This window comes from Streptomyces sp. AC558_RSS880 (assembly GCF_019049255.1).
Classification (GTDB): Bacteria; Actinomycetota; Actinomycetes; order Streptomycetales; family Streptomycetaceae; genus Streptomyces.
Window position 1 is genome coordinate 78790 of the sequence record NZ_JAGMUJ010000159.1, and the last position, 113288, is coordinate 192077.

Below are 113288 nucleotides of genomic sequence, written 5' to 3' on the forward strand. Positions count from 1 at the left end.
CGGCTGGATGGCGGGTATCCGGTCCATGAATCGTGCCACCGCGAACGCACGATGCGCGAGACCGGTGGTTCCGCGAGCGGATGGATCCGGGCAGGCGGACCTTCCCCGTCGCCGGCCTGGATCCGCGCAGGCCGCGCCGCCGGCCACCGACGATCCGGAGCAGACCCGGATCCTCCGACGGAGTTTCAGGTTCCGCGTGCACGGGGCATCGCGAGCGGGCGACGAGCGCCGCGTAGGCTCCGTGGACGAGATGGTCTCGCGCTCGTCCTCCCCGGATACCCCCCCGCGGCCCGTTCTGCTGTCGGACGGGCCGACCGACGTCCACGAACACCGAGGTCCAGGCATGCAGTTCACGACTCGCCCCACCCTGAGCGGCACCTTCGGCATGGTGTCCTCCACCCACTGGCTGGCCTCGCAGTCGGCGATGGCCGTGCTGGAGGACGGCGGCAACGCCTACGACGCCGCCGTGGCCGGAGCCTTCGTCCTGCACGTCGTCGAACCGCACCTCAACGGTCCCGCCGGTGAGGTGCCGATCCTGCTGGCGCCGGCCGGCGGGGAGGTGCGGGTGCTGTGCGGGCAGGGCGTCGCCCCGGCCGGGGCGAGCGTCGCCCACTACAAGGGACTCGGCCTGGACCTCGTCCCCGGCACCGGACCGCTCGCCGCGGCCGTGCCCGGCGCCTTCGACGCCTGGATGCTCCTGCTGCGCGACCACGGCACCAAGACCCTCGCCGACGTCCTGAAGTACGCCATCGGGTACGCCGAGGACGGGCACCCGCCCGTGGAACGCGTCGGCGAGACCGTCGAGACCGTACGCGAACTGTTCGAGACGGAGTGGACCTCCTCGGCCGAGGTGTACCTGCCCGGCGGCCGGGCGCCCCGCCCCGGCGAGCTCTTCCGCAACTCCGCCCTGGCCGCCACCTGGAAGCGGCTGCTGGACGAAGTCGCCGGGGCCGGGGACCGGGAGGCGCAGATCGACGCCGCGCGGGAGGTGTGGCGGACCGGGTTCATCGCCGAGGCCCTGGTCCGGCAGGCCGGACGTCCCACCATGGACACCAGCGGGGAGCGCCACACCGGCACGCTGACCGCCGCCGACCTCGCCGGCTGGTCCGCGACCTACGAGACCCCGGTGACGTACGACTGGAACGGCTGGACCGTGTGCAAGGCCGGCCCCTGGAGCCAGGGACCGGTCCTGCTCCAGCAACTCGCCCTGCTCCCGCCGGAACTGCCCCGCTACGGCTCCGCCGAGTACCTGCACCTGCTGATCGAGGGCTGCAAGCTCGCCATGGCCGACCGCGAGGCCTGGTACGGGGACGCGGCCGAGGTGCCGCTCGACGACCTGCTGTCGGCCGAGTACAACGCCGAGCGGCGGACCAGGGTCGGCCCCCGCGCCTCCCACGACCTGCGGCCCGGCAGCCCGGGCGGGCGCACCCCCCGGCTGAGCGCCCACGCACGCGTGGTGGCCACCGAGGACCCCGGCTTCAGCCCGATGGGCGTCGGCGAGCCCACCGTCGCCAAGAGCCCGACGTCCCCCGTGCCCGGCGAACCCGACGTCTCCGCCGACGGCGGCACCCGCGGCGACACCTGCCACCTGGACGTCGTCGACCGCTGGGGCAACATGGTCGCGGCCACCCCCAGCGGCGGCTGGCTCCAGTCCAACCCCGTCGTGCCCGAACTCGGGTTCCCGCTCGGTACCCGGCTGCAGATGACCTGGCTGGAGGAGGGCCTGCCGGGCACCCTCACCCCCGGCCGCCGCCCCCGGACCACCCTCACCCCGTCCATAGCCCTGCGCGACGGGGTGCCCGTCATGGCGTTCGGCACGCCCGGCGGGGACCAGCAGGACCAGTGGCAGCTGCACTTCTTCCTCGCGGTCGCCCTGCGCGAGCGGGTGCGCGGCGGACTCGACCTCCAGGGCGCCGTCGACGCCCCCAACTGGCACAACGACAGCTTCCCCGGCTCCTTCTACCCGCGCGGCATGCGCCCCGGCAGCGTCACCGTCGAGTCCCGCACGGACCCCGCGGTGGTGACGGAGCTGCGCCGCCGCGGCCACGAGGTGACGGTCGGCGACGCCTGGTCGGAGGGCCGGCTCTGCGCGGTCGCCCGGGACCCGGACACCGGCGTCCTCTCCGCCGCCGCGAACCCGCGCGGCATGCAGGGGTACGCGGTGGGCCGCTGAGCCCACGGCGCCGCGGGCCGGCACCCCGTTTTCATCCCGATTCCACCTGGAGTGCACCGGACGGGCGGGGATTGTCAGTGGCGCGTGCTCTCATGGAGGCATGCACGAGACCAACGAAACCATCGACGAGTTTCTCGCCCGGCACGCCATCGACGTGGAGGAACTGGTCCGCAAGGCCGCGGCGCAGGAGATCATGCCGCGCTGGCGGCGGCTCGCCGACCACGAGGTGGACCTCAAGGCCGGCCCGCACGACCTGGTGACGGACGCCGACCGCAACGCCGAGCTGTATCTCACGGACGCCCTCGCCGCCCTGCTGCCCGGCTCGGTCGTGGTCGGCGAGGAGGCGGTGCACGCCGACCCGGTGTCGTACGAGGCGATACAGGCCGAGGCACCGGTGTGGATCGTCGACCCCGTCGACGGCACCCGCCAGTTCGTGCACGGCGACACCGGCTTCTGCACCCTGGTCGCCCTCGCGCGCGGCGGAGTGGTGCACGCCTCCTGGACCTACGCCCCCGCCCGCGACCAGTTCGCCACGGCCGTACGGGGACAGGGCGCCCACCTCGACGGCGAGCGGCTGCGCGCGGGCTCCCCGGAACCCGGCCGTGACCTCCGCGTGGCCACCTCCCACCCGGACTACACCACGGACGAACAGAAGCGCGCCCTGCTCGGCCTGTGGACGGACGGGGTGGCACCCCGGGCCTGCGGCTCGGCCGGCCTGGAGTACCTGGCCATCGCCCGCGGCGCATTGGACGCCACCGCGTTCTCCTGGGAAGCCGCCTGGGACCACGCGGCCGGTCTGCTCCTCGTGGAGGAGGCGGGCGGCACCCACCTCACGCGCGCGGGCGAGCCCTTCAGCATCAGGGGCGGCAACACCCTGCCCTTCACCGCGGCCCGCGACGAGGCCACGGCTCGCCGGGTGGTGGAACTGCTGGCGGACGGAGCCTGATGCCGCATCCCTCTCCAGAGGCCCCGGGAGAACGCCGGCGGCCCGGCATATCCTGATCCCCAGTGGCCGTCGGCTGACGAAGGAGTCCGAAGGTGCCGTCGATGCTCGATGCGGTCGTGGTGGGTGCGGGGCCGAACGGGCTGACCGCTGCCGTGGAGCTGGCCCGCCGCGGCTTCTCGGTGGCCCTGTTCGAGGCGATGGGCACCGTGGGCGGCGGCGCCCGCACCGAGGAACTCACCCTCCCCGGCTTCCGCCACGACCCCTGCTCAGCCGCCCACCCCCTCGCCGTCAACTCACCCGCGTTCCGCGCGCTGCCCCTGGAGCGCTACGGACTGGAGTGGCTGCACCCGGAACTCCCCATGGCGCACCCCTTCCCCGACGGCACGGCGGCCGTGCTGTCCCGGTCGGTCGGGGAGACGGCCGCCTCCTTCGGACCGCGCGACGCCGGCGCGTACCGCCGTCTCGTCGAACCCTTCCTGCCCAAGTGGGACACCCTGGCCCGCGACTTCATGTCGCTGCCGCTGACCGCGCTGCCCCGCGACCCGGTCACCCTCGCCCGCTTCGGCCTGCTCGGCCTGCCCCCGTCCACCTGGCTCACCCGCCGCTTCCGCGACGAGCGGGCCCGCACCCTGTTCGCCGGCCTCGTCGCCCACGTCATGGCCCCGCTCGGCGGCTTCGCCACCGGCGCCGTCGGCCTGGTCTTCGCCCTCGCCGCGCACGCCCGCGGCTGGCCCGTCGCCCGCGGCGGCTCCCAGGCCATCTCCGACGCCCTCGCCGCGTACCTCGAGGACCTCGGCGGCAGCGTCCACACCGACTACGAGGTCAAGCGCCTCGACGACCTGCCGCCGGCCCGGGCGTACGTCTTCGACACCTCGCCCACCGCCCTGGCCCGCATCGCCGGCTTCGGCAGCCACTACGCGAACTACCGTTACGGCCCCGGCGTCTTCAAGATCGACTACGCGCTGGACGGCCCCGTCCCGTGGACCGCGCCCCAGGCCCGCACCGCCGGCACCGTGCAGATCGGCGCGGACAGCGACGAGATCGCCGCCGCCCTGCGCGCCGCCTCCCGCGAGGGCCGCGCCCCCGACACGCCCTTCCTCATCACCGTGCAGCCCGGCGTCGCCGACCCCACCCGCGCCCCGGCCGGCAAGCACGTCTTCTGGGCGTACGGCCATGTGCCGAACGGCTGGACCGGCGACCTCACCGACGCCATCGAGCGCCAACTGGAGCGCTACGCCCCGGGTTTCCGCGACCGCGTCCTGGCCCGCGCCACCGCGGGACCGCCCGAACTCGCCGCCCGCAACGCCAACTACGTCGGAGGCGACATCGCCACCGGCGCGGTCTCCGGACTCCAGCTGCTGCTGCGTCCCAAACTGTCCCCGTTCCCGTACGCGACCCCGCACCCCGCCGTCTTCATCTGCTCGTCGGCCACCCCGCCCGGCCCCGGTGTGCACGGCATGTCGGGACACAACGCGGCGAAGGCCGTCTGGAGGAGGCTGCGACAGACATGACCGCCACCATCACCCTCGTCCAGGGCGACATCACCCAGCAGAGCGCCGACGCGATCGTCAACGCGGCCAACTCCTCGCTGCTCGGCGGGGGAGGCGTGGACGGCGCGATCCACCGCCGGGGCGGCCCGGAGATCCTGGCCGAATGCCGCGCCCTGCGCGCTTCCCGGTACGGCAGGGGCCTGCCGACCGGTCAGGCGGTCGCCACCACCGCGGGCCGCCTCGACGCCCGCTGGGTGATCCACACCGTCGGCCCGGTGCATCAGGTCTCAGGCAGCGATCCCGCGCTGCTCGCCTCCTGCTACCGGGAGTCGCTTCGTGTGGCCGACGAGCTGGGTGCCCGGACGGTCGCGTTCCCGGCGATCTCCACCGGCGTGTACCGGTGGCCGATGGACGACGCGGCCCGCATCGCGGTGGAGACGGTGCGGAACACGCCGACCGCCGTCGAAGAGGTGAGGTTCGTCCTCTTCGACGACCGGGCGTACGAGGCGTTCGTCCGGCAACTCGGCTGACGGAAACCACGGCGAGCCTGCGGAGAACCACCCGCGGCGGAGCGGCCGTGCGCTGCGGGACGGAGAGAAGGTGGCCAGGAGGGTACGCGCAGGCGCCGGGGGCGTGACATCTCGGACGGTCTGCCGGCCACCCGCCCTCGCTACAGTGCCGCAGTGGCCGTGAACCGATCCGATTCCGCCGTCCTGGACGAGAGGGGGCGGCACTCCGTGCGTGGTGTGGTGTCCCGCGAGGACGGGGGACGGCGCGGGGCCGATCCACTCCGCTGCGCCCGGAGCCATGCCTTCCGGCCTCTCCGTCCCCCGCCCGTCCGCGTCGTGGTGCCCGGCACCCCACCGGACGACAGCTGACGCTGCCACGTCCGGGTGCGGCCGGTGCTCCCCGAGGCCGGGCACGAGCGAACGGACCGGCCCTGCCCGACCGGACGGATCGCCGATGCCCGGGAGCTGAAGGGGATCGTCCCGGACGGCGCCGTACTCATCACCGCCCCCGGCGGAACGCTCTTCGTGCAGCAGCCGTCCACGCCCGGTGGCGGCCGGTGGTGTTCCGAACCCGGCACCGTGCCCCGGCCGCGGGACATCGCGGCGTGCGGCCGCCATGCGGCAGACAACCGTGAGACCGAAGGAGAACGAGCAATGTCACGCCAGAACAGACCGGGCGGCGGCGAGCCCGCCCGCCCGGCCGGCACCGATGAAGGGCCACCGGTCCGCCGCGCGGTGGTGCTGTCCTCGATGGGCGACGACGTGGAGCAGGCCGTGCTGAGGCCCGCCCCACGCCGTGGCACGGCCACCACGAGCGACACCGCCACAGCCGCCGTCGCCGCCACCGCCGAAGGCACCGCAAGGACCGGCGAGACCGGCGAGACCGGCCGGGGTGAGACGGAAACCCTCCCCACGGCCACTGCCGAGTCCGAGTCCGGGGCGACCTCGGCCGCGAACGAGCCGGAGGCACGGGAAGAGGCCGCGGAACCGGGCACGGACCGCGGGGAACGGCCGGAGACGGTGGCGGGCGCCGCCACACCGGCCCGCACCGCGTCACCGGGCGGCACCGCAGCTCCCTTGTCCGGACTGGCTGCCGCACTCGGCGGTGCCCGCCGGTCCGGAGGGGCCGGGAAGGGAAGCGGCGACGGTGACGGCGATGGCGACGGTGCGCTGGGGCGGCCGAAGGCCCCCTTGCTGGCCGCCGCCGGGATCGCCGGGGTGATCCTGCTCGCCGTACCTCTGCTGATCATGGTCGGCGACGACCGGGATGATCGGCCCGGGGACCACGCCACCGCGGCTGCCGACTCCCGGGCGCTGCTCGACGGTCAGGAGGCACAGCAACCGCCGGGCGTCTATGCCGCGGAGCCCTCGAAGGACGACGCTCCGGCGGGCTCGTCGAAGGGCAAGGAAGGCGACGACGAGAAGGACGGCAAGAAGACGGAGGACGGGAAGAAGGAGGGGAAGGACGACGGCAAGGCGTCCCCGGACGACTCCGACTCCCGCCCCCGCTCCGACTCCGTCGCCGACGCAAGCCCGCAGGCCGCCTCGCAGAGGCAGAAGGAGGAGGACACGGCGAAGGAGTCGGCCCAGCGGACCGAGAGCAAGGCGGACGGGACGGTCACCGTCGCCTCCGCCCGGATCGTCAACGCCGACACCGGCAAGTGCCTCACCGCGAGTTCCCGGGGCGTCGGGGCGGAACTGGTCATCCAGCCTTGCGGAGCCTCGGAGGGCGCCCAGATCTGGTCCTTCCACGACGACGACCGCACCCTGCGCATCGGCGAGGACCTGTGCATGGGGCTGGACGGCGGGTCGGTGGCGAAGGGCACGGCCATCCGGCTGCAGCGGTGCGACGGGTCGAGCGGGCAGAAGTTCAAGATCAATGCCACCGAGGACCTGGTGTCGCTCAAGGCCGGCGACAAGTGCGCCGACGTGTGGTGGGGCAAGGAGGCCAACGGCACGCCGGTCAAGCTGTGGCCCTGCACCGGCACCGCCAACCAGACCTGGCGGCGCGGCTGACCCCGTCCCGCCCCCGGGACCGAAGGGCTGCCGTCAACAGCCTTCCGGACCACCGGCGTCGACGGGCCCCGGGCGCTCCTGCGCAGCGCGCGAGCGCCCGGGGCCCGTCCTCTCCGTGTGCGACCTCCCCCGGCGGACGATCGCAGCCGGTGTGCGGCACGCGGGTGCGCGAGACGCGGCGACGGCTGCTGCGCTCGCTCGGACCGGCCCGGTGGCACGGCCTGCGGGTGCACGCGGTGGCCACGGAACGGCTGGGTAGGGGGTGTGACGCGACCCGCCGAACCACCAGGACCGCACAAACCCCGACGGGATCATTGCTTCGGTTGTGTTCGAGTTCTAGGGTGTGGCTGGCTCAGTAGTTGCTCCGTCACCGCTAGTTGTGATGTCCCCCTGCCGTAACGCCCCCCGTCCGGCGGCGCGTCGAGGGGGAGTCCGACGTGCCCTCAGTCCGTGCAGTGCTCTGTCGTACCGAGGAAGGCCACGGTCATGCCGCACCCGCACACGTCTCCCGCCGCCCCGTCCCCCCGCTCCGGACCGCCGGTCGTCAGCCGCCGCCGGCTCCTGGAGTCCGGCGCCGCCGTGCTCGGCGCCCTCGCCCTGTCCGCGTCGCCCGTCGCGGCGCACGCGGCCGGCCGGCGGGCGGCGGCCGACGCACCCCCGGAGTGGAACGACTTCGGCGTCTTCCGGCTCGGCACCCAGCCGCCGCACACCACGCTCATGCCGTACGCGGACGTGCGACAGGCCCTCGCCGCCGACCGCACCCGCTCGCCCTACCGGCTGAGCCTCGACGGCACCTGGAAGTTCGCCTACGCCGACCGCCCCGAGGACCGGGACCCCGACTTCCACCGCACCGACACCGACGACGGCGACTGGGACACCATCCCGGTCCCGTCCGTGTGGCAACTGCACGGCCACGACTTCCCGATCTACCTGAACATCACCTACCCGTACTGGGGCCCCAACGGCCGCGGCGAGGACCCGCAGCCGCCCTCCGCCCCGACCCGCTACCACCCGGTCGGCCAGTACCGGCGCACCTTCACCGTCCCGCGCGACTGGAGAGGCCGCCGCACCTTCCTCCACTTCGAGGGCGTCAAGTCCGCGCACTACGTGTGGATCAACGGCGAACTCGTCGGCTACGACGAGGACTCCTACACGCCCTCCGAGTACGACATCACCGACCACCTCAGGCCCGGCACCAACCAGATCGCCGTGGAGGTGTACCGCTACGCCGACGGCGACTGGCTGGAGGACCAGGACATGATCCGGCTGAGCGGCATCTTCCGCTCGGTCTACCTGTACTCCACCCCTGCCGTGCACCTGCGCGACTTCAAGCTGGACACCCCGCTGAACGACACGTACACGCACGCCGAGTTGGCGGTCACCGCGAGCGTGCGGGCGTACGGCGGCGGCGAGTCGGGCCGGTACACCGTCGAGACCCAGCTGTACGACGCCCGCGGCCACGCCGTCTGGTCCCGTCCGCTCGAGCAGACCGCCGACCTCGGCACGGCCGGCGCCGGCGAGGACGTCACCGTACGGGCCTCGAAGGCCGTACCGGAGCCCCGGCTGTGGTCCGCCGAGCACCCGGACCTCTACACGGCCGTCCTCAGGCTCCGCGACCCGGCCGGCGAGGTGGTGGAGACCCTGTCCCACCGCGTCGGCTTCCGCGAGTTCGCCCTCAGGGACGGGCTGATGCGGATCAACGGAAAGCCCGTCTCCTTCCGCGGCACCAACCGCCACGAGATGCACCCCTCCCGCGGCACCGCCCTCACCCGCGAGGACCTCGTCGAGGACATCACGCTCATCAAGCGGATGAACATCAACTCCGTCCGCACCTCGCACTACCCCAACAACCCGCTGTGGTACGAACTCGCCGACGAGTACGGCCTCTACCTCGTCGACGAGACCAACCTCGAGACCCACGGCATCCGTTCCGAGTACCCGGGCGACCACCCGGAGTGGACGGCGGCCTGCGTCGCCCGCGCGCAGAACATGGTGCACCGCGACAAGAACCACCCCTCGGTGGTCATCTGGTCGCTCGGCAACGAGGCGGGCGGCGGCACCACCTTCAACGCCATGCACGACTGGATCCGCTCCTACGACCCCACCCGCGTCATCCAGTACGAGGGCGACGACCGGCCGGGGATCAGCGACATCCGCTCGGAGATGTACGAGAGCCCGTCGCGCGTCGAGCAGCGGGCGAAGGACACCGCCGACACCCGGCCGTACGTCATGATCGAGTACTCCCACGCGATGGGGAACTCCAACGGCAACTTCAAGAAGTACTGGGACGTCGTCCGCCGCCACGACGTCCTCCAGGGCGGCTGGATCTGGGACTTCGTCGACCAGTCCCTGTACTGGCCCGTCCCGGCCCGCACCCTGCTGACCGAGTCCGGGCCGGCCGGACTGCGCGGCGAGATCCTCGCCCCCGGCGGCGGATTCGACCCGGGCAGGGGCATCACCGGAGGCACGGTCTTCGCCCGCCACGACAGCCTCGACCTCACGGGTTCCCTCACCCTGGAGGCATGGGTCACCCCGGACGTGACGGGCTACCACCAGCCCATCCTCACCAAGGGCGACACCCAGTACGCGCTCAAGCAGACCAACGGGAACCTGGAGTTCTTCATCCACTCCGACGGTCAGTGGATCACCGCGAGCTGGACACTGCCGGACGACTGGACCGGGCGCGAACACCACATCGCGGGTGTCTTCGACGCGGACGCCGGCACCCTGACCCTGTACGTCGACGGTGCGGTGAGGGCCACCCGGACCACCACCCGGCGGCCGAGCGGCAACACCGCACCCCTCGCGCTCGCCACCGACGCCGACAACCAGACCCGGGAGTTCAGCGGCACCGTCCGTCGCGCCCGCGTCCACGCGCGCGCCCTCACCGCCGCCGAACTGGCCTCGGACGACAGAGGGCCCGGCGACGACGGTGTGCGGTTCTGGTTCGACGCCGCCACCGTCAGGACCGAGAGGAAGCGGCCCGAGGACAGGACGTTCCTCGCCTACGGCGGCGACTGGGGCGACAACCCCAACGACGGCGCCTTCGTCGCGGACGGCATCGTCACCGCCGACCGCGGTCACACCGGCAAGGCCGCCGAGATCAAACGCGTCCACCAGGCGGTCAACGCCACCCGCACCTCCGACGACGGCGACCCCGGCGCCGTCACCCTCACCAACGAGTACCTGTTCACCGACCTCCGCGAGTTCGACGGCCGGTGGGAACTCGTCGCCGACGGCGAGGTCGTACGGCGCGGAAGGCTGACCCGGGACCAGCTGGACGTGCCGCCGCTGTCCGGCAAGGACATCACCCTGCCCGTACGCCTGCCGAAGGACCCGGCCCCGGGTACGGAGTACTTCCTCCAGCTCTCCTTCACCACCAAGGAGTCCACGAAGTGGGCCCGGGCCGGCTTCGAGGTGGCCCGGCAGCAGCTCCCGCTCGACGCGGGGAGCCCGGCCGTGGTCCCCGTACCCCTGTCGAGCGTCCCGGCCCTGCGCCACGAGGACCGGGAGAAGGACATCCGGATCACCGGCAGGGGCTTCTCGGTCACCGTCGACAAGAGCAGCGGCACCATCACCTCCTACGAGGCGAGGGGCACCCGTCTGATCACCTCCGGGCCGGTGCCCAACTTCTGGCGGGCGCCCACCGACAACGACAGGGGCAACGGCCACCACACCCGCAACCAGACCTGGCGCGACGCCGGTGCCCGGCGGAAGGTCACGGACGTCACCGTGCGGGCCCTCGGCGACCGGGCCGTCGAGATCAGGGTCGGCGGCACGCTGCCCACCACCGTGGAGTCGGCGTACACCACCACCTACACGGTGTTCGGCAACGGCGAGATCAAGGTCGACAACACCCTGCACCCGGGTGCGCCGGACCTGCCGTACATCCCGGAGGTCGGCACGCTGCTGTTCCTGCCGCGCCGCCTGGACCGCCTGCACTTCTACGGCCGCGGCCCCGAGGAGAACCACTGGGACCGCAACACCGGTACCGACGTGGGCCGTTACTCGTCGACCGTGGCCGGCCAGTGGACCCCCTACATCCGCCCGCAGGAGAACGGCAACAAGACGGACGTCCGCTGGGCCGCCCTGACCGACGGCGGCGGGCGCGGCCTGCTGGTGTCGGGCGAACCCCTCCTGGAGATCAACGCCTCGCACTTCACCCCCGAGGACCTGTCGGTCGGCGCCCGGCACGACTACCAGCTGACCCCGCGGGACGCGGTCGTGCTGCGGGTCAACCACCGCCAGATGGGCGTCGGCGGCGACAACAGCTGGGGCGCGCACACCCACGACGAGTTCAAGCTCCTCGCCGACCGGGACCACGCGTACACCTACCGTCTCCGTCCGCTCACGGACGTGGACGAGGCGACGGCGGCCTCGCGTCGGCCCACGGCGACCGAGTAGGGGCACACCCATGGGAGCCCGGGGTACCCGGGCTCCCATGGGTGACATCCTGGTGGGAGCCTGTTCGTGGACGGACCGCCAACTCGTGGCGAGCGGCTGGTATCCGCCCGGCCGGCGGGACGCCGAGGGCCGGCTGCGGCACTACGCCTCCAGACTGCCCGTCGTCGAGGTGGACTCCGGCTACTACGCGCTGCCCAGCCGCCGCAACAGCGAGCTGTGGGTGGAACGCACACCGGACGGGTTCCGCTTCGACGTCAAGGCGTTCTCGCTGCTGACCGGCCACCCCACCCGGCCGCAGGCACTCCCCGCCGACCTGCGGGACCGGCCGGTGGACGGCGCCCTGCTGGACGAGGTGTGGGGGAGGTTCGCGGAGGCGGTCGGGCCGCTGCGCGAGGCGGGGCGGCTGGGCGCCGTGCTGTTCCAGTTCCCGCCCCGGTTCGCGCCCGGAGCCCCGGCCGAGCGGACCCTGGAGGAGTGCGTGCGGCGCACGGCCGGCTGGCCGCTCGCCGTCGAGTTCCGGCACCCGGCGTGGTGGGAGGCGGGGCGGGCCGAGGACACCCTCGCGCTGCTGTCCGGGCTGGGCGCGACGGCCGTCGGCGTGGACATGGCCCAGGGGCTCACCGGCTCCCTGCCGCCCGTCGCACCCGTCAGCCGCCCCGCCCTCGCCGTCGTACGGTTCCACGGGCGCAGCAGGGCCTGGGGGAGGGGCAGCAAGGAGGACCGCTTCCGCCACGACTACGACGTCGCCGAACTCGCCGCCTGGGTGCCCCGGTTGCGCCGCGCGGCGGAGCGGACGGACGAACTGCACGTGCTGTTCAACAACTGCTGCGCGGACGCCGCCGTACGCGCCGCCGAGACCATGCGGGAACTGCTCACCCCGCGGTGTCGCTGATCCCCAGCCGCAGGTGCTCCACGTGGTAGACGGCCTGGTCGAGCAGTCCGGCGACATGGTCGTCGTGCAGCGCGTACACCACGGAGCGGCCCCGGCGCTCGCCGACCACCAGGCCCAGATTGCGCAGCAGCCGCAGCTGGTGCGAGCAGGCCGACTGCTCCATGCCCACCTCCGCCGCCAGCTCCGTGGCCGGGAGCGGGCCCTCGCGCAGCCGGGCGAGGATGAGCAGCCGGGAGGGCGTGGACAGGGCCTGGAGCGTGGTGGCGACCTTCGCGACGTTGTCCGCGTCCAGGCGCACCCGCTCCGCGGCGTCCTGCGGGATGACGGCTCCATGACCCATGCGGACATCCTACTCATCGCATATGAACGCATGAACGAGTCTTCATGTGTTCCTGTATGGTGGCCGGGTGTCCGTGACTCTCGCTCCCGCGCCCCGGTCGTCCGTCGGCGCCCCGGCGCCGCGCCGCCGCACCCGTGTCCTCGCCCTCCCGGAAGCCCGGTGGGCGCTCGCCTCACTCGTCGCCTTCCTGGCCGGGCTCGCCGCCGATCTCGGCGGCGCGCCGGGCTGGGCCGGCGGGATCCTGTACGCCGTCGCCTATGCGTGCGGCGGCTGGGAACCGGCCCTCGAAGGGCTGCGCGCCCTGCGCGAGAAGACCCTCGACGTCGACCTGCTGATGATCGTCGCCGCGCTGGGCGCCGCCGCGATCGGACAGGTCCTCGACGGCGCCCTGCTCATCGTCATCTTCGCCACCTCCGGCGCCCTGGAGGCCCTGGCCACCGCCCGCACCGCCGACTCCGTGCGCGGCCTGCTCGACCTCGCGCCCACGACGGCGACCCGGGTGACCGGGAGCGGCGAGGAGACCGTGCCCACCGCCGAACTCGCCGTCGGCGACGTCCTGCTCATCCGCCCCGGGGAGCGCATCGGTGCCGACGGCACCGTCCTCGACGGCGTCAGCGAGGCCGATCAGGCCACCATCACCGGCGAGTCGCTGCCGGTCGTCAAGCGCCCCGGCGACGACGTCTTCGCCGGCACGCTCAACGGCACCGGCGCCCTGCGCGTCCGGGTCGGCCGCGACCCGAAGGACTCGGTGATCGCGCGCATCGTCGCCCTGGTCGAGGAGGCCTCCCGCACCAAGGCGCCGACCCAGCTCTTCATCGAGAAGATCGAGCAGCGGTACGCGGTCGGCGTGGTCGTCGCCACCCTCGCGGTGTTTGGCGTCCCGCTCGCCTTCGGCGAGAACCTCACCGACGCCCTGCTCCGGGCGATGACCTTCATGATCGTCGCCTCGCCGTGCGCGGTCGTCCTCGCCACCATGCCGCCCCTGCTCTCCGCCATCGCCAACGCCGGCCGCCACGGCGTCCTCGTCAAGTCGGCGGTCGCCATGGAACGCCTCGGCGAGATCGACGCGTCCGCCCTCGACAAGACCGGCACCCTCACCGAGGGCACCCCCGAGGTCACCGCCGTACGTCCGCTGCCCGGCTCCGGCCTGGACGAGAACGCCCTCCTCACCCTGGCCGCCTCGGCCGAGCACCCCAGCGAGCACCCGCTGGCCCGCGCCGTGGTGACCGCCGCCCACGCCCGCGGCCTGCCCCTCGCCCCCGCCACGGACTTCACCGCCGCACCCGGCCACGGCATCACCGCCACGGTGAACGGGACCGTGGTGACCGTCGGACGCGCCGACCCGGCGGAGGCGGAGCACGGCGAGACCGTCGTCCGCGTCACCCGCGACGGCACCCCCGTCGGCACCCTCGCCCTCACCGACCGCCTCCGCCCCGACGCCCCGGCCGCCACCTCCGCCCTGACGGCCCTCACCGGCACCGCCCCCACCCTCCTGACCGGCGACAACCCCCACGCCGCCGCCCGCGTCGCCACCGCGACCGGCCTCACGGACATCCGCGCCGGCCTCCTCCCCGAGGACAAGGTGAACGCCGTACGGGACCTCCAGGACGCCGGCCGCAAGGTGCTCTTCGTCGGCGACGGCGTCAACGACGCGCCCGCCCTCGCCACCGCCCACGCCGGCATCGCCATGGGCCGCGCGGGCTCCGACCTGGCCCTGGAGACGGCGGACGCGGTCGTCGTACGCGACGAACTCGCGGCCGTCCCCGCGGTCGTGCGGCTCTCCCGCACCGCCCGCCGGCTCGTGGTGCAGAACCTCGTCATCGCGGGCACGGCCATCACCTGCCTCGTCCTGTGGGACCTCATCGGCCACCTGCCCCTGCCGCTCGGCGTCGCCGGCCACGAGGGCTCCACCGTGCTGGTCGGCCTGAACGGGCTGCGACTGCTCCGCGAGTCGGCCTGGCGATCCGGGCAACCGCAGGACATGTGACGTCGATGTCGGATTCCTGCCAGACCCGGATGCCGGCCGTGCCCGATCCTTGAGGCATGCAGAAGGGGATGCACACCGACACCGAGCGCTGCGTGCGCGCCGTGCAGTCGAAGGACGCGCGGTTCGACGGCTGGTTCTTCACCGCCGTCCTGACCACCGGCATCTACTGCCGGCCCAGCTGCCCGGTGGTCCCGCCCAAGGCCGAGAACATGGTCTTCCACCCGAGCGCGGCCGCCTGCCAGCAGGCGGGTTTCCGGGCCTGCAAACGCTGCCGGCCCGACACCAGCCCCGGCTCACCGGAGTGGAACCAGCGGGCCGACGCGGTGGCCCGCGCCATGCGGCTGATCGCCGACGGCGTCGTCGACCGCGAGGGCGTGCCCGGTCTCGCCGCCCGGCTCGGCTACAGCACCCGGCAGGTCGAACGCCAACTGCTCGCCGAGCTGGGCGCGGGCCCCCTCGCGCTCGCCCGCGCCCAGCGCGCCCAGACCGCGCGGCTGCTCATCGAGACCACGGACCTGCCGATGGCACAGATCGCCTTCGCGGCCGGCTTCTCCTCCGTCCGCACCTTCAACGACACCGTCCGCGAGGTCTACGCACTCGCCCCGGGCGAACTGCGCACCCGGGCACCGAAGAACGCCCCCCGCACCACCCCCGGAGTGCTCTCCCTCCGCCTGCCGTTCCGCGCCCCGCTCAACCCCGACAACCTCTTCGGCCACCTCGCCGCGACCGCCGTACCCGGCGTGGAGGAGTGGCGGGACGGCGCCTACCGGCGCACCCTGCGCCTGCCGTACGGCCACGGCGTCGTGGCGCTCACCCCGCACCCCGACCACATCGCCTGCCGCCTCACCCTCGGCGACCCCCGCGACCTCACCGTCGCCATCAGCCGCTGCCGCCGCCTGCTCGACCTGGACGCCGACCCGGTCGCCGTCGACGAGCAGCTGCGCGCGGACCCGGTCCTCGCCCCCCTCGTCGACAAGGCACCCGGCCGCCGCGTGCCGCGCACGGTCGACGCGGCCGAGTTCGCCGTCCGGGCCGTCCTCGGCCAGCAGGTCTCCACGGCCGCCGCCCGCACCCACGCGGCCCGCCTGGTCACCGCGCACGGCACACCCGTGGACGACCCCGAGGGCGGCCTCACCCACCTCTTCCCGTCCCCCGGGGCACTGGCGGAGCTCGACCCCGAGACCCTCGCCATGCCCCGCACCCGCCGCACCACGTTCACCACCCTCGTACGCCGGCTCGCCGACGGCGACCTCCACCTGGGCGCCGACAGCGACTGGCCCGAGACCCGCGCCCTGCTCCTCGCCCTCCCCGGCTTCGGCCCCTGGACGGCCGACGTCATCGCCATGCGCGCCCTCGGCGACCCCGACGCCTTCCTCCCCACCGACCTCGGCATCCGCCGCGCCGCCCGCGAACTGGGCCTGCCCTCCACCCCGGCCGCCCTCACCGCACGCGCGGCGGCCTGGCGGCCCTGGCGGGCGTACGCGGTCCAGTACCTGTGGGCGACGGACAGCCACCCCATCAACTTCCTGCCGGTGTAGAGAGACCAGGGACTTCCAGCCGATGAAGCAGCACACCGTGACCGACAGCCCCTACGGCCCGCTGACGCTCGTCGCCGACGACGGCGTCCTGTGCGGCCTCTACATGACCGACCAGCGCCACCGCCCACCGGAGGACACCTTCGGAGCCCCCGACGACACCCCCTTCGCCGAGACGGAGGAACAACTGGCGGCGTACTTCGCGGGCGAGTTGAAGGAGTTCACCCTCGAACTCCGCCTGCACGGCACCCCGTTCCAACACCGGGTCTGGGAGCAGCTGGCGCGCATCCCCTACGGCGAGACCCGCACCTACGGCCAACTCGCGGACGCCCTCGGCAACCCCAAGGCCTCCCGCGCGGTCGGCCTCGCCAACGGCCGCAACCCGATCGGCATCATCGTCCCCTGCCACCGCGTCGTCGGCGCGAGCGGCGGCCTCACCGGCTACGGCGGCGGCCTGGAGCGCAAACAGCGCCTGCTGGACCTCGAACGCGGAACCGCCTTGTTCTAGGCGGCGATCCGGCGCAGCAGCCCGGGCAGCGAGGTGCCGATCGGCTCGCGGATCACCTCGTCGGCGAGGTCGTCGTACGGAGTCGGCTCCGCGTTGACGACGACCAGCCGGGCGCCGTGGCCGGCGGCCACCTCCGCGAGTCCGGCGGCGGGGTGGACCTGGAGGCTGGTGCCCGCGGCGATGAACACGGTGCACGCCTTGCTGATCGCCGCCGCCTCGCCCAGCACCACGGGATCGAGGTGCTCGCCGAACATCACCGTCGCCGGCTTGAGGACGCCGCCGCACTCCAGACACGGCGGATCGTCCTCACCGGCCTCGACCCGGGCGAGGGCGTCCTCCATCGGGCCGCGCGCCCGGCACTCGGTGCACACCACGCTCCGTACCGTGCCGTGGAGTTCGAGCACCTTGCGGTCCGGCATCCCGGCGCGCTGGTGCAGCCCGTCGACGTTCTGCGTGAGCACCCGCACCGGCACGCCCGAGCGCTCCAGTTCGGCCACGGCGCGGTGCGCGGCGTTCGGCTCGACGGCGAGCGTGAAGTTCTCGCGCCGCATCCGCCAGGAACGGCGGCGGATCTCCGGATCGCCCATGTAGTACGCGTACGTCACGAGCTTCTCGGCCTCGGGATCGCGGCGCCACAGTCCGCCCGGACCGCGGTAGTCCGGGATGCCGGAGTCCGTGCTGACACCGGCACCGGTGAGGAGGGCGACGAGGGGCTTGCTCATGCGGCCGAGGGTAGGCCGCGGGCCGCCGGTCCGGCGAGCGGATATCGCCCCGCCCCGGCTCAGCGCACCCGGTGCCCGTCCTCCAGCTCCGCGGTGCCCGAACCGTCGGCGAGGACGTCCAGCGCGGCCAGCACCCGGCGCCCCAGGGAGCCGTGGAGGTACTCGGTCAGTTCCTCGCGCGGCACCAGCCGCCAGGACAGCAGCTCCGACTCCTGCAACCGGATCGCCGCGAAGTCGTCCGCGCCGAGCACGCCGCCGTCGTACAGGTACGCCACCAGCGGCGGGCGCCCCGGTCCGCGCACCCAGTCCACCGCCAGCAGCCGGCCCGGCTCCCGGTCCAGCCCGATCTCCTCGGCCGTCTCCCGGCGTGCCCCCTCGCGCGGGCTCTCCCCGTCGTCCGACTCGACCGTCCCGCCGGGCAGCGCCCACCCCTCCCGGTAGTTCGGCTCGACGAGCAGCACCCGCCCCTCCTCGTCCCGGAAGAGAGCGGCGGCGCCGGCGAGGACACGGGGGAGGGAGGCGACGTAGGCGGCGAAGTCCTGGACGGGCTGAGTGGTGGTCATGGAGGGAAGGGTACGGCGGCGCAGGGCCCGCGTCCGGCGCCGGCGGGCGGCCCGGGCGGGCGCACGGCGGCACACGCCGTCCCGTGCCCCGGCACGGAACGGCGCGCGCCCCGGGGCACGGGCGGGTCAGGTCCCGGCCCGCGCCAGCCGCAGCGTCCGCTCCGCCAGCTCGCTGATCCGTACGCCGTCGAAGCCGAAGACGGCGCTGCGCACCGTGTCCTGGAGCGGGTCCTTCCACTGGGCCGGGATGGCGGTCGCGCCGCGCAGGACGCCCGCCACCGAGCCCGCCGTCGCACCGTTGGAGTCGGTGTCCAGGCCCCCGCGCACGGTCAGGGCGATGGTCCGGGTGAAGTCGCCGTCGCCGTACAGCAGACCGGCGGTGAGGACGGCCGCGTTCGGAATCGTGTGGATCCAGCCGAGGCCCGCCGTCTCCTCCGTGAGCGTGGTGAGCGTGTCCTCCCAGGCCAGCCCGGCCTCGTGCAGGGACGCCACCCGGCGCACGGTGCGGGCGAGGCGGCTGCTCGCCGGAATCACCGTCAGCGCCTCGTCCACGGCGTGCCGCACGGTGGGGGCCGTGAACGCCGCCGAGACGAGTGCCGCCGCCCACATCGCGCCGTACACACCGTTGCCGGTGTGGGACAGCACCGCGTCCCTGCGGGCCAGCGAGGCGGCGCGGCGCGGGGCGCCCGGGGAGGTCCAGCCGTGGACGTCCGCGCGGATGAGGGCGCCGATCCACTCCTGGTAGGGGTTGTCGTAGGTGGCCGTGAGCGGAGGTCTGAGGCCGTTCGCGAGGTTGCGGTAGGCCGCCCGCTCCGCCGTGAAGGTCTGCAGGTACGGCAGCCGCAGCAGCCACAGGTCGCCGACCTGCTCGGTGCTGAAGGCGAAGCCGTGGGTCTCCAGCAGGTCGAGGCCGAGGATCGCGTAGTCGACGTCGTCGTCCCGGCAGCTGCCGTGGATGCGGCCGCGGACACAGGACCGCCACTCGGGGCGCAGGTCGAGGCCCTCGCTCTCGCTCAGCGGCTCGGGAAGGTAGTCGGTGAGGGGGAGGGCGTCCGCCCGCCGCAGGTAGTGGTCGATGCGCTCGCGCGTCCACACCTCGCCCTGCTCCACCGGTTTGCCGAGCATGTTGCCCGCGATCCGGCCCAGCCAGCCTCCGAGGATGCGGTCGGCGAGTCCCGGCTCCGTGTCCACAGCGCTCATGGCGGTCATGGCACCGGTCTACCCGATTCCGGGGCGTTTCACGGGCTGGGCAGGGCATGGCGGCCACCGTGTCCGCCGGTTATGGTCACAGCGGCGCGACTGGCCTTGACATGCGCGAGGCCCGGAGAACGAGGGGAATGCAAGTGGCGGACGCTGCAGGGAGCGGCACTCGTACGACGCGGTCGGCACGGCGGGTGCTCGTCGCCGCGGACAAGTTCAAGGGGTCGCTGACGGCCGTCGAGGTCGCCGAGCGGGTGACCGCCGGGCTGCGCCGGGTCGTACCGGACCTGGAGGCCGAGGCGCTGCCGGTGGCCGACGGCGGCGACGGCACCGTGGCCGCGGCGGTCGCGGCCGGGTTCGAGCGCCGGGAGGTACGGGTCGCCGGTCCCCTCGGGGACGAGGTGACCGCCGCGTACGCGTTGCGCGGTGACACGGCCGTCGTGGAGATGGCGGAGGCGAGCGGGCTGCAGCGGCTGCCGGCCGGGGTGTTCGCGCCGCTCACGGCGTCGACGTACGGCTCCGGGGAGCTGCTGCGGGCCGCGCTGGACGCGGGGGCGCGCACGATCGTGTTCGGGGTGGGCGGCAGCGCCACCACCGACGGCGGCGCGGGCATGCTGTCGGCGCTGGGCGCGCGGTTCGTGACGGCGGACGGTGAGCCGGTGGCGCCGGGGGGCGGAGGGCTGGCCGAGCTGGCGTCGGCGGACCTGTCGGGGCTGGATCCTCGCCTCGGCGAGGTCGAGCTGGTACTCGCGAGCGATGTCGACAACCCGCTGACCGGGCCGAAGGGCGCCCCGGCGGTCTACGGCCCGCAGAAGGGCGCCTCGCCGGAGGACGTGGAGGCTCTGGACGCGGCCCTGGAGCACTTCGCGAAGGTGCTGGAGGAGACCGTGGGCGCGCGGGCCGCCGAGTACGCGGTCTCGCCGGGTGCGGGCGCCGCGGGCGGCATCGGGTACGGGGCGCTGCTGCTCGGAGCCGGTTTCCGTCCCGGGATCGAGGTCATGCTGGAGGTGCTCGGCTTCGCGCCGGCGCTGGAGCGGGCGGATCTGGTGATCACCGGCGAGGGATCGCTCGACCGGCAGACCCTGCACGGCAAGGCCCCGGCGGGTGTCGCCGCGGCCGCGCGGGCCGCCGGCAAGGAGGTCGTCGCGGTGTGCGGACGGCTCGCGCTGCCGCCGGAGGTGCTGGGGCGGGCGGGGATCCGGCGGGCGTACGCGCTGACCGACCTCGAGCCGGACGTGGCGAAGTGCGTCGCGGATGCCGGGCCGCTCCTGGAGCGTACGGCGGAGCGGATCGCGCGGGACTTCCTGAGCTGAGGGGCAGTGCGGCGGGTTCCTTCTCCGCCGCACTCTTCGCCGCCGCGCTCTCCGGCGACGTCCGCGACGGCGGCGGTTTCCGCGCCGTGCGACCGTGTCACGGCCGGCGTGTCACGGCCGGCCCGCCGCCGTGCCGTCGGCCGGGCCTCCGCGGGTGCGGTGTGCCGGGCCCCGCGGCGCTCCTGCTGTTCACCCCCGGTATGCCGGATCGTCGCCCCGGGCTCCTACCGTCGGCGCCGACCGGTCATCGTGCGTTGCGTTCGAGAGCGGCACCCAGGGACGGGGGAGACCTGTGTTGCACACGGTGTTCGACGGGGAACGGGTCGCGGCCGACGAGCGTTTCGACGCCTGGCAGGACTTGTGCGACCGGACGCTCGTGCCCACGGTGCTGGCCGGGTCGGGTGCGTGACACGGCCGGAGAGCTTCCGGGCGGAGCTGCGGGCCGCCGACCTGGGCCCGGTGCAGCTCGCCGATCTGACCTACGGTTCCCTGCGGGCACGCCGTACCCCGCGGCTCATCCGCGCCGCCGACCCCGAGCGCTACCAGTTCGCCCTCATCCGGGGCGGTGAACAGAGGTACGCCGACGACATGCGCGACGTGTGCCTGGGGCCGGGGACCTGCTCCTGTACGACTCCTCGCGCCCCTTCACCGCGCACGTGCCCGACGCCGGCCGCTACCGCGCACTCGTCATCCCTGTCCGGTGACAGGCGGCGGAGACACGCGGAGGGCCCGGACCGAGTCGGTCCGGGCCCTCCGGGGTGTTCGCCTTCGGCTACGGCAACTGCGCCGCCCGCGCCTCACGGCGGTTGTCACGGAAGTTGTTCACCCGCCGCGCCGTGGCGAACAGCGGGATCACCGCCCCCATCACCAGCTGCAGCGCACAGCCCGTCTGGAGCAGCAGCTGACCGCTCGGCGCGTCGAACGCCCACGCCGCCAGCAGGCCCATCGACAGCACGATCCAGGAGAGCATCGCCACCGCGAGGCGGCCCCGCGGCTTCGGGTACTCCACCCGGCTCACCATCAGCCACGCCGTGCCCAGAATCGCCAGCAGCGTCGCCACGAACGGCAGCTCAAGGAGCACGATCGAGACGACGGTCAGCGCGCCGAACGGCGACGGCATGCCCTGGAAGGTGCCGTCCTTCACCGTGACGCAGGAGAATCTCGCCAGCCTCAGCACCACCGCCAGCAGCACCACGATCGCCCCGACCGCGGCCACTCTCTGGTGCGCGTCGTCCGCGACCATGCCGTAGACCAGGACGAAGTACGCCGGCGCCAGGCCGAAGCTGATCAGGTCGGACAGGTTGTCCAGCTCCGCGCCCATCGGCGAGGAGCGCAGCTTGCGCGCCACCAGGCCGTCGAACAGGTCGAAGACCGCCGCGCACAGCATCAGGATGACGGCGGTGGCCGCGCTGTGGCGGGCCATGCCGGTCTCCTGGCTGCCCTGGAGGTGCGGGATCAGGATGCCGGTGGTGGTGAAGTACACCGCCATGAAGCCACAGGTGGCGTTGCCCAGGGTGAGGGTGTCCGCTATCGACAGGCGGAGCGAGAGGGGCATCTCCTCCTCGTCGTCCGCCTCGTCGGCCTCCGGCACCCAGCCGGTCTGTGTCTCGGGATCAACCACGGTCAATGCGAGTCACCCCAGCCACGGTCTTCTGACCGACCTCGACGGCCACCTCCACGCCCTCCGGCAGGTAGATGTCGACGCGGGAGCCGAAGCGGATCAGGCCGATGCGCTCACCCTGCTCGACCTTGGTGCCCCGGGGCACGTAGGGGACGATGCGGCGGGCCACCGCGCCGGCGATCTGGATCATCTCGATGTCGCCGAGCTCGGTGTCGAAGTGCCACACGACGCGCTCGTTGTTCTCGCTCTCCTTGTTGAAGGCGGGAACGAAGCCACCGGGGATGTGCTCGACCGACGTCACCGTGCCGGCCAGCGGGGCCCGGTTCACGTGGACGTTGAGCGGGCTCATGAAGATCGCGACGCGGGTGCGTCCGTCCTTCCACGGCATGATGCTCTGCACCACACCGTCGGCGGGCGAGATGACCCGACCCTGGGCGATCTCGCGCTCGGGGTCGCGGAAGAACCACAGCATCCCCGCCGCCAGCGCGGTGGCGGGGACGGCGACGGCCTTGGCGGCACCCGAGCGGCGGGCGCGCAGAAGGCTGACGGCTGCGGTGGCGACGGTCGGCAGAAGCCACGGCGATGCTCCGCGCGCGAGGCGTACGCCGGCGAGGCTGTCGCGGTGTGCAGAGGTTTGGCTGTGGGGCATGGATGACCTTCGTAGCGGATGATGCCGCGCACTTGCGGGGGACGGCGGCTTTCCGGCGATCGTAGCGGCTCCGGGCCGTAACTGGGTAAGCCAGTCAGCCGAGTCGGCGGCCGAAGAGTGCGTACGGGGTGTGATCACCTTCTCCAAGAAAACACCCCGTATCCGGACATCTAACCCTGGAATCGATACTCTTCGAGCAGTCGGCGGCCGATGATCATTTTCTGGATCTCGGCGGTGCCTTCACCGATCAGCAGCATCGGCGCCTCCCGGTAGAGGCGCTCGATCTCGTACTCCTTGGAGAAGCCGTAGCCGCCGTGGATCCGGAAGGCGTCCTCCACGACCTCCTTGCAGTATTCGGAGGCGAGGTACTTCGCCATCCCTGCTTCAAGGTCGTTTCGTTCCCCGGAGTCCTTTTTGCGTGCCGCGTTCACCATCATCGCATGCGCGGCCTCCACCTTGGTAGCCATCTCCGCCAGCTTGAACTGGATGGCCTGGTGCTGGGCGATCGGCTTGCCGAAAGTGTGACGCTGCTGGGCGTACCGGACACCGAGCTCGAAGGCACGCTGAGCGACGCCGCAGCCACGCGCCGCCACATTGACACGGCCGACCTCGACCCCGTCCATCATTTGGTAAAAACCCCGGCCGGTGGTCCCGCCGAGCACCCGATCAGCGGAAACGCGCAGGCCGTCCATGATGAGCTCGGTCGTGTCGACACCCTTGTAGCCCATCTTGTCGATCTTGCCGGGGATGGTGAGGCCGGGGCGGACCTCGCCGAAGCCGGGCTCCTTCTCCACCAGGAAGGTGGTCATCGACTTGTGCGGCGCCGTGCCCTCCGGGTGACCCTCGTCACTCCGCACCAGAACGGCGACCAGCGACGACGTTCCGCCGTTCGTCAGCCACATCTTCTGGCCGTTCAGGACGTACGAGTCACCGTCCTTCACCGCCTTCGACGTGATCGCCGACACATCGGAGCCCAGACCCGGCTCCGACATCGAGAAGGCACCGCGGATGTCGCCGGCCGCCATCCTCGGCAGGAAGTGGTCCTTCTGCTCCTGCGTGCCGTGCTGCTTGAGCATGTACGCCACGATGAAGTGCGTGTTGATGATGCCGGAGACCGACATCCAGCCGCGGGCGATCTCCTCCACGCACAGCGCGTAGGTGAGGAGCGACTCGCCCAGGCCCCCGTACTCCTCGGGGATCATCAGGCCGAACAGGCCGAGTTCCTTCAGACCGTCGACGATCGCCTGCGGGTACTCGTCGCGGTGCTCCAGCTCGGTGGCGACCGGGATGATCTCCTTGTCCACGAAGTCGCGGACGGTGGAGAGGATCTCCTGCTGGACGTCCGTGAGACCGGCGGTCTGGGCGAGGCGGGCCATCGCTACTTCCCCTGTTCCTTCAGCTCGGGGCGGCCGGGCTGCTCGCCGCCGCGCTCCTTGATGTACGTCTCCGTCGGCACCATCACCTTGCGCCGGAACACGCAGACCAGGGTTCCGTCCTGCTTGTAGCCCTTGGTCTCGACGTGGACGATGCCGCGGTCGTTCTTCGACTTCGACGGCCACTTGTCGAGCACGGTCGTCTGGCCGTAGATCGTGTCGCCGTGGAAGGTCGGCGCCACGTGCTTCAGCGACTCGATCTCCAGGTTGGCGATCGCCTTGCCGGAGACGTCGGGCACCGACATGCCGAGCAGCAGGGAGTAGACGTAGTTCCCGACCACCACGTTCTTGCCGAAGTCCGTCGTCCTCTCGGCGTAATTGCTGTCCATGTGCAGCGGGTGGTGGTTCATGGTGAGGAGACAGAACAGGTGGTCGTCGTACTCGGTGACCGTCTTGCCCGGCCAGTGCTTGTACGTCGCCCCGACCTCGAACTCCTCGTAGGTGCGTCCGAACTGCATGGCCGTCACGCCTCCGGGATCTCGAACGTGCTGGTGCGCCGCATGCCGGCGGCGCGTCCCTTGCCGGAGATGACCAGGGCCATCTTGCGGCTGGCCTCGTCGATCATCTCGTCGCCGAGCATCGCGGAGCCCTTCTTGCCGCCCGCCTCGGACGTGTAGTAGTCGTACGCGTCCAGGATCAGCTCGGCGTGGTCGTAGTCCTCCTGCGACGGCGAGAAGATCTCGTTGGACGCCTCGACCTGGCCCGGGTGCAGCACCCACTTGCCGTCGAAGCCGAGCGCGGCGGCGCGCTGCGCGACCTCGCGGTAGCCGTCCACGTTGCGGATCTGGAGGTAGGGGCCGTCGATCGCCTGGAGGTCGTTGGCGCGGGCGGCCATCAGGATCTTCATCAGGATGTAGTGGTAGGCGTCCGCCGGGTAGCCGGGCGGCTGCTCGCCCACGACGAGGGACTTCATGTTGATGGACGCCATGAAGTCGGCCGGGCCGAAGATGATGGTCTCGACGCGCGGGGAGGCCTGCGCGATCTCGTTGACGTTGTTCAGGCCGCGGGCGTTCTCGATCTGCGCCTCGATGCCGATCCGGCCGACCTCGAAGCCCATCGTCTTCTCGATCTGGGTCAGCAGCAGGTCCAGCGCGACGATCTGCTGGGCGTCCTGGACCTTCGGCAGCATGATGCAGTCCAGGTTCGGGCCGGCCCCCTCGACGACCGTGACGACGTCGCGGTACGTCCATTCGGTCGTCCAGTCGTTGACGCGCACGACGCGGGTCTTGCCGGTCCAGTCGCCCTCGTTGAGGAACTTCACGATGGTGTGCCGTGCCTCGGGCTTGGCGAGCGGGGCGCACGCGTCCTCCAGGTCGAGGAAGACCTGGTCGGCGGGGAGGCCCTGGGCCTTCTCCAGGAAGCGCGGGTTCGAGCCCGGTACCGCCAGGCAGGAACGCCGGGGGCGAAGGCGGTTGACCGTGGTCATGCGGGGACCTCCAGGGGGTCGAGCTTGTTCGCGTTGCGGATCTCGTCGACGATGCGGCCGATGATCCCGGTGATGTCGAAGTCCTTCGGGGTGAAGACCGCGGCCACTCCGGCTGCCCGCAGCTGTTCGGCGTCACCGCTGGGGATGATGCCACCGGCGATCACCGGTATATCTGTGGCACCGGCCACACGGAGCCGTTCGAGCACGTCCGGCACCAGCTGGGCGTGCGAGCCGGAGAGGATGGACAGGCCCACCGCGTGCACGTCCTCCGCGAGGGCGGCGTCCACGATCTGCTCGGGGGTGAGCCGGATGCCCTGGTAGACCACCTCGAACCCGGCGTCGCGGGCCCGCACGGCGATCTGCTCGGCGCCGTTGGAGTGGCCGTCCAGTCCCGGCTTGCCGACCAGGAAGCGCAGCTTGCCGACGCCCAGGTCCTTGGCCGTGCGTTCCACCTTGCGGCGCACCTCCGACAGGGCCGAGCCCTCCTCGGCGGCGACCGCCACCGGGGCGGAGGAGACACCGGTCGGCGCCCGGAACTCGCCGAACACCTCGCGCAGCGCCCCGGCCCACTCGCCGGTCGTCACGCCGGCGCGGGCGCACTCCAGGGTGGCCTCCATGAGGTTGTCGGTGCCGCGCGCGGCCTCCTTCAGCTTCTCCAGCGCCTTGCAGGGGCGCGGATGGTTGAACGGGGGCTGGTAACGCGTGTCGCGCCAGTTCTGGAGCGAGGCGACGACACGGGCCTCCACCGCCGGGTCGACCGTCTGGATCGCGGTGTCCAGGTCGGCGGTCAGCGGGTTCGGCTCGGTGCCCTCGAAGGCGTTGACACCGATGATCTTCTCCTCGCCGGACTCGATCCGGGCCCGGCGCTCGGCGTGCGAGGAGACCAGCTGGGACTTGAGGTAGCCGGACTCGACGGCGGCCATCGCGCCGCCCATCTCCTCGATCCGCTCCATCTCCGCGAGCGAGTCCGCGACCAACTGCTCCACCTTCGCCTCGATCACCTTCGAGCCCTCGAAGATGTCGTCGTACTCCAGCAGGTCGCTCTCGTACGCCAGCACCTGCTGGATGCGCAGCGACCACTGCTGGTCCCAGGGGCGGGGCAGGCCCAGCGCCTCGTTCCAGGCCGGCAGCTGCACGGCACGCGCGCGGGCGTCCTTGGAGAGGGTGACGGCCAGCATCTCCAGCACGATCCGCTGGACGTTGTTCTCCGGCTGCGCCTCGGTCAGACCGAGGGAGTTGACCTGGACGCCGTAGCGGAAGCGGCGGTGCTTGGGGTTCTCGATGCCGTACCGCTCGCGGGTGACCCGGTCCCAGATGCGGCCGAAGGCGCGCATCTTGCACATCTCCTCGATGAACCGGACACCGGCGTTCACGAAGAAGGAGATGCGCCCGACCACGTCACCCATGCGCTCCTGCGGCACCTGGCCGCTGTCGCGCACCGCGTCGAGCACGGCGATCGCGGTGGACATCGCGTACGCGATCTCCTGCACCGGCGTGGCCCCGGCCTCCTGCAGGTGGTAGCTGCAGATGTTGATCGGGTTCCACTTCGGGATGTGGGAGACCGTGTACGCGATCATGTCCGTCGTCAGGCGGAGCGACGGTCCCGGCGGGAAGACATGGGTCCCCCGGGACAGGTACTCCTTGACGATGTCGTTCTGGGTCGTGCCCTGGAGCCTGGTGATGTCCGCGCCCTGCTCCTCGGCGACGACCTGGTAGAGCGCCAGCAGCCACATGGCGGTGGCGTTGATCGTCATCGAGGTGTTCATCTGCTCCAGGGGGATGTCCTGGAACAGCCGGCGCATGTCACCGAGGTGGGCCACCGGCACGCCGACCCGGCCGACCTCGCCACGGGCGAGGATGTGGTCGGAGTCGTACCCGGTCTGCGTCGGCAGGTCGAAGGCGACCGACAGACCGGTCTGGCCCTTGGCGAGGTTGCGTCGGTACAGCTCGTTGGACGCCTCCGCCGTGGAGTGACCGGCGTAGGTTCGCATGAGCCACGGCCGGTCCTTCTGACGCTCAGTCATCTATGACCTCGGTGTCCTCAGATGTTCCGGAAGCGGTTGATGGCGTCGATGTGCTTCGCGCGCTTCTCGTGGTCGCGCACGCCCAGGCCCTCCTCGGGCGCCATGCACAGCACGCCGACCTTGCCCTGGTGCGCGTTGCGGTGCACGTCGTGGGCGGCCTGGCCGGTGTCCTCCAGGGAGTACACCTTCGACAGGGTCGGGTGGATCTTTCCCTTCGCGATCAGCCGGTTGGCCTCCCAGGCCTCGCGGTAGTTGGCGAAGTGCGAGCCGATGATGCGCTTCAGCGACATCCACAGGTAGCGGTTGTCGTACTGGTGCATGTAGCCCGAGGTCGAGGCGCAGGTGGTGATGGTGCCGCCCTTGCGGGTGACGTAGACCGAGGCGCCGAAGGTCTCGCGGCCGGGGTGCTCGAAGACGATGTCGATGTCCTCGCCGCCGGTGAGTTCGCGGATGCGCTTGCCGAAGCGCTTCCACTCTTTCGGGTCCTGGGTGTTCTCGTCCTTCCAGAACCTGTAGCCCTCGGCGCTGCGGTCGATGATCGCCTCCGCGCCCATCGCCCGGCAGATGTCCGCCTTCTGCTCGCTGGAGACGACGCAGACCGGGTTGGCGCCGCCGGCCAGCGCGAACTGGGTGGCGTAGGAGCCGAGTCCGCCGCTCGCGCCCCAGATGAGGACGTTGTCGCCCTGCTTCATGCCGGCGCCGTTGCGGGAGACCAGCTGCCGGTAGGCGGTGGAGTTGACCAGGCCCGGGGCGGCGGCCTCCTCCCAGCTGAGGTGGTCCGGCTTGGGCATCAGCTGGTTGGACTTCACGAGGGCGATCTCGGCGAGACCGCCGAAGTTCGTCTCGAAGCCCCAGATGCGCTGCTCGGGGTCGAGCATCGTGTCGTTGTGGCCGTCGGACGACTCCAGCTCGACGGAGAGGCAGTGCGCGACGACCTCGTCGCCGGGCTTCCAGGAGTTGACGCCGGGGCCGGTGCGCAGCACGACGCCCGCGAGGTCGGAGCCGATGACGTGGTACGGCAGGTCGTGGCGCTTGGCCAGCTCGCTGGTGCGGCCGTAGCGCTCCAGGAAGCCGAACGTCGACAGCGGCTCGAAGATCGAGGTCCACACCGAGTTGTAGTTGACCGAGGAGGCCATGACGGCCACCAGGGCCTCGCCCGGGCCGAGTTCGGGCAGCGGCACGTCGTCGAGGTGGATCGACTTGCGGGGGTCCTTGTCGCGGGTCTCGAGGCCCGCGAACATCTCCGTCTCGTCCTTGTGCACGGTGATCGCGCGGTACGACTCGGGGAGCGGCAGGGCGGCGAAGTCCTCCGACGTGGAGTCGGGCGACTGGATCGCGGCCAGGATGTCCTTCATGGTCACGGTGTTGCCTCCGGCGATGAGCGCCCTGAGGGAGGGGCGCTGAGGGTTACGTCGGTGTGCTGCTGAGGGTGGGAAGGGGTGCCGTCGGTTCGGCGGTGGTGCTTCGGCAGCGCTGGGTGTGCGCGGGAGGTTGCCTGTGACGCAGGCGTCCGGACGTGCGGGCGAGGGGCCCGCCGGGACTCGCCCGGACCTCTTCAACGTATGGCACGCCGTGTCATCCGGCAAGGCACTGGGTGCCAGAACATTGGTTCAGGTGAAATCTTTACCCATCAGATGAGCGATGATCGATCGAATCGGCCCGGAAACGGGTGCGAAAAGCGCCCTGACATGGCAAAACGGCCACCCGGTGGGGTGGCCGTCGTCACAGCGGCGAGCGGGCTGGTCAGCACTTCTCGGCGGGGCTGGTCAGCACTCCTCGGCGGGGCTGTTCAACGCTCCTTGAGCGCCTGCTCGATGGTCCGCATCACCTCGTCCAGCGGGGCGTCCACGTGGGCGACCGTCACCAGGACCTCTCCGTGCGCGGACGCCGAGGCCGCGGGCGGCTTCGGCGGCGCGGTGCGCCGGCCCGCCATGATCCCGCTGCCGAAGGTCTTGCGGACGATCGCGAAGGCGTGGTCCAGCTGGGCCTCGACATCGCCCTGGCCGTCGGCCCGCAGCCAGCGCCGCAGCACGTGGTTGTGCGCGGTGACCACGGCGGACGCGGCGACCTCCGCCAGCAGCGGGTCGTCGTTGGCGTCGTCGTCGTGCGCGTGCTCGTCGAAGTGGCCGAGCAGATAACGGGTGAAGAGGCGCTCGTAGCGGGCCACCGACGCGATCTCCGCCTCGCGCAGGGTGGGCACCTCGCGCGTCAGCTTGTAGCGGGCGACCGAGATCTCCGGCCGCGCCGCGTACATCCTCATGACCTCCTTGATGCCACGGCACACCGTGTCGAGCGGATGCTCGTGCGCGGGGGCGGCGTTGAGCACCGCCTCGGCGCGGACCAGGGTGTCGTCGTGGTCGGGGAAGATCGCCTCTTCCTTGGAACGGAAGTGGCGGAAGAAGGTGCGGCGGGCGACCCCGGCGGCGGCCGCGATCTCGTCGACGGTGGTGGCCTCGTACCCCTTGGTCGCGAACAGCTCCATCGCGGCGGCCGCCAGTTCCCGGCGCATTTTGAGCCGCTGGGCGGCGGCACGGGAGCCTGCGGCGCTTTCCGGCGGCTCGGTCGTGGCTGGTGGACGTGCGGACTTGGCGGGCTGGGACATGCCCTGAACGTACTGCATGCGCGCAGCTCGGTGCGCGTGACCGGGGGTTCCCCCGCCCTCGGCGGGCGGGGGAGGGGCGACGGGGGCCGGTGGCGGGAACCGGTCGGGGCCGAGCAGTCCGCCCCACTCCGCGCCGCCCTCGAACCGGTCGCCGGGACGCCGCTCAGCGCTTGGCATATTCGCGGAAGCCACGGCCGGTCTTGCGGCCGAGGCAGCCCGCGGCCACCAGGTGCTCCAGCAGCGGCGCCGGCGCGAGACCCGGGTCACGGAACTCGCGGTGCAGCACCTTCTCGATGGCGAGCGAGACATCGAGGCCGACGACGTCGAGGAGTTCGAACGGCCCCATCGGGTAGCCGCCGCCCAGCTTCATCGCGGCGTCGATGTCGTCGAGCGAGGCGTAGTGCTCCTGCACCATCTTGATCGCGTTGTTGAGGTACGGGAACAGCAGCGCGTTCACGATGAAGCCGGCCCGGTCGCCGCAGTCCACGGCGTGCTTGCGGATCTTCCCGCAGACCTCGCGCACGGTGGCGTGGACGTCGTCGGCCGTCAGCACCGTACGCACCACCTCGACCAGCTTCATCGCCGGCGCGGGGTTGAAGAAGTGCATGCCGATCACGTCCTGCGGGCGCGAGGTGGCGCGGGCACAGGCCACGACCGGGAGCGAGGACGTGGTGGTGGCGAGGACCGCGCCCGGCTTGCAGACCTTGTCCAGCACCGCGAACAGCTGCCGCTTGACCTCCAGGTCCTCGGCGACCGCCTCCACCGCGAGATCGACGTCGGCGAAGTCGTCGTACGTGCCCGTCGGACGCACCCGCTCCAGGGTCCGGGCGGCGGCCTCGGCGGTCATCCGGCCCTTGTCGACGGAGCGCGCCAGGGACTTCCCGATCCGGGCCCTGGCGCCCTGCGCCTTCTCCTCGCTGCGGGCGGCCAGGACCACCTCGTAGCCGGCCTTGGCGAAGACCTCGGCGATCCCGGAGGCCATGGTGCCGGAGCCCGCGACACCCACCGAGCGCACCGGCCGGCCGACGGTGAGGGAACCGCCCGCCAGCGGGGTCAGGGCGTCCCGCACGACCGTCCCGCTGCCCGGCGCCTCGTACGTGTAGAAGCCGCGCCCCGCCTTGCGGCCCGTCAGACCCGCCTCGCTGAGCTGCTTGAGGACCGGGGCCGGGGCGTGCAGCCGGTCACCGGACTCGGCGTACATGGCCTCCAGGACCGTGCGCGCCGTGTCGACGCCGATCAGGTCGAGCAGCGCCAGCGGGCCCATGGGCAGACCGCAGCCCAGCCGCATCGCGGCGTCGATGTCCTCCCGGGAGGCGTAGCTCGCCTCGTACATCGCGGCGGCCTGGTTGAGGTAGCCGAACAGCAGCCCGTCGGCGACGAATCCGGGCCGGTCACCGACCGCCACGGGCTCCTTGCCCAGATCCAGCGCGAGGTTGGTGACCGCGGTGACGGCCGCGGGGGCGGTCAGCACGCAGGAGACGATCTCGACCAGCTTCATCGCCGGCGCCGGGTTGAAGAAGTGCATGCCCAGCACCCGCTCGGGGCGGGCCGAGTCGGCGGCGAGACGCGTGACGGACAGGGCGTTGGTACCGGTCGCCAGAACGGTGTCCGGCCGCACGATCCCGTCGAGTTCGCGGAGGATCTGCTGCTTGATCTCGTACGACTCCGGCGCCACCTCGATCACCAGGTCGGCGCCGGCCGCCGCCGCGAGGTCGGTGGAGGTGGTCACGCGGGCGAGGAGGTCCGCACGCCGCTCCTCGGTCAGCCTGCCGCGCTCCACGGCGCGGGCGGTCGAGGCCTCCAGGACGGCGACGCACCGGGCGGCCTGCGCCTCGCTGACGTCGATGCCGATGACGTCGCGGCCGGCGCCGGCCAGGACCTCGGCGATGCCGGTGCCCATCGTGCCGAGGCCGACCACGGCGACGGTCCGGAGCGGGGACAGGGGAGTGTCGGAGAAGGGAGTGGCCATCGCGGAACTCCAGGAATGAGGGTGACGACGGGAAACACGCCCGGGTGCGCCGAAGGGCGCACCGGGTGCGTGCGGGATGCGGGTGTGGACCGGGCTGCGAGCGCACACGCCCGGCACCGTCGGTGAACGACGGCCGATCCGACCGGCCCTGTCCCGGGGCCGAGCCGTACTGCGGTACACGGGGTACCGAACCGACTGCCACTCAGGGCGGCCGCGTCACCAGACCGCCATGAGGAGGGTCGCGAGTGGGTAACTCGCTCGTCTGAGCTTAACCCGCGGGTAACGAGCGCGCCAGCCCCCGGCTTTGTGATGCAGGTCCCGAGTACCCCGCCCGACCCCTAATCTCTGGGGCATGGACGAAGAGTTGCGATCGCTCACGGAGCGCTTACGGGCGGAGTCGGGCGGATCGACGGCGTACGACCGTCTCCTGGCCACGGACGACCCCGACACCCTGGCCGGTGTCCTCACCGAACCCGGACAACCGCTCTGGGCCCGCGAACTGGCCGCGTTCCGGCTGGGACTGGCGGGGGACCGCAGGGCCTTCGAGGCACTCGTCCTCCTCCTCAACCACCGCGACCCGCCCCGCTGCGCCTCCGCCGCCCACGCCCTCGCCCGCCTCGGCGACCCCCGCACCGCACGCGCCGCCGCCGCCCTCGCCACCAACGAACTCCGCGTCGCCTACGCCCTGCACCCGGTCCGCCTGCTCACCGAACTGCGCGCTCCCGAGGCGGTCCCGGCCCTGATCACCACGCTGCGGCGGCGTCTGCGCCCCCACGACCCGTACCGCCGGGTCGCGCTGGCCTGTGTGGAAGGGCTGGGCGAACTCGGCGACCCGCGCGCCGAGCCCGTGCTCAACGACGCCCTCGCCCATCCGGCGCTGGCCGAGGCGGCGGTCCACGCCCTGGCCCGGATCCCCCGGCCGCGGTGAGGCGGTGCCGTCAGCCGGTGAGCTCCCGCGCGTACCGCACCTCGGGCACCACCACCCCGTCCACCTCGAAGGGCTCCTCCGCCCCGTCCGCGCCGAACCCCGCGCGCTCGTAGAAACGACGGGCGCGGGCGTTGCCCTTGAGGACCCACAGACACATGCGCTCGTGACCGGCGGCGGCGCAGCGGCGGACCGCCTCGGTGAGCAGCGCCCGGCCCACACCCCGGCCGATGCGCTCGGGGGACAGGTACAGGGCGTACAACTCGGCGTCGTCGGTGCGCACGTCGCCGTCCCGGTACGGGCCGAAGGCCGCCCATCCGGCGAGTTCGCCGCCGTCGGTCTCGGCGACCAGGTTCACCACACTGCCGTCACCGTCGGCCAGACGGGCGCGGTGCCGCTCGGCGTCGGTCCCGATGTCGAGACCGTCGAGATACGACTGCGGGACGAGACCCCGGTACGCGTGCTGCCACCCGCGTATCCGGATCCCGGCGACGCCCTCGCAGTCGTCGGCGGTCATGGACCGCAGTACGAGCCCGCTCACGCTCCCACCACGGCGAAGGCCTCGATCTCCATCAGGAACTCCGGGCGGACCAGCCCGGCGACCTGCACGGCGGACGCGGCCGGCAGCCGGTCGTCCGGTATGTGCTCGGCGCGGGCCGCGCGGATGGCCGGCATGTGCGCCATGTCGGTCACGAAGAAGGTGAGCTTCACGACGTCGTCGAAGGTCGCCCCGGCGGCGGCCAGGCAGCGCCGCAGGTTCTCGAACACCTGGCGGGCCTGGGCCCCGGCGTCGCCCTCGCCCACGAGTTCGCCGTCCTCGTCCAGGGCGAGCTGGCCGGAGACGGCGACGAAGCGGCCCGTGCCCGTCACCACGTGGGTGTACTGGGCGGCGGGGGCCACACCGGCGGGGGCGGGGATGCGGGTCAAGTCGCTCATGCGTTCATGATGGACCACGGGTACGACAGCCCGGTCCCCGACGGCGGGTCAGATGCTCAGCCACGGAAGCCGAGCAGGCCGTGCAGGGTCGAACCGCGCGCAGGCGCCGGCGCCTCCTCCACCTCCCAGGTGTCCTTGAGCCACTGTCGCCAGTCACGCGGCCAGGCGGCGTCCCGGCACTGCACCGCGGTGTAGACGCTGTAGCCGTTGTCACCGGCGGCGTCGACGGCACCGAAGTCCTCGTACGCCTCGACCGGCGGCTCGGCGTCCCGCTCGTTCACATACGCCGAGAACGCCTCCGCGAGACGGGGCCAGTAGCCGTTGTAGTAACCGCCCGGGAGGTAGGCAGGCGAGGGTGCCATGACGGCGCAGGTGCACGAGCGCGACGAGCGCTCGCTGGTGTGCCGGTAACCTGCACCGTCTGTCACCTCCCGCAACGGCACGCCGACCCTGTTCGTCGCGGTCCTTGATCTCACGCTGCCCACGTCACGCCATCGGTCAAGTGCCCCGGAACAACCGGGGAGCGCTCTTGTTTCACGACCAGACCAGCCGCCCTTCGGCGACCCCGCCGACCGGATGGCTTCCATCGGCGATCTTCGTCAGCATCTCTGCCACGGAGTCGAAATAGTGAGCCAGTGATGCGTACTCGCCTGTGATCGTGTTCTCACCCACGAACCATCTGCCGATACGCCCGTCCCGCACGTCGATGAACTTTCCCGTCCAGCCGTCCTGGTCCGACAAGAACGGGATCCACTCATTGCGCCAGAACGGATTGTCCGGCTGATCCGGAGGGTCGAATCCACCGGGCATGGAGCGGTTCGCGTAGAGCTTCTCCATCGCCCGGATGCCCAGAAAGAAGCTGCCCTCGTCCGGGAACCCGGCGAAGCCGCAACATGCCACATCGTCGTCCACATCTTCCTCAGGAAGATCCAGATTGTTCCGCAGCAGCCACGACCGAAGATCCTGGGGGAGAGGGATACCCATCCGTAGCTCGGCGGCCGCGAGCATCTGTTCCGTAGCGGGGCCAGGCAGATCCGCGTGATCGGCCGGGGCGTGCTGCCGAAGAAGATTCAGCACGCGGGACCAGCTCTCCACCACACTCATTCCCCACCGCCCTCTTCGCACGGATGCCTCATACGGCTGCGCCACTGCGGGGGTTACCGTTCGAAGCGTCGATGCCGGGCGCCGTAGTCCCGTGGCGCGCGTAAGAACGCCACTTCGCGACGCGTCGGCAGATGGTACTCGGCGACCAGAACGTCCGAGGCGCTGCCCGACCGGGCGGTGGGCCGTTCGAAGCTGGTCCGAAGCTCACCGGCCTTGTACCAGTGGAACAGGTCGACGGCTGTGACTACATCGGCAGTTTCGTGTGGATCAGTCGGTCGTTGGTCCGGGTGCGCCGTTGACGGATGCGCAGTGGGCGCGGATCGAGCCGTTGCTCCCGGACCGGAACGCAGTGGGTCCGTCTGCCCGAGAAGTACGGCAACTGGCGGGGCGTCTACAACCGGCTGCGGATGTGGGCTGTGGACGGTACCTGGGAGCGGGTGTTCACCGCGCTGATGGCCCAGGCCGATCCCGCGGCGGACCGACCACGAAGACTCACCTCGCAGCCGACGGCAGCTGCCGGCCCCTCGCATTCGTTCTCACCGCCGGACAAGCCGGTGACGCACCGGCCTTCACCGAGGTCATGACCCGCCTGCGCGTTCCCCGTCGGCGAGGACGGCCCCGCACCAGGCCGGACTCCACATCGCGGGCATCTTCATCTGGTCCGCCCGGTGATCCAAACGACCCCTAGCGTCGGGTGAGGCGGGTGAGGGTGACACCGTTGGGGAAGGCGGTGCGCTCGGCGACGTCGAAGACGGTGGGGTCGAAGGCACCGTCGACCACCGGGATTCCGCCACCGGCAACGACCGGATAGGTCTTGATCAGCAGCTCGTCGATCTCGGGCAACAGGGTGCCCGCGAGCCGGCCGCCTCCGCAGAGCCAGATGTCCAGGCCGGTGCCCACCTCGCCCTTGAGGTCGCGGACGAGGGCGAGCGGGTCGCCCGGCACGACGGTGACGGCTGGGTCGGTGTCCGGCTTGAGGGTGCTGGACACCACGTACTGGCGCAGGTGCGCGTACGGGCTGGTGATGCCGTTGTCGAGGGCAGGGCGGTAGGTACCGAGGCCCATGACGGCGGTGTCGAAACGCCGGTTGGACGCGTCGGCGACGCCGACGGCCGCGCGGTAGGCGGTCGGGACGGTCTCCGGGTACAGCGCGTTCATCCAGGCCGAGTAGGCGGTGGCCTGCTGCTCGTCGCCCTGCGGAAAGAAGTCGAACTCGCCGCCGGGGCCGGCGATGCGGCCGTCGAGCGAGACGCCGATGTAGTACACGAGCTTTCGCATAGAGATCCCCCACACGTAGTACTCTGCTTGAAGTGGTTTAAACGTAGTACTACATTTGGAGTGGTGTCAATGGTGAGACGGAACGACCAGCGGCGCGCGGCCCTCGTTGACGCGGCGATCGAGGTGTTGGCCCGGGAAGGCGCACGCGGCCTGACTTTCCGGGCCGTTGACGCTGAGGCCGCCGTTCCCGTCGGCACGGCGTCCAACTACTTCGCCAGCCGCGACGACCTGTTCACCCAGGCCGGCGCCCGGGTGTACGAGCGGCTCCAGCCCGATGAGGCCACCATCGCCCGCCAGAGAACGGCCGGCCGCGACCGGGAGACCTACGTTGAGCTGATGCGCGAGCTCGTCGGCCGTATCGCCGCCTTCCGCACCGGTTACCTCGCACTGCTGGAACTTCGCCTTGAGGCCACCCGTCGCCCCGAACTGCGCAAGGTCCTCACTGAACGGGTCCGAGCCGACGTCGACGCCAACGTCGCCTATCACGAGGCTTCCCGCCTCCCTGGCGACGCCACGGCCGTCAAGCTGCTCATACTGACGCTGAACTGGCTGATCGTTGAGCAGCTCACCCTGCCGGACGTGTTCACGGAGGCAGAGCGTGAACAACTGGTGACGGCCGCGGTGGAACGCATCGTGGCGGCGGAGTAGATGACTCGTCCCTGGAAACAACGCCACCCGGCCGCAGTGGAAGTGGACCGTGGACTCGGCGCGTGCCGCCCTTGGCCTATCCGGTCCCGGCGATCTCTCACAGGCACTCGGTTTGAGCAGGCCAGGTGGAGGGCGAGGACGGACTGGACAAGGCTGGTGATGCGGGTGGTGGAGCTTCGGAGCTTGCGCGGGAGCCGCCAGGTTCGAAAGCGGCCATCGAGCAAGGCCGACGATGCCGCGTCGGTCGGGAGGCACGCCCGTGCTTACGGTGGTCAACGAGGACTGCACCACTCCGAGCGGCAGCTCGCTTCGCGTCCTCGAAGGCCATGTCGAGTTCGGAACTCATCTGCTCGTACGCACGCCCGGCGTTGCCGTCGATGACATCCGGCATGGTGGCGGTGACCGGCCGCTCGGGGTTTGCCGAGCGACGCGTCTCGGTGGACCCCTAGCCGGTCGTGGTGCTCGCCGAGACATCCGGCACGGACGACGCGCCGCAGGCGGTGGCTGAGGCCGGAAACGTGGCGGCGAGGGCGGGTCCCGGAAGCTTGGTGACGGTCATCTCACCCCAGCGTGAAGGCAGTTCAGAACGGTATTCACGGTGAGACAGGGCAAAGCACCGCTTTCTTGATCGACTCTGACCCGGTGGCCATGCCCGATCCCGGCTCGGCGGGCGGAACAGCTCGGGACGAGTGATCGCGGCGGGCCTGTTCTCTGCGAGTTCCACCCCGACCACCAGGGACGCAGCATCGACAGGGGGCACCCGCAGCCTCCTGCGGCACGCCGCCAGCAGGGCCCGGACCTCATTCCGGACGTCCTTCCGCCAACCAGAGAGCCTGGGCCCTCTACCGGCGACTGGGCCTGCACGAGGTCGCCCGGCACGGCGAGAACAACGTATGGATCGGGAGAAGCGTCCTGGTACGACCTCGGGCCGGGATCGTGCCGATCGCGGGTGCGCGGCCGGAACGAGCCTCCGACGTCCACTGCTGCGTGGGGGCCGGACCCGCGCGGCACCCGCCGTCCCCTATCCGAGCGTGAGCATCGCCTCGGTGACCTCGCCGACCGCCGCATCGGGGATCGCGGTGGCGGCCTCCTCGAGGACGAGCAGCCGTGCCCCGGGGATCTCGCGCGCGATCGCCTCGCCGTTGCCGACGGGGAAGAACCGGTCGCGGCGGCCGTGGACGACGAGCGTGGGGACCTCGATCCCGGGCAGGCGCTCGCGCCAGCGGGGTCCGCAGTCGAGCCGGGAGAACACCATGCCCAGCTGGTTGGCCATCTGGACCGGGGGCGCGGTGCCGGGCGTGCGGTCCCAGACGCGCGCGGCGATCGCGCGCGCGGCGACGGGATCGTCGCCGCGGATCTCCGCGCCGGCGGCGGCGAACTCCGCGACCGCCTCGCGGTCGGTCCAATCGGGCATCGGACGCGCGAACAGCCGGCTCATCGTCGCCCGGTCGTGGTCGGGGAGGTCGTCGTCGGGCGGGCCAGGGGCGACCGCGCGGGTGCCGACCAGGGTGAGCGCCGAGAACGCGCCCGGATGGTCGAGCACGGCCACCTGGGCGACCATCCCGCCGACGCCGATTCCCGCGAGGTGCGCGGGCCCGCCGCCGAGCGCGTCGGCGAGGGCCGCCGCGTCGGCGGCGAGGTCGCGCAGGGTGTAGGCGGGCGCCTCCGGATCCGCCGTCGTCGACTCCCCGCTGTCACGCAGGTCGTAGCGCACCGCACGACGCCCGCCGGCGGCGAGGCGCTCACACAGCGCGTCGGGCCAGGAGAGCATCGTCGTCCCGCCCGCGAGCAGGACGAGCGGCGCGTCGTCGTCACCGAACGACTCGACGCCCAAGGCGATCCCCTTGGTGTCGACCGTGGTCATCGGATCACCTCAGGACGTCGTAGGACAGGTGCGTCGCGGTCGATGTCGGGATCACGCCCCGCTGCACCAGCGTGCGCGGCGCTCCGCCGGTGAACAGTGGTGTCCCGGCGCCCAGCACGACGGGCGCGAGGTGCAGCGCCAGCACGTCGACCAGCCCGGCCTCCAGCGCCGAGCCGATCGTGGCGCCGCCGCCCATGAGGACGACGTCGAGGTCCTTGCCGCTGTCCGACGACGCCGCCTCGGCCCGCTCGCGTGCGACGGTGACGGCGTCGGGCAGACCGGTGGTGACGAACGTCCAGTCCAGGTCGGTCGTCCGCACCGACTCCGGCGGCGAGCTCGTCACGACGACGAACGCGGGCCTGCCGACCTCGCCGGCGCCGTAGCCGGACGTGTCGTCCCAGCCTTCCGGCCCGTCGACGACGTCGAAGAGCCGGCGGCCGAGGACGACGGCGCCCGAGCGGGCGGTCCCCTCGCGCAGGACCCGGCGGTCGTCGGGGTCGTCGGAGAACGCCCACGTGTGCAGGGCCTCGCCACCGGTGCCCAGACCGTTGTCCGGGCCGGGGTCGGGTCCGGTGACGAAGCCGTCGAGGGAGACCGAGATGTCGGCGATGGTTCGAGTCATACCAGGGCAGACCCGATCCGCCGCCCGAACTCATCGCTCACGCGCGAAGCGTGCCGCGGACCCCGCTGCGAGGGCTCACCGGTCCTTCAGGCGCTCGGTCGTGCGCTTGCGCAGGAGCAGCCACTGCTTGGCGGGAGCACCGTCCGCCGAGCCCGCGCCACCGCCCTGGAGCAGCGCGCAGTACGCGGCCGCTCCCGCCCGGGGTACGGCGGGCTGCCGTCCGTGATCATCCCGGTCTATGATCGACGCGGTCATGTTCTTCCAGACCCTGTCGGCCTGCGGTGCGCTGACCATGAGAAACCACTTCCCGTGAATGGGCCGTCGAGGAAGGCGCGTGCCGCGGGATCCGGGCGCGCCGGATGTGCGGGCCGTGACCGTCTCCGCGCCGGGCAGGGCGGTGCCGGCCCGGCTGTGTCCGGAGCCCGGTGAGAGCTTCTCCCAGCGCATGACGCCTCCGCGATGTCGCTGCGGCACAGAATAGAACAAGTGTTCCCTTGATCGTGCGAGTGACATCTTCGGTCACCCTCCCGATCACATCCGAACCCCCCGATTTGGGCGGCCGGGCACAGGGGTGGTTGGCTTGCCCCGACCCCGAGAACCCATGCCCTGGAGGTAAGCGATGGCGCAGGTCGAGGCCACTACGGAGCGGATCGTCGCGGCGGACGCGGAAACGGTGTTCGACGCCCTCGCCGACTACAGCGGCACCCGCGGGAAAGTGCTGCCCGAGCAGTACAGCGAGTACGAGGTCCGCGAGGGCGGTGACGGCGAGGGCACCCTCGTGCACTGGAAGCTCCAGGCCACCAGCAAGCGCGTGCGCGACTGCCTCCTGGAGGTCACCGAGCCCACCGACGGCGAACTGGTCGAGAAGGACCGCAACTCCTCCATGGTCACCACCTGGCGGGTCACCCCGGCCGGTGAGGGCCGGTCCCGGGTCGTCGTGACCACCGTGTGGAACGGCGCGGGCGGCATCGGCGGCTTCTTCGAGAAGACCTTCGCGCCCAAGGGGCTCGCCCGTATCTACGACGCCCTGCTGGCCAGGCTGGCCGCGGAGGTCGAGAAGTGAGGGGCGGCAATCCCTCGTAAACGGTGCGGAGTTGACTTCTCACCGGTTCGAGTGATCTCGTTGCGCCCCTTCTCTGTCCCGTAACTTGCCGTGCTTGCTCGTAGTTGTCGCTTTTACGCGGGAATTGTCCGGCGGTGCGACGAGGGGAGCGGCACGTGGGCGGGATCACTCTGACGCAGGACGAGCCGGTCACGGCACCGCCGGCCGGGGGCCCGCCGCCCCCGGCACCGGTCGTGGAGCAGGGTCTGAGCCCGCGCCGGGTCCGGCTGGTCTTCCTCGCCCTGATGTCGGCGCTGCTGCTCGCCGCCCTGGAGCAGATGATCGTCGCCACCGCGCTCCCGAAGATCGTCGGCGAGCTGCACGGCCTGGACAGGATGTCCTGGGCGATAACCGCCTACCTGCTCACCGCCACCGTCGGACTGCCGGTCTACGGAAAACTCGGCGACCTGCTCGGCCGCAAGGGCGTCTTCCAGTTCGCGATCCTCGTGTTCGTCGTCGGCTCCGCGCTGGCGGGCCGCGCGTCCACCATGGACCAGCTGATCGCCTACCGGGCGGTGCAGGGCATCGGCGCGGGCGGCCTGCTGATCGGCGTGCAGGCGATCATCGCGGACATCGTGCCCGCGAGGCGGCGCGGCCGCTTCATGGGGCTGATCGGCGCCGCCTTCGGCCTCGCGTCCGTCGCCGGGCCGCTGCTCGGCGGATACTTCACCGACCACCTCTCCTGGCGCTGGTGCTTCTACGTCAACGTCCCCTTCGGCATCGTCACCATGGCCGTCGTCGCCCTGGCGCTCAAGCTCCCCAAGCCGGCCGTCCGGGCCCGCTTCGACGTCCTCGGCACCCTTCTGCTGGCCGCCGCCTCCACCTGTCTGGTATTGCTGACCAGTTGGGGCGGCACCGAGTACGCCTGGGACTCCCGCGTCGTCCTCGGCCTCGGCGCGGGCGCCGCCGCGGCCGGCGTCCTCTTCCTCGTCGTCGAGCGTTTCGCCGCCGAACCCCTCATCCCACTGCGGCTGTTCCGGGACTCCGTCTTCAACGTCACCGGCCTGGTGGGGCTGGTGACCGGTGTCGCCCTGTTCGGCGCCGCCAGCTACCTGCCGACGTATCTGCAGATGGTCGACGGGGTCTCCGCCACCGAGTCCGGACTGCTGATGCTGCCCATGACGGGCGGCATCGTCGGCGCCTCGGTCATCTCCGGGCAGCTCATCAGCCGCACCGGCCGCTACCGGTGGCACCCCATCGTCGGCACCGCGCTCTCCGTCGTCGGCATGTGGCTGCTGTCCCGCCTGGAGACCGGCACTCCCCGGCTGCACTACGGCATCTGGACGGCCGTCCTCGGCGCCGGTATCGGCATGGTGATGCCGGTGCTGATCCTCGCCGTGCAGAACTCCGTGCGCCCCGCCGACCTGGGCACCGCCACCAGCGCCAACAACTACTTCCGGCAGATCGGCGGCAGCGTCGGCGCCGCCGTCTTCGGCACCCTCTTCGCCGGCCGGCTCACCGACGCGCTCGAAGACCGCCTGCCCGCCGGCGCGGGCACCCCGCCCGACGCCGGGTCGATCACCCCCGAGCTGGTGCACGCGCTGCCGCCCGAGCTGCGCGACGCCTACGTGCAGGCCTACGCCGACGCCATGCCGCGCATCTTCCTCTATCTGGTGCCCGTGCTCGTCCTCGGCCTGCTCATCGCCTTCTTCCTCAAGGAGAAACCACTGGTGTCCCACCACGCCCCCATCGCCGACCCGGCCCAGGACGCACCGCACCTCCACGCGCGCCTGCCGCACGCCCGCCCCCACGCTCCGGGCGGGGGGACCCCCACCCCGCTCCGCCCGGCGCACACCGGCGGCGTCCCCGTCTGCGGGACCGTGCAGCACTCCGACGGAACCGCCGTACCGCGCGCCGCGCTCACCCTCATCGACGTCACCGGACAGCAGACCGGCCGCGGCGCCAGCGGCGAGGACGGGCGGTACGCGCTGGCCACGCCCGGCCCGGGAGCGTACGTCCTGATCGCCGCCGCCGGCGGTCACCAGCCGCAGGCGGTCTCCGTGACCGTCGGCGAGCGGCCCGTCGAACTCGACGTCGTCCTCGGCGGCGCGGGCCGTCTCGCCGGCAGTGTCGTCACCGCCGACGGCACACCGGTGCGGGACGCCGCCGTCACGCTCACCAACGTCCACGGGGAGGTCGTCGCGAGCACCCGCAGCGGCCGGGAGGGCGGCTACGTCATCAGCGAGCTGGTGGCCGGCGAGTACACGCTCGCCGCGAGCGCGCCCGCCTTCCGCCCGGCCGCCCTCCCCGTCACCGTCCAGGCCGCCCGCGAGACCCGCCAGGACGTCGAACTGGCGGGCGGCGCCGTGCTGCGCGGCACGGTGCGGGCCGGCGGTGGACGGCCCGTCGAGGAGGCGCGCGTGACCCTGCTGGACGCGGCGGGCAACGTCGTCGACACCCTCACCACCGGACCCGACGGCACCTTCCGGTTCGTGGACCTGTCGTCGGGCGAGTACACCGTCATCGCCGCCGGTTACCCACCGGTCGCCACCGTGCTCCAGGTGGCCGGCGGCGGCCGGACGGAACGCGACCTCCAGCTGGGCCACGAGGACTGAAACGGTCGGTCACGCGCGGGAACGCACGCCGGTGCGAGCCGAGGCGGGCAATTCCCGCGATGACACACATCGCGGCCGACCGTGGCCGTACGGTGGTGACGGCGGTACAGATCTTGCGCAGCCGGGGGAGAGAGGGCCTGGGCCATGGACCGTGGCACCGAGCGGGACGCACCTCCGGACAGCCGCGCGGGGGACGGCGCGGCAGCCGGGCACGGCGACGCCGGCCGTATCCCGCTGGCCGTGGTCGTGGTCGACCGCGACGGACTCGTCTCCCACTGGAGCAGGGGCGCGCGGCGCCTGTTCTCCCTCAGCAAGGAGGACGCGCTCGGCCGCCCCGCGGTCGACCTGCTGCCCGTGACCGGAGCCCTGCCCGGGGAAGAGGAGGACACCCCGTACGGGGCGTACGCCGCCTACGACGGTCTGGGACCCGGCCTCGGCGCCACCCTCGACGGCGGTCTGGCCTACCCGGCCGCGGGCCGGGCCCGGCTGGCGGCCGGGGCCGGGCGGGTCGACGTGCTGTGGTGGGCCTACCCGCTGGTGGGTCCGGGACGCGAGCGGCTGCTGGTGCTGGCCGCCGACGCGGACGGGCTGCTGCGCGCGGACGGGGCCGGGACGTTCGAGCGGATCGCGCCCGGCTTCGCCCTGCACACCGACTTCCCCGGCTCCGAGGACCTCGCCCGCCGGCTCCCCGAGATCCTCCCCAGCATGAGCGTCGGGGACAGCGCCCGTATCGTCGCCCAGGTCCTCGAACTGGGTTATCCCGTGCTCGAGTTCAGCCAGAGCGACCGGGTGCCCGTCACGCCCGACTGGGGCGTGCCCCGGCGCGCCGAACGCCGGGAGCGGCGGGAGCGGGCCGCCCGCGCCCTCGCGGCCGGCGAGCCGGTGCCCGAGGAACTGCGGGACGAGGGCGAGGACCTCGAGTACGCCGCCGTGCGGGAGCGCCTGGAGTTCCTCAACGAGGTCAGCTCCCGGATCGGCACCTCCCTGGACCTGGCGCGCACCATCGTCGAGGTCAGCAAGGCCGTCGTGCCCCGCTTCACCGACGTCGCCGGCACCTACCTGCGGGAACAGGTCGTCGCCGGTGAGGGGTTCGACGAGGGCGTGCCGGACACCACCACCCTGTGGCACCGGGTCGCCCTGGAGCACACCGACGAACCCGGCCGCTGGGACGACGTCGTCCCCGTCGGCGAGGCCATGCCCTTTCCGGCGCACACCCCGTTCTTCCAGTGCATGACCACCGGCGAACCCGTCCTCGTGCCGCGCATCAGCGAGGAGATGGGCCACGCCATCGCCTCGCAGTTCGAGAAGCGGGACATCCGGCCGCTGATCACCGGCCGCTCCATGCTGGTCGTCCCGCTGAAGGCGCGCCACGTCGTCCTCGGTTTCATGATCCTGCTGCGCCATCCGGAGCGGCAGGTCTTCGACGACATGGACCGGGTCACCGGCGCCGAACTCGCCGCCCGCGCGGGCCTCGTGCTCGACAACGCGCGCATGTACACGTACCAGGAGAACGTCGCCGAGACGCTCCAGGACAGCATGCTGCCGCACATCCCGCCGCGCATGGCGGGCTGCGACATCGCCACCCGCTATCTGCCGGGCACGCTGCTCGGACGGATCGGCGGCGACTGGTTCGACGCGGTGAAGCTGCCCGGCGCCCGCACCGCGCTCGTCGTCGGCGACGTCATGGGGCACGGGCTGAACTCGGCCGCGATGATGGGGCAGTTGCGCACCGCCGTGCAGACCATGGCCGCGCTGGACCTGCCGCCCGCGCAACTCCTGCGCAACCTCGACGACCTCGCCCAGCGGCTCGGCGACACCTACCTCGCGACCTGCCTGTACGCCGTCTACGACCCCATCGCGAGCGAGCTGCGCCTCGCCAACGCCGGGCACGTCCCGCCGGTCCTGGTCCGCGCCGCCGACGGGCGCAGCGAACTGCTCGACCTGCCCACCGGGGCGCCCATCGGCGTCGGCGGGGTGCCCTTCGAAACGGTGCGCGTGCCCGTGGAGCCCGGCGACCGGCTGGTGATGTGCACCGACGGACTGGTCGAGGTGCGCGGCGAGGACATCGGTGTCGGGCTCGCCACGCTGTGCGAGTCCGCCGCCCACCCGGCCGCCTCCATGGACGACGCCTGCGACACCATCATCCGCGCGCTCGCTGTGACATTTTCAGAAGCGGGACACGGCGGCCGCAAGGACGACGTGGCCCTGCTGATGGCCCGCCTGGGCGGCATCGAACCCGACGACGTCGCCGAATGGCGGATCGCCCCCGAGCCGTCCGAGGTCGGCCGGGCCCGCGCGGCGGTCCGCGAGCAGCTGTACGACTGGGGTCTGCCGAAGCTCGTCGACAGCGCCGAGCTGATGGTGAGCGAACTCGTCACCAACGCCGTGCTGCACTCCCACGCCCGTCCCGTCGCCCTGCGGCTGGTGCGCGGCGACACGCTGCTGTGCGAGGTGGAGGACGACGACCACGAACTGCCGACGCTGATCGACGCACGGCCGACGGACGAGTTCGGGCGCGGACTGCGCGTGGTCAGCACCCTCGCCCGCCAGTGGGGCACCAGCCGGACGACGTCCGGCAAGAACGTGTGGTTCGAACTGACGCTGCCGCGACGACGCTGAGCGCCGGTGGTACACGGCGCACTCCGGGGCGAACGAGCCGTGAAGGAACGCGCCGCGCGCTTGTCCGCGCGCCCGGGGCGCGATACACCGTACTGGCCCGTCACACGGGGCGGGCCGGCGTCGCACCCTGGGGAGTCGGGCATGAGCGTGACCAGTCGGTACCGGGAGGCCTGGGAGAGTTTCTGGCGCGAGGCACCGGACGGGCCGGGGGCCGTGTTCTGGGACGCGGAGCCCGCTCTGACCGCGGCCCGCCATCTCGCCCTGTTCGAACCGCATCTGACCGACCCCGGTCTGCCGCTGGTGGACCTGGGGTGCGGCAACGGCACCCAGACCCGCTTCCTCGCCGACCGCTTCCCGCACGTCCTCGGCGCGGACCTCTCCGCCGCCGCCCTGGACCGCGCCCGCGCCGCCGACCCGGCCGGGCAGGCGGCGTACCGGCGGCTGGACGCCGTCGAGAAGGCCGAGGCGGGGGCCCTGCACGCCGAACTCGGCGACGCCAACGTGTACCTGCGCGGAGTGCTGCACCAGTGCGAGGCCGACGACCGGCAGGCGCTGGTGGACGGCATCGCCACGGTGGTCGGTGACCGCGGCCGTGCCTTCCTCGTCGAGCCCTCCGAGGCCGCCGGGGCGGTCCTGCGGGGCCTCGCGACCGGCCCCGGCGGTCCGCCGCCCAAACTCGCGCCGGTCCTGCGGCACGGCATAGCCCCCGGCGAGGTCGACGACGCGGCCGTGCCCGAGTTCCTGACCGCGGCCGGACTGGCCGTGCTGGCGAGCGGCACCCTGCCGCTGACCACCACGGAACACGGCCCCGACGGCACCCGTATCGCACTGCCGTCCCTCTGGTTCGTGGCGGGACGCGCCGCGTCCGCGTGAGAACCGTCTCCCCCGCCCCGCGCGTCATGCCCTACGGTCACATCAGTCATCGTCCGGGACGGGGGAGGGGTCGTGGAGCAGGCAAGGACGGTACTCGCCGAGCGGATCGCCGAGCGGCGGGCGGGCGTCGGCGACCCTCGGGCGCTGGTCGGCGAGATGCGCAGGACGGTCCTGCTGGTCCCGTCCGTCGACGGGCGTCTGTGGAGCGCGCGTTCGGGTGGTGTGCGGTGGGTGTGCGCGTTCACGGACGAGACGGCGCTGGCGCGGTTCGCGCTGCTGCATGGCCCGGGGGAGCGGCCGGTGGAGTACGCCGCGCTGCTGGGCGCGCGCATCGTGGACGAGATCGTGCCGGGTCTGGGTGAGCCCGCCGGTCTCGCGGTGGACATCGCCACCGAGGACGGGTCGATGTTCTTCCCGCCGGTCACCGGGATCGTTCCGGACGGGGTCGCCGTCGGCACCGGGGCGGTCGGGGGGGAGCGCGGTCATGGGCGGTGACGGGGTGGACCTGAGTTTCGACAGGGCGTCGGTCGCGAAGTTCACCAAGGGGGTGGGCGCCACCATCGACGGGCTGGGCGAGTTGGGCGGGGCGACCGGTTCGGTGATGGGCAAGGGCTTCTCCCAGCTGTCGATGACCGGGATGGAGGCGGGGCACCACGGTCTGTCGGTCGACTTCGAGGACTTCTGCGAGCGGTGGGAGTGGGGCGTGCGGGCCCTGGTGCACGACGCCAGCCAGATCGCGAACCGTCTCGGTCTGGCGGCCGGCACGCAGTGGGAGCACGACCAGTACGTCGAGGGGGCGCTGAAGGTGGGGGTCAACTCCCTGGCGGGCGGCAATCCGCACGCCTCCGAGGAGGAGATCACCCGGCAGGGCTGGGGCGAGGTGTTCACGCCGGACGCCCTGGACCCGGACTGGAGCGCCGAGTCGTGGGACCGGGCGGGTCAGGAGATGGAGCAGACCTGGAAGGACACCGGGCGGACGCTGCTCACGGAGGGGCAGGGCGGCCGGCAGTCGGAGATGCTCAACGAGCGGCTGGGCATCGACGAGCGGGAGTGGAACCGGGCGCTGGACGAGACGTTCGGCCCGTCGCCCGAGGAACGCGCCCGGCAGGCGCAGCGGCAGGGCGACGGCGGGGGTGACTGAGCGTGGGCATCGGCGACTTCATCAAGGACATCACGCCGGACTCGGTCGAGGACGCGGTCGAGGACGGTGTCGAGTGGATCGGTGACCGGGTCGAGGGCGCGGGGAACTGGACCGCGGACCGGCTGGAGGACGTCGGCTGGGAGTCCGGCGCGGACTGGGTGCGCGAGCAGTCGCGCTCGGTGGCGAACCGGATGGGCGCCGAGGTCGACGAGATGGACCTCGGGCAGACCGAGGACAAGACCAAGCTGGTGTACGGCAGTGCGGAGAAGATCCGTTCCACCGCCGAGAAACTCCGCGCCTTCCAGAAGGCGTTCGACGATGCCGGCGAGGGCCTGAAGGGCCTGGACTCCTCGCAGCTCAAGGGCAAGGCGGCCGAGGCGCTGCGCAAGGCGGTGAGCACGCAGCCGCCGAAGTGGTTCACGGGCGCCGACGCCTGCGAGAAGGCGGCCGCCGCGCTGGAGTCGTTCGCCTCCACCGTGACCTGGGCGCAGGGGCAGGCGCAGACGGCGATCGAGAAGTGGAAGGACGGGGTCAAGGCGTCCGAGGACGCCGCCGACGCCCACCGCAAGAAGATCGACACCTACAACAGGGCCGTCGACCGCTACAACGCCCAGCCCGCCGATCAGCGCGACCCGTCCACGCTGCCGCCCTGTCCGGCGCCGACGTTCCACGACCCGGGCAAGAAGCTGATGCAGGAGGCGCAGGAGATCCTCGCCGACGCCCGCAAGCAGCGGAACACGGCCGCGGAGACCGCCCGCAGCGCCGTCCGCGCGGCGCGGGACCTGGCCCCGGAGAAGCCGTCGTACGCGCAGCAGGCGGGTGACGGTCTGCAGGAGCTGCAGATCATGGGGGACCACGTCGGCGGCGGGATCATCAAGGGCACCGCGGGACTGGTGAACTTCGTGCGGGGGATCAACCCGCTGGACCCGTACAACATCACCCACCCCGCCGAGTACGCGACGAACCTCAACAGCCTGGCCTCCGGCCTGGTGCTGGCCGCCAACGACCCGGTGGGCACCGGCAGGCAGATGGTCAGCGACTTCATGAAGGACCCCTACGAGGGCTTCGGACGGCTGCTGCCGGACGTCGCGCTGACCGTCGCCACCGGCGGGGGCGGCGCCGCGGTCAAGGGCGTGCGCATCGCCGCGGACGCCGCCGACGCCGCGCGGGCCCGCAACCTGGTCGACAACGCCCCCGACGGCACCCACGACCGCCCCGACCACGCCCGCACCACCGACGGCACCGACCCCGTCGACCTCGCCTCGGGCCGTATGTTCCTGCCGCAGACCGACGTGGAGATCCCCGGCATCCTGCCGCTGGTGTTCACCCGGCGCACCGAGTCCGGCTGCGCGGCCGGCCGCTTCCTGGGGCCGTCCTGGACGTCCACCGTCGACGAGCGCCTGGAGACCGACCCGGTCGGTGTCGTCCACGTCACCGCCGACGGCCTGCTGATCCCGTATCCGCATCCGATACCGGGCTCCCCCACCCGCCCCGAGTCGGGAACGGCCCGCACCCTGCTCGCGCGCGACGGCAACGGCGACTACACGCTCACCGACCCCGACACCGGTCTGGTCCGCCACTTCGTCGCCCCGCCCGGCGCCGAACCCGGCGGCGACGGAACCGCCTGGCTGACCTCTCTCACCGAACGCAACGGCCACACCGTCACCGTCGACCGCACCGAGGAGGGGCTGCCGCTGGCCCTGGTCCACTCGGCCGGCCACCAGGTGAAGCTGACCTGCGCCGACGGCCGGATCACCGCCCTCTCCCTGGCCGGCGCGGGCGAGGGCGGCACCGACCTGCCGCTGATGGCCTACGGCTACCGGGACGGCGACCTCACCGCCGTCACCAAACCCTCCGGCGCCACCACCACCTTCGTCTACGACGACCGTCACCGGGTCACCGCCTGGATCGACTCCAACGGCCGCCGCTACGACTACGCCTACGACGACCGCGACCGCGTCGTCGCCGAGGGCGGCGAGGCCGGCCACGTCCAGATCACCCTCACCTACACCGAACCCGACCCCGCCACCGGCCACCGCACCACCACCCTCACCACCGCCGACGGGCGGAGCACCCGCCACCGCATCGACAGCCGCTGCCGGGTCGTCGCCACGACCGACGCGCTCGGTCACACCACCCGGTTCCACTACGACACCCACGGCAACCTGCTCACCCGCACCGACCCGCTCGGCGCCACCACCGGCTTCACGTACGACGAGGAGGGGCGGCTGGTCTCGGCCGTCCGTCCGGACGGCTCCGAACTGCGCGTCGAGCGCGGCCCGTTCGGGCTGCCGACGGAGGTCACGGGGCCGGACGGCGCCCGTACGACGTACACGTACGACGAACGCGGCAACCGGACCACGGTCACCGACCCGGCCGGCCGCACCACCCGCACCTCCTACGACGACGCCGGCCGGCTCACCTCGGTCACCGACGCCCTCGGGGACACCACCCGGGTGGTGTGCGACGCGGCGGGGCTGGTCGTAGCGGTGACCGACCCGTCCGGCGCCACCACCCGCACCGAGCGGGACGGGCTCGGCCGCCCGGTCCGCGTCACCGACCCGACGGGCGGTGTCACCCGACTGGAGTGGAACGCGGACGGGCAGCTCGCCCGCCGCACCGCCCCGGGCGGCGCCACCGAGTCATGGGCCTACGACGGCGAGGGCAACTGTCTGACCCACACCGACGCCGCCGGCGGTGTGTCCCGCTACGAGTACACCCACTTCGACCTCCCGCTCGCCGGCACCCGGCCCGACGGCGCCCGCTACGCGTTCGAGCACGACAACGACCTGCGTCTCACCCGGGTCACCAACCCGCAGGGGCTGACCTGGACCTACGAGTACGACGCGGTCGGCAACATCGTGTCCGAGACCGACTTCGACGGACGCACCCTGACGTACCGCACGGACGCCGTGGGCCGGCTCACCGAGCGGATCGACGCCCTCGGCGGGACCATTTCCTTCGAGCGCGACCAGCTCGGTCAGGTGGTCCGCAAGGTCGTCGACGGGCGGGCGACGACCTACGCCTACGACCCGGCCGGGCGCCTCCTGGAGGCGGTCGGACCGGAGGGCGAACTGCGGTACCAGTACGACCGTCGGGGGCAGGTCAAGACGGAACTGGTGGACGGCCGCCCGCTCGTGTACTCCTACGACGGACTGGGGCGGCGCATCCGCCGAACCACACCCACCGGCCATGTCACGTCCTACTCCTATGGAACCGACGGACTTCCCCTGCGGCTGACCACGGGCGGCCGGCAGGTCGACTTCACCTACGACGCCGCCGGTCGCGAGCTGGCCCGCGTCTTCGCCGACGCGATCACCATGACGTCGGCCTGGGACGAGGCCGGACGGCTCGCCGCGCAGCACACCACCGCCGGGGCCCGCGCCGTCACTGGCCGTGCCTACTCCTACCGTGCCGACGGACACCTCGCCTCGGTCGCGGACCGGCTGTCGGGCACCCGCACCTTCGACCTGGACCCGCTGGGCCGGGTGACCGCCGTCCGTGCGCCGGGATGGACGGAGCGGTACGCGTACGACGACGCGGGCAACCAGACCTCGGCGACCTGGCCGGACCGGCATCCGGGCGGTGAGGCGACCGGGGAGCGCGCCTACAGCGGCACCCGCATCACCCGCGCCGGCGGTGTCCGCTTCGAGCACGACGCCCTGGGCCGCGTCACCCTGAGGCAGAAAACCCGCCTGTCCCGCAAGCCCGACACCTGGCGCTACGCGTGGGACACGGAGAACCGCCTCACCTCCGTCACCACCCCCGACGGGACCCGGTGGCGCTACCGCTACGACCCGCTGGGCCGCCGCACCGCGAAGCAGCGCCTGGCAGCCGACGGCGAGAGCGTGGTCGAGGAGGTCCGCTTCACCTGGGACGGCCTCACCCTGTGTGAACAGACCAGCCACCGGCCGGACGTCCCCAACACGGTCGTCCTCACCTGGGACCACCGGGACGTCGTTCCCCTGGCCCAGACCGAGCGCATCCTCACGGCCGACAGCGGTCAGGAGGAGATCGACCGGCGGTTCTTCGCCATCGCCACCGATCTCGTCGGCACGCCGACCGAACTCATCGACGAGACCGGCGACATCGCCTGGCGCAGCCGGAGCACGCTCTGGGGCACCACCGCCTGGGCCAGGGACAGCAGCGCGTACATCCCGCTGCGCTTCCCCGGCCAGTACTACGACCCCGAGACCGGTTTCCACTACAACTGCTTCCGCCACTACGACCCCGAGACCGGCCGCTACACCTCCCCGGACCCGCTGGGCCTGGCTCCCGCGCCGAACCCCGTCGGCTATGTGGACAATCCGTACACGGGGTGCGACCCGCTGGGCCTGATGCCCAAGTACACGAAGGAGGAAAAGGCCAGGCAGCGGGCCGTCAAGGCCGCGGACGGGGTCATCGAGAAGGCGCAGGGCGACCGATTCCGGAAGCACCCCGACTACCACGGGGACACGATGCACGGCTTCAGCGACGAACGGGTCCTGGAGATCCTCAAGAATCCGGATGCCGTGTACCAGTCGACGGGCGGAAATGGGAATCTCCTCTTCCGGCAGGGCGAGGACGTAGTCGTGACCAAGGGGGTCGGATCCGAAGCCGGCCAGGCCATCACGGCGTACGGACCGTCAGGGGTGCTGGGCGAATCCGGAGCGACGGCGGTCGGTGGCAAGGCCACGGATCCCGGTCGGCCGATCACCCACGAGGACATCGTGGAGGGCAGAATTCCGGGCAAGAACGGATTCATGCCCCCGGCAGAGCAGATCAAGTGAGGTGGCCTCGACCATGAAAGTAGCGCTCGACGACGGCTGGACCGCGACGGTGACGGATGATCCGCTGGCCTTCACTCCCCGTTTCGAAGGAACCTCTGTGCGTGTCGTCCCCTACGTGGACAAGGCGGAGCGGGAACGGTTCCTCGTGGGCACGTTCGGCAGCGGGGCGTGGCTGTGGGACACACCCGACGAGGTCCGGTTCGACCCGGTCGACCGGAAGTTGGCGGGCGTCGAGTTCCACCTGCCCCACGAGTCCGCTTCCGCCGAGGACTCGGCCCGCGTCCCCGAGGTCCCCGCGGTGCGTCCGGGCGGACTGCGCGCGGACGAGGAGCGAAACTTCCGGCTGGAGACGTGCACGGTGCTCTGCCGCGCCTCCGGGGACGCCGCGCTGACCGCGTTGCGCGACCTCGACGTCCTCGACGAGCCACTGGAGGCCCGCGTCGGCATCGCCCCCGACGTGGCGCTCCTCGTCCAACATGGCACCGTCGTCGGTTGGAGCCTCACGGACCCCGTGCGCTGCCTGACCACCGCGTACGCCGCCCCCGACCCCGGCCAGCCGTCCGACACCACCCGTCGGCTGCTCACCGAGTGCCTGGACCTGGTCACCGAGCCGGTGATCCAGGACGTGGAAGACGGAGTCCCAGCCGCTTTGGCCCGCCTGCGGGCCGCCGACGAGGCCCTGCGCACCCAGAGTGAGGACCGGCACCGGGCCGACGCCCTGCTCTCGCTCATCGGCAACCTGGTGGAGGACTACGGGAACCGGTGACCTCGGAGCCGTGGCGATGCCGTCGGCGGTTGTCTGTGGGCCGGACGAGGCGGGGAACCTGTACCACCGGCAAGTCCACAACCCGAACAGCCCGCACCACAACTCGGAGGCAGCCCATGCCACGCACATCCCCTGGCCGGCTCGATTTCCCCTTCCGTACTAGCCTCGCGCTTTCACGAGTTGGGGCGGCGACGCTTGATCAAATAAGCAGAGAGCGCCCCTGAACTGCAACGATTGGACTTTTCTAGGGTCCTGTTGGCTGCATGGAAAGAGGCGCTCTCCAGGTGAAGAGCCTATCGGGTCGTACCCGCATGGTCCTTGTGAAGGAGGGGGTTCCGCCACCGGATCGAGCTGTTCGCGAGTGGCTACTCGGAACCGGTGTCTGGCTCAAACGGTTGGAACAGTGCCGCCGTCGATGACGTACTCCGCGCCCACAATGGATGAGGCTCGGTCCGACACGAGGAAGCCGACCAGGTCTGCGACCTCTTCCGTCGTTGCGAACCTTCCGATTGGAACCCCTCCGAGGGAATCCATCAGGCTCTGCTCCGCCTCTTCGCGGGTCAGTCCGTTGCCCTTGGCGAGCTGGTCGATGAAGCCCGCATACGCTCCGGTCTGAATCCCCCCGGGGCTGACGGCGTTTACTCGCACGCCTCGTGGGGCCAGTTCGTTCGCGAGACCCTTGCTGTACGTACGCAGGGCACCCTTCGCTGACGCGTACGGCAACGTCGCGTCGTGCAACGGCATCTGATGCTGAATCGACGTGACGTGGACAACTACTCCTGATCCCGCCTCCACCATTGCCGGCAGCAGTGCTCGATCCAGTCGGACAGCTCCCAAGAAGTTCAGGTTGAGCTCCGCCAGCCAGTGCTCCTCAGTCGCTGCAGCGAATCCGCCAGGCGGGGTCGACGATCCTCCGACAACGTGCACCAGGATGTCCAGCGCACCTCCCTCAGAAATCTTGGACACTACAACCTCTACACCGCCCACCGTGGAAGTGTCCGCCTCGATGAACCGGTCGGGGCGCTCGTAGCCGCCGGGCATAGTGCGTGCCGTGGTCCACACGTCGGCACCCATCTCTCGCAGTCTCTCTACGACGGCCTTGCCCGAGCCCTTCGAACCGCCCGTGACCAACGCCCGGCGACCGTTGAGACGATCGCGATCTGAACTAGACATTTTTCTCTCCACTGAAGATTGAGGTGGTGCAGGTTCGGTCAGGCCGGGTGGTTGGCGATGAAGAGTTCGGCGATGAGGTCGTCCCGCAGCGCGAACCGGTAGTCGAGCTCGGCGACGCCTCCCGGGAAGGTGCCTTCGAGCCGCACGGTTACCACCCAGTGGGTGTCATCGACACGGTGAGCGCCGATCTGCTCGGTCGTGTATTCGAACTCGGACCCGGCGTCCCGCAGGAACGCGTCGGTCTCCTCCCGGCCGCGGAAGGTCTCGTCCTGGTCGACGATCACCGCATCCTCGGCGAGGAACGACGAGGCGGTGTCGGCGTCGCGGACAATGTGGGCGCCCAAGAACTGGCGCACGGCGGGCGGGAGCAGATCGGACGGAAGATCGGTGTGCTGTGTCATGAGCCCACCGTGTGACCTCGCGGCGCGGGAGGGTCAAGCCGTGGACTCTCCCCCAGGGGGAAGGTTCAGAATGAGGGGATGCTGACCATTGGCGAGTTCTCGCGGCTGACCCACTTGAGCGTGCGGACCCTGCGCCGGTATCACGAGGCGGCCCTGCTGGAACCTGCCGTGGTGGACGAGACCACCGGTTACCGCTACTACGGCGTCGATCAAATCCCGACCGCGCAGGTCATCCACCGGCTCCGCGAGCTCGACGTCCCCCTGAGCGATGTGCAGCAGATCCTGCGGACCCCCGACCCTGGTGTCCGGGCGGTGCTGGTCGCCGAGCACCTGCAACGCCTCGAGGATGCGCTCGACCGCACCCGGGCCGCAGTCGTGTCGCTGCGCCGCCTGCTGCGGCCCGATCCCGCGCCCATCGACGTCGAGCTACGTGCGGAGCCCGCACGGACGGTCGCGGCGGTGGAGGCCGTAGTCGGGCATCGCGACATCGAGACCTGGTACGCAGGCGCGATGGCCGAATTGGAGGCGGCCGTCGGCGCCGACGTGACCGGACCGCCGGGCGGCAGCTACGACAACGCCCTTTTCGAGCAGGAGCGCGGTCACGCGCTCGTCTACCTGCCGTCAGCTGCGCCACCTCGCACCGGACGCGTGCACCCCGTGAGTCTGCCGGCCGCGGAACTTGCGGTCACCACCCATGTCGGCGAGCACGACAGCATCGAGGTCACGTACGGCGAACTCGGGACTTGGGTGGTGGAGAACGCGATGTCGGTGGCCGGGCCGGTGCGGGAGGTCTACGTTGTCGGCCCTCGTGACACGAGCGATCCCGCTGCGTGGCGCACCGAGATCGGCTGGCCGGTCTTCCGTGTCACCTGAGGCGGTCAGTGCGGTGCGGAGTCTTGGAACGACAGGGCGCACACGTTGAGCCTCGCGCTCTCACGAGTTTGGAGCACCGAGGCTTGATCAAACAAGCAGAGAGCGCTCCTGAACTGCAACGATTGGACTCTTCTAGGGTCCTGTTGGCTGCACGGAAAAAGGTACTCCCGGTGGAGAAACGTATCGGGTCGTACCCGCGTGTCCGCATCGAGAGCGGCGGTCGGACAGTGGTCTCGCAGGCCGGGGGCGTGCTGCTGGTCGAGACCGTACGCAAGGCCGGCTTGGACACCGCGATATCAGCGGCGCTGATGCCGTGGCGGAAGCCGAGGGCCGTCCACGATCCGGGCAAGGTCCTCCTGGACGTGGCCATAGCGGTCGCCTTGGGCGGTGACTGCCTCGCGGATGCCGGCATGCTGCGGGCGGAGCCGGCTGTGTTCGGGCCGGTGGCCTCCGACCCGACAATCTCCCGCCTCATCGACACCCTCGCCGCCCCCGACGAGAAGGCTCTGGCGGCGGTCCGTGCTGCCCGGGCCGAAGCGCGCGCCCGCGTCTGGAAGTTGGCCGGCGAGCGGGCGCCGGATGCGGACGGGGCGGTGACCGTGGACCTCGACGGGGTGCTGGTGGTCGCGCACTCGGACAAGGAGGACGCCGCACCCACCTGGAAGCGAACCTACGGCCACCACCCGCTGATGGGGTTCGTCGACCACGGGCCGGGCGGCACCGGTGAGCCGGTCGCGGCTCTGCTCAGACCGGGTAACGCGGGCTCGAACACGGCGGACGACCACGTCACCACCACCCAACTGGCCCTGGCTCAGCTGCCGAAGGAGTACCGGCGCGGGCGCCGGACCCTGATCCGCACCGACTCCGCCGGCGGCACCCACACCTTCGTCGCCTGGCTCGCCCAGCGGGGACGGTGGCTGTCCTACTCCGTCGGCATGACCGTCACCGAGCAGATCCACAGCCACGTGCTGAAGGTTCCGGCATCCGCCTGGACGCCGGCGGTCGAGACCGGCGGCGGGATCCGCGACGGCGCCTGGGTCGCCGAACTCACCGGCGACGTCCTGACCGGCTGGCCGAAGGGGATGCGGCTGATCGTCCGCAAGGAACGACCGCACCCCGGGGCCCAGTTGCGGATCACCGATGCGGACGGCCTGCGGCTGACGTGCTTTGCCACCAACACCACCAATCTCCCGATCGCCGAGCTCGAACTGCGTCACCGGCTGCGGGCTCGCGCCGAGGACCGCATCCGAAACGCCCGCGCCACCGGCCTGCGCAACCTGCCCCTGCACAGCACCGCCCAAAACCGCATCTGGCTGGAGATCGTACAGATCGCCCTCGACCTGCTGGCCTGGATGCCGATGCTCGCTCTGACCGGCACCGCCCGGCTCTGGGAACCCCGCCGCCTGCGACTCCGCCTGTTCACCGCAGCCGGACAGCTCGTCACCACCGGACGCAGGCGGATCCTCCACCTCGCCCGGCACTGGCCCTGGACCGGCGTGATCACCGACGCCCTCAACCAGCTCGCACTCCTGCCGAACCCCGACTGACCAGCAACCTTCACACCCCTACGACAGCAGCCCGCCACCGGAGCAGTGGAACCCGGCGTCACCCCGAGACGAGACTCGGGCCCCCCGCCTGCCCACCCGCAATCCACGGCACGAAACGGCCCACCGACTCCGTCGGCGGACCGTCATGAAACTTCGAGGCTAGATGATCAATTCCAAGGGTGCCACTGAAGGCTGCATCTGGGTGGCTGAGGGTGAATCGGCGGCTCCTCGTGCTCCAGTAGTTTTGTGTGTTCCCGTCGGCTGATTCTCACTCCTCCTGAGTGATGACATGGAGGCGCCCGGCGGTTGACGCCCGTGGGGGCTGTGGTGAATGAGACTTGAACTCCTTTGCTTGAATTGGGAGTTCAAGTGGATCGATGGGATTACGCTGGGCGGGGCGCGGCGTACGGGGCAGCGCTGGCGCTGACGCCCTACCTGCTGATCAAGGTGTCGTGGGTGGTCGGTTCGCTCTTGGGGCTGCTGCCGGTCGGGAACGGATTCGGCAAGGCGGAGTGGGTGGTGCTCAACAGCGCCACGATCGGTATGGCAGGGATCGGGATCGCGGTGGCGCTCGCGCTGGTGCGGCCGTGGGGGATGCGCATACCGGCAGCGCCGTTGGCTTTCTGTGCTTGGGTTGGGACGGGGTTCCTCGTCCCGGTGCTGCCGTACGCCGTTCTCAGTTCGCTGCTGGGCTCGGGGGATGGCAATCCGAAGAGCGGGAGTGACGCAGGCCCGTCGATGCCGGTCTGGGAGGCCGCGCTGGTTCAGATCGGGTTTGTAGGCATGGGGCTGGGCCTGGCCATCGCGCTGCCCACGTACTTGCGGCGGCGCTGGCCGGACGCGTTCGCGGGTCGGCTCGGGGACCGTGGGGAGGGCTCGCCAAGGGCGCTGCCATGGATGGCGGTGGTCGGCGCCGCGGTCGGTCTCATCTGGCTGTATTGGGCGGTGGGCGGCACCGCAGGGGTCGCCCACCGCGGCGAGCGGGACCTCGCTTGGCATGTGCTGTCCGGCGTCTTCGGGCTCTGGGCGTTCGTGGCGTCCGCCGCCACCTGGGCTGCCGTCCGAGGCCGACCCGCACGATTCCCCCGATGGTGCCCGATGGTGTTCGGCTGGCTCGGCTCGGGCTCGTTGTTCGCCTGGAGCGGCTGGAAGCTTCCGTTCACCCTGTACCTGGCGGTCGCGCAGCCAGCCGATGCGGCCCTGCCGGAAAACCTCGCGCTCGCGGCGGTCCTGCACCTTGCAGCGGTGGGGACGGGCGCCGCGATGCTGCGAGCGCTCGTTCGTACGCGGCTGGTGTCATCGAACTCGTAGCCGACCCGCCCAAGATCGTTGTGTGACGAACAACCTGGACACCCTCGCGACAGCACTGTATGCGGCGACCGGCGATCTACTGAAACAGCGCCCGGACCTGGCGCAGTGGCGGCCCGCCGTGGGTATCTCGCCGCAGCTCACCGACGCCGAGTTGGTCACCCTCGCGATGATGCAGGCGATGCTCGGGTTCACCTCCGAGGCCAGGTGGCTCCGGTATGCCCGGGCCCGCCTTCGCCACCTTTTCCCGTACCTGCCGCAGCACCCCGGCTACAACAAGCGGCTGCGCAAGGCCGCCGAACTGTTACGTCGCATCACTCGAATTCTGGCCACCAGCACCTCGGTGTGGAGCGACGACGTGTGGATCGTGGACTCCACACCCGTGGAATGCGGCCGCTCACGGGAGACCGTCAAACGCTCTGACCTGGCCGGATGGGCCGAGTACGGCTACTGCGCCAGCCACAGCCGTTTCTTCTGGGGTCTGCGCCTGCACCTGATATGCACCCTCCAGGGGCTGCCCATCGCCTTCGCCTTGACGGGAGCCAAGGCCGACGAGCGCGAGACCCTGTTTGACCTGCTCGCGGCCGAACCACACCTCCTCGCCGCCCGGCCCGCCCAGACAGTGAGCTCTTTCCAACCTGTTCGGCTGGAGGGGCAGTTGGGGTGACAGACAGGTGAAGCCCCTGGTAGATGGGTTTTCGACCAAGAAATCCGTCTCCACCAGAGGCTTCGTGTGCTTGTCTACCCGTCGGGCGTCGACGTGTCCAGTTCTGCCCTGCGCTTCCTGTCCGCCAAACTCCGCCGGCGCCGCCAAGAGCTCGGTACCCGTTGGCGGCGCCTGAGTGCCGGCCGTCAGGCCCTGCTCACTCTTGCCCACCTCCGCAACGGCCACCCGTATGCCCAGCTCGCGGCCGGGTTCGGCATCGGGACCACGACCGCGTACCGGTACATCACCGAGGCCGTCGAGGTCCTGGCCGCTCTCGCGCCGACTCTTGCGGAGGCAGTCCGGACGGCGTCGTCGAAGGCGTTCGTGCTGCTGGACGGGACCCTGCTGCCGATCGGCCGGATCGCCGCGGACCGGCCCTACTACTCGGGGAAGCACAAGAGGCACGGGATGAACGTGCAGGTCCTCGCCGATCCCTTCGGCCGGCTGCTGTGGGCCTCACCGGCCTTGCCCGGAGCTGTCCACGACGTTCGCGCGGCTCGCGAACATGGCATCGTCGACGCCCTCGCCGAGGCCGGCATCGCATGCTGGGCCGACAAGGGCTACCGGGGTGCCGGCGGCACGGTCCGCACCCCGTGCTGGGGGCGGTGGGAGACCCTGTCCACCGGTCAGCAGGCGGTGAACCGGTCCCATGCGAAGATCCGCGCACTCGTCGAGCAGGCCATGGCCACCCTCAAGTCCTGGCGTCTCCTTCGCAAGATCCGATGCTCGACCACCCGGATCACCAGCCTCATCCAAGCCGTCCTCACCCTGCATTTGGCCAGCTCAGGCCGATGATGGAAAAGCCTCAGTGATCGGCGACAAGAACTACTTCGGCCGCACCTTTGAGCACGAACTCGCCCAGCAGGGTATCCAGTTGCTACGGTCGGCCCGCAAGGGCGAACAGCAGCGGTCCGGTGGATCGCTGTTCAAACCGCTGCGACAAGTCATCGAGTCGGTCAACGAAACGTTCAAGGGACACCTCAACCTCGAACAACACTGAGGACGCACACCCCGCGGTGTCATCACCCGCGTCCTGCAGCGCATCCTCACCCTGACCGCCGTGATCTGGCACAACGATGCCACCGGACAGGACACCCTCCGCTCGCTGACAACGTACGACCACTGACCCTTTGGAATTGATCATCTAGTGGCGAACAGGCGTTCCACGTTGAGGTCCCGCGAATTCATCGGCATCGCGCGAATGGTCTTGGCTGTCGATGCGCAAGCACGGGAACGCGTGGCTGACGAAGTGACCGACCGCGTGGGTGCGTATACCCCTGCTCAAGCGTCGACCCTGGCGGCATTGCTGGCAGCGGCGGCTGTCGACGAAGAGGAGGAAGACGCCCTGGAGGCCGAGTTGCATGCCCTCATCGAACTCATGTCCACCGGCCATGTCGGCCTTGACGACGTTTCTCCTTTGCGTGAAATTTCTCTCGCCGAACTCACTCCTCAGCTCCGCGAATATGTCAGTGATCTCCTGGAAGGGTGATGGTCGAATAAATGCAGCCAGGACCGATCGGCCCGGTGGTTGCCTGCTCTGACGCCGTGCCCCCGCCGTACGGATCGAATGAGGCAGTACTGACCCCGACCGTTCAGTGGAATCGGTGGAGCTGACACCCCGATAGCAGAAAGTTGCCGTTGACCTGCGGGACCGGGTGTCACGGTCACCACTCCCGCGTCGACGGCGCCGGGGCCACGCACGGCCTCCTGGCAGGAGAAGGTGACTTTTCAGGTCGTGCTGCTGTGCCCGCCCGAAGTCTGGGAGGAGATGCTCCGCGATCTGCGGACGTGAGAGGCTCATCAGGACGGCGGCGGTCCTGAAGCCGAGGCCGGGAACCGACATCAGGGCCGGGGAACGAGAGGGCTCCAGCAGAGTGTTGACCAGGGCTTCCAGGGCCCCTTTCCGGGCGATGGCGTTCGGTGCCGATCCCGCATTCCACCGGATCCCGGAGCGCCGGTGGTCCCTGAGGCATCATCGGCAGCCATGAGACTGACGTTCGACGGCGACTGGAGTGTGACGGTGACGAGCAGTGCCCTTCACGTCCTGCCGCGCTTCGACTTCCTGGATCAGCGGGTGCGTGTCGCGGAGTACGCCGACGTGGAGGAATGGCAGCAGTTCCTCGTGGACACCTTCGGCAGCGAGGAGTGGCTGTGGGACGACCCGGATGAGCTCCGGTTCGATCCGGCCGGCCGGGAACTGGTCGGTGCCGCGTTCCGACTGCCCCATGAGGCAGCCGACCCCGAGGACTGCGCACGCGTTCCCGCCACACCCCCCGTCCGCCCCGGCGGTCTGCGCGCCGACGAGGTCCGGGATTTCCGCCTGCCGATGACCACCGGGCTCTGCCGCGCCCCCGAAGACGCCGTACTGACCTGTCTGCGCGACCTCGACGTCCTCGACGAGTCGCTGGACGCCCGTATCGGCATTGCCCCCGATGTGGCGCTCCTGGTCCGGGGCGGCACCGTCGTCGGCTGGAGCCTGACCGACCCGGTCCGGTACGTCACCACCGGCTTCGCCGCTCCCGACCCGGCTCCACCGGCCCCGGCCACCCGGCTCCTGTTCACGGCCTGCATGGACCTCGCCACCACGCCGTGGCTGGACGCGGTGAGGCGCCGTGACCCGGCCGCGGTGGCCGGCCTGCGGGAACTGGACCACAGGCTGCGCGACCAACGCGAGGACCGGCACCGCGTCGACGCCCTGCTCTCGCTCATCGGCAACCTGGTGGAGGACTACGCGAATCCATGACGTCCATTGATCAGAAAACCATGAGGTTCCCGTCCAGGGCGTGGCGAAGCAGCCGCGGACAACCCCCACAGCTTCGGGTACTCGCTCCCGGGCTCGGCCAGCCGCGCCCGGTACGGCTTCGCGATGAGGTCGCCCCGGCGTGCCGTCGATCCACGAGGTGTCGGGCAGCATGAAACTGACGTTCGACGGCGGCTGGCGCGCGACGGTGACGGACGACCCGCTGCACGTCACACCCCGCTTCAGAGGTGGCTCCGTGGACGTCGCGCAGTATGCGGACGTGAAGGAGCGTGAGCGGTTCCTCGCGCGTACCTTCGGCAGCCAGGACTGGCTGTGGGACGCGCCCGACGTCCTCCGGTTCGACCCGGGCGACCGGAAACTGGCGGCGGCCGAGTTCCGGATGCCGTACGTGTCCGCGTCCGCCGAGACCCTCACCCGCGTGCCCGCCATGCCCGAGGTGCGTCCGGGTGGGCTCCGTGCGGACGAGGTCCGGGACTTCCGGCACGAGATGTGCGCGGTGCTGTGCCGGGCCCCCGGGGATTCCGTGCTGGCCTGTCTGCGCGACCTGGACATCCTCGACGAGCCGTTGGACGCCCGTATCGGCATCGCCCCCGACGTGGCGCTCCTGGTCCAGGGCGGCACCGTCGTCGGCTGGAGCCTGAGCGACCCGGCCCGGTACCTGACCACGGCATTCGCCGCCCCCGACCCCGCTCCGCCGTCCGCCGCCACCCGCCGGCTGCTCACCGAGTGCCTGGACCTGATCACCACGCCGGTGGTCGACGACCTGGTGGACGGCGAACCGGCCGCCCTGATCCGCCTCCGGGCCGCAGACGAGGCCCTGCGCGCCCAGCGCGAGGACCGGCACCGGGCGGACGCCCTGCTCGAACTGATCGCCACCATGATGGAGGACTACGGAAACCCGTGACGCCGGAGTCGTGGCGATCCTGCCGACTGACATCCGGATGCCCGGCCGGGGGTGTCGGTTCAGAGGGCAGTTTCTCGGAAGAGGGCTGGTCGTGGGCCGTACGAGGTGAGTTCGGTGGTCCGGACCACCCGTAGTTGTCCACAGCCCTGGCCGAGGCGGCCGGGCAGCGCGTACGGTTTCGGGGCATGAAGATCCACACCCGTGGCGCCGCACGCTGTCGAGCACTGTTGTCGAGAGCCCGACCGCGCGTCTCCGACCTGCGAATGGACAACGTCTCGTGAAAATCCTCATCAGCGCCGACATGGAGGGCGCCACCGGTGTCACCTGGCCGGCCGACGTGCTGCCGGGGACTCCCCAGTGGGAGCGGTGCCGGTCCATGTTCACCTCGGACGTCAACGCCGCCGTGCAGGGTTTCTTCGACGGCGGCGCCGACGAGGTGCTGATCAACGAGGCCCACTGGACCATGCGCAACCTGCTCCTCGAGCAGCTGGACGAGCGGGCCGAGATGCTCACCGGGCGGCACAAGTCCCTGTCCATGGTCGAGGGTGTGCAGCACGGGGACGTGGACGGCATCGCGTTCATCGGCTACCACGCCGGTGCCGGCATGGAGGGCGTCCTCGCGCACACCTTCCTCGCCAACTCCATCACCGGGGTCTGGGTCAACGACGTACGGGCCAGCGAGGGACTGCTCAACGCGCACGTGGTCGCCGAGTACGGGGTGCCGGTGATCCTGGTGACCGGTGACGACGTCGCCTGCGAGGACGCGCTCGGCTACGCGCCCGAGGCGCTGAAGGTCGCCGTCAAGGACCACGTGTCCCGGTACGCGGCCGTGTGCCGCACCCCGGCCCGGACGGCCGCCGACATCCGTGCGGCCGCCAAGCAGGCGGCCACGCTGGCGGTGCGCCGGGAGCCGGTCGACGGCGGGCCGTTCACCGTCGCGGTGGAGTTCGACGCCGAGCACCTGGCGATGGCCGCCACCGTAGTGCCGGGCGTGACCCGCACCGGCGAGCGCAAGGTGGCGTACACCAGCGGGACCATGTACGACGGGATCCGCACCTTCAAGGCGGTCACCACGATCGCCTCGGCCGCGGTGGAGGAGCAGTATGGCTGACGAGCGGGCCCTGGACGAGGTCGTGACGTTCACGTCCGACCTGATCCGGATCGACACGACCAACAGGGGCGGGGGCGACTGCCGGGAGCGGCCCGCCGCCGAGTACGCCGCCGCGCGGCTCGCCGAGGCGGGACTCGAGCCGGTGCTCCTGGAGCGCACCCCGGGCCGCGCCAACGTCGTCGCCCGCCTGGAGGGCACCGACCCGTCGGCCGACGCGCTGCTCGTCCACGGCCATCTGGACGTCGTCCCGGCGGAGGCCGCCGACTGGAGCGTGCACCCGTTCTCCGGGGAGGTCCGCGACGGGGTCGTCTGGGGCCGCGGCGCGGTCGACATGAAGAACATGGACGCGATGATCCTCGCCGTGGTGCGGGCCTGGGCGCGCGAGGGCGTACGGCCCCGCCGCGACATCGTCATCGCGTTCACCGCCGACGAGGAGGCCAGCGCCGAGGACGGTTCCGGTTTTCTCGCCGACCGGCACGCCCACCTCTTCGAGGGCTGCACCGAGGGCGTCAGCGAGTCGGGCGCGTTCACCTTCCACGACGGCGACGGACGGCAGCTGTACCCGATCGCGGCGGGCGAGCGCGGCACGGCCTGGATGAAGCTCACCGCGCGCGGCCGGGCCGGGCACGGCTCCAAGGTCAACCGGGAGAACGCGGTGACCCGCCTCGCCGCCGCCGTCACCCGCATCGGCGAGCACGAGTGGCCGCTGCGGCTCACCCCGACCGTGCGGGCCGCGCTCACCGAACTCGCCGCCGTGTACGGCATCGAGACGGACCTGTCCGACGTGGACACCCTGCTGGACAAGCTCGGCACGGCGGGCAAGCTCGTCGAGGCCACCGTCCGCAACAGCGCCAACCCGACCATGCTGGACGCCGGATACAAGATCAACGTGATCCCCGGGGAGGCCGTGGCGCGCGTCGACGGACGGTATCTGTCCGGTGCCGAGGACGAGTTCCGCGCGACCATGGACCGGCTCACCGGGCCGGACGTCGACTGGGAGTTCGAGCACCACGAGGTGGCGCTCCAGGCACCGGTGGACTCGCCGACGTACGCCCGGATGCGGGCCGCAATCGAGGAGTTCGCGCCCGAAGGGCACGTGGTGCCGTACTGCATGTCCGGCGGCACGGACGCCAAGCAGTTCTCCCGGCTGGGCATCACCGGCTACGGATTCGCGCCGCTGAAGCTGCCGGAGGGCTTCGACTACCAGGCCCTCTTCCACGGGGTCGACGAGCGCGTCCCGGTCGAGGCGCTCCACTTCGGCGTCCGGGTCCTCGACCGGTTCCTGCGGACGGCCTGAACGAGTGGGGGAGAAAGTGCGGACCCTGGCGTACGGCGAGTGGCCCTCGCCCATCGACGCGGCCACGGCCGCGGCCCACGACGGCAGCCCCGAGTCCGTGGGCTTCGTCGGCGACGAGGTGTGGTGGACCGAGCCCCGGCCCGCCGAGGCCGGCCGGCGCACGCTGGTGCGCCGGCACGCCGACGGCACCGAGGAGCCGGTCCTGCCCGCGCCGTGGAACGTGCGGACCCGGGTCATCGAGTACGGCGGCCGTCCCTGGGCGGGCACCGCGCGGGACGGTGTGCCGCTCGTGGTGTTCGTGAACTTCGCCGACCAGCGCCTCTACCGGTACGAGCCGGGCGGCGAGCCCCGCCCGCTCACCCCCGTGTCCCCGGTCGGGCAAGGGCTGCGCTGGGCCGATCCGGTGCTGCTGCCGGAGCGCGGCGAGGTGTGGTGCGTCCTGGAGGAGTTCACCGGTGACGGCCCCAGCGACGTACGCCGTGTCCTGGCCGCCGTACCGCTGGACGGCTCCGCCGCCGCTGACCGGGACGCCGTACGGGAACTGAGCGACGGCCGGCACCGGTTCGTGACCGGGCCGCGCCTCGCGCCGGACGGGCGGCGCGCCGCCTGGCTCGGCTGGGACCACCCGCGCATGCCGTGGGACGGCACCGAACTGCTCGTCGCCGACGTCGCCGCCGACGGCACCCTGCGCGACGCCCGCACGGTGGCCGGCGGACCCGAGGAGTCCGTCGCCCAGGCCGACTGGACCCCCGACGGCCGGCTGCTGTACGCGAGCGACCGCACCGGCTGGTGGAACCTCTACCGGGACGGGGAGCCGGTCTGCCCGCGCGAGGAGGAGTTCGGCGGACCACTGTGGAAGCTGGGGCTGCGCTGGTTCGCCCCGCTGGACAGCGGCCTGATCGCCGTCCTGCACGGCCGGGGCGCACCCCTGCTCGGCGTCCTCGACCCCGAGACCTGCGAGGTCGTCGACGCCGCCGGCCCGTGGAGCGAGTTCGCGCCCACCCTCGCGGCACAGGGCGAACGGGTCGTCGCCGTCGGCGCCGGACCGCACAGCGCCCACGAGGTGGTGGAACTGGACACCCGGACGGGCCACGCCCGGGTGATCGGCGCCCGCCACGAGGACGCGGTGGACCCGGCGTACTACCCCGAGCCGCGGATCCGCACGTTCACCGGACCGGACGGCCGGGAGATCCACGCCCAGGTGTACCCCCCGCACAACCCCGGGTGCGCCGGCCCCGCGGACGAGCGTCCCCCGTACGTGATCTGGGCGCACGGCGGCCCCACCGGCCGGGCGCCGCTCGTGCTCGACCTGGAGATCGCCTACTTCACCTCGCGCGGCATCGGCGTCGCCGAGGTCAACTACGGCGGCTCCACCGGATACGGGCGGGAGTACCGCGACCGGCTGCGCGAGCAGTGGGGCGTGGTCGACGTCGAGGACTGCGCCGCCGTCGCGCTGGCCCTCGCCGACGAGGGCACCGCCGACCGCGACCGGCTCGCCGTCCGGGGCGGCAGCGCCGGCGGCTGGACCGCCGCCGCCTCGCTCACCACGACCGACGTCTACGCCTGCGGCACCATCAGCTACCCGGTGCTCGACCTCACCGGCTGGGGCACGGGGGAGACCCACGACTTCGAGTCCCAGTACCTGGAGAGCCTGATCGGCCCGCGCGCCGAGGTGCCCGAGCGGTACGCGGAACGTTCGCCCGCCGCGCACGCCGACCGGCTCTCCGTGCCGTTCCTGATGCTCCAGGGACTGGACGACGTGATCTGCCCGCCCGCACAGTGCGAGCGGTTCCTGGCCCGGCTGGCCGGCCGGGGCGTGCCGCACGCCTACCTCACCTTCGAGGGCGAGGGGCACGGCTTCCGGCGGGCGGAGACCATGGTGCGCGCCCTGGAGGCGGAACTGTCCCTGTACGCCCAGGTGTTCGGGATGGAACCGCCCGGCGTGCCGACCCTGGAGCTGGGCACGTGAGCCGGGTCGGAGCACTGCGGCGGCCGGCCCGCCTCGCCCCCGGCGCCCGGGTGGCCGTGGTCGCGCCCAGCGGTCCGGTGCCCGAGGAGCGGCTCCAGGCCGGGCTCGACGTGCTGCGCGGCTGGGACCTCGACCCCGTGGTGGGCCGCCACGTCCTGGACCGGCACGGCGAGTTCGGCTACCTCGCGGGCGGCGACGCCGACCGGGCCGCCGACCTGCAGTCCGCCTGGTGCGACCCGGCCGTCGACGCGGTGATCTGCGCCCGCGGCGGCTACGGCGCACAGCGCGTGGTCGACCTGCTCGACTGGGAGGCGATGCGGGCCGCCGGGCCGAAGGTGTTCGTCGGGTTCAGCGACATCACCGCGCTGCACGAGGCGTTCGCGGTCCGGCTCGGCCTCGTCACCCTGCACGGGCCGATGGCCGCGGGCGTCGACTTCGTGAAGAGCGCGCGGGCGCAGGACCATCTCAGGGCGACCCTCTTCGCCCCCGAGACGGTCCGCACCATCCACTCCGACGGCACCGCGCTCGTCCCCGGGCGGGCGCGCGGGATCACCCTCGGCGGCTGTCTCTCCCTGCTCGCCGCCGACCTCGGCACCCCGCACGCCAGACCCTCCGCGCGCGGCGGACTGCTGTGCCTGGAGGACGTGGGGGAGGAGACCTACCGGCTCGACCGCTGCCTCACCCAGCTGCTGAGAGCCGGCTGGCTGGACGGGGTCGCCGGACTGCTGCTCGGCTCCTGGGCGCAGTGCGAGCCGTACGACGGGGTGCGGGCGCTGCTCGCCGACCGGCTCGGCGGCCTCGGGGTGCCGGTGGCCGAGCAGTTCGGGTTCGGGCACTGCGCCGACGCGCTCACCGTCCCCTTCGGCGTCACGGCCGAACTCGACGCCGACGCGGGCACGCTGACCCTGGACGAGCCGGCGCTGAGCTGACCGGCCCGCGTCGCGCGCGGGCCCGTCGTAGGGTGGCGGGGTGCCGCACACCGCTTCCCGCTACCTCGCCGAAGGCCGCCGCGTGGGGATCCGTCACTTCACCCACGCGGACGGCGCCGAATTCACCGCCCGCGCCCGGGAGAGCAAGGACCTCCACCACCCCTGGCTGTTCCCGCCGGACAGCCAGGACGCGTACGCCACGTACGCGGGGCGGCTGATCGCGGATCCCACCAAGGCGGGGTTCCTGGTCTGCGAGAAGGAGGCGGACGGCGCCCTCGCCGGGTTCATCAACATCAACAACATCGTCGAGGGCGGCTTCCTGTGCGGTGCGCTGGGCTACGGCGCCTTCGCGCACGCGGCCGGGCGCGGGCTGATGCGCGAGGGCCTGGACCTCGTGGTGCGGTACGCCTTCGGCCCGATGCGGCTGCACCGTCTGGAGATCAACGTACAGCCCGGCAACGCCGCCTCCATCGCCCTCGCCCGCGCCTGCGGTTTCCGCCTGGAGGGCTTCTCGCCGAAGATGCTCTTCATCGACGGTGCCTGGCGCGACCACCAGCGCTGGGCGATCACCAGCGAGATGACGAAGGGCCGCTGACGCCCGGACTGCCCGGGGCCGTCGGGCGGGTGCGGGCCGGTGCCACCGGCGAACCGCTGCCGGAGCGGTACGACGTCCGGGTGCGGCCCGCGCCGTGACCGGGTGCGTCAGGAGCGGCGGTCCGCGTACTCGTAGACCGCACCGTCCGGGTGCCGTGCGATGAGGTTGCGGCCCACGGGCGTGGGGAGCGGGCCCGCGATGATGTCGGCGCCCATCTCCGCGAGCACCTCCCGGGTCTCCTCCACGTCCTTCACCGCGAGGGTCGCCGTGACCCTGCGCAGCACGTCCAGTTCGGCCGCGGGACCGCTCATCAGCAGGAAGCAGCCGACCGCGGCGACCTGGACACCGCCCCGCTCGAACCGGAGGGCCCTGCCGCCCGCCAGCCGCTCGTAGAAGGGGATGGCGGTCTCGATGTCGTCGACGCAGACACGCAGTGTGGCACCCAGAATCTCCATGGGGACGAGCCTAGTTGGGGCCGCCCCGGCAAGGGGACCGGCGTGGACGATCTCCACACCCCGTGCCCGCGGGCGTTACGCGACCCCGGGCACGGGTACCCGGCGCCCATGCAGCGCTTGGAGCACTTGGAGCACCTGGACAAGCACCTGGTCGACGAGCTGGCGCGGGTGGCCCGCGAAACCGTGCGCGACGAACTGCGCGCACAGGCGCGGGGACAGCGCCGCAGGGCCGCCCTGTACGCCGGAGCCGGCGCCGCCGCCCTGTACGCGGGCGCGGCCGTGTCGCTGGCCGTGGGCCTCGCGCTCGCCCTGGTCCTGCCGGACTGGGCCGCCGCACTGATCACGGCCGTGATCCTGGGCGCGCTGGCCCTCGCCCTACGCGGCGCGGCCCGGCCCACGGCGTCCGGGACCGTTCCCGCGCAGGCCACCGCGCCCGGCGGCCGGTCGGCACCCGTCCCGCCGGTGCCGTCCGCACCGCCCACCGCCGGCGTCGTACCGCCGCGGCCGGACTCCGACCCCGACGCCTCCCACCGCCGGGACTGACCGGTCCGAGGAGGCCGATGGCACCGCTCCTGCCGCGGGACCCCAAGACCGTCGCGGTGACCGGGACTTCGGCGCCCGCGGCCGGTTCGGCGAGGAGGCGGCCGCCCGCAGGCTGACCCGTCTCCCGCGGAGCCGACCGGGGAGCCGACCGGATCCGGAGCCGGCCGCTCAGCCCACCCTGTACTCCGCGACGTCCTGCGTCCGCAGCGTCAGACCGTGACCGAGACCCCCGGTGGGGCTGATCGTGCCGCCCGTGGGGTCTAGGGCGCCGTCGAAGAGCATGTCCTCGATCCGGACGTGGTCGTGGAACCACTCCACATGCCGCAGGTTCGGAACGCAGGCCGCCACCGCCGCGTGGACGTGCGGGGCGCGGTGCCCCGACACCTCCAGACCGTGGGCCTGGGCCAGTGCCGCCGCGCGCAGGAACTCGGTCAGCCCGCCGCAGCGCGTCGCGTCCACCTGGAGGCAGTCCACCGCCCCGGCCGTGATCATCCGGGCGAAGTACGGCAGGTCGAACCCGTACCCCCCGGCGGCCACGTCGCTCACCACGGCGTCCCGCACCAGCCGCAGCCCGGTCAGGTCGTCCGAGGAGACCGGCTCCTCGAACCAGCCCACCCCGTGCTCGGCGAGGGCGTGACCGACCCGCACCGCCTGCTTGCGGGTGTACGCCCCGCCCGCGTCGACGTAGAGCTCGGCGTGCTCGCCGATGACGTGCCGGGCGGCCCGCACCCGGTGCAGGTCACGGGGCACCTCCCGGCCCCAGCCCTCCCCGATCCTGATCTTCACGCGCGGGATGTGCTGCCCGTGCACCCACCCGTTGAGCTGTGCGGCCATGTGCGTGTCGTGGTACGTGGTGAAGCCGCCGCTGCCGTACACCGGCACCCGCTCCCGGCACGCCCCCAGCAGCCGCACCAGCGGGAGTTCCAGCAGCCGTGCCTTGAGGTCCCACAGCGCGATGTCCAGCGCCGAGATCGCGCAGGCCGCGACGCCCGCCCGGCCGGCGTCGCGGACCGAGCGGCACATCGCGTCGTGCACGGCCGGGACGTCCAGCGCGCTCATGCCCTCCACGAGCGGCGCGAGGTGCCCGCTCAGGAAGTCGCCGACCACCGGCGGACCGTACGTCCAGCCGGTGCCGGTCGCGTCGCCCGCCGACACCTCGGCGATCACCACCGTCGTGGAGTCCCAGGCCAGCGTCCCGTCCGCTTCCGGGGCGTCGGCCGGCACGGTGTAGACGGAGACGCCGGGTCGGTGCAGTTCCATGGTCGTCCGTCCTCCCCCGGCTCAGCCGGCCTGCTGGAGCTGCGGCAGCACCTTGGTGCGGTAGAAGTCGAAGAAGCCGCGCAGGTCGGGGCCGATCTGGTTGACGTAGATCCGGTCGAAGCCCGCGTCGGCGAACTGCCGGAGCTCGGCGACGTGCTCGTCCACGTCGTCGCCGCACACCCGGTTCTCCCGCACCATGTCCTCGGTGACCAGGGTCTGCGCCTGCTCGAAGTGCTTCGGTGACGGCAGCACCTGACCCAGTTCGCCGGGCAGCAACTCGTTCGCCCACAGCCGGTGCACGGTACGCACGCACGCGTCACGGTCCGTGCCGTAACAGACCTTGGTGCCGCCGCTGACCGGCTTCCCGCCGCCCCCGCCCTTGCGGTACTGCTCCACCATCGAGGCGTCCGGCATCATCGTGACGTAGCCGTCGCCGACCCGGGCCGCCAGCTTGGTCGCCGCCGGGCCGAAGCCCGAGATGTCGATCGGGACGGGCCCGTCCGGCACGGTGTACAGGCGGGCGTTCTCCACCGTGTAGTGCGTGCCGTGGTGGTTGACCTCCTCGCCGGTGAACAGCCGGCGCATCACCTGGATGGCCTCCTCCAGCATCTCCAGGCGTACGTGCGCGGGCGGCCAGGCGTCCCCGAGGATGTGCTCGTTCAGCGCCTCGCCCGTGCCCACGCCCAGCCGGAACTCCCCCGGTGACATCACCGCGGCCGTGGCCGCCGCCTGCGCCACCACCGCCGGGTGCGTCCGCACGGTCGGGCAGGTCACCGCCGTCCCCACCGGCAGCGACACCGCCTCGGACAGCGCGCCGATCACCGACCACACGAAGGGACTCTGCCCCTGTGCGCCGTTCCACGGGTGGTAGTGGTCCGAGATCCACAGGGCCTGGAACCCGGCCTGCTCGGCCATCCGCGCCTGCTCGATCAGCTCGGCGGGACCGTACTGCTCGCACGAGAGGAAATAGCCGTACTCGGGCATGGGGGGTGCCTCCGCGACATGGGCGGTTCGGGTCCCGGACCGGGTACCCGGGGGGCCCGGCGGAAACCGGCGGACGTTTGGCGGCCCCGGTCAGGGGGACGCGGAAGTCTCCCGACGTCCGCGACAGCGCCGGAGGCGAACCGTGAGTCGACCCCGCATTGTGATCGTCGGTGCCGGCTTCGCCGGATACCGCACGGCCCGGACACTCTCCCGACTGGCCCGCGGCCGCGCCGAGATCGTCCTGCTCAACCCGACCGACTACTTCCTATACCTGCCCCTGCTGCCCCAGGTCGCCGCCGGCGTCCTGGAACCGCGCCGGGTCACCGTCTCCCTCTCCGGCACGCTGCCGCACGTGAAGCTGGTGCTGGGGGAGTCCGACCGCATCGACCTCGACGCGCGGCAGGTGCACTACACCGGGCCCGAGGGCGAGGGCGGCACCCTCGGCTACGACCGGCTGGTCCTCGCGGCCGGCAGCGTCAACAAGCTGCTGCCGATCCCCGGTGTCGCCGAACACGCCCACGGCTTCCGCGGCCTGCCCGAAGCGCTGTACCTGCGTGACCACGTGACCCGGCAGGTGGAGCTCGCCGCCGCCACCGACGATCCCAGGAGCTGCGCCTCCCGCTGCACCTTCGTCGTGGTCGGCGCCGGTTACACCGGCACCGAAGTCGCCGCGCACGGGCAGCTGTTCACCGACGCGCAGGTCGCCAGGCACCCGATGCGGACCGGGATGCGGCCGCGCTGGATGCTGCTGGACATCGCCGACCGGGTCCTGCCCGAGCTGGACGAACGGCTCTCCCGCACGGCCGACACCGTGCTGCGGGAACGGGGCGTGGACGTGCGGATGGGCACCTCCGTGAAGGAGGCCACGCACGACGGAGTGCTGCTGACCGACGGGGAGTTCGTCGACACCCGCACCCTGGTGTGGTGCGTGGGCGTACGCCCCGACCCGCTCGCCGAGTCCCTCGGACTGCCCATGGAACGCGGCCGGCTGCTCGTCGACCCGCATCTCCAGGTGCCGGGCCGCCCCGAGGTGTTCGCCTGCGGGGACGCCGCCGCGGTGCCCGACCTGGAGAAGCCCGGCTCGTACACCCCGATGACCGCGCAGCACGCCTGGCGGCAGGGCAAGGTGTGCGCGCACAACGTCGCCGCGTCGTTCGGCGACGGTGAGCGGCGCGCCTACCGGCACAAGGACATGGGGTTCGTGGTGGACCTGGGCGGCGTCAAGGCCGCCGCCAACCCGCTCGGCGTGAACCTGTCCGGGCCGGCGGCGGGGGCGGTCACCCGCGGCTACCACCTCGCGGCGATGCCGGGCAACCGGGTCCGGGTGGCCGCCGACTGGCTCCTCGACGCCGTACTGCCGCGCCAGGCCGTCCAGTTGGGGCTCGTACGGTCCTGGTCGGTGCCGCTGGACACCGCGTCCCCGGAGCTGGCGCGGGTGCCGGGTGAACCGGGGCGGGGACAGTCGTCCGGGGACGGGACACGGCCGCCGGCGGCTGCCCGGCCGGGCTCGGAGCCGGTGAGGAACCGGGCTGGTGGTGAACCGGCGAAGGGTCAGCCCGGTGGTGAGCCCGCGAAGGGTCAGCCTGGCGGTGAACCGGCGAAGGGTCAGCCCGGTGGCGAACCCGCGAAGAGCCGGCCCAGCGGTGAGCCCGCGAAGGACCGGCCCGCCGTCACCCCGCCCCCCGATCAGCCGCCGCCCGGTCCCGACGTCGCGCCCGGCCCCGTCAGGCGCACCGACCGCCCCACCGAAGGAGACTCATGAACACCGGTGAACTCGTCGAGCTCGGGCAGCAGCTGCGGGTGGACAGTGTCCGCGCCGCGGCCGCCGCGGGCTCCGGGCACCCCACGTCGTCGATGTCCGCGGCGGACCTGATGGCCGTGCTGTTCGCCCGCCACTTCCGCTACGACTTCGAGCACCCCGACCACCCGGGCAACGACCGCTTCGTCCTCTCCAAGGGCCACGCCTCGCCCCTGATGTACGCCACCTACAAGGCGACCGGCGCCATCGACGACGAGGAACTGCTCACCTTCCGCAAGAACGGCAGCCGCCTCGAAGGGCACCCCACCCCCCGCCGGCTGCCCTGGGTCGAGACGGCCACCGGCTCCCTCGGCCAGGGCCTCCCCATCGGCGTCGGCATCGCGCTGGCCGGGAAGCGGCCGGCCCCCACCGACCACCGGGTGTGGGTGCTGTGCGGTGACAGCGAACTGGCCGAGGGTTCCATCTGGGAGGCCGCCGAGCACGCCGCGTACGAGAACCTGGACAACCTCACGCTGATCGTGGACGTCAACCGGCTCGGGCAGCGCGGCCCCACCCGGCACGGCCACGACCTGGACGCCTACGCCCGCCGCTTCCAGGCCTTCGGCTGGCACACCGTCGAAGTGGACGGCCACGACGTGGACGCCGTCGACCGCGCCTACGGGGAGGCCCTGTCCACCAGGGGCCAGCCCACCGCGGTCCTCGCCCGCACCCTCAAGGGCAAGGGCGTCGAGGCGGTCCAGGACCGCGAGGGCCTGCACGGCAAACCGCTGCCCGAGGCCGAAGAGGCCATCGCGGAACTCGGCGGCCCCCGCGACCTGCGCATCCGGGTGGAGCGGCCGCCCGCCGACGGGGCGCCGCCCGCCGGGCACACCGGCCGGCCCGAACTGCCCCGCTGGGACAAGGGCGAGGAGGTGGCCACCCGGAACGCCTTCGGTGAGGCGCTGACCGCCCTCGGCACCGCGCGCGATGACGTCGTCGTCCTCGACGGGGAGGTCGGCGACTCCACCCGCGCGGAGGCGTTCGCCAAGGAACACCCCGAGCGCTACTTCGAGTGCTACATCGCCGAGCAGCAGATGGTCGCCGCGGCGGTCGGCATGGCGACCCGCGGCCGGGTGCCGTACGCCGCCACCTTCGCGGCCTTCCTCACCCGCGCCCACGACTTCATCCGCATGGCGTCGATCAGCGGTTCCGGGATCAACCTCGTCGGCTCGCACGCGGGCGTCGCCATCGGCCAGGACGGCCCCAGCCAGATGGGCCTGGAGGACCTGGCGATGATGCGGGCGGTGCACGGCTCGACCGTGCTGTACCCGTGCGACGCCAACCAGACCGCGCGGCTGGTCGCCGCGATGGCCGGCCTGGACGGCATCCGCTACCTGCGCACCTCGCGCGGTGCGAGCCCGGTGATCTACGGCCCCGACGAGGAGTTCCCCGTCGGCGGCAGCAAGGTGCTGCGCTCCTCCGACCGCGACCGGCTCACCCTCGTCGCGGCGGGCGTCACCGTGCCCGAGGCGCTGGCCGCCGCCCAGGCCCTGGAGGGGGAGGGCATCGCCGTGCGGGTGATCGACCTGTACTCGGTGAAGCCGGTCGACCGGGAGACGCTGCGCACGGCCGCCGAGGAGACCGGCTGCCTGATGACGGTGGAGGACCACCACCCGGAGGGCGGCCTCGGGGACGCGGTCGCCGAGGCCTTCGCCGACGGGAGCCCCGTACCGCGCCTGGTGCGGCTGGCCGTGCGCGACATGCCGGGCTCGGCCTCCCCCGAGGAGCAGCTGCACGCCGCCGGCATCGACGCCGAGTCGATCGCGGCGGCCGGCCGGCTGCTGGTGGGGGAGGCGATCGTGTCGTGAGCGACGACGGTGCGCGCACCGTACGGGCCGGCCGCCGCACGGTGGAGATCCACCGGCCGGGGAAGGTGCTCTTCCCCGGCGGCGGGGACGCCGAGGAGTACACCAAGGGCGACCTCGTCGACTACCACCGGGCCGTCGCCCCGTTCATGCTGCCGCACCTGCGGGGCCGCCCGCTGATGCTGGACCGGCGCCCGGACGGCGTCGACGGACCGACGTTCATGCAGAAGAACACCCCGGACGGTTACCCGGACTGGATCACCCGCGCCGAGGTCGCCAAGGAGGGCGGCACCGTCACGCACACCGTGTGCGACGACACCGCCACCCTCCTCTACCTCGTCGACCAGGCGAGCATCACCCTGCACCGCTGGCTGTCCCGCACCGACCGGATCAACCGGCCGGACCGGCTGGTGTTCGACCTCGACCCGTCCGGTGACGACTTCGAGACGGTGCGGGAGGCCGCGCGGCTGCTGGGGGAACTGCTGGACGAGCTGGACCTGCCCTCGGCGCTGATGACCACCGGCTCCCGGGGCCTGCACGTCATCGTGCCGCTGACCGGCAACGACGACTTCGACGACGTACGCGCCTTCGCCCGCGAGACCGCCGACACCCTCGCCGCCGCCCACCCCGACCGGCTCACCACCGCCGCCCGCAAGAAGGACCGCGGCGACCGGCTCTACCTCGACGTGCAGCGCAACGCCTACGCGCAGACCGCGGTCGCCCCCTACACCGTCCGCGCCCTGCCCGGCGCCCCCGTCGCCGTGCCCGTCTCCTGGGACCAGCTGGACGATCCGGACCTGCACGCCCGCCGCTGGACCGTCGCCGACGCCGTCGAGCAGGCCCGCACCGACCCGTGGTCGGCCCTGCCGCGCCGGGGACGCGCCCTGGGCCCCGCCCGCCGCCGGCTGGCCGCGCTGCGGGACTGAACGACGTCGACGCCCCTGCGGCCGGGCGCGATGCCCGGTCGTGAGGAGCGGCTGAACGCACGGAGGTTTGGCGAACACACTTACGGCCATACGGAGGGGGAGGTGGCCATGTCGAACACAAAGAACACCGAAGAGCCACAGGGTTCACAGGAAACCCAGGACTCACAGGAATCCCGCACATCAACGGACGACAACAGGACCACCAAGCGGCCGAGCCCGATGGAACTGCTGCGCCAGGCGCGCGGCCAGCTCGCGGAGCTCACCGGGATGGAAGCCGAGTCCGTGTCGTCCTTCGAGCAGACGGAGGAGGGCTGGTCGCTCGAGGTCGAGGTCCTCGAACTCGAGCGGGTGCCCGACACGATGAGCCTGATGGCGAGTTACCAGGTCGAGCTGGACCCCGACGGCGAGCTCACCGGGTACCGGCGCGTCCGCCGTTACGAGCGCGGGCGGGCCGATCCACACAGGCCCGGCGGCCGTTAGGCCGCCCGGCCGGACCCACACCCACAGACAAGGAGGGACAGTCGGCATGACAGTCGTACCGGCACAGCAGACCGGTGGTGGGGGCGGCAGCAGCGGCCTCTACGACGTGCTTGAGCTCGTTCTGGACAGGGGGCTCGTCATCGATGCGTTCGTGCGCGTGTCCCTGGTCGGCATCGAAATTCTCAAGATCGACGTCCGTGTCGTCGTCGCCAGCGTCGACACCTATCTCCGCTTCGCCGAGGCGTGCAACCGCCTCGACCTGGAGGCCGGGCCCCGCAAGAGCCCGGGCCTGCCCGAGATCGTGGGCGAGGTCACCGAGTCCGGCGCCCGCGGCAAGTCCAAGGGGGCGCTGTCCGGCGCCGCCGAGACCATCTCCGACGCCTTCAAGCAGGCGCGTGACGGTGGTGACGAGCGTGAGACGGAGTCCCGTCCGCGTGCCCGCAAGAGCACCGCGGCCCGTCGGAAGGAGGAGCAGGAGTGAGCACGTACGTCTACGGCATCACGGCGGTCTCGCACCCCGGTCTTCCCGAGGGCATGGGCGGCGTCGGCGACCCGCCGCTGCCGGTGCGCGTCCTGCGCGAGGGCGAACTGGCGGCCCTGGTCAGTGACGCCCCCGAGGGGCTGCGCCCCAAGCGCAGGGAACTGCTCGCCCACCAGAACGTGCTCAGCGAGGCCGGCGCGGCCGGCTGTGTGCTGCCCATGCGCTTCGGCAGCGTCGCCCCGGACGACGACGCCGTCACCGGTGTCCTCGCCGAGCGCGCCGAGCACTACGCGGAGCGGCTGCGGGCCCTGGACGGCCGGGTCGAGTACAACGTCAAGGCCAACCACGTCGAGGACGCCGTCCTGCACCACGTGATGGCCGGCAACCCGGAGATCCGCGCCCTCGCGGAGGCCAACCGGCGGTCCGGCGGCGGAAGCTACGAGCAGAAGATCCAGCTCGGCGAGATGGTCGCCGCCGCCGTCAAGGACAAGGAAGCCGAGGACGCCCTCGCGCTGGAGCGGGCCCTGGAGACGGCCGCCGACGCGGTGAGCGTGGGCCCCGAGTCCACGGGCTGGCTCGCCAATGTGTCGTACCTGGTGCGGCGCGATACGGCGGAGGAGTTCCTGGCAGCGGTGGAACAGGCCCGCAAGGACCTGCCCCACCTCGAAGTGCGTCTGAACGGCCCGCTGCCGCCGTACAGCTTCGTCGAGCCCGGCCCGGCCGAGCCGGCGGGCACCGCGGCCGGCGGAGCGGACACCGGAGCGGGGTGACGACATGGGCCTGATCTCCGAGGTGCTGCTGCTGCCGTTCGCCCCGGTGCGCGGCAGCGGCTGGGCCATCAGGCAGGTGCTCCGGGAAGCGGAACGCATTTACTACGACCCCGCCACGATACGGGCCGAACTGGCGCGACTGGAGGAGCAGCTGGAGGCCGGAGAGGTCACCGAGGAGGAGTTCGACCGGCAGGAGGACGAACTCCTCGACCGGTTGGAGACAGCGACGCGCACCGGCGCGGGTACAGGGGACGGGACGGCAGGACAGTGAATCGAACGGGACTGGGCCTCGCGATCGGGGCCGGATATCTGCTCGGACGGACCAAGAAGCTGAAGATGGCACTCGCCGTCGGCGGCATGGTGGCGGGCAAGAAGCTGAACCTCAGCCCGCGCATGGTCGCGGACGTGGTGTCGCAGCAACTGCGGAACAATCCCCAGTTCAAGGAGCTCGGCGACCAGCTGCGCGGTGATCTGCGGGGCGTCGGCAAGGCGGCCTCCGGCGCGCTGGTCGAGCGGCAGCTCGACTCCTTCGCCGACCGGCTGCACGGCCGTACCGCCGACATGCGGGACCGGCTGACGGGCGGCGGACCGAAGGACGACGCCGAAGCGGAGCAGGCCGAGGACGCGGAGGCGGAGGCCCGGGAGCCGACGGAGGCCCGGGAGTCGGCGGACGAGCCGGCTCCCGAGCGGCCGGCCGGGAAGGCACCGGGGAAGAAGGCCGCCCCCGTGAAGAAGGCGGCGGCGAAGAAGACGGCCCCCGCGAAGAAGGCGGCCGCCAAGAAGACCGCAGCCGCGTCCCGCGGCGCCCGCTCCCGCACGTCGAAGGGAGGCGGTGAGTGATGACCGAGACCCTCGGACGGGCCGGCTCCGCCGCACGTGACGGTGTGAGCGGGGCGACGAAGAACCCGCTCGCCGACGTGGCCCACAGCGAGGCCGCCGATCGGCTCAAGGCCGAGCTGCAGGACTACCTCGCGGCCCAGGCCACCCGGCTGCTGACCGGCCTCGGCCACAAGCTCGGCGAGACCACGAACAAGCTCAACGACATCGCCGAGGGCAACAGCCCGGGCTTCGCCAAGCTCGCCCTCGACGGCGGCCGCAAGCTCGCGGAGGGCAAGAGTCCCCTGCGCAGTGCCGTCGAACTCGGTGCCTCACGAGCCAAGGACAATGTGATGGGCGCACTGAAGGGCCTGGTCGGCGGCAAGGGCAAGCGGAAGAGCTCGGCCGGCAAGAAGCCCACCGTCATCATGGAGCAGATCGACGTCGGGGTGCCGCTGCGCACGGCGTACGACCAGTGGACCCAGTTCCAGGACTTCAGCACCTTCGCCAAAGGCGTCAAGAACGCCGCCAAGTCCGACGACACCACGTCGGACTGGCAGGCCAAGGTCTGGTGGTCGAACCGCAGCTGGAAGGCGAAGACCACCGAGCAGGTCCCCGACGACCGCATCGCCTGGTCCTCGGAGGGTGCCAAGGGCACGACGAGGGGCGTCGTCTCCTTCCACCGCCTCGACGACAGCCTCACCCGCGTCCTGCTGGTCATCGAGTACTACCCCACGGGTCTCTTCGAGAAGACGGGCAACATCTGGCGCGCCCAGGGGCGCCGCGCCCGGCTCGACCTGAAGAACTTCGCCCGCTTCATCACCATCAAGGGCGAGGCCGAGGACAGCTGGCGGGGCGAGATCCGCGACGGAGAGGTCGTGCGCAGCCACGAGGACGCCCTCGCCGAGGAGGAGGAGAACGAGGCCCCCGAGGGCGAGCAGGAAGAGGAACCCGAGGGCGAGCAGGAAGAGGAGCCCGAGGAGGAGTACGAAGGCGAACCCGAGGAGGAGTACGAGGACGAAGAGGGGGAGGAAGAGGAAGAAGAGGAAGAAGAACCGGAGGCGGCCGAGGAGCCCGCCGACGCCTATGAGGAGGATGAGTACCCGGAGGACGAGTACGAGGACGAGACCGAGGACGAGCAGCCCGAGAGCCGGAGCCGCTGATGACGACCCCCAGCCGGCTTCCCGAGCCGTACGGCCAGGGCAGCGGCGCCAATCTCGCCGACATCCTGGAAAGGGTGCTCGACAAGGGTGTCGTGATCGCGGGTGACATCCGCATCAACCTGCTGGACATCGAGCTCCTCACCATCAAGCTGCGGCTCGTCGTCGCCTCCGTCGACAAGGCGAAGGAGATGGGGATCGACTGGTGGGAGTCCGACCCGGCGCTGTCCTCGCGCGCCCGGCGCGACGAACTGGCCAGGGAGAACGCGGAGTTGCGTGAGCGGCTGGCCCGGCTGGAGGAACTGGGCCTGGAGCCCCGTCGCGCACAGGAGGAGAGCCCGTGACCGGACTGCGGTACGTCTACGCGGTCTGCCGCCCCTACGGCACACCGCTCCAGGCACAGCTGACCGGGGTCGGAGGTGATCCGCCCCGGCTGCTGCCCCACCACGGCCTGGTGGCCGTCGTCAGCCACGTACCCGAGGCGGACTTCGCGGAGGAGCCGCTGCGCGCGCACCTGGAGGACCTCGACTGGCTGACCGCGGTCGCCCGCGCCCACCAGGGAGTGATCGACGCGCTCACCACCGTCACGACCCCGCTGCCGCTGCGGCTCGGCACCGTGTTCCGCGACGACAGCGGCGTACGGACCATGATGGAGGCGCGCGAGGAGAGCTTCCTGCGCACCCTGGACCGGCTGGAGGGTCGGGTCGAGTGGGGCGTCAAGGTCTACGTCGAGTCGGACCGGGCGCCGGAGACTCCCGCCGCGCCCGCGCCGAAACCGGCGTCCGGCCGGGACTACCTGCGACAGCGGCGGATGCAGACGAAATCGCAGGACGATCTGTGGCAGCGGGCCGAGACGTTCGCGACCCGGCTGCACGAGACCCTTTCCGGGGCCGCCGAGGCCTCCCGGCTGCACGCGCCGCAGAATCCCACGCTCTCCGGCGCCTCCGGGCGGAATGTGCTCAATGCCGCCTATCTCGTGCCCCGTGTGAAATCCGAGGAATTCGTGGAAAAGGTGGACCGTACGAAGGACAGCGTGCCCGGAATACGTGTCGAACTCACCGGTCCCTGGGCGGCCTATTCGTTCGCCGGTGAGGAAATCGCCGAGGAGGAGGGGCCGTGACCGTCGTCGAACGCCGCGAAATAGCCCTGGTGGACCTGCTCGACCGGCTCCTGGCCGGCGGGGTCGTCATCACGGGGGACATCACGCTGCGCATCGCGGACGTCGACCTGGTCCGCATCGACCTCAACGCGCTCATCAGCTCCGTGAACGCGCGGGTCCCCTCGCCCTTCGAGGAGTCGCGGTGACGGCCGGCCCGGACGAGCGGCACGTCGCACCGCACGGCAGCCGGCACAGGAGCCTGGACCTGGAGCCGGACACGGTCGAACGCGACCTGATCAAGCTGGTGCTCACCGTCGTGGAGCTGCTGCGCCAGCTCATGGAGCGGCAGGCGCTGCGCCGGTTCGACGAGGGGGACCTGAGCGAGGAGCAGGAGGAGCGGGTCGGGCTCACCCTCATGCTGCTCGAGGACCGCATGGCGGAACTGCGGGACCGCTACGGACTGCGGCCCGAGGACCTGAATCTGGACCTCGGGCCGCTCGGACCGCTGCTTCCCCGGGACTGATTTCCGATCGTTCCCGGGGACTGATGCCCGGGAACGATCGGAAATCAGTCCCGGGAACGATTTTCGGGAACGATCGGGAATGATTTCCAGGGCTGATCCCCGGGACCGGGTCCCGGGGATTTCCCGTCACCTCACCACCGGTACCAGCGGCCCCTGCCCCCACCCGCCGACGTGCTGCGCATGAAGAATCCCAGGAGCCACACGATCAGAACCGCCAGGGCAATCCACCAGAGAACCTTTACCGCGAATCCGGCACCGAAAAGGATCAGTGCCAGAAGCAGGACCAGAAGAATGGGAACCATAATGTCAACCTCCTGACATCCTGGTTGCCCGGAAAACGCGATTCAGGCTTCCTTGCGGCAGAGAATTTCCCCGTGCAGCACGCTGAACCAGCCGTCGTCCCGGTCGCCCCATTCCCGCCACGCCCCGGCCACTTCCCGCAGTCGCCGCCGAGTGGCGTGGCCGCCGTCGACCGCCTGCTCGGCATAGGCCGACGCCACCGTGCGGTCCGCCCACAGGCCGCTCCACCAGGCCCGCTCCCCGGCGGTCGAGAAGGTCCAGGTGGCCGAGGTCGCGGTGACGTCCGTGAAGCCCGCGGCGAGCGCCCAGGATTTCAGCCGCCGCCCGGCGTCCGGCTCGCCCCCGTTGGCCCGGGCCACCCGCCGGTAGAGGTCCAGCCAGTCGTCCATGCCCGGTGACGGCGGGTACCAGGTCATCGCCGCGTAGTCCGAGTCCCGGACGGCGACGAACCCGCCCGGCCTGGTCACCCGCCGCATCTCGCGCAGCGCCCCCACCGGATCGCCCACGTGCTGGAGCACCTGATGGGCGTGGACCACGCAGAACGTGTCGTCCGGGAAGTCCAGGGCGTGGACGTCCCCCACCGCGAAGTCGGTGTTCGTCAGCCCCCGCTCGCCGGCCACCGCCCGGGCCTGCTCCAGGATCGCCGGCTCCCGGTCGAGGCCGGTGACGTGCCCGTCGGGGACGAGCCCCGCCAGGTCCGCGGTGATGGTGCCGGGCCCGCACCCGATGTCCAGGATCCGCATGTGGGGTTCGAGGACCCCGAGGAGGTACGCCGCCGAGTTCTCGGCGGTCCGCCAGGTGTGCGACCGCAGCACCGACTCGTGGTGGCCGTGCGTGTAGACGGCGGTCTCCCGCGCTTCCGGCATGACGAGCCCACCCCTTCCACTCTCGTAGGAGGGCGCTCACGCTACGCCCGGCCCCCGCATTCTGAGACGCGTGTTTCACATATTGGGACGCGTCTGTGGGAAACCGTTTGCCGCCTGCGCCGACGATCCCGCACAATCCCCACCATGGGTCACCTGGAAGCCGCGCATCTCGAGTACCACCTCCCCGACGGGAGGACGCTGCTGGGCGATGTCTCCTTCCGGGTGGGGGAGGGAGCCGTAGTGGCCCTCGTCGGGCCCAACGGCGCGGGCAAGACCACCCTGCTGCGCCTCCTCGCCGGCGAGCTGAAGCCGCACGGCGGCTCCGTCACCGTCACCGGCGGGCTCGGCGTCATGCGCCAGTTCGTCGGCTCCGTACGGGACGAGACGACCGTGCGCGACCTGCTCGTCTCCGTGGCGCAGCCCGGGATCCGGGAGGCCGCCCGCGCCGTCGACGCCGCCGAACACGCCCTCATGACGGTGGACGACGAGGCCGCCCAGCTGGCGTACGCGCAGGCCCTCGCCGACTGGGCCGAGGCGCGCGGGTACGAGGCCGAGACGCTGTGGGACATCTGCACCACCGCCGCGCTGGGCGTGCCGTACGAGAAGGCGCAGTGGCGCGAGGTCCGCACCCTCTCCGGGGGCGAACAGAAACGCCTGGTCCTCGAGGCGCTGCTGCGCGGCACCGACGAGGTGCTGCTGCTCGACGAGCCGGACAACTACCTCGACGTGCCCGGCAAGCGCTGGCTGGAGGAACGGCTCGCCGAGACCCGCAAGACCGTCCTCTTCGTCTCCCACGACCGCGAACTCCTCGCCCGCGCCGCCCAGAAGATCGTCTCCCTGGAGCCGGGTCCCGCGGGCGCCGACGCGTGGGTGCACGGCGGCGGCTTCGCCACCTTCCACCAGGCCCGGCGGGAACGCTTCGCCCGCTTCGAGGAACTGCGCCGCCGCTGGGACGAGAAGCACGCGCAGCTGAAGAAGCTGGTCCTGACGCTGCGTCAGGCCGCCGAGAACAGCCACGACATGGCGTCCCGCTACCGTGCCGCCCAGACCAGGCTGCGCAAGTTCGAGGAGGCCGGCCCGCCGCCGGAGCCCCCGCGCGAGCAGGACATCAGGATGCGCCTCAAGGGCGGCCGTACCGGAGTGCGCGCCGTCACCTGCGAGGGGCTCGAACTCACCGGCCTGATGAAACCCTTCGACCTGGAGGTCTTCTACGGCGAACGGGTCGCCGTGCTCGGCTCCAACGGCTCCGGCAAGTCCCACTTCCTGCGCCTGCTCGCCGGCGACGGCGTGGCCCACACCGGGAACTGGAAACTCGGTGCGCGCGTGCTGCCCGGACACTTCGCGCAGACCCACGCCCACCCCGAACTGCTGGGCCGCACCCTCCTGGACATCCTGTGGACCGAACACTCCCAGGACCGGGGCGCCGCCATGTCGCGCCTGCGCCGCTACGAGCTGACCCAGCAGGCCGAGCAGAGCTTCGACCGCCTCTCCGGCGGCCAGCAGGCCCGCTTCCAGATCCTGCTCCTGGAGCTCCAGGGCGTCACGGCCCTGCTCCTCGACGAGCCGACCGACAACCTCGACCTGGAATCGGCCGAAGCGCTCCAGGAAGGCCTGGAGGGCTTCGAGGGCACAGTCCTCGCCGTCACCCACGACCGCTGGTTCGCCCGCTCCTTCGACCGCTTCCTGGTCTTCGGCGGCGACGGTCGTGTCAGGGAGACCTCCGAACCGGTGTGGGACGAACGCCGGGTGGAACGAGTTCGCTGACGGCGGCGGATCACTTCCAGCGCAGCAGCGCGCCCAGTCCGCCGACCGGTGCGTCGTCCGGCGCGTCCGGCGCCAGGGACACCGCCAGCGCGGGCGCGTCCGTCGCGACCGCCGAGCGGATCAGCGCGTCGTCCGCCCGCGCCGACCAGGAGTTCTGCTCACCGAGCACCTTCAGGTCCGTACGCCGCACCGCCAACTGGTCCGGATCCTCACCGATCCACACCTCACGGTGCGCGTCGGCCGAGTCCGGCCGGATCAGCAGCTCGTCGATCCGGTGCTCACGCGCGGCCTCGACCAGCGCCGGCACGCCCTCCGCGGCACCCGCGCGGCCCTCGTCGTCGGGGCTGCGGGCGGCGAGGAACCGCTCCAGTTCGGCGGCGGCACGGTCATGGATGTGCTCCGTGCGGATCCGCTCGACGTCCTCGTCGAGCAGCCGGCTGCCGGCGCCGCGCGAGGCCTCGACCACCAGGTCGTGCAGCCGCTGCGGCAGCCGCTCGCGCACGGAGTGCCGCTCCCGGTCGTCACCGACGAGGATCAGCAGATCGGCGCCGGTCTCCTCGTGGCAGACGGCGAGCGCGTCGGCGATCTCCGCGGCGTTGTGCTCCCAGGTGTTCTCCACCCGCAGCTGGAAATGGCGCTCCGACCAGTCCACGGAGCCGGTCCGGTGCAGCGGCCACTGCCGCCCGGTGACACCGCCGACGTCGTCCCGGCCGAGCGCGCTGCGCAGCTCGAAGTCCGCGCCCCTGCGGTCGACGTAGGCGACGATGCACACGGGGTCCTCACCGGCCAGCTCCAGCAGCGGCGTGACCCGGGGCAGCGGCGCCCACTGGGCCCAGTCGCGCTGCGGGGACCGGGCCAGCGGCGGGTCGAGGACCACCTCGCCGTCCCGGGCGAACAGTGCGCGGCCGTGCGGTTCGGGGGAGTGCCGCAGATCCTCCAGAGCGCGGCGCACGGCCTGGCAGGTCGTCTCGTCCGCACCCTGGCCGGCCAGCTCCCGGGCCATCGCCTGCGCCGTCAGCTGCCGTTCCTGAGGGGTGTGCTCCGTGTGCCGGGAGGTGTCGACGTAGACGGATGCCCAGGGGCCGGGACGTTCGTAGAGTGGATGCAGGAAAGCGAGTTCCATGGCTCCCTCCCGGTTGCCGTTCGGGGTAGTGCTTGTGCCGTCGGGCGGGTACCCGGACCACATGAACGCACACGACGAGCGGGGCACCACGATGACCGGAGTCGAGCCGGACCGCCTGGACGACCAGCAGCTCATGAAGGAACTGGAGACCATCCACCGCACGCGGCACGACACACTGCTGTACGGCTCCAACGACGCGCTGCGCGCCCACAACGAGCGGATGGCGCAGCTGGAGGGCGAGTACCTGCGCCGCAATCCGCGCCGCCCGGTGGCCGCGGGCCGCACCCGCGAAGGTGCCCGGGAGCGGGGTGCCGCGGACACCACGACACCCACGACCCCGGGCACCTGACCGGTCTGCGGCCTACGGGGCCGTCTCCGCCCCGAACACCTCGAGGCAGGTCTCGCAGAAGGCCTTGAGGTCGTCCGGCTTGCGGCTGGTGACCAGTTTGTTCGGCCCGTGGTCACACACCTTCACCTGCTCGTCGACCCAGGTGGCGCCGGCGTTGCGGAGGTCGGTCCGCAGGCTGGGCCAGCTGGTCAGCTCCCGGCCCCGGACGACGTCGGCCTCGATCAGGGTCCAGGGGGCGTGGCAGATCGCGGCGACCGGCCGGCCCTGCTCGAAGAAGTCCCGCACGAACGCGACGGCCTTGTCGTCCATGCGCAGGAAGTCCGGGTTGGCCACCCCGCCCGGCAGCACCAGCCCGCCGAAGGAGTCCGCCGACGTCTCGCCGACGACCTCCTGCACGGGGAAGGTGTCCGCCTTGTCGAGATGGTTGAACGCCTGGATCTTCCCCGGCCTCGTCGACACGAGCACCGCTTCGTGACCGGCGTCCACGGCCGCCTGCCACGGCTCGGTCAGTTCCACCTGCTCGACGCCCTCGGGCGCGGTCAGGAATGCGATTCGCATGATGGCACTACGTCCCTTCGTTCAGCTGCTCCTGTCCGGCTCCGCACGGCTGATGTCGGCCAGCGCCGAGCCGGGTTCCCGCGCCTCGGCCAGATCGCCGAGACTCACCAGCCCGACCGGCAGACCGCCCTCGACCACCGGAATCCGGCGTATCGCGTGTTCACGCATCAGGGCGACGGCCGAGGACACCGGATCGTCCGGGGCGAGCGTCAACGGGTCCGGCGTGCACACCGACTCCACGCTCACCTCGAGCGGATCCGCGCCCCGGGCGACCGCGCGGACCGTGATGTCGCGGTCGGTGAGCACGCCGACGACCCGCTGTCCGTCGGCCACCACCACGTCGCCGATGTGCTGGGTGCGCATCAGCTGCGCCGCCTCGACGATCGAGGCGTCCGGGCGCACGGCGACCACGCCCGGAGTCATCACGTCCTTGACGAACTCGGCCATGACCGAGGCCTCCCTCCGGTCCCGGCCGCCGGGGCACCGCGGCCGGCCGCGGTGCCCCGGCGGACCGGTTACGCGGTCTCCGTCTCCCGGGACCGGGTCAGCGCCTCGGCCAGCTCCTGGACGCTGGTGTAGCGGGCCTGGCGCGGCAGCCGCTCCAACGCCTCGATGAGCGTGTCGGGCGCGTAGCGCCGGTCCAGGGCGCGCATCAGCTCGCGCGGGCCCGCGGGGAACGCCCCGCGGCCCAGGATCCTGGCCAGTTCCAGCCGCACCGACTCCAGTGACGTCGGGCCGCGGCCCGGCGTCACCGGGCCGTACGCGACCTCGGGGTCGTCGTCGGCGAACGGCTCCGGGTCGTGCCACTCCTCGGTACGGGTGGGGTGCCCGGACCGCAGCAGACCCTGCAGTTCGTGCTTCATCTCGTCGTCGCGGTGGACGCTGAGCCGGTCGCTGCCTCGCTGCATGTCTCCCTCCAGATCCTTCGGGGTGCGCACCGCGTACCCGAGGAGCGGAGGGCGACACGGGAGTTCGGGTTCCGGATCGTCACGGCCCGGGGTTTGGCCGCCGGAGGGCGGGAGACCCGCATCCCCACGCCCCCCACGCGCCTCCCGGAAAGGACAGGCCATGGCGGTGCTCGCCGTGCTCATCCCGCTTCTCATGCTCGGCGTGATCCTGATGCTGGGCCGCTACGAGGAGCTCCTGCTGCCGCCCGCACCGCCCGAGGCCGACCCGGCCGAAGCCCGGCTGGGGGGTTTGGGGCGGTGAAGCGGGGGCAGGCGCGGATCCAGTGCTTCGGACAGGAGGCACGTCCGTGGAGGCGGTGTCGCGCCGCTCCGGGCGCGCCCGTCCCCGACCGGCGCGCTCGCCACGGTGACCGTCCGTCCCCGAGCACCCCCCCCGAGGGAGCTGCGACGCACCATGCCGACCCGAGCGACCGCGAAACACCCGCACGACGACGCCCCCGACACCGCGGACGCCTTCCGCAGACTCGCCGCACTGCCCCCCGGCCCGGAGCGCGAAGCACTCCGTGACGGGATCGTCGAGGCCTGGCTGCCCATGGCCGACCGCCTCGCCGGACGCTTCCGCAGCCGCGGCGAGAGCTTCGACGACCTGCGCCAGGTCGCCGCGCTCGGCCTGGTCAAGGCCGTCGACCGGTACGACCCCGAGCTCGGCAACGCGTTCGAGAGCTACGCCGTGCCGACCGTCACCGGCGAGATCAAACGGCACTTCCGCGACCACCTGTGGATCCTGCACGTACCGCGCCGGGTCCAGGACCTGCGCAACCGCGTCCGGTACGCCTCCCAGGACCTGTCCCAGACCGTCCCGGGCCGCCGGCCGACCGTGGCGGAGATCGCCGAGCACGCCGATCTGAGCGAGGAGGACGTCCGTACCGGACAGGAGGCGCTGGAGAGCTTCACCGCGCTGTCCCTGGACGCCGAGCTGCCCGGCAGCGACGACGGCTACTCGCTCGCCGACGCGCTCGGAGCGCCCGACCCGGCGCTGGACACCGTGGTCGACCGCGAGGCCGTCAAGGAACGGCTGGCGGCGCTGCCCGAGCGGGAGCGGGCCATCCTCTACATGCGGTTCTTCGACGACATGACGCAGAGCGGCATCGCCGAGGAGCTGGGCATCTCGCAGATGCACGTCTCCCGCCTGATCAGCCGCTGCTGCGGCCGGGTGCGGGAGCAGGTCATGGGGGACGCCGACGAAACATAGCGGCCCTTCACCCACGCGGGCCAGTCCGGTCCCGCCAATGGTGTCCGGCGGCGAGCGGTGCGGCGGTGACGGGGCTGTGATGGCTGTGGGGCGTGACCGCACGCCGTGCCCCCGCCGTCGCTCGAAGGAGCCCGCACCATGCGCCGCACCGCCCGTTCCCTGTCCCTCGCCGCCGCCACCGGTGCCGCCCTCGCGGCGCTCGCACCGGCCGCGTTCGCGGGCACCGTTCTGGACGACGGGGCCTCCTGGGGCTCCGCCTCCCACTCGCCCTGCCCGGAACCGGGGGAACACGAGTGGGAACCGGATGTCCCCGGACCCGCCGGGCCCGAGGCGGCCGTGCCGAAGAGCACGGCCCTGGACGACCTGGACGAGCTGGGCACCGAACTCGATGCCGGACTCGACGCCGACCTGGACACCGAATTCGACGCCGACCCGGACGCCGATCTCGACGCCGAACTCGACGCCGAACTCGGTCCCGAGGCGGAGATCCCCGCCCCCGGGGAAAGGGAAAGCGCCCCCACCGGACCCGGGGCCGTCGAACCGAAGGCCCTGAAGCCCAAGCCCACCGAATCCAGGCCCACCGGACCCGAGCCCACCGAATCCAAGCCCACCGAATCCAGGACCCCGGACCCCGAGCCCACCGGGTCGAAAGCCACCCCCTGCGCCGACACCCCCGCGCGCCAGGGCGTCCACGCCGGTGGGGGCGGCGCCTTCACCGACTCCGTGCCCGCGCTGGCCGTCGGCGGGCTGCTGATCGCGGGCGCGTTCGGCGCCGCCGCGCACCGCGTGTACCGGGACCGGACCACCCGTGCGGACGGCTGACGTCCGCCGCCCACGCCGTGAACAGCGCCCCCCACCCCGGCACCCATGGCTCGCGGCACGCTGGGTACTGACTGGCTTAGGTCCTGTCGGTCCTGTCGTCACGTTCCCGTCCGCCCGGCGACGCCTGGCACGCACTCCCCCGGAGGGCCCGTCGAGGGAGCACCGGCACCTCGCGATCGCACGCACCGTACGTGGCCGGGCCCGCCTTCGGACGGACGGCGGGGTGTGACGACAGGACCTGGAGCACGAGTCGGCGGCGCCGGGCACGACGCCGGGGAACTGCGCGGAGGTAGGGATGCGGCGGACGGATCCGGAAGGTCACGGCCCCGTCCGGTTCGGGCCGGCGCTCCCCGAGGACGGGCTGCCCGTCCTGCCCGAGCTGTCCGCGGTGCTCGCCGCCGCGGCCTCCCGCGCCGGCGCCGAACCGGTCGGCGGCGGGCCCGCCCTGCTGGACGCGGCCTGCGGCTACGGCGACCGGCGCGGACTGCCCGCCGCCCCCGACCGGGTGGCCGTCGCCCCCGGCGCCCCCGCCCTGCTGGTGGCGCTGACCGCCGCCCTCGGCGGCGACGTGCTGGTGCCCCGGCCCTGTGCCGCCTGGTGGGCCCCCTACGCCCGCCTGCTCGGCCGCCCCGCCTTCCACGTGCCGACCCCGGCCGAGAGCGGCGGCGTCCCCGACCCGTACGCCCTGCTGGAGACCGTGCGCCGGCTGCGGGCCGAGGGCGGTGACCCGCGCCTGCTGGTGCTCTCCGTCGCCGACGACCCCACCGCCGGCGTCACCCCGCCCGAACTGCTGCACGAGACCCTGGAGGCCGCCGTCGCCGAGGGGCTGCACCTGGTCAGCGACGAGACCTGGCGCGACACCCTGCACGACCCGCACGGCACCGTGCTGCTCAGCCCCGCCGAGATGCTGCCCGACCGGGTCACCGTCGTCACCGACCTGGCCGGGGCCCTGCTCCCGCCGGGCTGGCCGGCGGCGGTGGCGCGCTTCCCGGCGGGCGAGGACGGGAACGCGCTCCACGCGCGCGTGCTCGACGTGCTCACCGCGCTCGACGCGCGCGTCGCCTCCCCCGTCGCCGCCGCGGCGGTGTACGCGCTGTCCGAGCCCGGACCGGTCACCGCGCGCGTCGCCGACGCCGTACGCCTGCACGCGCGCGTGGCCGCCGCCGCGCACCGGGCCGTCGTCGCCGCGGGCGCCCTCGCCCGGCCCCCCTGCTGCGGCCGGCACCTGTACGTCGACCTCACCCCCCTGGCCCCCGCGCTCGGCGCGCACGGCGTCGGCGACGCCCAGGAGCTGGAGGACTTCCTCACCGCCCGGCTCGGCATGCCCGCACCGGGCGGCCACCGCTTCGGCGACGATCTCGAGGCACCGCGCGTACGGCTGTCCACCGCACCCCTGCTGGGCGACACCGCCGAACTGCGCGCGGAAGGCCTGAGTTCCCCCGCGCCCCTGGAACTGCCGCAGGTGCGAAGCGCGTTGACCCGGCTGACGACGGTCTTCGACGATCTCCGTGACGACGCCCGGCGACAGGAGTCCCCTCGATGACGCAGCGCCCCGAGTCGACCACGGGAACGGCCACCTCGGAGTCCGGCGCCCGGGAGGCCGGCGATCCGGCCGCCGCTCCGTACCCGCCGCCGGCCGCGCCCCGCCCGCTCGCCGAACGCCGGGTGTGGCCCCGCACCTTCCACGACCGGCTGACGTCCCCGCTGCCCGGTCTGAAGGCCCTCGCCCGCTTCGCCCGCGAGGGCACCGTACGGCCCACTCCGGACGGTCTCGCCGACGTCTCCCGGCTGCCCTGCGTCCCCGGCCCGCTGCCCCGCGTCGACGCCCGTACGGTCGCCGTCACCTGGGTGGGACACGCCAGCTGGGTGCTGCGGATCGGCGGGCTCACCGTGCTCACCGACCCGGTCTGGTCCCGCCGCATCCTCGGCACCCCCGCCCGGCTCACCCCCGTGGGCGTCGCCTGGGAGGCCCTGCCCCGCGTGGACGCGGTCGTCATCAGCCACAACCACTACGACCACCTGGACGCCCCCACCCTGCGCCGGCTCCCGCGCGACACCCCCGTGTTCGTGCCGGCCGGGCTCGCCCCCTGGTTCCACCGCCGCAGGTTCACCCGCGTCACCGAGCTCGACTGGTGGGAGGCCGCCGAACTCGGCGGAGTCCGCTTCGACTTCGTTCCGGCCCACCACTGGTCCAAGCGCACCCTCGCCGACACCTGCCGCTCCCTGTGGGGCGGCTGGGTGCTCACCGACCCCGGCGGACGGCGCGTCCACTTCGCCGGCGACACCGGCTACGGCCACTGGTTCTCCCGCATCGGCCGCCGCTACCCCGGTATCGACCTCACCCTGCTGCCCATCGGCGCCTACGCCCCCCGCTGGTGGCTGGCCGACGTCCACTGCGACCCGGAGGAGGCGGTACGCGCCGCCCAGGACCTCGGCGCGCGGCACATGGCCCCCATGCACTGGGGCACGTTCGTCCTCTCCGCCGAGCCGGTCCTGGAGCCGCTCACCCGGGTCCGCGCCGCCTGGGAGAAGACGGGCCTGCCCCGCGAGCACCTGTGGGACCTGCCGGTGGGCGGCTCCCGGATTCTGACCTGACCGGAGCCGCCCCGCGCCTCACCCCGCCGCCGTCCCCCGCATCCGCCGCCACAGGCCCGGGGCCACGCTGATCAGCACCGTCAGCACGATCGCCGCCAGCACGCCCTGCCACGGCTCGTCGAACAGCGAACCGCCGAGGACACCGATCAGCTGGTACGTCGCCGCCCAGGCCAGACAGGCCGGCAGATTGCCCCGCACGAAGCGCCGCACCGGCCACTTCGCGACCAGACAGGCCAGCATCACCGGCAGCCGCCCGGCCGGGATCAGCCGGGACAGCACCAGCACCGCCACCCCGTGGTCGGCGAGCTTCCGCTGCGCCTGCGCCAGCCGGTCCTCCGGGGCGCGTTCCCGGATCGCCTCCAGCCAGCGGGAGCCGTTCTTCGACTTCATCCCGCGCCGCCCCAGCCAGTACAGCGCCACGTCCCCGAGGAACGCCGCCAGCGACGCCGTCACGAACACCAGCGCCATCGAGAACGGTGCCGCCCGGTGGAAGGCGACCACGGCCGCCGAACTGACCAGCGCGCCCGTCGGCACCACCGGCACCAGCGCCCCGATCAGCACCAGCAGGAACAGCGAGGGGTAGCCGACGGCCTGCTGGGTGAACTCGGGCGCCACGGCGGGCAGGGCCGCGGGCGCGGCCACCGACGCCAGTGACGCACCGGCCGCCTGGCCCGGGGCGGCGGGAAGGATCACCGCGCGGCCTCCAGGCGCACGCGCTCCCCGTGCCCCAGCCGGTGCACCGACGCGCCGGGCGCGTGCCGGGCGGCCTGCCGCTCGAACTCGTGCCCCGGCGCGTGGAACTCGTGCGGGCGCACGGCGTCCATCCCGATCGGCCAGTACGTGCCGTAGTGCACCGGCACCGCGCTGGACGCCCCCAGCCGGGCCAGCGCCTCGGCCGCGCGCCCCGCGTCCAGATGGCCCTCGCCCAGGTACGGCCCCCAGCCGCCCACCGGGAGCAGCGCCACGTCGACCGGCCCGACCTCCTTGGCCATCTCGTCGAACAGGCCGGTGTCCCCGGCGAAGTACGTCCGCGCCTCGCCCTCCAGGACGTAGCCGAGGGCGGGGGAGCGGTGCGGCCCGACCGGCAGCCGCCGCCCGTCGTGCCGCGCGGGCACGGCTCGGACGACCAGTCCGCCGACCGTCGTCACATCGCCGGGCGCCACCTCGCTCACGCCGAGGTGCGTGAGCCGGCGCAGCCCCGGCACCGCGCGTCGTGCGCCCCGGGGCACGAGCAGGCGCGTACCCGGCGCGAGCCGGGCCAGCGACGGCACGTGCAGATGGTCGGCGTGCAGGTGGGAGACCAGGGCCACGTCCGCGTGCCGGGCCTCGGCCGGCGGCACCGCACCGCGCCGGCGCCGCAGGTGCGCGAGCCGGCGGGCGAACAGGGGGTCGGTGAGTACCCGCGTGTGCGAGTCCTCGACCGTGCAGGTGGCGTGACCCCACCACGTGACCTCCACCGGCACCTCTGCGCCTCCCTCGTACGACTCCCCGAAGCCTACGCGCAGGAGTGTGCGCGGCGCGGGGCGCGTGGAGACGGCAGGCCGGGCCTTCACCGCCGTACGACGCGGCGGTGAAGGCCCGGGTGCGCCGGCGGCTGTCGCCGCCGACGGCCGGGTACGACGGCCGTCGAGCCGTCGGCGGCCCGCGCGACCGGGGACGGAACGCCTCGTCCGGCCGTTGTGACAGGGTGGGGACGGGCCAGGTCGGCCGGGACGTGAGGTGTGCGGGGCGTGGGTGGCGAGCGGTGGCGACGGGTCGCCAGTCAGATCGGGCGGAGCGTCGCCGTGTGGGCGGTCTCCACGCTCACCATGCTGCTGCTCGCCGGCCTCCTGCCCGACTTCCGGCTGCGCTCGGCCGACGGCGACAGCGCCACGGACATCGCGGTCACCGCCGCCCTCGGCGCCGGCGCCTTCGGCCTGCTCTCCGCCCTGGTCTGGCCGCTGCTGGTGCGCCTGCTGCTGCTGGTGCCGGCGCTCGTCCTCGGTCTGCTGGTGTTCTTCCTCAACGGCGCCCTGCTCTGGCTGGCCCTGCAGGTCAACCCCGTCGAACGGGGCGCCGCCGCCCCGGAGACGGCCGTGGTGGTCGCGGCGGTGATGTCCGCCGTCGCCTCCGCCACCGGCGCCGCCCTCGCCGTGCGCGACGACGACGCCTACCGCCGCCGCCTCTACCGCCTCGCCGACCGCAGACGGGGCTCCGCCCCGCCCTGCCCCACCACCCCCGGCACCGTCTTCCTGCAACTCGACGGCGTCGGCCATGACGTGCTGCTGGCCGCCGTCGACAAGGGGCTGATGCCCACCGTCGCCCGCTGGCTCGGCACCGGCGACGGCGGCGACCACCCCTCCCACCGCCTCACCCCCTGGCGCACCGACTGGTCCAGCCAGACCGGCGCCAGCCAGCTCGGCATCCTGCACGGCAGCAACCACGACGTCCCCGCCTTCCGCTGGTACGAGAAGGCCCGCCGCGAGGTCATGGTCTGCAACCGGCCCACCAGCGCCGCCGAACTCCAGGCCCGCGCCATCGAGTACTCCGGCCACGCCGGGCTGCTGGCCCACGACGGTGCCAGCCGCGGCAACCTCTTCAGCGGCGGCGCCGACGAACAGGCCCTGGTGCTGTCCATCGCCACCCGCCGCCGCGGCCCGGCGGCCCGCTCCCGCGCGGGCTACTTCGCCTACTTCTCCGACCCCGCCAACGCCGTGCGCACCGCGCTGTCCTTCGTCGCCGAGGTGGGCCGGGAGATCGGCCAGTCCACCCGGGCCCGGTTGGGCAAGCAGCGTCCGCGCGTCTCGCGCGGCGGTCTCTACCCGTTCGTCCGGGCCTTCGCGACCGTCGTCGAACGGGACGTCGTCGTCGCCGCCGTGACCGGCGACCTGCTGGCCGGCCGCACCGCCGTCTACGCGGACCTGGTGGCCTACGACGAGGTCGCCCACCACTCCGGGCCCGTGAGCCGGGACACCGAGAAGGTCCTCCAGCGCCTCGACCGGGCCCTCGCCCTGATCGAGAACGTCGCCGAGCACGCCCCCCGCCCGTACCGGATCGTCGTCCTCTCCGACCACGGGCAGAGCCCCGGCGAGACCTTCCGCTCCCGCTACGGCCTCACCCTCGGCGACCTGGTGCGGGCCGGCTGCGGACTGCCCGTGCCGCGCCGGGCCCGGCGCACCCACAGCGGCGCGGAGGCCCGCGCGGCCGTCCGGGCGGCGCTGCGCCGGCCCGTGGAGGAGGGCGCCGAGCACTACCGCCCCTCCCGCGGCTCCGAACCCGTCGTGCTCGCCTCCGGCAACCTGGGCCTGATCTCCTTCCCTGACGTGCCGCACCGGATGACCAAGGAGGAGATCGACGCCCGCCACCCCGCGCTGCTGCCGACCCTCGCCAACCACCCCGGCATCGGCTTCCTCCTGGTCCGCAGCGAACGCCACGGCGGGGTCGTCCTCGGCGCGTACGGCGCGGAGATCCCGCTGGACGAGCTGGACGACAACCCCGGCCCGCTGGCCGCGTTCGGTCCCGGCGCCGCCGACGTCGTGCGCCGCACCCACACCTTCCCGCACACCGCCGACATCATGGTCAACTCCTTCCACGACCCCGCCGACGGAGAGGTCCTCGCCTTCGAGGAGCAGATCGGCTCCCACGGCGGCCTCGGCGGCGCCCAGTCCCGCCCCTTCCTGCTCTCCCCCCTCGCGCTGTCCGCGCCCGTCCACGACGGAACGGACCTCACCGGCGCCGAACAGGTCCACCGGGTGCTGCGCCGCTGGCTGACCGAGTCGGACGAGGCGGACGTGCCGACGGAGCCGGACCGGGAACGCGCGGCCTGACCGCACCGCCGGGCGCCGGAAATTCGGCTGCGTGAGCGATCGCCGCGGCCCACACTGGGCGTGTCTCCCCCTTCCTCACACCCCTGGAGTCGCTGCGTGCAGGCAGCCGTCACCGTCACCCCCGCCCGCATCCCGGAGCTGCTGCTCGGTCTCGCGACCGTGCGGCCGGTGTTCCTCTGGGGCGCGCCCGGCATCGGAAAGTCCTCCCTGGTCCGGGAGTTCGCCGAGTCACTGGGGCTGGAGTGCGTGAGCCTGCTGGGCACCCAGCTCGCCCCCGAGGACCTCATCGGCGTCCCGCAGATCCGCGACGGCCGCTCGGTGTTCTGCCCGCCGGAGGCGATCGCCCGCGACGAGCCGTACTGCCTGTTCCTGGACGAGCTCAACGCGGCCACCCCGGACGTGCAGAAGGCGTTCTACTCGCTGATCCTGGACCGCCGCATCGGCGACTACGAGCTGCCCAAGGGCTCCATCGTCATCGGCGCCGGCAACCGCGCCACCGACAACGCGCTCGCCCGCCCCATCGCCTCCGCGCTCGTCAACCGCCTCACCCACGTCCACCTGGAGGCGTCCCCGAAGGACTGGCTGGTGTGGGCGGGGAACAACGGCATCCACCCGTGGATCACCGACCACCTCACCGACCGCCCCGACCACCTGTGGTCCAAGCCGCCGAAGACCGAGGAGCCGTTCTCCACCCCCCGCTCCTGGCACATGCTCTCCGACGCGCTGCACTCCTTCGGCCGCGACCTCGACGAGGACACCCTGAAGGTCCTCGCGCACGGCACGCTCACCCCCGCGCACGCCACCGCCTTCTGCGGCTACGTCAAGATCGTGCGCAGCCGCTTCGGCATCGACGCCGTCATCAAGGGCGAGGCCCGCTGGCCGCACCGCCTGGAGGACCGCGACCTGCTCTACTACCTCGCCGAGTCGTTCCGCGGACGCCTCGTCAAGGAACTCCCGGCGACCAAGGAGCACATGTCGGCGAACGGCCGCCAGACCGCGTACCGCGCCAAGTCGCTGCTGGTGCAGCTCGCCGAGATCTCCGTCGAGGTCGCCCAGACCGTCATCGCCTCCGACGGCGACGGCAACCCGGTCCTGCCCTCCTGGTTCCTCGTCGAGGCGGCCCGCGACATGCCCCGGCTGGTGGAGGCGCGCCGGTGAGCCGTGCCCGTACGAAGGGACCGAAGAAGCGCGACCTCGCGCAGGAGGCGTTCGACGCGGGACTGCAACTGGTGCGGGCCAACCCGGCGCTGGCCGCCGTCGAGTTCGACGTCTGCCGCCGGGAGGACTGCGAGCTCGCACCCCGGGAGGGACTGGTGCGGGTGGACTCCGAGGCCGTCCTGCACGCCCACCCGGACCGCATGGCCGACCCGGACGCCTGGGCCTGGGCCCTCGCGCACGCCGTCCTCCACCTCGGCTTCGGCCATGTCCCGGCCGCCAAGGGCACGCGCGAGCAGCCGGACCACTGCGAGCTCGCCGCCCGCTGCGTGGTCGTCAACCGCTTCCTGCTCGGCTTCCCCATCGGCACGGCGCCCGACCACCTGCCCGCCGCCTACCCCGACGGCGACGAGGAGCGGCTCGCCGCCCGCTGGCGCCGGGACGGCGTCCCGGCCGTGTACGAGTGCTGCGGCACGGCGGCCGGCGAGGCGGACCTGTTCCTCCAGGAGTGGCACGGCTGGTACGGGCAGCCGCCGGACCACCAGCTGGCGTTCGCCACCGCCCTCACCCGCACCGTGTCCGCAGCGATGGACATGGCGGGCGGCCGCCGCGACAGCCTGGACGGCAAGCCGGCCCCACGACGCCCCTGGGAGCGGGCGCTGAGCTGGTTCGTCTCCTCCTACCCCCTGCTCGGCGGGATCGCCTCCGGCATCACCCTCGTCGCCGACGCCGAACTCGCCCGCGCCCACGGCATCTCCGTCGCCGCCGTCAACGCCGAGGCCGGCGAGATCTACGTCAACCCGCTGCGGCGGTTCGACGACGAGGAATGGCGGTTCGTCCTCGCGCACGAGATGCTGCACGCCGCCCTGCGCCACGGCGACCGCTGCGGCGGCCGCGACCCGTACCTGTTCAACGTCGCCTGCGACTACGTCATCAACGGCTGGCTGGAGGAGATGCGGGTCGGCACCATGCCCGAGGGCCTGCTGTACGACAAGGAGCTCGCCGGACTGTCCGCCGAGGAGGTCTACGACCGGATCACCGTCGACCTCCGGCGGATGCGCCGGCTGGCCACCCTGCGCGGCAAGGGGCTCGGCGACGTCCTCGGCGCCCCGCTCGGTCCGCCCCGGGACCGCGTCGACCTCGACGGCTTCTACCGCCGGGGTCTCGCCCGGGGCCTGGACCTGCACGATCAGCAGGAGCGCGGTTTCCTGCCCGCCGGCCTGGTCCAGGAGATCCGCGCGCTCAGCCACCCGCCGGTGCCCTGGGACGCCCGCCTCGCCCGCTGGTTCGACGAGTTCGTGCCGCGCCCCGAGCCGCTCCGGTCGTACGCGCGTCCCTCCCGGCGTCAGGCGTCCACCCCCGACATCCCCCGCGCCGGGCGCTGTTTCCCGCCCGAGGAGATCGCCCGCTGCACCTTCGGCGTCGTCCTGGACACCTCCGGCTCCATGGACCGCGTCCTGCTCGGCAAGGCGCTCGGCGCCATCGCCTCCTACGCCGAGGCCCGCGACGTACCGGCCGCCCGCGTGGTGTTCTGCGACGCGGCACCGCACGACGCGGGGTACGTGCCGGTCACCGAGATCGCGGGACGGGTGCGGGTGCACGGCCGGGGCGGCACCGTCCTGCAGCCCGGCATCGATTTCCTCCAGCGCGCCGACGACTTCCCGCCCACCGCGCCGGTCCTGGTCATCACCGACGGCTGGTGCGACGTCCTGCGGGTCCGGCGCGAGCACGCCTATCTGATCCCGCAGGGCGCGCGGCTGCCGTTCACCGCGAGGGGGCCCGTCTTCCGGGTGAGTTGAGCCGTGATGTGATCGGATGGGGGCGGGCACCCGGCGACCCGGGCGCCCGGACCGAGCACCGCCGGACACACGGCCGGACATTTTCGAAAGGATGCGTCATGGCAGCCACGCGCTCCGCACACACCGTTTGGGAAGGCAGTCTCTTCAAGGGCAGCGGGGTCGTCGCCTTCGACTCCTCCGGCAGCATCGCCGAGCAGCCGGTCACCTGGGCGTCGCGGGCCGAGGAGGCGAACGGGAAGACCAGCCCGGAGGAGCTGATCGCCGCCGCGCACTCCAGCTGCTTCTCGATGGCCCTCTCCAACGGTCTCGACAAGGCCGGCACCCCGCCGACCAAGCTGACCACCTCCGCCGACGTCACCTTCGTGCCCGGTGAGGGCATCACCGGCATCCACCTCACCGTCGAGGGCACCGTCCCCGGCCTGGACGAGGCCGGTTTCGTCGCCGCCGCCGAGGACGCCAAGGTGAACTGCCCCGTCAGCCAGGCGCTGAAGGGCACGAACATCACCCTGACGGCGAAGCTCGCCTGACCCGCTCGCCGCACCGCACCACCGCAGGCCGCTCCCCTCCGGGGCGGCCTGCGGCACGTCCCCTCCCGGAGCCGACCACCATGACGCCACGCCCCGCCGTCTCCGCCCACCAGGGAGGATCCGAGCGCGCCGCCCCGGCGACCTGGGAGGCGTACGAGGACGCGCTCGCGTCCGGCGCGGAGTACGTCGAGTTCGACGTGCGGCGCACCGCGGACGGGGTCTTCGTCGTCCACCACGACCCCCGCGTACGCCACACCGGCCCGCCGCTGGCCGCGCTCACCCACGCCGAGCTGAACGAGCGCGCCGGATACCCCGTGCCCGTCGTGGACGAGGTCATGGAGCTGGTCGCCGGGAAACTCGTCGCCCATCTGGATCTCAAGGAGACCGGCCACGAGCGGGAGCTGATCGACCGCGCGGTCGCCCTGCTGGGCGAGGACGGATTCGTCGCCACCACCCTCGAGGACCGCTCCGTCGCCGCCATCACCGCCGCCCGTCCACGGGTACGCACCGTGCTGTCCCTCGGCCGGGACGGCAAGGACATCCGCCGGGGCCGGCTGGTGCGGACCCGGATCGGCGAGCTGCTGCCCCTGCGCCGCGTCCGCGCCTGCGGCGCCCACGGGGTCGCCGCGCACTGGCGCCTGGCCCGCGCCACCGTACTGCGCGAGGCGGCGCGGGGCGGACTGTTCACCATGGTGTGGACGGTCAACGAGGACGCGGCGCTGCGCGGCTTCCTCGGCGACCCGCGCGTGGACGTGCTGATCACCGACCGGCCCCGCCGCGCCGTGGCCCTGCGGGACGCGGACCCCGCTCGTTGACAACCACCCGCTCACACTATTGACAACAGGCCGCTCAAGTTTTGTGCTGGAAGTCCGGAGAGGTGCCCTGGCGGAAGGGGACAGCGATGGGACGTGCGGTCGGAATCGACCTGGGAACCACGAACTCGGTGGTGGCCGTGCTGGAGGGCGGTGAGCCCACCGTCATCGCCAACGCGGAGGGCGCGCGCACCACCCCCTCGGTCGTGGCCTTCGCCAAGAACAGCGAGGTGCTGGTCGGCGAGGTCGCCAAACGGCAGGCCGTGACGAACGTCGAACGCACCGCCCGCTCGGTCAAGCGCTACATGGGCGACGCGCACTGGCGCTTCCCCGAGCAGGGCTCCGTCGACGGCACCCGCTACCGGGCGCAGGAACTGTCCGCCCGGGTGCTGCAGAAGCTGCGCCGGGACGCCGAGTCCTACCTCGGCGAGGACGTCACCGACGCGGTCATCACCGTGCCGGCGTACTTCGACGACACCCAGCGGCAGGCCACCAAGGAGGCCGGGGAGATCGCCGGCCTGAAGGTGCTCAGGATCATCAACGAGCCGACGGCGGCGGCCCTGGCGTACGGCCTGGACAAGGAGAACGACCAGACCGTCCTCGTCTTCGACCTGGGCGGCGGCACCTTCGACGTGTCACTGCTCGACATGGGCGAGGGCGTCATCGAGGTGAAGGCCACCAACGGCGACACCCACCTCGGCGGCGACGACTGGGACCAGCGCCTCGTGGAGTACCTCACCAAGCGCTTCAAGGGGCAGTACGGCGTCGACCTGGCGCAGGACAAGATGGCCGTGCAGCGGCTGCGCGAGGCCGCCGAGAAGGCGAAGATCGAACTGTCCTCCTCGTCGGAGACCACCGTCAACCTGCCCTACATCACCGCCTCCGCCGAAGGGCCCCTGCACCTCGACGAGAAGCTCACCCGCGCCCAGTTCCAGGAACTCACCGAGGACCTCCTGGAGCGCTGCAAGAAGCCCTTCCACCAGGCCGTCAAGGACGCCGGCGTGCAGCTCTCCGCCATCGACCACGTCATCCTCGTCGGCGGCTCCACCCGGATGCCCGCCGTCACCGACCTGGTCCGCGAACTCACCGGCAAGGAGCCGCACAAGGGCGTCAACCCCGACGAGGTCGTGGCCCTCGGCGCCGCCCTCCAGGCGGGCGTCCTGCGCGGCGACGTCAAGGACGTGCTGCTCCTCGACGTCACCCCGCTGTCCCTGGGCATCGAGACCAAGGGCGGCATCATGACCAGGCTGATCGAACGCAACACCACGATCCCCACCCGGCGTTCGGAGATCTTCACCACCGCCACCGACAACCAGCCCTCGGTCGGCATCCAGGTCTACCAGGGCGAACGCGAGATCGCCGCCTACAACAAGAAGCTGGGCGTCTTCGACCTCACCGGCCTGCCCCCGGCCCCGCGCGGCGTCCCGCAGATCGAGGTGGCCTTCGACATCGACGCCAACGGGATCATGCACGTCTCCGCCAAGGACCTCGCCACCGGACGCGAACAGAAGATGACCGTCACCGGCGGCTCGGCCCTCCCCAAGGACGACATCGACCGCATGATGCGCGACGCCGAGCAGTACGCCGAGGAGGACCGCAAGCGCCGCGAGGCCGCCGAGACCCGCAACCAGGCCGAACAACTCGTCTACCAGACCGAGCGGTTCCTGCGGGACAACAGCGACAAGGTGCCCGGCGAGACCAGGACCGAGGTGGAGTCGGCCGTCACGGAGGTGAAGCGGCTGCTGGAGCAGGAGTCCTCCGACACCGCCGCACTGCGCACCGCCGTCGAGAAACTCGCCACCGTCAGCCAGAAGATGGGCCAGGCGATGTACGAGCAGGCCCAGCAGACCCCGGCCGGGGGAACCGAACAGCCCACCCCGCCGCAGGAGGACGACGGCGTCGTCGACGCGGAGATCGTCGACGAGGACAAGGACACCGGCCGCCGGGAGAACGGCGCGGCCTGACCCGCCGCACCGGTCAGGGCTTGCGGGCGACCCCCGCGTACACCGGCACGATGCCCTCCGCCTGCGCCGCCACGTCCTCCGCCGCCGGACGCCACCCGTGCACCGGGATCACCCCCGGGCCCAGCAGCTCAAGGCCGGTGAAGAAGCGCGAGAACGCGGCCAGCGGGCGCGGGTGGAAGGGCGTACCGCTGCGCCCGAAGAGGTGCGCCGCCCGCTCCACGGCCTCCGGACTCAGATCGGGCGTGACCTGGGAGAGGATCAGATAGCTCCCCGGCGCCAGCGCGGCCGTGTACCGCTCCAGCAGGCCGTACACGTCGTCGCCGTCCGGATCGTCGTCCAGGTAGTGGGTCAGCGCGACCAGCGACAGCGCCACGGGCCGGCCGAGGTCCAGCGACTCGGCCGCCCGGCGCAGCAGCGTGTCCGCGTCCCGCACATCGGCGTGCACGTACCGCGTGCCGCCCTCGGCGGTGCCGTGCAGCAGCGCCTCGGCGTGCCGCAGCACGATCGGGTCGTTGTCCGCGTACACCACGCGGGACTCCGCGGCGACGCCCTGCGCCACCTGGTGCAGATTGGGCTCCGTGGGGATGCCCGTGCCGATGTCCAGGAACTGGCGTATCCCGGCCTCGGCGACGGTGCGCACGGCCCGGTGCATGAACCGGCGGTTGGCCCGCGCCCCGCGTAACACCGTGTCGTCCGCCGCGAGGATCTTCCGCGCCAGCTCCTCGTCCACCGGGTAGTTGTCCTTGCCGCCGAGCCACCAGTCGTAGACCCGTGCCGGATGCGGCCGGCTGGTGTCGATGCGGACGGGCGCGGCGTCGGATCCGGTCATGGACGGTCCTCTCCTCGTGGATGCGTGGACGCGTGGATGCGAAGGCTCGCTCGTGCGCGCGGCTCAGTAGTGCTCGCGGCACTCCCGCAGCAGTTTCTCGGTGCGCTGGGCCGAGGCCGCCCGCGCCGTCATGTGGTCCAGGACCTCCAGATGCGCCGACACCTCCTTGCGGGAGTCCAGGTACAGGGCGCCGGTCAGGTACTCGGTGAACACCATGTCCGGCAGCTCCGGCTCGGCGAACCGGAACAGCGAGAACGGCGCGTACGTCCCCGGGTGCGGTCCGTCCGCGAACTCGGCGATCTGCAGCGTGATCCGGTCCCGCGCGGACCACTCCAGGAGCTTGTCGAGCTGGTCGCGCATCACCCGGCCGTCGACGCTCACCGGACGGCGCAGCACCGTCTCCTCCATCAGCACCCACAGGTGCGGCGGGTCGGGGCGCTCGAGCAGCCGCTGGCGCTCCATGCGCAGCGCCACGTGCCGTTCGACCGCCTCGGGCCCGATGTTCCCGATCGTCCCGGCCTCCAGTACGGCGCGCGCGTACCCCTCGGTCTGCAGCAGCCCCGGCACGAAGTGCGGCTCGTAGGAGCGGATGATACGGGCGGCGCCCTCCAGGCTCACGTACATGCTGAACCACTCGGGCAGCACGTCGCCGTACCGCTGCCACCAGCCCGGCCGGTTCGCCTCCTCGGCGAGCTCGACGAACGCGGCGGACTCGCCCTCGGGCACCCCGTAGGCGCTCAGCAGCAGCTGGACGTACGGGATCTTCAGCGCGACCTCGGCGGTCTCCATCCGCCGTACGGTCGCGGGCGCCACCCGCAGGACGCGGGCGGCCTCCTCCCGCGAGAGGCCCGCCGTCTCCCTCAGTTCCTGAAGCCGCCTTCCCAGGACCACCTGGCCCACGGTGGGTGCGGCCCGCCGCTCACTCACGCCACGCCTCCCCAACGCGCCCGGGCATGCGCCCAGTCTGTCATGTTCCTCCGACCCTCTCACGAGCCGCAGGTCACCGCCCTGTTTCGCTGGTCCTCGCCGCATTACCCGGCAGGTAATCGACCCGGCCCCACCCGCGCGGGATCGTGGACGCACCGGGTTCCGGGCCGGCGCACTCCGGCCCGGAACCCGGCAACCGATCCCGACGAAGGGTGATACGTCATGTCCGCGACCCAGCTCGCCGTGCTCGCCCGGACCGTGGAGCCGCAGCGGATGCTGCGCCGCTTCCTGGCCCTCGACGCCGTGGTGACCGGTGCCAACGCCGTCGCCTACCTCACCCTCTCCGGACCGCTCGGCCGGTTCCTCGGGGCCGGTTCCGGCCTGCTGCTCGGGCTCGGCGCGTTCCTCGCGGTGTACGCGGCCGGCGTGGGCCTGCTGGCCGCCCGGCCGCACCCGCCGGCGCCCGGCGTGCGGATCGTCGTCGAGGCCAACCTCGCCTGGACGGCGGTGAGTCTCGCCGCCCTCGCGCTGTGGCTCACCCCGACCACGGCGGGCGCGGTGTGGACGGTCCTCCAGGCGCTCACCGTGGCGGGCTTCGCCCTGCTCCAGCACAGGGCGCTGAAGGAGCGTCAGCTCAGCCAGGACTGAAGGTACTTGGCCGTCGCCGGGTCCGCCGGGAGCAGCGTCTCCACGGCCAGCTCGGCGACGGTCACGTCCATGGGCGTGTTGAACGTGGAGATCGACGACACGAACGACAGCGTCTGTCCCCCGTGCTCGATCAGCATCGGCAGCGCGAAGTACGCCACCGGCTCGGCCGGTTCCTCCGGCCGGCCGGCGGTGTCCGGCACCGGGAACGCCGCCACCTCGTCGTACAGCGCCCGCAGCCGCTCCGAGCGGTGCAGGGCGATCTGCCGCCGCATCTGCTCCAGCAGATGTCCGCGCCACTCCCGCAGGTTCCGGATCCGCGGCGCCAGCCCCCGCGGGTGCAGGGTGAGCCGCACCGCGTTCAGCGGCGGCGTCAGCAGGGACTCCGGGACGCCGTCGAACAGCGCCACGACCCCCCGGTTGGCCGCCACGACGTCGTACACCGCGTCCACCACCAGCGCCGGATACGGCTCGAAGCCGGTGATCAGCCGCTCGACGCCCTCGCGCACCACGTCCAGCGCGGGGTCGCCCAGCGGGGTCTCCGGGTAGTGGGGCGCGTAACCGGCCGCCAGCAGCAGCGCGTTGCGCTCCCGCACCGGGACGTCCAGGTGCTCGGCCAGCCGCAGCACCATCTCCTCGCTGGGCCGGGAGCGGCCGGTCTCGATGAAGCTGATGTGCCGGGCGGAGGAATCGGCGCGCAGGGCCAGCTCCAGCTGGCTGACCCGCCGCTGCTCCCGCCAGGCGCGCAGCAGCGGGCCCACGCCCCCGGTGCGGGAAGCGGTACCGGACGTGACAGTGGTCATGGCAGGACGGTAATCGAGAAACGGCCCTGCCGGGGAGCCGCCCGTCTCCGGCCGGGCCTCCGGGGGGCTTCTGTGGCAGCCTGGGAGTCCCGCACGGATCACGAGGCCCGAACCGGCGAAGGAGCGCAGCCCATGCCCGTCGAACCGCTGTCGCAGAAGGAGATCGAGGACCGGCTGGCCGAGCTGCCGGGCTGGTCGCTCGACGGTGACCGGCTCACCCGCTCCTACCGGCTCGGCTCGCACGTCGCGGCGACCGCGATGGTCGTCCACATCGCCCAGGTGCAGGAGGAGCTCGACCACCACTCCGACCTCACCCTCGGCTACAACACCGTGGCCCTGTCCGTGCACACCCACAGCGCGGGCGGCGTCGTCACCGAGAAGGACCTCGAGCTCGCCCGCAGGGTGGAGGACCTGGCACCCGGACACGGTGCACACTGAGGCGCGTGCTGGACTACGACGAGGAAGCGGAACGGTACGACGCCTCACGCGGCGGTGAACCACGGGCGGCGGCCGCCGCCGACGCCGTGCTGGGCCTCGTACCGGGCGGTGCGCGGGACCTGCTGGACGTGGCGTGCGGCACCGGCATCGTGACCCGGCGGTTCGCCGCCGCCCGCGCCGGTCTGCGGGTGACGGGCGCCGACCTCTCCCCGGCGATGACCCGGATGGCCGCCGCCCGCCTGCCGGGCGCCGTGGTCCGCGCCGACAGCCGCCGGCTGCCCTTCGACGACGCCCGGTTCGACGCCGTGGTCAGCGTGTGGCTGCTGCACCTGTTGTCAGGACCCGAGGACGTACGGGCGGTCGTCGCCGAGTGCGCCCGCGTGCTGCGGCCCGGCGGGGTGTACGTCACCACCGTCCACAAGGGCGCCTCGCACAACGTCGGCAGCGACATCGACGCGGTCCTCGCCGCCCGCCCGCCCAGCCCGGTCCCCGACGACCCCGACGCCGTCGGGGCCTGCGCCGCCGCGCACGGCCTGCTCCCCGCCGGGGAGGCCCGCTTCCGGGGCCACGGGCAGGGCCGCAGCCCCCGCCGCACCATCGCGGACCTGCGGCGCGGCTGGTTCGTCACCCTGCCGCCCGGAGAGCCGGTCGCCGAGGAGTTCGCCGCCCGCCTGGCCGCACTCCCGGACCAGGACCGGCCCCGCCCCGACCCCGTGTTCCGCCTCCGGGCGTACCGGAAGCGGAAGGACGGCAACCTGGAGCGCCCCGGCGGCGACCAATAGGCGGAACCCACCCGTCCTCCCAGGAGGTCCGTCCCGTGACCCACCCCCACAGGCACCGCAGACGCCGTGTCGTCCTTCCCGCGGCGCTCGCCGTGGCGGCGCTGGCCGGCGCCGGTCTGACCGCGCTGTCGGACGCGCCCGCCGAGGCCGCCACCGCACGGCAGGTCGAGAAGCTGGACCGCGGCGTCGTCAGCGTGTACACCGGCAGCGGGAACCTGGTCAGCTGGCGCTGGCTCGGCACCGACCCGGACGACGTCGCCTTCAACGTCTACCGGGCCGGCACCAAGGTCAACTCCAGTCCGATCACCGGCTCCACCACCTACTTCCACTCCGGCGCGCCCTCCCACGCCGACTACACCGTCCGCGCGGTGGTGAACGGCACCGAGCAGGGCGACTCGGTGCACGCGATCCAGTTCCGCGCCGGCTACAAGGACGTGCCGATCAGCCCGCCGTCCGGCGGCACCACCCCCGACGGCGTCTCCTACACCTACGAGGCCAACGACGCCTCCGTCGGCGACCTCGACGGCGACGGCGCCCTCGACATCGTGCTCAAGTGGCAGCCCACCAACGCTAAGGACAACTCCCAGTCCGGCTACACCGGCAACACGATCGTCGACGGCGTCAAGCTGGACGGCACCCGGCTGTGGCGCGTCGACCTGGGCCGCAACATCCGCTCCGGCGCCCACTACACGCAGTTCCAGGTGTACGACTACGACGGCGACGGCAAGGCCGAGGTCGCCATGAAGACCGCCGACGGCACGAAGGACGGCACCGGAGCGGTCATCGGCAGCTCCTCCGCCGACCACCGCAACTCCAGCGGGTACATCCTCTCCGGCCCCGAGTTCCTGACGATGTTCAACGGGCAGACCGGCAAGGCGATGGGCACCGTCGACTACGTCCCGGCCCGCGGCACGGTCTCCTCCTGGGGCGACTCCTACGGCAACCGCGTCGACCGCTTCCTCGCCGGCACCGCGTACCTGGACGGCGCCCGCCCCTCCCTGATCATGGCGCGGGGTTACTACACCCGCTCGGTCATCGCGGCCTGGGACTGGCGGAACGGCCAGTTCACCCGCCGCTGGACCTTCGACACCAACTCCTCCACCAACAGCGGCAAGGGCTACGACGGCCAGGGCTCCCACGCCCTCTCCGTCGGTGACGTCGACAACGACGGCCGGGACGAGATCGTCTACGGCTCGATGGCCGTCGACGACAACGGCAACGGCCTGTGGACCGCCAGGACCGGCCACGGCGACGCCCAGCACCTCGGCGACCTCGACCCGTCGACCTCCGGCCTGGAGTACTACAAGGTCTCCGAGTCCACGAGCCAGCCCGCCGCGCTGTACGTCAACCCCGCGAACGGCGCGGTGCGTTGGAAGCTGGGCGCCTGCTGCGACAACGGCCGCGGGGTCGCGGGGGACGTCTGGTCGGGCAACTCCGGCCCGGAGATGTGGTCCTCCTCCGACAGCTCCGTCCGCGACGAGGGCGGCGCCACCAAGGGCCGTAAGCCCTCCTCCGCCAACTTCCTCTCCTGGTGGGACGGCGACCCGGTCCGCGAACTCCTCGACGGCACCCGCATCGACAAGTACGGCACGTCCTCCGACACCCGCCTGCTGACCGGCTCGGGCGTGTCGTCGAACAACGGCACCAAGGCCACCCCGGTCCTGTCCGGTGACATCCTGGGCGACTGGCGCGAGGAGGTCGTCTGGCGCACCAGCGACAACAAGAACCTGCGCATCTACTCCACTCCCCACGACACGGACCGCAGGATCACCACGCTCCTCCACGACACCCTCTACCGCACCTCGCTGGCCTGGCAGAACACCGCCTACAACCAGCCCCCGCACACCGGCTTCTTCATCGGCGCCGACATGCCCACCCCGACCAGGCCCACGGTCTTCACCCCCTGAGCGGACGAACCCCGGCCCGCCCGCACCGAGTGCGGGCGGGCCGGGGTGTACCGGGTCATCTCACCGCGCAGGTCTCCCCGCCCAGCTTGAAGGCCGTGGGCTCGGTGTTGGCCGCCGATCTGCTCGCCGTGAAGCCGAAGGCCGCCGACGAGCCCGCCGCCACCGTGCCGTTCCAGTCGGTGTTGCGGACCGTCACCGCCGGACCCGACTGGGTGGGGGACCCGTTCCAGAGCTGGGAGATCTTCTGGCCGTCCGCGAAGGACCAGGTCAGGGACCAGCCGTTCCAGGCGGTCGTGCCCGTGTTGGTCAGCTGGACGTCGGCCTGGAAGCCGTCGGCCCACTGGTTGGTGACCTTGTAGGTCACCTCGCAGGCGCCGGTCGGCTCGGGGTCGGGCCCACCCGGGTCCGGCTCCGTGCCGCCGGTGTCCGAGGTGTCGCCGTAGACGACGCCGCGGCCGTTGGTCGCCACGTAGACACGGCCGTAGACCCGCGGGTCACCGGTGATGGCCGCGCCCGTCCAGCCCCACTGGTGGGCGTCGTCGTTGACGCGGGTCCAGGTCGCGCCCTTGTCCGTGGAGCGGAAGATGCCGCGTACGCCGTCGATCTCCGCGCTGGTGAAGAGGGTCTGGTACGAGGCGCCCGGCGCCGCCTTGCCGAAGCCGACGGTGTCGGCCTCGTCGACGTTCGACAGCTTGGTGAACGTCGCGCCCGAGTCCGTGGAGTGCCACAGGCCGTACGGCCCGTCGCTCGCCCCGCCCGCCAGCCAGACGTCGCCCTTCGCCCCCGGGAGTGCCTTGAAGCGCACGCTGTCGCCGGCCGGGAGCCCCGTCGCGGACGAGGCCGTGAACGTCGCGCCGCCGTCCGTACTGACGTAGAACTTCCCGGACTTGAAGCCGTAGAACGTCTTCGGGTCCACCCGGTCGGACTCGACGACCGCCCCCGCCGGGATGCCGCTCGACGCCGACCAGGACGTGCCGAAACCGGTCGCGTAGTGCACGCCCGCGCCCTGCGGGCTCCACACGAACCGGCTGCCGTCGGCCGCCGCCGCGACCGTGCCGCCGCCGCTCACGCCCGAAGGGTCCGTCCCCGCGAACCAGTTGGCGCCGTTGTCGGTCGAGAACGCGATGTGCGGACCGGAGTCCAGGTTGCCGGCCCGTACCACCGTGTTCGGGTTGGACTCGGCGAAGTCGAGACTGGTCGTCGACGTGAAGTTCGGCTGGGTGAACATCATCGGCGGCACCTTGGTCAGGTCCGTGTGCCGGAAGCCGCCGATGTCACCGAGCGCGCTGATCAGCGGCGCGCCCGACGGGGGAGAGATCAGGTCGTTGACGGCCGTCTCCTCCAGGCCCCGCACCATCGGGGTGATGGTGAACGAGGTGTCGTCGTCCCAGTTCGTCAGGTTCTGGGTGCCGTAGATCGTCGCGCCCGTCCCGTACATCATCCGGTCGGAGTCGAACGGGTCGATCTCCAGCGCCTCCGTCATCCACCCCAGTTTCGGGGTCTGTTCGGGCGGCGACGGGTTCGCGCCCCAGGTCAGCCAGGGGGAGGACGAGACGTCCATCGTGTAGCGGTTCTCGCGGTCGGGGTACGAGGTGTAGCTCCACGCCTGTGTCCAGGTCCCGCCGCTGTCCGTCGAGCGGAAGATCTGCGTGTCCGGCCACCAGGAGCTGTACGCCGTCGCCATCACCGTGCCGGGGTTCTGCCGGTCCACGGTCAGGCCGCTGAAGCCGTAGTAGGTGTCGGCCTCCGCCACCGGGCTGATGTCCGTCCAGGTGCCGGTCGCCGTCGCGTACCGGTACAGCCGGCCCTTGCCGCCGTCGTACGGGCCGCCGGTGTCGCTGTAGGCCAGGTACAGGTAGCCGTTCTCGGCGTCGAGGACACCCTTGTGCGCCAGGTGGCCCGTCGGCTGGCCGGCGACGCGCTGCCAGGTCACGCCCGCGTCCGTCGACCGGTAGACCGCGTTCTCCTTGTCGGCGACCCCGACGTAGACCGTCTTCGTCGCCGTCCCCGCGCTGCCCGTCGACTCGTCGAAGGTGACCCAGACGATGCCCTGGTTGTCGGACGCGTACCCGGACGTGTCACTCGGATCCTGGGCGTAGTTCCCGGGGTTGGGGAACGCCGTCACCTCGGACCAGGTGGCGCCCGCGTCGGTCGACCGCCAGAGTCCGTGGCCGCTGGGCGCGCCCAGGTACAGCACGTCGTTGTCGTGGGGGTCGACCGCCAGCCGTTCCCCCATGCCCCGTCCCGGCATGTTCCCGCCCAGCTTGAACGGCAGGTCCGCCTTCTTCCAGCTCGCGCCCCGGTCCGTGGAGCGCAGCACCGCGCCGTTCGTCGGGTCCCAGTCGTTGGTGTACGTGCCGACCGCCGCGTACACCCGGTCGGGGTCGGCGGAGTCGGAGGCGAGGCTCACCACACCGGTGTGCCCCCAGTCGTCCCAGCCGACCGAGTCCAGCAGCGGGGTCCAGGTCTTCGTCGACTCCTGCCAGCGGTAGGCGCCGCCGATGTCGGTGCGGGCGTAGGCCAGGTCCTTCTCACTGCGGTTGAAGACGATGCCGGGCACGAAACCGCCGCCGTCGATGCGCGCGTTCTTCCAGGTGTAGGTGTCGGCGGCGAGCGTGGTGGCCGGCTCCGGGGCGCCGGCGGCCAGGGCGGGCGGGCCGCCCGCGAGCAGACCGGCCGCCAGCGCGAGCACGGCCGTGAGGACACGGGTTCTTCGCACGGTGCGTTCCTTCCTCTTGGGGGGAGGGGGGAGTGGGGAGCGTGCGAGGGCCGGGCGGCCCCACCGTGCGCGAGTGGGACCGCCCGGCCGCGGGTGGCCCCGGCGTCAGGTGCCGGAGCCGGTACGCGGAGCGTCGGCGGGGGCTATTCGAGAAGCTCCGCGTACGAGCCCATGGCCAGGGCGATGTCGGCCTGGGCCCAGAACCGGTGGTACGTGAAGGTGGGCGCGGCGCCGCCCGCCAGATAGGACTCGATCTTCGACCACGCCGGGTCGTCCTGGTAGAAGGAACGGATCGACTCGAACGTCGACGACGAGTTGATCGCGTCGCCGTTCGGCATGGTGCCGGTCCAGCCGCTCGGGACGTGGATCGGGTCGTCGAAGCGGTTGTAGTCGGCGCGGGTCTCCGGGACGGCGATGCCGAGCGCGTCCTGGTTGTTCTCCCACATGCCGTCGAGCAGCGCCTTCGCCGTGGCCGCCGCCTCGGTGTCACCGGAGCGGTCGGCGTAGTACGTCAGCGTCTTGGCGTACGCCGCGGCCACACCGACGTCGTTGGTGTAGTCGGCGACGGTGACGTGCAGCCCGCTGTTGGCGCCGGGCGACGACGCGTTCCAGGTGTCGGGCTTGCCCGACCACTGCAGCGTCGACGGGATCCGGAAGGAGCCGTCCGGGTTGACCGTGGTCTCCGACAGCGCCCAGTCGACCCACTTGTCGAGGACCGACTTGGCGAGCGCGTTGCCGGTCTGCTGGTACAGCTCGGCGACCCGCTCCATCGACCACGCCTGGAAGCCGAACCACTGGTTCGACGGCGGGTCGTGGTAGACCGGCTTCTCGTCGTAGTGCATGCCGTAGAAGGTCGGCGTGCCGGACGGCGGGGTCGTGTACCGGCCCGCCCAGCTGTTGGTCGCGCCGCCCGCGATGCCGCCCTCGTCGGACTGCAGCCAGCGGTAGAACTCCAGCTGCCGCTGCATCGACTTGGCCCAGTCGTCCGCGCCCGTCGCCGACTTCGGCTTCAGCGGCGCGTACGCGCTCAGCGCGTACGCGGCGAGGGGGTTCTGGTAGCCGCCGTGCGCGTGGCTGGAGCCGATGCGCCAGGCCCAGCCCGCCGAGGTGTCGGTGGCACCGCCCCAGGCGTAGTACCAGGAGAGCAGGTAGTGCGAGGCGTCCTTGCCGGTGCCGGCCGGGCAGGACGGGCTGGTGCAGTTGCCGATCTTCTTGAAGTACTTGTCGAACATGGCGTAGCGCAGGTAGTCGCCCATCTTCGCGGCCTTGGCGACCGTCGCGGAGACCTCGGAGCCCTTGCCCTGGTCCTTCGCCCACAGGTCCGCCCAGTACGCGGCCTGCACGGCGCGCGCGTCGGCGTCCGGGGCGTTGGTGAACTTCCACTGCTTGGCGTACGAGGCGTCCTTGGTGAACAGGTCCAGGTAGCCGTTCTTCCCGCCG

At 72.2% G+C, this 113288-nt stretch carries 105 protein-coding genes and 6 pseudogenes (1 of these 111 running past the window's edge); 69 read left to right on the forward strand and 42 right to left on the reverse strand.

Features of this window, described 5'->3' with window-relative positions:
* Nucleotides 1–343: 343 nt before the first annotated feature.
* The 7 genes from KUM38_RS35460 to KUM38_RS35490 all read left to right on the forward strand — a co-directional run bounded on the left by KUM38_RS35460 (nt 344) and on the right by KUM38_RS35490 (nt 12430).
* Nucleotides 344–2173, forward strand: a complete 1830-nt coding sequence (locus KUM38_RS35460; RefSeq protein WP_217135796.1) for a gamma-glutamyltransferase family protein — start codon at nt 344–346, stop codon at nt 2171–2173.
* A 100-nt stretch (nt 2174–2273) separates the two neighbouring features.
* Nucleotides 2274–3119 (forward strand): inositol monophosphatase family protein, encoded by an 846-nt coding sequence (locus KUM38_RS35465; protein WP_217135798.1) that lies wholly within the window; start codon nt 2274–2276, stop codon nt 3117–3119.
* Nucleotides 3120–3220: 101 nt separating this feature from the next.
* Nucleotides 3221–4630 carry an NAD(P)/FAD-dependent oxidoreductase gene (locus KUM38_RS35470; protein ID WP_217135800.1) on the forward strand — a complete coding sequence of 470 codons (1410 nt, stop codon included), beginning with the start codon at nt 3221–3223 and terminating at the stop codon, nt 4628–4630.
* Nucleotides 4627–5139, forward strand: a complete 513-nt coding sequence (locus tag KUM38_RS35475; RefSeq protein WP_217135802.1) for an O-acetyl-ADP-ribose deacetylase — start codon at nt 4627–4629, stop codon at nt 5137–5139. The genes KUM38_RS35470 and KUM38_RS35475 overlap by 4 nt, the downstream gene beginning before the upstream one ends.
* A gap of 633 nt (nt 5140–5772) precedes the next feature.
* Nucleotides 5773–7134 carry an RICIN domain-containing protein gene (locus tag KUM38_RS35480; RefSeq protein WP_217135804.1) on the forward strand — a complete coding sequence of 454 codons (1362 nt, stop codon included), beginning with the start codon at nt 5773–5775 and terminating at the stop codon, nt 7132–7134.
* A gap of 486 nt (nt 7135–7620) precedes the next feature.
* Entirely contained in the window at nt 7621–11538 is a 3918-nt protein-coding gene (locus KUM38_RS35485; protein ID WP_217135806.1) for a glycoside hydrolase family 2 TIM barrel-domain containing protein, read from the forward strand.
* 37 nt (nt 11539–11575) lie between these two features.
* A complete protein-coding gene (locus KUM38_RS35490; RefSeq protein WP_217135808.1) occupies nt 11576–12430 on the forward strand; it encodes a DUF72 domain-containing protein in 855 nt (284 codons plus the stop codon).
* Here KUM38_RS35490 and KUM38_RS35495 read toward each other — a convergent pair.
* Nucleotides 12411–12770, reverse strand: coding sequence for a metalloregulator ArsR/SmtB family transcription factor (locus tag KUM38_RS35495; RefSeq protein ID WP_217135810.1), 360 nt, complete (start codon nt 12768–12770; stop codon nt 12411–12413). The two genes, KUM38_RS35490 and KUM38_RS35495, sit on opposite strands and share 20 nt — an antisense overlap.
* A gap of 67 nt (nt 12771–12837) precedes the next feature.
* Here KUM38_RS35495 and KUM38_RS35500 point away from each other — a divergent pair, with 67 nt between their 5' ends.
* From KUM38_RS35500 to KUM38_RS35510, 3 genes are read left to right on the forward strand one after another with little or no spacing between them, the layout of a single operon-like run.
* Nucleotides 12838–14757: a heavy metal translocating P-type ATPase gene (locus KUM38_RS35500; RefSeq protein WP_217135814.1), complete on the forward strand. Its 1920-nt coding sequence runs from the start codon at nt 12838–12840 to the stop codon at nt 14755–14757.
* A gap of 56 nt (nt 14758–14813) precedes the next feature.
* A complete protein-coding gene (locus tag KUM38_RS35505; protein ID WP_302181322.1) occupies nt 14814–16295 on the forward strand; it encodes an AlkA N-terminal domain-containing protein in 1482 nt (493 codons plus the stop codon).
* Between the two features lie 22 nt (nt 16296–16317).
* Nucleotides 16318–16800, forward strand: a complete 483-nt coding sequence (locus KUM38_RS35510) for a methylated-DNA--[protein]-cysteine S-methyltransferase (RefSeq protein WP_217135816.1) — start codon at nt 16318–16320, stop codon at nt 16798–16800.
* On the opposite strand, the gene KUM38_RS35515 is transcribed toward KUM38_RS35510, so the two are convergent.
* From KUM38_RS35515 to KUM38_RS35525, 3 genes are all read right to left on the reverse strand, one after another.
* Nucleotides 16797–17522 (reverse strand): Sir2 family NAD-dependent protein deacetylase, encoded by a 726-nt coding sequence (locus KUM38_RS35515; protein ID WP_217135818.1) that lies wholly within the window; start codon nt 17520–17522, stop codon nt 16797–16799. The genes KUM38_RS35510 and KUM38_RS35515 overlap by 4 nt on opposite strands.
* A 59-nt stretch (nt 17523–17581) precedes the next feature.
* Nucleotides 17582–18085 (reverse strand): NUDIX hydrolase, encoded by a 504-nt coding sequence (locus KUM38_RS35520; protein WP_217135820.1) that lies wholly within the window; start codon nt 18083–18085, stop codon nt 17582–17584.
* A 126-nt stretch (nt 18086–18211) separates the two neighbouring features.
* Nucleotides 18212–19285, reverse strand: coding sequence for an ADP-ribosylglycohydrolase family protein (locus tag KUM38_RS35525; protein ID WP_217135823.1), 1074 nt, complete (start codon nt 19283–19285; stop codon nt 18212–18214).
* A 137-nt stretch (nt 19286–19422) separates the two neighbouring features.
* Here KUM38_RS35525 and KUM38_RS35530 point away from each other — a divergent pair, with 137 nt between their 5' ends.
* Both KUM38_RS35530 and KUM38_RS43870 read left to right on the forward strand, forming a co-directional pair.
* Nucleotides 19423–20598 carry a glycerate kinase gene (locus KUM38_RS35530; protein ID WP_217135825.1) on the forward strand — a complete coding sequence of 392 codons (1176 nt, stop codon included), beginning with the start codon at nt 19423–19425 and terminating at the stop codon, nt 20596–20598.
* 405 nt (nt 20599–21003) lie between these two features.
* Nucleotides 21004–21183, forward strand: a pseudogene (locus KUM38_RS43870) (AraC family transcriptional regulator); the annotation flags it as partial.
* Between the two features lie 187 nt (nt 21184–21370).
* Here the strand turns inward: KUM38_RS43870 and pssA are convergent.
* The 9 genes from pssA to KUM38_RS35580 all read right to left on the reverse strand — a co-directional run bounded on the left by pssA (nt 21371) and on the right by KUM38_RS35580 (nt 32322).
* Complete coding sequence (gene pssA, locus KUM38_RS35540) at nt 21371–22189, reverse strand: CDP-diacylglycerol--serine O-phosphatidyltransferase (RefSeq protein WP_189559904.1); 819 nt, start codon at nt 22187–22189, stop codon at nt 21371–21373.
* Between the two features lie 22 nt (nt 22190–22211).
* A complete protein-coding gene (locus tag KUM38_RS35545; RefSeq protein ID WP_217135827.1) occupies nt 22212–22868 on the reverse strand; it encodes a phosphatidylserine decarboxylase in 657 nt (218 codons plus the stop codon).
* A 170-nt stretch (nt 22869–23038) separates the two neighbouring features.
* Entirely contained in the window at nt 23039–24244 is a 1206-nt protein-coding gene (locus KUM38_RS35550; protein WP_217135829.1) for an acyl-CoA dehydrogenase family protein, read from the reverse strand.
* Nucleotides 24245–24246: 2 nt separating this feature from the next.
* Complete coding sequence (locus KUM38_RS35555; protein WP_217135831.1) at nt 24247–24759, reverse strand: MaoC family dehydratase; 513 nt, start codon at nt 24757–24759, stop codon at nt 24247–24249.
* Between the two features lie 5 nt (nt 24760–24764).
* Nucleotides 24765–25727 (reverse strand): CoA ester lyase, encoded by a 963-nt coding sequence (locus KUM38_RS35560; protein ID WP_217135833.1) that lies wholly within the window; start codon nt 25725–25727, stop codon nt 24765–24767.
* On the reverse strand, nt 25724–27751 hold the full coding sequence (locus tag KUM38_RS35565; protein ID WP_217135835.1) for a protein meaA: 2028 nt from the start codon (nt 27749–27751) through the stop codon (nt 25724–25726). Before KUM38_RS35565 ends, KUM38_RS35560 begins: the two co-directional genes overlap by 4 nt.
* Nucleotides 27752–27768: 17 nt before the next feature.
* Nucleotides 27769–29106: a crotonyl-CoA carboxylase/reductase gene (gene ccrA, locus KUM38_RS35570; protein WP_217135994.1), complete on the reverse strand. Its 1338-nt coding sequence runs from the start codon at nt 29104–29106 to the stop codon at nt 27769–27771.
* A gap of 434 nt (nt 29107–29540) precedes the next feature.
* Nucleotides 29541–30353, reverse strand: a complete 813-nt coding sequence (locus tag KUM38_RS35575; RefSeq protein ID WP_254398244.1) for a TetR family transcriptional regulator — start codon at nt 30351–30353, stop codon at nt 29541–29543.
* A 163-nt stretch (nt 30354–30516) separates the two neighbouring features.
* Nucleotides 30517–32322, reverse strand: a complete 1806-nt coding sequence (locus KUM38_RS35580) for a 3-hydroxyacyl-CoA dehydrogenase family protein (RefSeq protein WP_217135837.1) — start codon at nt 32320–32322, stop codon at nt 30517–30519.
* A gap of 352 nt (nt 32323–32674) precedes the next feature.
* Here KUM38_RS35580 and KUM38_RS35585 point away from each other — a divergent pair, with 352 nt between their 5' ends.
* Nucleotides 32675–33250 carry an adenylosuccinate lyase gene (locus KUM38_RS35585; protein ID WP_217135839.1) on the forward strand — a complete coding sequence of 192 codons (576 nt, stop codon included), beginning with the start codon at nt 32675–32677 and terminating at the stop codon, nt 33248–33250.
* Between the two features lie 10 nt (nt 33251–33260).
* Here KUM38_RS35585 and KUM38_RS35590 read toward each other — a convergent pair whose 3' ends face one another.
* The 6 genes and pseudogenes from KUM38_RS35590 to KUM38_RS43875 all read right to left on the reverse strand — a co-directional run bounded on the left by KUM38_RS35590 (nt 33261) and on the right by KUM38_RS43875 (nt 35637).
* Nucleotides 33261–33764, reverse strand: coding sequence for a GNAT family N-acetyltransferase (locus tag KUM38_RS35590; protein ID WP_217135998.1), 504 nt, complete (start codon nt 33762–33764; stop codon nt 33261–33263).
* Between the two features lie 20 nt (nt 33765–33784).
* Entirely contained in the window at nt 33785–34183 is a 399-nt protein-coding gene (locus KUM38_RS35595; RefSeq protein WP_217135840.1) for a RidA family protein, read from the reverse strand.
* Nucleotides 34184–34290: 107 nt separating this feature from the next.
* A pseudogene (locus KUM38_RS35600) lies at nt 34291–34527 on the reverse strand (alpha/beta hydrolase); the annotation flags it as partial.
* Nucleotides 34517–34612 (reverse strand): annotated as a pseudogene (locus KUM38_RS35605) (IS5/IS1182 family transposase); the annotation flags it as partial. The pseudogenes KUM38_RS35605 and KUM38_RS35600, both read right to left, overlap by 11 nt.
* Before the next feature lie 105 nt (nt 34613–34717).
* The gene (locus tag KUM38_RS35610; RefSeq protein WP_217135841.1) at nt 34718–35287 is read right to left on the reverse strand and encodes an SMI1/KNR4 family protein; all 570 of its coding nucleotides are present in this window, start codon (nt 35285–35287) and stop codon (nt 34718–34720) included.
* A 53-nt stretch (nt 35288–35340) separates the two neighbouring features.
* Complete coding sequence (locus KUM38_RS43875) at nt 35341–35637, reverse strand: DUF6461 domain-containing protein (RefSeq protein ID WP_374227125.1); 297 nt, start codon at nt 35635–35637, stop codon at nt 35341–35343.
* Between KUM38_RS43875 and KUM38_RS35615 the strand changes: the two are divergent.
* Nucleotides 35623–35930: pseudogene (locus tag KUM38_RS35615) on the forward strand (transposase); the annotation flags it as partial. The gene KUM38_RS43875 and the pseudogene KUM38_RS35615 sit on opposite strands and share 15 nt — an antisense overlap.
* A 41-nt stretch (nt 35931–35971) precedes the next feature.
* On the opposite strand, the gene KUM38_RS35620 reads toward KUM38_RS35615, so the two are convergent.
* Nucleotides 35972–36565 (reverse strand): dihydrofolate reductase family protein, encoded by a 594-nt coding sequence (locus KUM38_RS35620; RefSeq protein WP_217135843.1) that lies wholly within the window; start codon nt 36563–36565, stop codon nt 35972–35974.
* A 69-nt stretch (nt 36566–36634) separates the two neighbouring features.
* Between KUM38_RS35620 and KUM38_RS35625 the strand changes: the two genes are divergently transcribed.
* A complete protein-coding gene (locus tag KUM38_RS35625) occupies nt 36635–37213 on the forward strand; it encodes a TetR/AcrR family transcriptional regulator (protein WP_217135844.1) in 579 nt (192 codons plus the stop codon).
* Between the two features lie 110 nt (nt 37214–37323).
* Here the strand turns inward: KUM38_RS35625 and KUM38_RS35630 are convergent.
* The 4 genes and pseudogenes from KUM38_RS35630 to KUM38_RS35645 form a co-directional block, all read right to left on the reverse strand.
* Nucleotides 37324–37419, reverse strand: a pseudogene (locus tag KUM38_RS35630) (IS5/IS1182 family transposase); the annotation flags it as partial.
* 815 nt (nt 37420–38234) lie between these two features.
* Nucleotides 38235–39077, reverse strand: a complete 843-nt coding sequence (locus KUM38_RS35635) for an alpha/beta fold hydrolase (RefSeq protein ID WP_217135845.1) — start codon at nt 39075–39077, stop codon at nt 38235–38237.
* A gap of 4 nt (nt 39078–39081) precedes the next feature.
* The gene (locus KUM38_RS35640; protein ID WP_217135846.1) at nt 39082–39699 is read right to left on the reverse strand and encodes a dihydrofolate reductase family protein; all 618 of its coding nucleotides are present in this window, start codon (nt 39697–39699) and stop codon (nt 39082–39084) included.
* A 75-nt stretch (nt 39700–39774) separates the two neighbouring features.
* A complete protein-coding gene (locus tag KUM38_RS35645) occupies nt 39775–39993 on the reverse strand; it encodes a hypothetical protein (protein ID WP_217135848.1) in 219 nt (72 codons plus the stop codon).
* A 325-nt stretch (nt 39994–40318) separates the two neighbouring features.
* On the opposite strand from KUM38_RS35645, the gene KUM38_RS35650 reads away from it, so the two are divergent.
* The 9 genes from KUM38_RS35650 (at nt 40319) to KUM38_RS43880 (ending at nt 53687) form a co-directional block, all read left to right on the forward strand.
* The gene (locus tag KUM38_RS35650; protein ID WP_073931241.1) at nt 40319–40762 is read left to right on the forward strand and encodes an SRPBCC family protein; all 444 of its coding nucleotides are present in this window, start codon (nt 40319–40321) and stop codon (nt 40760–40762) included.
* Between the two features lie 155 nt (nt 40763–40917).
* Nucleotides 40918–43356: an MFS transporter gene (locus tag KUM38_RS35655; RefSeq protein ID WP_217135850.1), complete on the forward strand. Its 2439-nt coding sequence runs from the start codon at nt 40918–40920 to the stop codon at nt 43354–43356.
* A 144-nt stretch (nt 43357–43500) separates the two neighbouring features.
* On the forward strand, nt 43501–45975 hold the full coding sequence (locus KUM38_RS35660) for a SpoIIE family protein phosphatase (protein ID WP_217135852.1): 2475 nt from the start codon (nt 43501–43503) through the stop codon (nt 45973–45975).
* Between the two features lie 141 nt (nt 45976–46116).
* On the forward strand, nt 46117–46848 hold the full coding sequence (locus KUM38_RS35665) for a class I SAM-dependent methyltransferase (protein ID WP_217135853.1): 732 nt from the start codon (nt 46117–46119) through the stop codon (nt 46846–46848).
* 72 nt (nt 46849–46920) lie between these two features.
* Entirely contained in the window at nt 46921–47343 is a 423-nt protein-coding gene (locus KUM38_RS35670) for a hypothetical protein (protein ID WP_217135855.1), read from the forward strand.
* The gene (locus tag KUM38_RS35675; RefSeq protein WP_217135857.1) at nt 47333–47989 is read left to right on the forward strand and encodes a hypothetical protein; all 657 of its coding nucleotides are present in this window, start codon (nt 47333–47335) and stop codon (nt 47987–47989) included. Before KUM38_RS35670 ends, KUM38_RS35675 begins: the two co-directional genes overlap by 11 nt.
* A 2-nt stretch (nt 47990–47991) precedes the next feature.
* On the forward strand, nt 47992–52758 hold the full coding sequence (locus KUM38_RS35680; protein ID WP_217135859.1) for a putative T7SS-secreted protein: 4767 nt from the start codon (nt 47992–47994) through the stop codon (nt 52756–52758).
* Nucleotides 52759–52771: 13 nt separating this feature from the next.
* Nucleotides 52772–53524: a hypothetical protein gene (locus tag KUM38_RS35685; RefSeq protein WP_217135861.1), complete on the forward strand. Its 753-nt coding sequence runs from the start codon at nt 52772–52774 to the stop codon at nt 53522–53524.
* 16 nt (nt 53525–53540) lie between these two features.
* Nucleotides 53541–53687, forward strand: a complete 147-nt coding sequence (locus KUM38_RS43880; RefSeq protein ID WP_366814795.1) for a polymorphic toxin type 30 domain-containing protein — start codon at nt 53541–53543, stop codon at nt 53685–53687.
* A gap of 224 nt (nt 53688–53911) precedes the next feature.
* Here KUM38_RS43880 and KUM38_RS35690 read toward each other — a convergent pair whose 3' ends face one another.
* On the reverse strand, nt 53912–54697 hold the full coding sequence (locus KUM38_RS35690; protein WP_217135863.1) for an SDR family oxidoreductase: 786 nt from the start codon (nt 54695–54697) through the stop codon (nt 53912–53914).
* A 38-nt stretch (nt 54698–54735) separates the two neighbouring features.
* On the reverse strand, nt 54736–55098 hold the full coding sequence (locus KUM38_RS35695; RefSeq protein WP_217135865.1) for a nuclear transport factor 2 family protein: 363 nt from the start codon (nt 55096–55098) through the stop codon (nt 54736–54738).
* 78 nt (nt 55099–55176) lie between these two features.
* On the opposite strand from KUM38_RS35695, the gene KUM38_RS35700 reads away from it, so the two are divergent.
* The 14 genes and pseudogenes from KUM38_RS35700 (at nt 55177) to KUM38_RS35765 (ending at nt 69098) form a co-directional block, all read left to right on the forward strand.
* Nucleotides 55177–55971, forward strand: a complete 795-nt coding sequence (locus tag KUM38_RS35700) for a MerR family transcriptional regulator (protein ID WP_217135867.1) — start codon at nt 55177–55179, stop codon at nt 55969–55971.
* 170 nt (nt 55972–56141) lie between these two features.
* On the forward strand, nt 56142–57518 hold the full coding sequence (locus tag KUM38_RS35705) for an IS1380 family transposase (RefSeq protein ID WP_217135870.1): 1377 nt from the start codon (nt 56142–56144) through the stop codon (nt 57516–57518).
* 369 nt (nt 57519–57887) lie between these two features.
* A complete protein-coding gene (locus KUM38_RS35710; RefSeq protein ID WP_217135872.1) occupies nt 57888–58829 on the forward strand; it encodes a hypothetical protein in 942 nt (313 codons plus the stop codon).
* A gap of 22 nt (nt 58830–58851) precedes the next feature.
* Nucleotides 58852–59451, forward strand: a pseudogene (locus KUM38_RS35715) (transposase); the annotation flags it as partial.
* A gap of 108 nt (nt 59452–59559) precedes the next feature.
* Nucleotides 59560–60327 (forward strand): IS5 family transposase, encoded by a 768-nt coding sequence (locus tag KUM38_RS35720; RefSeq protein WP_217135874.1) that lies wholly within the window; start codon nt 59560–59562, stop codon nt 60325–60327.
* Between the two features lie 13 nt (nt 60328–60340).
* Entirely contained in the window at nt 60341–60532 is a 192-nt protein-coding gene (locus KUM38_RS43885; protein WP_374227122.1) for a hypothetical protein, read from the forward strand.
* Nucleotides 60533–60769: 237 nt separating this feature from the next.
* Nucleotides 60770–61021, forward strand: coding sequence for a hypothetical protein (locus tag KUM38_RS35730; RefSeq protein ID WP_217135876.1), 252 nt, complete (start codon nt 60770–60772; stop codon nt 61019–61021).
* Nucleotides 61022–61516: 495 nt separating this feature from the next.
* The gene (locus tag KUM38_RS35735) at nt 61517–62275 is read left to right on the forward strand and encodes a hypothetical protein (protein ID WP_254398246.1); all 759 of its coding nucleotides are present in this window, start codon (nt 61517–61519) and stop codon (nt 62273–62275) included.
* 169 nt (nt 62276–62444) lie between these two features.
* Nucleotides 62445–63197, forward strand: a complete 753-nt coding sequence (locus KUM38_RS35740; protein ID WP_217135878.1) for a hypothetical protein — start codon at nt 62445–62447, stop codon at nt 63195–63197.
* Nucleotides 63198–63474: 277 nt separating this feature from the next.
* Nucleotides 63475–64308 (forward strand): M55 family metallopeptidase, encoded by an 834-nt coding sequence (locus KUM38_RS35745; RefSeq protein WP_217135881.1) that lies wholly within the window; start codon nt 63475–63477, stop codon nt 64306–64308.
* On the forward strand, nt 64301–65605 hold the full coding sequence (locus KUM38_RS35750) for a M20/M25/M40 family metallo-hydrolase (protein ID WP_217135883.1): 1305 nt from the start codon (nt 64301–64303) through the stop codon (nt 65603–65605). Before KUM38_RS35745 ends, KUM38_RS35750 begins: the two co-directional genes overlap by 8 nt.
* A gap of 16 nt (nt 65606–65621) precedes the next feature.
* Nucleotides 65622–67574: a prolyl oligopeptidase family serine peptidase gene (locus tag KUM38_RS35755; RefSeq protein WP_308409136.1), complete on the forward strand. Its 1953-nt coding sequence runs from the start codon at nt 65622–65624 to the stop codon at nt 67572–67574.
* Entirely contained in the window at nt 67571–68503 is a 933-nt protein-coding gene (locus KUM38_RS35760) for an LD-carboxypeptidase (RefSeq protein WP_217135887.1), read from the forward strand. The genes KUM38_RS35755 and KUM38_RS35760 overlap by 4 nt, the downstream gene beginning before the upstream one ends.
* Before the next feature lie 40 nt (nt 68504–68543).
* Entirely contained in the window at nt 68544–69098 is a 555-nt protein-coding gene (locus tag KUM38_RS35765; protein ID WP_217135890.1) for a GNAT family N-acetyltransferase, read from the forward strand.
* Between the two features lie 107 nt (nt 69099–69205).
* On the opposite strand, the gene KUM38_RS35770 is transcribed toward KUM38_RS35765, so the two are convergent.
* Nucleotides 69206–69553: a VOC family protein gene (locus tag KUM38_RS35770; protein WP_217135892.1), complete on the reverse strand. Its 348-nt coding sequence runs from the start codon at nt 69551–69553 to the stop codon at nt 69206–69208.
* Between the two features lie 108 nt (nt 69554–69661).
* On the opposite strand from KUM38_RS35770, the gene KUM38_RS35775 reads away from it, so the two are divergent.
* Nucleotides 69662–70096: a phage holin family protein gene (locus KUM38_RS35775; RefSeq protein WP_217135894.1), complete on the forward strand. Its 435-nt coding sequence runs from the start codon at nt 69662–69664 to the stop codon at nt 70094–70096.
* 168 nt (nt 70097–70264) lie between these two features.
* On the opposite strand, the gene KUM38_RS35780 is transcribed toward KUM38_RS35775, so the two are convergent.
* Together KUM38_RS35780 and KUM38_RS35785 are read right to left on the reverse strand one after the other, a co-directional pair.
* The gene (locus tag KUM38_RS35780) at nt 70265–71356 is read right to left on the reverse strand and encodes an enolase C-terminal domain-like protein (RefSeq protein WP_217135895.1); all 1092 of its coding nucleotides are present in this window, start codon (nt 71354–71356) and stop codon (nt 70265–70267) included.
* Nucleotides 71357–71377: 21 nt separating this feature from the next.
* Nucleotides 71378–72340 (reverse strand): TIGR03557 family F420-dependent LLM class oxidoreductase, encoded by a 963-nt coding sequence (locus tag KUM38_RS35785; protein WP_217135897.1) that lies wholly within the window; start codon nt 72338–72340, stop codon nt 71378–71380.
* A 142-nt stretch (nt 72341–72482) separates the two neighbouring features.
* Here KUM38_RS35785 and KUM38_RS35790 point away from each other — a divergent pair, with 142 nt between their 5' ends.
* The 13 genes from KUM38_RS35790 (at nt 72483) to KUM38_RS35850 (ending at nt 82198) form a co-directional block, all read left to right on the forward strand.
* Nucleotides 72483–74102, forward strand: coding sequence for an FAD-dependent oxidoreductase (locus KUM38_RS35790; RefSeq protein ID WP_217135899.1), 1620 nt, complete (start codon nt 72483–72485; stop codon nt 74100–74102).
* On the forward strand, nt 74099–75946 hold the full coding sequence (locus KUM38_RS35795; RefSeq protein ID WP_217135901.1) for a transketolase: 1848 nt from the start codon (nt 74099–74101) through the stop codon (nt 75944–75946). The genes KUM38_RS35790 and KUM38_RS35795 overlap by 4 nt, the downstream gene beginning before the upstream one ends.
* Entirely contained in the window at nt 75943–76869 is a 927-nt protein-coding gene (gene ligD / locus KUM38_RS35800) for a non-homologous end-joining DNA ligase (RefSeq protein WP_217135903.1), read from the forward strand. The genes KUM38_RS35795 and ligD overlap by 4 nt, the downstream gene beginning before the upstream one ends.
* 108 nt (nt 76870–76977) lie before the next feature.
* Entirely contained in the window at nt 76978–77349 is a 372-nt protein-coding gene (locus KUM38_RS35805; protein ID WP_217135905.1) for a gas vesicle protein, read from the forward strand.
* Between the two features lie 46 nt (nt 77350–77395).
* A complete protein-coding gene (locus KUM38_RS35810; RefSeq protein WP_217135907.1) occupies nt 77396–77830 on the forward strand; it encodes a gas vesicle structural protein GvpA in 435 nt (144 codons plus the stop codon).
* The gene (locus KUM38_RS35815; protein ID WP_217135909.1) at nt 77827–78600 is read left to right on the forward strand and encodes a GvpL/GvpF family gas vesicle protein; all 774 of its coding nucleotides are present in this window, start codon (nt 77827–77829) and stop codon (nt 78598–78600) included. The genes KUM38_RS35810 and KUM38_RS35815 overlap by 4 nt, the downstream gene beginning before the upstream one ends.
* Before the next feature lie 4 nt (nt 78601–78604).
* Complete coding sequence (locus KUM38_RS35820; RefSeq protein WP_217135911.1) at nt 78605–78871, forward strand: gas vesicle protein GvpG; 267 nt, start codon at nt 78605–78607, stop codon at nt 78869–78871.
* On the forward strand, nt 78868–79440 hold the full coding sequence (locus KUM38_RS35825; RefSeq protein WP_217135914.1) for a DNA primase: 573 nt from the start codon (nt 78868–78870) through the stop codon (nt 79438–79440). Before KUM38_RS35820 ends, KUM38_RS35825 begins: the two co-directional genes overlap by 4 nt.
* Entirely contained in the window at nt 79440–80579 is a 1140-nt protein-coding gene (locus KUM38_RS35830) for an SRPBCC family protein (RefSeq protein ID WP_217135916.1), read from the forward strand. The genes KUM38_RS35825 and KUM38_RS35830 overlap by 1 nt, the downstream gene beginning before the upstream one ends.
* The gene (locus tag KUM38_RS35835) at nt 80579–80920 is read left to right on the forward strand and encodes a gas vesicle protein (protein ID WP_217135918.1); all 342 of its coding nucleotides are present in this window, start codon (nt 80579–80581) and stop codon (nt 80918–80920) included. Before KUM38_RS35830 ends, KUM38_RS35835 begins: the two co-directional genes overlap by 1 nt.
* On the forward strand, nt 80917–81696 hold the full coding sequence (locus tag KUM38_RS35840; RefSeq protein WP_217135920.1) for a GvpL/GvpF family gas vesicle protein: 780 nt from the start codon (nt 80917–80919) through the stop codon (nt 81694–81696). The genes KUM38_RS35835 and KUM38_RS35840 overlap by 4 nt, the downstream gene beginning before the upstream one ends.
* Nucleotides 81693–81881 carry a gas vesicle protein gene (locus tag KUM38_RS35845; protein WP_217135922.1) on the forward strand — a complete coding sequence of 63 codons (189 nt, stop codon included), beginning with the start codon at nt 81693–81695 and terminating at the stop codon, nt 81879–81881. Before KUM38_RS35840 ends, KUM38_RS35845 begins: the two co-directional genes overlap by 4 nt.
* Entirely contained in the window at nt 81878–82198 is a 321-nt protein-coding gene (locus KUM38_RS35850; RefSeq protein WP_308409137.1) for a gas vesicle protein K, read from the forward strand. Before KUM38_RS35845 ends, KUM38_RS35850 begins: the two co-directional genes overlap by 4 nt.
* 131 nt (nt 82199–82329) lie before the next feature.
* On the opposite strand, the gene KUM38_RS35855 is transcribed toward KUM38_RS35850, so the two are convergent.
* Both KUM38_RS35855 and KUM38_RS35860 read right to left on the reverse strand, forming a co-directional pair.
* On the reverse strand, nt 82330–82500 hold the full coding sequence (locus tag KUM38_RS35855) for a hydrophobic protein (protein WP_073931265.1): 171 nt from the start codon (nt 82498–82500) through the stop codon (nt 82330–82332).
* A gap of 42 nt (nt 82501–82542) precedes the next feature.
* Entirely contained in the window at nt 82543–83364 is an 822-nt protein-coding gene (locus KUM38_RS35860) for a methyltransferase domain-containing protein (RefSeq protein ID WP_217135924.1), read from the reverse strand.
* A gap of 144 nt (nt 83365–83508) precedes the next feature.
* Between KUM38_RS35860 and KUM38_RS35865 the strand changes: the two genes are divergently transcribed.
* Nucleotides 83509–85128 (forward strand): ABC-F family ATP-binding cassette domain-containing protein, encoded by a 1620-nt coding sequence (locus KUM38_RS35865; protein ID WP_217135926.1) that lies wholly within the window; start codon nt 83509–83511, stop codon nt 85126–85128.
* A gap of 10 nt (nt 85129–85138) precedes the next feature.
* Here KUM38_RS35865 and KUM38_RS35870 read toward each other — a convergent pair whose 3' ends face one another.
* Nucleotides 85139–86251, reverse strand: a complete 1113-nt coding sequence (locus KUM38_RS35870) for a Vms1/Ankzf1 family peptidyl-tRNA hydrolase (RefSeq protein WP_217135928.1) — start codon at nt 86249–86251, stop codon at nt 85139–85141.
* A 61-nt stretch (nt 86252–86312) separates the two neighbouring features.
* On the opposite strand from KUM38_RS35870, the gene KUM38_RS35875 reads away from it, so the two are divergent.
* A complete protein-coding gene (locus tag KUM38_RS35875) occupies nt 86313–86600 on the forward strand; it encodes a DUF6158 family protein (protein WP_217135930.1) in 288 nt (95 codons plus the stop codon).
* 12 nt (nt 86601–86612) lie between these two features.
* Here the strand turns inward: KUM38_RS35875 and KUM38_RS35880 are convergent, their stop codons facing one another.
* From KUM38_RS35880 to KUM38_RS35890, 3 genes are all read right to left on the reverse strand, one after another.
* Nucleotides 86613–87158 carry a type 1 glutamine amidotransferase domain-containing protein gene (locus KUM38_RS35880; RefSeq protein ID WP_217135932.1) on the reverse strand — a complete coding sequence of 182 codons (546 nt, stop codon included), beginning with the start codon at nt 87156–87158 and terminating at the stop codon, nt 86613–86615.
* 21 nt (nt 87159–87179) lie between these two features.
* Nucleotides 87180–87605 (reverse strand): CBS domain-containing protein, encoded by a 426-nt coding sequence (locus KUM38_RS35885; RefSeq protein WP_217135934.1) that lies wholly within the window; start codon nt 87603–87605, stop codon nt 87180–87182.
* 68 nt (nt 87606–87673) lie between these two features.
* Nucleotides 87674–88066, reverse strand: a complete 393-nt coding sequence (locus KUM38_RS35890; protein ID WP_217135936.1) for a DUF2795 domain-containing protein — start codon at nt 88064–88066, stop codon at nt 87674–87676.
* A gap of 160 nt (nt 88067–88226) precedes the next feature.
* Between KUM38_RS35890 and KUM38_RS35895 the strand changes: the two genes are divergently transcribed.
* From KUM38_RS35895 to KUM38_RS35915, 5 genes are all read left to right on the forward strand, one after another.
* Nucleotides 88227–88367: a hypothetical protein gene (locus KUM38_RS35895; RefSeq protein WP_217135938.1), complete on the forward strand. Its 141-nt coding sequence runs from the start codon at nt 88227–88229 to the stop codon at nt 88365–88367.
* Between the two features lie 153 nt (nt 88368–88520).
* The gene (locus KUM38_RS35900; RefSeq protein ID WP_217135939.1) at nt 88521–89318 is read left to right on the forward strand and encodes an RNA polymerase sigma factor SigF; all 798 of its coding nucleotides are present in this window, start codon (nt 88521–88523) and stop codon (nt 89316–89318) included.
* Between the two features lie 138 nt (nt 89319–89456).
* Nucleotides 89457–90140: a hypothetical protein gene (locus tag KUM38_RS35905; RefSeq protein ID WP_217135940.1), complete on the forward strand. Its 684-nt coding sequence runs from the start codon at nt 89457–89459 to the stop codon at nt 90138–90140.
* Between the two features lie 295 nt (nt 90141–90435).
* Entirely contained in the window at nt 90436–91683 is a 1248-nt protein-coding gene (locus KUM38_RS35910; RefSeq protein ID WP_217135941.1) for an aminotransferase class I/II-fold pyridoxal phosphate-dependent enzyme, read from the forward strand.
* Nucleotides 91680–92735 (forward strand): MBL fold metallo-hydrolase, encoded by a 1056-nt coding sequence (locus KUM38_RS35915; RefSeq protein ID WP_217135942.1) that lies wholly within the window; start codon nt 91680–91682, stop codon nt 92733–92735. Before KUM38_RS35910 ends, KUM38_RS35915 begins: the two co-directional genes overlap by 4 nt.
* A gap of 18 nt (nt 92736–92753) precedes the next feature.
* Here KUM38_RS35915 and KUM38_RS35920 read toward each other — a convergent pair whose 3' ends face one another.
* Together KUM38_RS35920 and KUM38_RS35925 are read right to left on the reverse strand one after the other, a co-directional pair.
* The gene (locus KUM38_RS35920) at nt 92754–93377 is read right to left on the reverse strand and encodes a DedA family protein (RefSeq protein WP_217136003.1); all 624 of its coding nucleotides are present in this window, start codon (nt 93375–93377) and stop codon (nt 92754–92756) included.
* A gap of 47 nt (nt 93378–93424) precedes the next feature.
* Nucleotides 93425–94198: an MBL fold metallo-hydrolase gene (locus tag KUM38_RS35925; RefSeq protein WP_217135943.1), complete on the reverse strand. Its 774-nt coding sequence runs from the start codon at nt 94196–94198 to the stop codon at nt 93425–93427.
* Between the two features lie 258 nt (nt 94199–94456).
* Between KUM38_RS35925 and KUM38_RS35930 the strand changes: the two genes are divergently transcribed.
* The 6 genes from KUM38_RS35930 to dnaK all read left to right on the forward strand — a co-directional run bounded on the left by KUM38_RS35930 (nt 94457) and on the right by dnaK (nt 102798).
* Nucleotides 94457–96541 (forward strand): phage holin family protein, encoded by a 2085-nt coding sequence (locus tag KUM38_RS35930; protein ID WP_217135944.1) that lies wholly within the window; start codon nt 94457–94459, stop codon nt 96539–96541.
* A gap of 96 nt (nt 96542–96637) precedes the next feature.
* The gene (locus tag KUM38_RS35935) at nt 96638–97699 is read left to right on the forward strand and encodes an ATP-binding protein (RefSeq protein WP_217135946.1); all 1062 of its coding nucleotides are present in this window, start codon (nt 96638–96640) and stop codon (nt 97697–97699) included.
* Nucleotides 97696–99495, forward strand: a complete 1800-nt coding sequence (locus tag KUM38_RS35940; RefSeq protein ID WP_217135948.1) for a hypothetical protein — start codon at nt 97696–97698, stop codon at nt 99493–99495. Before KUM38_RS35935 ends, KUM38_RS35940 begins: the two co-directional genes overlap by 4 nt.
* Before the next feature lie 98 nt (nt 99496–99593).
* Nucleotides 99594–100022: an OsmC family protein gene (locus KUM38_RS35945; protein ID WP_030856337.1), complete on the forward strand. Its 429-nt coding sequence runs from the start codon at nt 99594–99596 to the stop codon at nt 100020–100022.
* Nucleotides 100023–100102: 80 nt separating this feature from the next.
* A complete protein-coding gene (locus tag KUM38_RS35950) occupies nt 100103–100837 on the forward strand; it encodes a glycerophosphodiester phosphodiesterase family protein (RefSeq protein ID WP_217135950.1) in 735 nt (244 codons plus the stop codon).
* A gap of 86 nt (nt 100838–100923) precedes the next feature.
* A complete protein-coding gene (gene dnaK / locus KUM38_RS35955) occupies nt 100924–102798 on the forward strand; it encodes a molecular chaperone DnaK (protein WP_217135952.1) in 1875 nt (624 codons plus the stop codon).
* A gap of 13 nt (nt 102799–102811) precedes the next feature.
* Here the strand turns inward: dnaK and KUM38_RS35960 are convergent, their stop codons facing one another.
* Together KUM38_RS35960 and KUM38_RS35965 are read right to left on the reverse strand one after the other, a co-directional pair.
* On the reverse strand, nt 102812–103627 hold the full coding sequence (locus KUM38_RS35960; RefSeq protein WP_217135954.1) for an SAM-dependent methyltransferase: 816 nt from the start codon (nt 103625–103627) through the stop codon (nt 102812–102814).
* A 63-nt stretch (nt 103628–103690) separates the two neighbouring features.
* Nucleotides 103691–104554, reverse strand: coding sequence for a helix-turn-helix transcriptional regulator (locus KUM38_RS35965; protein ID WP_217135956.1), 864 nt, complete (start codon nt 104552–104554; stop codon nt 103691–103693).
* A gap of 222 nt (nt 104555–104776) precedes the next feature.
* Between KUM38_RS35965 and KUM38_RS35970 the strand changes: the two genes are divergently transcribed.
* Nucleotides 104777–105202 (forward strand): hypothetical protein, encoded by a 426-nt coding sequence (locus tag KUM38_RS35970; protein WP_217135959.1) that lies wholly within the window; start codon nt 104777–104779, stop codon nt 105200–105202.
* Here the strand turns inward: KUM38_RS35970 and KUM38_RS35975 are convergent.
* Nucleotides 105184–106002: a helix-turn-helix domain-containing protein gene (locus KUM38_RS35975; protein WP_217135961.1), complete on the reverse strand. Its 819-nt coding sequence runs from the start codon at nt 106000–106002 to the stop codon at nt 105184–105186. The two genes, KUM38_RS35970 and KUM38_RS35975, sit on opposite strands and share 19 nt — an antisense overlap.
* A gap of 132 nt (nt 106003–106134) precedes the next feature.
* On the opposite strand from KUM38_RS35975, the gene KUM38_RS35980 reads away from it, so the two are divergent.
* From KUM38_RS35980 to KUM38_RS35990, 3 genes are read left to right on the forward strand one after another with little or no spacing between them, the layout of a single operon-like run.
* Nucleotides 106135–106440 (forward strand): 4a-hydroxytetrahydrobiopterin dehydratase, encoded by a 306-nt coding sequence (locus tag KUM38_RS35980; RefSeq protein ID WP_217135963.1) that lies wholly within the window; start codon nt 106135–106137, stop codon nt 106438–106440.
* 5 nt (nt 106441–106445) lie between these two features.
* Nucleotides 106446–107222 carry a class I SAM-dependent methyltransferase gene (locus KUM38_RS35985; RefSeq protein WP_217135965.1) on the forward strand — a complete coding sequence of 259 codons (777 nt, stop codon included), beginning with the start codon at nt 106446–106448 and terminating at the stop codon, nt 107220–107222.
* Between the two features lie 35 nt (nt 107223–107257).
* On the forward strand, nt 107258–109129 hold the full coding sequence (locus KUM38_RS35990; protein WP_217135967.1) for a rhamnogalacturonan lyase: 1872 nt from the start codon (nt 107258–107260) through the stop codon (nt 109127–109129).
* Nucleotides 109130–109184: 55 nt separating this feature from the next.
* On the opposite strand, the gene KUM38_RS35995 is transcribed toward KUM38_RS35990, so the two are convergent.
* The gene (locus tag KUM38_RS35995) at nt 109185–111848 is read right to left on the reverse strand and encodes a cellulose binding domain-containing protein (protein WP_217135968.1); all 2664 of its coding nucleotides are present in this window, start codon (nt 111846–111848) and stop codon (nt 109185–109187) included.
* 143 nt (nt 111849–111991) lie between these two features.
* Nucleotides 111992–113288, reverse strand: the 3' end of a protein-coding gene (locus KUM38_RS36000; RefSeq protein WP_217135970.1) for a glycoside hydrolase family 48 protein. It continues 1619 nt past the right edge of the window; only the last 1297 of its 2916 coding nucleotides appear in the window; its start codon lies off the right edge, out of view; its stop codon occupies nt 111992–111994.

What these genes read in the sequence shown, in the direction of transcription:
- KUM38_RS35460 (WP_217135796.1), top strand. Translation starts at nt 344, where the DNA reads ATGCAGTTCACGACTCGCCCCACCCTGAGCGGCACCTTCGGCATGGTG.
- KUM38_RS35465 (WP_217135798.1), top strand. Translation starts at nt 2,274, where the DNA reads ATGCACGAGACCAACGAAACCATCGACGAGTTTCTCGCCCGGCACGCC.
- KUM38_RS35470 (WP_217135800.1), top strand. Translation starts at nt 3,221, where the DNA reads ATGCTCGATGCGGTCGTGGTGGGTGCGGGGCCGAACGGGCTGACCGCT.
- KUM38_RS35475 (WP_217135802.1), top strand. Translation starts at nt 4,627, where the DNA reads ATGACCGCCACCATCACCCTCGTCCAGGGCGACATCACCCAGCAGAGC.
- KUM38_RS35480 (WP_217135804.1), top strand. Translation starts at nt 5,773, where the DNA reads ATGTCACGCCAGAACAGACCGGGCGGCGGCGAGCCCGCCCGCCCGGCC.
- KUM38_RS35485 (WP_217135806.1), top strand. Translation starts at nt 7,621, where the DNA reads ATGCCGCACCCGCACACGTCTCCCGCCGCCCCGTCCCCCCGCTCCGGA.
- KUM38_RS35490 (WP_217135808.1), top strand. Translation starts at nt 11,576, where the DNA reads ATGGGTGACATCCTGGTGGGAGCCTGTTCGTGGACGGACCGCCAACTC.
- KUM38_RS35495 (WP_217135810.1), bottom strand. Translation starts at nt 12,770, where the DNA reads ATGGGTCATGGAGCCGTCATCCCGCAGGACGCCGCGGAGCGGGTGCGC.
- KUM38_RS35505 (WP_302181322.1), top strand. Translation starts at nt 14,814, where the DNA reads ATGCAGAAGGGGATGCACACCGACACCGAGCGCTGCGTGCGCGCCGTG.
- KUM38_RS35510 (WP_217135816.1), top strand. Translation starts at nt 16,318, where the DNA reads ATGAAGCAGCACACCGTGACCGACAGCCCCTACGGCCCGCTGACGCTC.
- KUM38_RS35515 (WP_217135818.1), bottom strand. Translation starts at nt 17,522, where the DNA reads ATGAGCAAGCCCCTCGTCGCCCTCCTCACCGGTGCCGGTGTCAGCACG.
- KUM38_RS35520 (WP_217135820.1), bottom strand. Translation starts at nt 18,085, where the DNA reads ATGACCACCACTCAGCCCGTCCAGGACTTCGCCGCCTACGTCGCCTCC.
- KUM38_RS35525 (WP_217135823.1), bottom strand. Translation starts at nt 19,285, where the DNA reads ATGAGCGCTGTGGACACGGAGCCGGGACTCGCCGACCGCATCCTCGGA.
- KUM38_RS35530 (WP_217135825.1), top strand. Translation starts at nt 19,423, where the DNA reads ATGCAAGTGGCGGACGCTGCAGGGAGCGGCACTCGTACGACGCGGTCG.
- KUM38_RS35545 (WP_217135827.1), bottom strand. Translation starts at nt 22,868, where the DNA reads ATGCCCCACAGCCAAACCTCTGCACACCGCGACAGCCTCGCCGGCGTA.
- KUM38_RS35550 (WP_217135829.1), bottom strand. Translation starts at nt 24,244, where the DNA reads ATGGCCCGCCTCGCCCAGACCGCCGGTCTCACGGACGTCCAGCAGGAG.
- KUM38_RS35555 (WP_217135831.1), bottom strand. Translation starts at nt 24,759, where the DNA reads ATGCAGTTCGGACGCACCTACGAGGAGTTCGAGGTCGGGGCGACGTAC.
- KUM38_RS35560 (WP_217135833.1), bottom strand. Translation starts at nt 25,727, where the DNA reads ATGACCACGGTCAACCGCCTTCGCCCCCGGCGTTCCTGCCTGGCGGTA.
- KUM38_RS35565 (WP_217135835.1), bottom strand. Translation starts at nt 27,751, where the DNA reads ATGACTGAGCGTCAGAAGGACCGGCCGTGGCTCATGCGAACCTACGCC.
- ccrA (WP_217135994.1), bottom strand. Translation starts at nt 29,106, where the DNA reads ATGAAGGACATCCTGGCCGCGATCCAGTCGCCCGACTCCACGTCGGAG.
- KUM38_RS35575 (WP_254398244.1), bottom strand. Translation starts at nt 30,353, where the DNA reads ATGTCCCAGCCCGCCAAGTCCGCACGTCCACCAGCCACGACCGAGCCG.
- KUM38_RS35580 (WP_217135837.1), bottom strand. Translation starts at nt 32,322, where the DNA reads ATGGCCACTCCCTTCTCCGACACTCCCCTGTCCCCGCTCCGGACCGTC.
- KUM38_RS35585 (WP_217135839.1), top strand. Translation starts at nt 32,675, where the DNA reads ATGGACGAAGAGTTGCGATCGCTCACGGAGCGCTTACGGGCGGAGTCG.
- KUM38_RS35590 (WP_217135998.1), bottom strand. Translation starts at nt 33,764, where the DNA reads ATGACCGCCGACGACTGCGAGGGCGTCGCCGGGATCCGGATACGCGGG.
- KUM38_RS35595 (WP_217135840.1), bottom strand. Translation starts at nt 34,183, where the DNA reads ATGAGCGACTTGACCCGCATCCCCGCCCCCGCCGGTGTGGCCCCCGCC.
- KUM38_RS35610 (WP_217135841.1), bottom strand. Translation starts at nt 35,287, where the DNA reads ATGAGTGTGGTGGAGAGCTGGTCCCGCGTGCTGAATCTTCTTCGGCAG.
- KUM38_RS35620 (WP_217135843.1), bottom strand. Translation starts at nt 36,565, where the DNA reads ATGCGAAAGCTCGTGTACTACATCGGCGTCTCGCTCGACGGCCGCATC.
- KUM38_RS35625 (WP_217135844.1), top strand. Translation starts at nt 36,635, where the DNA reads ATGGTGAGACGGAACGACCAGCGGCGCGCGGCCCTCGTTGACGCGGCG.
- KUM38_RS35635 (WP_217135845.1), bottom strand. Translation starts at nt 39,077, where the DNA reads ATGACCACGGTCGACACCAAGGGGATCGCCTTGGGCGTCGAGTCGTTC.
- KUM38_RS35640 (WP_217135846.1), bottom strand. Translation starts at nt 39,699, where the DNA reads ATGACTCGAACCATCGCCGACATCTCGGTCTCCCTCGACGGCTTCGTC.
- KUM38_RS35645 (WP_217135848.1), bottom strand. Translation starts at nt 39,993, where the DNA reads ATGGTCAGCGCACCGCAGGCCGACAGGGTCTGGAAGAACATGACCGCG.
- KUM38_RS35650 (WP_073931241.1), top strand. Translation starts at nt 40,319, where the DNA reads ATGGCGCAGGTCGAGGCCACTACGGAGCGGATCGTCGCGGCGGACGCG.
- KUM38_RS35660 (WP_217135852.1), top strand. Translation starts at nt 43,501, where the DNA reads ATGGACCGTGGCACCGAGCGGGACGCACCTCCGGACAGCCGCGCGGGG.
- KUM38_RS35665 (WP_217135853.1), top strand. Translation starts at nt 46,117, where the DNA reads ATGAGCGTGACCAGTCGGTACCGGGAGGCCTGGGAGAGTTTCTGGCGC.
- KUM38_RS35675 (WP_217135857.1), top strand. Translation starts at nt 47,333, where the DNA reads ATGGGCGGTGACGGGGTGGACCTGAGTTTCGACAGGGCGTCGGTCGCG.
- KUM38_RS35685 (WP_217135861.1), top strand. Translation starts at nt 52,772, where the DNA reads ATGAAAGTAGCGCTCGACGACGGCTGGACCGCGACGGTGACGGATGAT.
- KUM38_RS43880 (WP_366814795.1), top strand. Translation starts at nt 53,541, where the DNA reads ATGCCGTCGGCGGTTGTCTGTGGGCCGGACGAGGCGGGGAACCTGTAC.
- KUM38_RS35690 (WP_217135863.1), bottom strand. Translation starts at nt 54,697, where the DNA reads ATGTCTAGTTCAGATCGCGATCGTCTCAACGGTCGCCGGGCGTTGGTC.
- KUM38_RS35695 (WP_217135865.1), bottom strand. Translation starts at nt 55,098, where the DNA reads ATGACACAGCACACCGATCTTCCGTCCGATCTGCTCCCGCCCGCCGTG.
- KUM38_RS35700 (WP_217135867.1), top strand. Translation starts at nt 55,177, where the DNA reads ATGCTGACCATTGGCGAGTTCTCGCGGCTGACCCACTTGAGCGTGCGG.
- KUM38_RS35735 (WP_254398246.1), top strand. Translation starts at nt 61,517, where the DNA reads ATGAGACTGACGTTCGACGGCGACTGGAGTGTGACGGTGACGAGCAGT.
- KUM38_RS35740 (WP_217135878.1), top strand. Translation starts at nt 62,445, where the DNA reads ATGAAACTGACGTTCGACGGCGGCTGGCGCGCGACGGTGACGGACGAC.
- KUM38_RS35750 (WP_217135883.1), top strand. Translation starts at nt 64,301, where the DNA reads ATGGCTGACGAGCGGGCCCTGGACGAGGTCGTGACGTTCACGTCCGAC.
- KUM38_RS35770 (WP_217135892.1), bottom strand. Translation starts at nt 69,553, where the DNA reads ATGGAGATTCTGGGTGCCACACTGCGTGTCTGCGTCGACGACATCGAG.
- KUM38_RS35775 (WP_217135894.1), top strand. Translation starts at nt 69,662, where the DNA reads ATGCAGCGCTTGGAGCACTTGGAGCACCTGGACAAGCACCTGGTCGAC.
- KUM38_RS35780 (WP_217135895.1), bottom strand. Translation starts at nt 71,356, where the DNA reads ATGGAACTGCACCGACCCGGCGTCTCCGTCTACACCGTGCCGGCCGAC.
- KUM38_RS35785 (WP_217135897.1), bottom strand. Translation starts at nt 72,340, where the DNA reads ATGCCCGAGTACGGCTATTTCCTCTCGTGCGAGCAGTACGGTCCCGCC.
- KUM38_RS35795 (WP_217135901.1), top strand. Translation starts at nt 74,099, where the DNA reads ATGAACACCGGTGAACTCGTCGAGCTCGGGCAGCAGCTGCGGGTGGAC.
- KUM38_RS35805 (WP_217135905.1), top strand. Translation starts at nt 76,978, where the DNA reads ATGTCGAACACAAAGAACACCGAAGAGCCACAGGGTTCACAGGAAACC.
- KUM38_RS35810 (WP_217135907.1), top strand. Translation starts at nt 77,396, where the DNA reads ATGACAGTCGTACCGGCACAGCAGACCGGTGGTGGGGGCGGCAGCAGC.
- KUM38_RS35820 (WP_217135911.1), top strand. Translation starts at nt 78,605, where the DNA reads ATGGGCCTGATCTCCGAGGTGCTGCTGCTGCCGTTCGCCCCGGTGCGC.
- KUM38_RS35830 (WP_217135916.1), top strand. Translation starts at nt 79,440, where the DNA reads ATGACCGAGACCCTCGGACGGGCCGGCTCCGCCGCACGTGACGGTGTG.
- KUM38_RS35835 (WP_217135918.1), top strand. Translation starts at nt 80,579, where the DNA reads ATGACGACCCCCAGCCGGCTTCCCGAGCCGTACGGCCAGGGCAGCGGC.
- KUM38_RS35855 (WP_073931265.1), bottom strand. Translation starts at nt 82,500, where the DNA reads ATGGTTCCCATTCTTCTGGTCCTGCTTCTGGCACTGATCCTTTTCGGT.
- KUM38_RS35860 (WP_217135924.1), bottom strand. Translation starts at nt 83,364, where the DNA reads ATGCCGGAAGCGCGGGAGACCGCCGTCTACACGCACGGCCACCACGAG.
- KUM38_RS35865 (WP_217135926.1), top strand. Translation starts at nt 83,509, where the DNA reads ATGGGTCACCTGGAAGCCGCGCATCTCGAGTACCACCTCCCCGACGGG.
- KUM38_RS35870 (WP_217135928.1), bottom strand. Translation starts at nt 86,251, where the DNA reads ATGGAACTCGCTTTCCTGCATCCACTCTACGAACGTCCCGGCCCCTGG.
- KUM38_RS35875 (WP_217135930.1), top strand. Translation starts at nt 86,313, where the DNA reads ATGAACGCACACGACGAGCGGGGCACCACGATGACCGGAGTCGAGCCG.
- KUM38_RS35880 (WP_217135932.1), bottom strand. Translation starts at nt 87,158, where the DNA reads ATGCGAATCGCATTCCTGACCGCGCCCGAGGGCGTCGAGCAGGTGGAA.
- KUM38_RS35885 (WP_217135934.1), bottom strand. Translation starts at nt 87,605, where the DNA reads ATGGCCGAGTTCGTCAAGGACGTGATGACTCCGGGCGTGGTCGCCGTG.
- KUM38_RS35890 (WP_217135936.1), bottom strand. Translation starts at nt 88,066, where the DNA reads ATGCAGCGAGGCAGCGACCGGCTCAGCGTCCACCGCGACGACGAGATG.
- KUM38_RS35895 (WP_217135938.1), top strand. Translation starts at nt 88,227, where the DNA reads ATGGCGGTGCTCGCCGTGCTCATCCCGCTTCTCATGCTCGGCGTGATC.
- KUM38_RS35900 (WP_217135939.1), top strand. Translation starts at nt 88,521, where the DNA reads ATGCCGACCCGAGCGACCGCGAAACACCCGCACGACGACGCCCCCGAC.
- KUM38_RS35905 (WP_217135940.1), top strand. Translation starts at nt 89,457, where the DNA reads ATGCGCCGCACCGCCCGTTCCCTGTCCCTCGCCGCCGCCACCGGTGCC.
- KUM38_RS35910 (WP_217135941.1), top strand. Translation starts at nt 90,436, where the DNA reads ATGCGGCGGACGGATCCGGAAGGTCACGGCCCCGTCCGGTTCGGGCCG.
- KUM38_RS35915 (WP_217135942.1), top strand. Translation starts at nt 91,680, where the DNA reads ATGACGCAGCGCCCCGAGTCGACCACGGGAACGGCCACCTCGGAGTCC.
- KUM38_RS35945 (WP_030856337.1), top strand. Translation starts at nt 99,594, where the DNA reads ATGGCAGCCACGCGCTCCGCACACACCGTTTGGGAAGGCAGTCTCTTC.
- KUM38_RS35950 (WP_217135950.1), top strand. Translation starts at nt 100,103, where the DNA reads ATGACGCCACGCCCCGCCGTCTCCGCCCACCAGGGAGGATCCGAGCGC.
- dnaK (WP_217135952.1), top strand. Translation starts at nt 100,924, where the DNA reads ATGGGACGTGCGGTCGGAATCGACCTGGGAACCACGAACTCGGTGGTG.
- KUM38_RS35960 (WP_217135954.1), bottom strand. Translation starts at nt 103,627, where the DNA reads ATGACCGGATCCGACGCCGCGCCCGTCCGCATCGACACCAGCCGGCCG.
- KUM38_RS35970 (WP_217135959.1), top strand. Translation starts at nt 104,777, where the DNA reads ATGTCCGCGACCCAGCTCGCCGTGCTCGCCCGGACCGTGGAGCCGCAG.
- KUM38_RS35975 (WP_217135961.1), bottom strand. Translation starts at nt 106,002, where the DNA reads ATGACCACTGTCACGTCCGGTACCGCTTCCCGCACCGGGGGCGTGGGC.
- KUM38_RS35980 (WP_217135963.1), top strand. Translation starts at nt 106,135, where the DNA reads ATGCCCGTCGAACCGCTGTCGCAGAAGGAGATCGAGGACCGGCTGGCC.